The 112609-nt window shown below is 71.4% G+C and carries 111 protein-coding genes, 4 tRNA genes and 1 riboswitch (2 of these 116 only partly in view); of the genes, 70 read left to right on the top strand and 45 right to left on the bottom strand.

Annotation, left to right across the window (positions count from 1 at the left end; translation table 11 throughout):
- Both trxB and trxA read left to right on the top strand, forming a co-directional pair.
- Positions 1–304, top strand: the 3' portion of a protein-coding gene (gene trxB, locus ACH4E7_RS03615; RefSeq protein WP_355668913.1) for a thioredoxin-disulfide reductase. Its footprint begins 662 nt before the window's first position; only the last 304 of its 966 coding nucleotides appear in the window; its start codon lies off the left edge, out of view; it ends in the stop codon at positions 302–304.
- 134 nt (positions 305–438) lie between these two features.
- Entirely contained in the window at positions 439–765 is a 327-nt protein-coding gene (trxA, locus tag ACH4E7_RS03610) for a thioredoxin (protein ID WP_396247340.1), read from the top strand.
- 89 nt (positions 766–854) lie between these two features.
- Here the strand turns inward: trxA and ACH4E7_RS03605 are convergent, their stop codons facing one another.
- The 9 genes from ACH4E7_RS03605 to rpmH all read right to left on the bottom strand — a co-directional run bounded on the left by ACH4E7_RS03605 (position 855) and on the right by rpmH (position 7583).
- Positions 855–1472 (bottom strand): GNAT family N-acetyltransferase, encoded by a 618-nt coding sequence (locus tag ACH4E7_RS03605; protein WP_396247339.1) that lies wholly within the window; start codon positions 1470–1472, stop codon positions 855–857.
- A gap of 121 nt (positions 1473–1593) precedes the next feature.
- Complete coding sequence (locus tag ACH4E7_RS03600; RefSeq protein WP_396247338.1) at positions 1594–2691, bottom strand: ParB/RepB/Spo0J family partition protein; 1098 nt, start codon at positions 2689–2691, stop codon at positions 1594–1596.
- On the bottom strand, positions 2688–3632 hold the full coding sequence (locus tag ACH4E7_RS03595) for a ParA family protein (protein ID WP_396247571.1): 945 nt from the start codon (positions 3630–3632) through the stop codon (positions 2688–2690). The genes ACH4E7_RS03600 and ACH4E7_RS03595 overlap by 4 nt, the downstream gene beginning before the upstream one ends.
- A gap of 274 nt (positions 3633–3906) precedes the next feature.
- Positions 3907–4758, bottom strand: a complete 852-nt coding sequence (gene rsmG / locus ACH4E7_RS03590) for a 16S rRNA (guanine(527)-N(7))-methyltransferase RsmG (protein ID WP_396247337.1) — start codon at positions 4756–4758, stop codon at positions 3907–3909.
- A 158-nt stretch (positions 4759–4916) separates the two neighbouring features.
- Entirely contained in the window at positions 4917–5447 is a 531-nt protein-coding gene (locus tag ACH4E7_RS03585; RefSeq protein ID WP_396247336.1) for a protein jag, read from the bottom strand.
- Between the two features lie 82 nt (positions 5448–5529).
- Positions 5530–6684: a membrane protein insertase YidC gene (gene yidC / locus ACH4E7_RS03580; protein ID WP_396247335.1), complete on the bottom strand. Its 1155-nt coding sequence runs from the start codon at positions 6682–6684 to the stop codon at positions 5530–5532.
- A gap of 3 nt (positions 6685–6687) precedes the next feature.
- Positions 6688–7002, bottom strand: a complete 315-nt coding sequence (gene yidD / locus ACH4E7_RS03575; RefSeq protein WP_396247334.1) for a membrane protein insertion efficiency factor YidD — start codon at positions 7000–7002, stop codon at positions 6688–6690.
- Positions 6999–7427: a ribonuclease P protein component gene (gene rnpA / locus ACH4E7_RS03570; RefSeq protein WP_396247333.1), complete on the bottom strand. Its 429-nt coding sequence runs from the start codon at positions 7425–7427 to the stop codon at positions 6999–7001. Before rnpA ends, yidD begins: the two co-directional genes overlap by 4 nt.
- Positions 7428–7445: 18 nt before the next feature.
- Positions 7446–7583 (bottom strand): 50S ribosomal protein L34, encoded by a 138-nt coding sequence (rpmH, locus tag ACH4E7_RS03565; protein WP_030059672.1) that lies wholly within the window; start codon positions 7581–7583, stop codon positions 7446–7448.
- Between the two features lie 352 nt (positions 7584–7935).
- On the opposite strand from rpmH, the gene dnaA reads away from it, so the two are divergent.
- The 13 genes from dnaA (at position 7936) to ACH4E7_RS03500 (ending at position 23329) form a co-directional block, all read left to right on the top strand.
- A complete protein-coding gene (dnaA, locus tag ACH4E7_RS03560) occupies positions 7936–9750 on the top strand; it encodes a chromosomal replication initiator protein DnaA (protein ID WP_396247332.1) in 1815 nt (604 codons plus the stop codon).
- 945 nt (positions 9751–10695) lie between these two features.
- The gene (gene dnaN / locus ACH4E7_RS03555; protein WP_396247331.1) at positions 10696–11826 is read left to right on the top strand and encodes a DNA polymerase III subunit beta; all 1131 of its coding nucleotides are present in this window, start codon (positions 10696–10698) and stop codon (positions 11824–11826) included.
- Between the two features lie 250 nt (positions 11827–12076).
- The gene (gnd, locus tag ACH4E7_RS03550) at positions 12077–12952 is read left to right on the top strand and encodes a phosphogluconate dehydrogenase (NAD(+)-dependent, decarboxylating) (RefSeq protein WP_396247330.1); all 876 of its coding nucleotides are present in this window, start codon (positions 12077–12079) and stop codon (positions 12950–12952) included.
- A 79-nt stretch (positions 12953–13031) separates the two neighbouring features.
- Positions 13032–14165 carry a DNA replication/repair protein RecF gene (recF, locus tag ACH4E7_RS03545; RefSeq protein ID WP_396247329.1) on the top strand — a complete coding sequence of 378 codons (1134 nt, stop codon included), beginning with the start codon at positions 13032–13034 and terminating at the stop codon, positions 14163–14165.
- A 124-nt stretch (positions 14166–14289) separates the two neighbouring features.
- Positions 14290–14829 carry a DciA family protein gene (locus ACH4E7_RS03540; protein ID WP_355668926.1) on the top strand — a complete coding sequence of 180 codons (540 nt, stop codon included), beginning with the start codon at positions 14290–14292 and terminating at the stop codon, positions 14827–14829.
- 279 nt (positions 14830–15108) lie between these two features.
- The gene (gene gyrB, locus ACH4E7_RS03535) at positions 15109–17124 is read left to right on the top strand and encodes a DNA topoisomerase (ATP-hydrolyzing) subunit B (protein WP_396247328.1); all 2016 of its coding nucleotides are present in this window, start codon (positions 15109–15111) and stop codon (positions 17122–17124) included.
- A gap of 151 nt (positions 17125–17275) precedes the next feature.
- Positions 17276–19813, top strand: coding sequence for a DNA gyrase subunit A (gene gyrA, locus ACH4E7_RS03530; protein WP_396247570.1), 2538 nt, complete (start codon positions 17276–17278; stop codon positions 19811–19813).
- A gap of 147 nt (positions 19814–19960) precedes the next feature.
- Positions 19961–20704 carry a DUF3566 domain-containing protein gene (locus ACH4E7_RS03525; protein ID WP_396247327.1) on the top strand — a complete coding sequence of 248 codons (744 nt, stop codon included), beginning with the start codon at positions 19961–19963 and terminating at the stop codon, positions 20702–20704.
- 258 nt (positions 20705–20962) lie between these two features.
- Positions 20963–22336, top strand: coding sequence for a class I SAM-dependent methyltransferase (locus ACH4E7_RS03520; protein ID WP_396247326.1), 1374 nt, complete (start codon positions 20963–20965; stop codon positions 22334–22336).
- A gap of 16 nt (positions 22337–22352) precedes the next feature.
- Positions 22353–22429, top strand: a tRNA-Ile gene (locus ACH4E7_RS03515).
- A 102-nt stretch (positions 22430–22531) separates the two neighbouring features.
- A tRNA-Ile gene (locus tag ACH4E7_RS03510) sits at positions 22532–22605 on the top strand.
- A 354-nt stretch (positions 22606–22959) separates the two neighbouring features.
- Positions 22960–23088 (top strand): DLW-39 family protein, encoded by a 129-nt coding sequence (locus tag ACH4E7_RS03505; RefSeq protein ID WP_014137031.1) that lies wholly within the window; start codon positions 22960–22962, stop codon positions 23086–23088.
- Positions 23089–23256: 168 nt separating this feature from the next.
- Positions 23257–23329: transfer RNA gene (locus tag ACH4E7_RS03500), tRNA-Ala, on the top strand.
- A gap of 66 nt (positions 23330–23395) precedes the next feature.
- Here ACH4E7_RS03500 and ACH4E7_RS03495 read toward each other — a convergent pair.
- Positions 23396–24115: a DUF5324 family protein gene (locus ACH4E7_RS03495; RefSeq protein WP_396247325.1), complete on the bottom strand. Its 720-nt coding sequence runs from the start codon at positions 24113–24115 to the stop codon at positions 23396–23398.
- Positions 24116–24317: 202 nt separating this feature from the next.
- Between ACH4E7_RS03495 and ACH4E7_RS03490 the strand changes: the two genes are divergently transcribed.
- Positions 24318–25211, top strand: a complete 894-nt coding sequence (locus tag ACH4E7_RS03490; RefSeq protein ID WP_396247324.1) for a rhomboid family intramembrane serine protease — start codon at positions 24318–24320, stop codon at positions 25209–25211.
- Positions 25212–25564: 353 nt separating this feature from the next.
- Here the strand turns inward: ACH4E7_RS03490 and crgA are convergent, their stop codons facing one another.
- Positions 25565–25813, bottom strand: a complete 249-nt coding sequence (crgA, locus tag ACH4E7_RS03485) for a cell division protein CrgA (RefSeq protein ID WP_270145659.1) — start codon at positions 25811–25813, stop codon at positions 25565–25567.
- Positions 25814–25981: 168 nt separating this feature from the next.
- On the opposite strand from crgA, the gene ACH4E7_RS03480 reads away from it, so the two are divergent.
- The 5 genes from ACH4E7_RS03480 to ACH4E7_RS03460 all read left to right on the top strand — a co-directional run bounded on the left by ACH4E7_RS03480 (position 25982) and on the right by ACH4E7_RS03460 (position 29754).
- Positions 25982–26740 (top strand): DUF881 domain-containing protein, encoded by a 759-nt coding sequence (locus tag ACH4E7_RS03480; protein ID WP_396247323.1) that lies wholly within the window; start codon positions 25982–25984, stop codon positions 26738–26740.
- An 83-nt stretch (positions 26741–26823) separates the two neighbouring features.
- On the top strand, positions 26824–27003 hold the full coding sequence (locus ACH4E7_RS03475; RefSeq protein ID WP_396247322.1) for a hypothetical protein: 180 nt from the start codon (positions 26824–26826) through the stop codon (positions 27001–27003).
- Between the two features lie 55 nt (positions 27004–27058).
- Positions 27059–27721 carry an aminodeoxychorismate/anthranilate synthase component II gene (locus ACH4E7_RS03470; protein ID WP_396247321.1) on the top strand — a complete coding sequence of 221 codons (663 nt, stop codon included), beginning with the start codon at positions 27059–27061 and terminating at the stop codon, positions 27719–27721.
- A gap of 5 nt (positions 27722–27726) precedes the next feature.
- A complete protein-coding gene (locus ACH4E7_RS03465) occupies positions 27727–28812 on the top strand; it encodes a class E sortase (protein WP_396247320.1) in 1086 nt (361 codons plus the stop codon).
- Between the two features lie 36 nt (positions 28813–28848).
- Complete coding sequence (locus ACH4E7_RS03460; protein ID WP_396247319.1) at positions 28849–29754, top strand: class E sortase; 906 nt, start codon at positions 28849–28851, stop codon at positions 29752–29754.
- Positions 29755–29890: 136 nt separating this feature from the next.
- Here the strand turns inward: ACH4E7_RS03460 and pknB are convergent, their stop codons facing one another.
- From pknB to ACH4E7_RS03430, 6 genes are all read right to left on the bottom strand, one after another.
- Positions 29891–32020, bottom strand: a complete 2130-nt coding sequence (gene pknB, locus ACH4E7_RS03455) for a Stk1 family PASTA domain-containing Ser/Thr kinase (protein ID WP_396247318.1) — start codon at positions 32018–32020, stop codon at positions 29891–29893.
- A 261-nt stretch (positions 32021–32281) separates the two neighbouring features.
- Positions 32282–33739, bottom strand: a complete 1458-nt coding sequence (locus ACH4E7_RS03450) for a peptidoglycan D,D-transpeptidase FtsI family protein (protein WP_396247317.1) — start codon at positions 33737–33739, stop codon at positions 32282–32284.
- Entirely contained in the window at positions 33736–35154 is a 1419-nt protein-coding gene (locus ACH4E7_RS03445) for an FtsW/RodA/SpoVE family cell cycle protein (protein ID WP_396247569.1), read from the bottom strand. Before ACH4E7_RS03445 ends, ACH4E7_RS03450 begins: the two co-directional genes overlap by 4 nt.
- 121 nt (positions 35155–35275) lie before the next feature.
- Positions 35276–36934, bottom strand: a complete 1659-nt coding sequence (locus ACH4E7_RS03440) for a PP2C family protein-serine/threonine phosphatase (RefSeq protein ID WP_396247316.1) — start codon at positions 36932–36934, stop codon at positions 35276–35278.
- Positions 36935–36987: 53 nt separating this feature from the next.
- Positions 36988–37527 carry an FHA domain-containing protein gene (locus tag ACH4E7_RS03435; RefSeq protein WP_396247315.1) on the bottom strand — a complete coding sequence of 180 codons (540 nt, stop codon included), beginning with the start codon at positions 37525–37527 and terminating at the stop codon, positions 36988–36990.
- A 46-nt stretch (positions 37528–37573) separates the two neighbouring features.
- On the bottom strand, positions 37574–38425 hold the full coding sequence (locus tag ACH4E7_RS03430) for an FhaA domain-containing protein (RefSeq protein ID WP_396247314.1): 852 nt from the start codon (positions 38423–38425) through the stop codon (positions 37574–37576).
- A gap of 434 nt (positions 38426–38859) precedes the next feature.
- Between ACH4E7_RS03430 and ACH4E7_RS03425 the strand changes: the two genes are divergently transcribed.
- Positions 38860–38943: transfer RNA gene (locus ACH4E7_RS03425), tRNA-Leu, on the top strand.
- 91 nt (positions 38944–39034) lie between these two features.
- Here ACH4E7_RS03425 and ACH4E7_RS03420 read toward each other — a convergent pair.
- Complete coding sequence (locus ACH4E7_RS03420; RefSeq protein WP_396247313.1) at positions 39035–40183, bottom strand: sensor histidine kinase; 1149 nt, start codon at positions 40181–40183, stop codon at positions 39035–39037.
- Positions 40180–40830 (bottom strand): response regulator, encoded by a 651-nt coding sequence (locus ACH4E7_RS03415; protein ID WP_396247568.1) that lies wholly within the window; start codon positions 40828–40830, stop codon positions 40180–40182. The genes ACH4E7_RS03420 and ACH4E7_RS03415 overlap by 4 nt, the downstream gene beginning before the upstream one ends.
- A gap of 340 nt (positions 40831–41170) precedes the next feature.
- Between ACH4E7_RS03415 and ACH4E7_RS03410 the strand changes: the two genes are divergently transcribed.
- Both ACH4E7_RS03410 and ACH4E7_RS03405 read left to right on the top strand, forming a co-directional pair.
- Positions 41171–42997 (top strand): phosphatidylglycerol lysyltransferase domain-containing protein, encoded by a 1827-nt coding sequence (locus ACH4E7_RS03410; protein WP_396247312.1) that lies wholly within the window; start codon positions 41171–41173, stop codon positions 42995–42997.
- A gap of 259 nt (positions 42998–43256) precedes the next feature.
- Positions 43257–43970: a hypothetical protein gene (locus ACH4E7_RS03405; protein WP_396247311.1), complete on the top strand. Its 714-nt coding sequence runs from the start codon at positions 43257–43259 to the stop codon at positions 43968–43970.
- A 70-nt stretch (positions 43971–44040) separates the two neighbouring features.
- Here ACH4E7_RS03405 and ACH4E7_RS03400 read toward each other — a convergent pair whose 3' ends face one another.
- Positions 44041–46827, bottom strand: a complete 2787-nt coding sequence (locus ACH4E7_RS03400; protein ID WP_396247310.1) for a SpoIIE family protein phosphatase — start codon at positions 46825–46827, stop codon at positions 44041–44043.
- Between the two features lie 249 nt (positions 46828–47076).
- Between ACH4E7_RS03400 and ACH4E7_RS03395 the strand changes: the two genes are divergently transcribed.
- From ACH4E7_RS03395 to ACH4E7_RS03375, 5 genes are all read left to right on the top strand, one after another.
- Positions 47077–48291 (top strand): rhodanese-like domain-containing protein, encoded by a 1215-nt coding sequence (locus ACH4E7_RS03395; RefSeq protein WP_396247309.1) that lies wholly within the window; start codon positions 47077–47079, stop codon positions 48289–48291.
- Positions 48292–48372: 81 nt separating this feature from the next.
- Positions 48373–49029 carry a DUF5819 family protein gene (locus ACH4E7_RS03390; RefSeq protein ID WP_396247308.1) on the top strand — a complete coding sequence of 219 codons (657 nt, stop codon included), beginning with the start codon at positions 48373–48375 and terminating at the stop codon, positions 49027–49029.
- Positions 49026–50294, top strand: coding sequence for an HTTM domain-containing protein (locus tag ACH4E7_RS03385; protein WP_396247307.1), 1269 nt, complete (start codon positions 49026–49028; stop codon positions 50292–50294). Before ACH4E7_RS03390 ends, ACH4E7_RS03385 begins: the two co-directional genes overlap by 4 nt.
- Before the next feature lie 9 nt (positions 50295–50303).
- On the top strand, positions 50304–52415 hold the full coding sequence (locus tag ACH4E7_RS03380) for an FUSC family protein (RefSeq protein ID WP_396247306.1): 2112 nt from the start codon (positions 50304–50306) through the stop codon (positions 52413–52415).
- Positions 52416–52599: 184 nt separating this feature from the next.
- A complete protein-coding gene (locus tag ACH4E7_RS03375) occupies positions 52600–53355 on the top strand; it encodes a TrmH family RNA methyltransferase (RefSeq protein WP_396247567.1) in 756 nt (251 codons plus the stop codon).
- A gap of 112 nt (positions 53356–53467) precedes the next feature.
- Here the strand turns inward: ACH4E7_RS03375 and ACH4E7_RS03370 are convergent, their stop codons facing one another.
- The 4 genes from ACH4E7_RS03370 to ACH4E7_RS03355 form a co-directional block, all read right to left on the bottom strand.
- On the bottom strand, positions 53468–54379 hold the full coding sequence (locus tag ACH4E7_RS03370) for a pyridoxamine 5'-phosphate oxidase family protein (RefSeq protein WP_396247305.1): 912 nt from the start codon (positions 54377–54379) through the stop codon (positions 53468–53470).
- Positions 54380–54459: 80 nt separating this feature from the next.
- Entirely contained in the window at positions 54460–54930 is a 471-nt protein-coding gene (locus ACH4E7_RS03365; RefSeq protein WP_396247304.1) for a VOC family protein, read from the bottom strand.
- 188 nt (positions 54931–55118) lie between these two features.
- Positions 55119–56123, bottom strand: a complete 1005-nt coding sequence (locus tag ACH4E7_RS03360) for an XRE family transcriptional regulator (RefSeq protein WP_396247303.1) — start codon at positions 56121–56123, stop codon at positions 55119–55121.
- 313 nt (positions 56124–56436) lie between these two features.
- Complete coding sequence (locus ACH4E7_RS03355) at positions 56437–58602, bottom strand: protease pro-enzyme activation domain-containing protein (protein ID WP_396247302.1); 2166 nt, start codon at positions 58600–58602, stop codon at positions 56437–56439.
- Between the two features lie 264 nt (positions 58603–58866).
- Between ACH4E7_RS03355 and ACH4E7_RS03350 the strand changes: the two genes are divergently transcribed.
- Complete coding sequence (locus ACH4E7_RS03350) at positions 58867–59424, top strand: CGNR zinc finger domain-containing protein (RefSeq protein WP_396247301.1); 558 nt, start codon at positions 58867–58869, stop codon at positions 59422–59424.
- 59 nt (positions 59425–59483) lie between these two features.
- Here ACH4E7_RS03350 and ACH4E7_RS03345 read toward each other — a convergent pair whose 3' ends face one another.
- The 3 genes from ACH4E7_RS03345 to ACH4E7_RS03335 form a co-directional block, all read right to left on the bottom strand.
- Positions 59484–60971 carry an FAD-dependent monooxygenase gene (locus tag ACH4E7_RS03345; RefSeq protein WP_396247300.1) on the bottom strand — a complete coding sequence of 496 codons (1488 nt, stop codon included), beginning with the start codon at positions 60969–60971 and terminating at the stop codon, positions 59484–59486.
- 147 nt (positions 60972–61118) lie between these two features.
- Entirely contained in the window at positions 61119–62819 is a 1701-nt protein-coding gene (gene paaN, locus ACH4E7_RS03340) for a phenylacetic acid degradation protein PaaN (RefSeq protein WP_396247299.1), read from the bottom strand.
- Positions 62820–62971: 152 nt separating this feature from the next.
- On the bottom strand, positions 62972–64237 hold the full coding sequence (locus ACH4E7_RS03335; RefSeq protein ID WP_396247298.1) for a hypothetical protein: 1266 nt from the start codon (positions 64235–64237) through the stop codon (positions 62972–62974).
- Between the two features lie 169 nt (positions 64238–64406).
- On the opposite strand from ACH4E7_RS03335, the gene ACH4E7_RS03330 reads away from it, so the two are divergent.
- Positions 64407–64991 (top strand): TetR/AcrR family transcriptional regulator, encoded by a 585-nt coding sequence (locus ACH4E7_RS03330; RefSeq protein ID WP_396247297.1) that lies wholly within the window; start codon positions 64407–64409, stop codon positions 64989–64991.
- Positions 64992–65049: 58 nt separating this feature from the next.
- On the opposite strand, the gene ACH4E7_RS03325 is transcribed toward ACH4E7_RS03330, so the two are convergent.
- The gene (locus tag ACH4E7_RS03325) at positions 65050–65496 is read right to left on the bottom strand and encodes an Lrp/AsnC family transcriptional regulator (RefSeq protein WP_355668958.1); all 447 of its coding nucleotides are present in this window, start codon (positions 65494–65496) and stop codon (positions 65050–65052) included.
- 164 nt (positions 65497–65660) lie between these two features.
- Here ACH4E7_RS03325 and pdhA point away from each other — a divergent pair, with 164 nt between their 5' ends.
- The 4 genes from pdhA to ACH4E7_RS03305 all read left to right on the top strand — a co-directional run bounded on the left by pdhA (position 65661) and on the right by ACH4E7_RS03305 (position 71113).
- Positions 65661–66800, top strand: a complete 1140-nt coding sequence (pdhA, locus tag ACH4E7_RS03320; protein WP_396247296.1) for a pyruvate dehydrogenase (acetyl-transferring) E1 component subunit alpha — start codon at positions 65661–65663, stop codon at positions 66798–66800.
- An 80-nt stretch (positions 66801–66880) separates the two neighbouring features.
- Positions 66881–67843 carry an alpha-ketoacid dehydrogenase subunit beta gene (locus tag ACH4E7_RS03315; protein ID WP_396247566.1) on the top strand — a complete coding sequence of 321 codons (963 nt, stop codon included), beginning with the start codon at positions 66881–66883 and terminating at the stop codon, positions 67841–67843.
- Between the two features lie 5 nt (positions 67844–67848).
- Entirely contained in the window at positions 67849–69156 is a 1308-nt protein-coding gene (locus ACH4E7_RS03310) for a dihydrolipoamide acetyltransferase family protein (RefSeq protein WP_396247565.1), read from the top strand.
- 247 nt (positions 69157–69403) lie between these two features.
- Complete coding sequence (locus ACH4E7_RS03305; protein WP_396247295.1) at positions 69404–71113, top strand: globin domain-containing protein; 1710 nt, start codon at positions 69404–69406, stop codon at positions 71111–71113.
- A gap of 3 nt (positions 71114–71116) precedes the next feature.
- Here the strand turns inward: ACH4E7_RS03305 and ACH4E7_RS03300 are convergent, their stop codons facing one another.
- The gene (locus ACH4E7_RS03300) at positions 71117–71659 is read right to left on the bottom strand and encodes an NUDIX domain-containing protein (protein ID WP_355668961.1); all 543 of its coding nucleotides are present in this window, start codon (positions 71657–71659) and stop codon (positions 71117–71119) included.
- A gap of 265 nt (positions 71660–71924) precedes the next feature.
- Between ACH4E7_RS03300 and ACH4E7_RS03295 the strand changes: the two genes are divergently transcribed.
- Positions 71925–72350 carry an SsgA family sporulation/cell division regulator gene (locus ACH4E7_RS03295; protein WP_396247294.1) on the top strand — a complete coding sequence of 142 codons (426 nt, stop codon included), beginning with the start codon at positions 71925–71927 and terminating at the stop codon, positions 72348–72350.
- Between the two features lie 117 nt (positions 72351–72467).
- Here the strand turns inward: ACH4E7_RS03295 and ACH4E7_RS03290 are convergent, their stop codons facing one another.
- Positions 72468–72848 carry a phage holin family protein gene (locus ACH4E7_RS03290; RefSeq protein ID WP_396247293.1) on the bottom strand — a complete coding sequence of 127 codons (381 nt, stop codon included), beginning with the start codon at positions 72846–72848 and terminating at the stop codon, positions 72468–72470.
- A gap of 108 nt (positions 72849–72956) precedes the next feature.
- Here ACH4E7_RS03290 and ACH4E7_RS03285 point away from each other — a divergent pair, with 108 nt between their 5' ends.
- From ACH4E7_RS03285 to thiC, 4 genes are all read left to right on the top strand, one after another.
- Positions 72957–73274, top strand: a complete 318-nt coding sequence (locus ACH4E7_RS03285) for a cupin domain-containing protein (RefSeq protein ID WP_355669046.1) — start codon at positions 72957–72959, stop codon at positions 73272–73274.
- Positions 73275–73298: 24 nt separating this feature from the next.
- Positions 73299–73967: a thiaminase II gene (gene tenA, locus ACH4E7_RS03280; RefSeq protein WP_396247292.1), complete on the top strand. Its 669-nt coding sequence runs from the start codon at positions 73299–73301 to the stop codon at positions 73965–73967.
- Between the two features lie 192 nt (positions 73968–74159).
- Positions 74160–74360 (top strand): DUF5326 family protein, encoded by a 201-nt coding sequence (locus ACH4E7_RS03275; protein ID WP_355668965.1) that lies wholly within the window; start codon positions 74160–74162, stop codon positions 74358–74360.
- A gap of 197 nt (positions 74361–74557) precedes the next feature.
- A riboswitch (TPP riboswitch) is annotated at positions 74558–74693 on the top strand.
- Positions 74688–76496, top strand: a complete 1809-nt coding sequence (gene thiC / locus ACH4E7_RS03270; RefSeq protein WP_396247291.1) for a phosphomethylpyrimidine synthase ThiC — start codon at positions 74688–74690, stop codon at positions 76494–76496. (Overlaps the previous riboswitch by 6 nt.)
- Before the next feature lie 176 nt (positions 76497–76672).
- On the opposite strand, the gene ACH4E7_RS03265 is transcribed toward thiC, so the two are convergent.
- Positions 76673–77779, bottom strand: coding sequence for a serine hydrolase domain-containing protein (locus tag ACH4E7_RS03265; protein ID WP_396247290.1), 1107 nt, complete (start codon positions 77777–77779; stop codon positions 76673–76675).
- A gap of 233 nt (positions 77780–78012) precedes the next feature.
- On the opposite strand from ACH4E7_RS03265, the gene ACH4E7_RS03260 reads away from it, so the two are divergent.
- From ACH4E7_RS03260 to ACH4E7_RS03210, 11 genes are all read left to right on the top strand, one after another.
- Positions 78013–79167: a histidine kinase gene (locus ACH4E7_RS03260; protein WP_396247289.1), complete on the top strand. Its 1155-nt coding sequence runs from the start codon at positions 78013–78015 to the stop codon at positions 79165–79167.
- Positions 79155–79799, top strand: a complete 645-nt coding sequence (locus ACH4E7_RS03255) for a LuxR C-terminal-related transcriptional regulator (RefSeq protein ID WP_396247288.1) — start codon at positions 79155–79157, stop codon at positions 79797–79799. Before ACH4E7_RS03260 ends, ACH4E7_RS03255 begins: the two co-directional genes overlap by 13 nt.
- A 47-nt stretch (positions 79800–79846) precedes the next feature.
- Positions 79847–79996 carry a hypothetical protein gene (locus ACH4E7_RS03250; RefSeq protein ID WP_396247287.1) on the top strand — a complete coding sequence of 50 codons (150 nt, stop codon included), beginning with the start codon at positions 79847–79849 and terminating at the stop codon, positions 79994–79996.
- A gap of 156 nt (positions 79997–80152) precedes the next feature.
- On the top strand, positions 80153–80974 hold the full coding sequence (locus ACH4E7_RS03245; protein ID WP_396247286.1) for a hypothetical protein: 822 nt from the start codon (positions 80153–80155) through the stop codon (positions 80972–80974).
- Positions 80975–81035: 61 nt separating this feature from the next.
- Positions 81036–81188, top strand: coding sequence for a thiamine biosynthesis protein ThiC (locus tag ACH4E7_RS03240; RefSeq protein ID WP_396247285.1), 153 nt, complete (start codon positions 81036–81038; stop codon positions 81186–81188).
- Positions 81189–81312: 124 nt separating this feature from the next.
- Positions 81313–81543, top strand: coding sequence for a FitA-like ribbon-helix-helix domain-containing protein (locus ACH4E7_RS03235; protein WP_392881443.1), 231 nt, complete (start codon positions 81313–81315; stop codon positions 81541–81543).
- Positions 81540–81947 (top strand): type II toxin-antitoxin system VapC family toxin, encoded by a 408-nt coding sequence (locus tag ACH4E7_RS03230; protein WP_360242984.1) that lies wholly within the window; start codon positions 81540–81542, stop codon positions 81945–81947. Before ACH4E7_RS03235 ends, ACH4E7_RS03230 begins: the two co-directional genes overlap by 4 nt.
- Positions 81948–81992: 45 nt before the next feature.
- Complete coding sequence (locus ACH4E7_RS03225; protein ID WP_396247284.1) at positions 81993–82145, top strand: thiamine biosynthesis protein ThiC; 153 nt, start codon at positions 81993–81995, stop codon at positions 82143–82145.
- Positions 82146–82262: 117 nt separating this feature from the next.
- Complete coding sequence (locus tag ACH4E7_RS03220; RefSeq protein ID WP_396247283.1) at positions 82263–82490, top strand: AbrB/MazE/SpoVT family DNA-binding domain-containing protein; 228 nt, start codon at positions 82263–82265, stop codon at positions 82488–82490.
- The gene (locus ACH4E7_RS03215; RefSeq protein ID WP_396247282.1) at positions 82480–82926 is read left to right on the top strand and encodes a type II toxin-antitoxin system VapC family toxin; all 447 of its coding nucleotides are present in this window, start codon (positions 82480–82482) and stop codon (positions 82924–82926) included. The genes ACH4E7_RS03220 and ACH4E7_RS03215 overlap by 11 nt, the downstream gene beginning before the upstream one ends.
- Positions 82927–82967: 41 nt before the next feature.
- Positions 82968–83120, top strand: a complete 153-nt coding sequence (locus tag ACH4E7_RS03210; protein ID WP_396247281.1) for a thiamine biosynthesis protein ThiC — start codon at positions 82968–82970, stop codon at positions 83118–83120.
- Between the two features lie 66 nt (positions 83121–83186).
- Here the strand turns inward: ACH4E7_RS03210 and ACH4E7_RS03205 are convergent, their stop codons facing one another.
- The gene (locus ACH4E7_RS03205; RefSeq protein ID WP_396247280.1) at positions 83187–84578 is read right to left on the bottom strand and encodes an FAD-binding oxidoreductase; all 1392 of its coding nucleotides are present in this window, start codon (positions 84576–84578) and stop codon (positions 83187–83189) included.
- 275 nt (positions 84579–84853) lie between these two features.
- Here ACH4E7_RS03205 and ACH4E7_RS03200 point away from each other — a divergent pair, with 275 nt between their 5' ends.
- A complete protein-coding gene (locus tag ACH4E7_RS03200; RefSeq protein WP_396247279.1) occupies positions 84854–85291 on the top strand; it encodes an SRPBCC domain-containing protein in 438 nt (145 codons plus the stop codon).
- 150 nt (positions 85292–85441) lie between these two features.
- On the opposite strand, the gene ACH4E7_RS03195 is transcribed toward ACH4E7_RS03200, so the two are convergent.
- On the bottom strand, positions 85442–85828 hold the full coding sequence (locus tag ACH4E7_RS03195) for a VOC family protein (protein WP_396247564.1): 387 nt from the start codon (positions 85826–85828) through the stop codon (positions 85442–85444).
- 141 nt (positions 85829–85969) lie between these two features.
- On the opposite strand from ACH4E7_RS03195, the gene ACH4E7_RS03190 reads away from it, so the two are divergent.
- Positions 85970–86857, top strand: a complete 888-nt coding sequence (locus ACH4E7_RS03190) for a LysR family transcriptional regulator (RefSeq protein WP_396247278.1) — start codon at positions 85970–85972, stop codon at positions 86855–86857.
- 59 nt (positions 86858–86916) lie between these two features.
- On the opposite strand, the gene ACH4E7_RS03185 is transcribed toward ACH4E7_RS03190, so the two are convergent.
- On the bottom strand, positions 86917–87753 hold the full coding sequence (locus tag ACH4E7_RS03185; RefSeq protein WP_396247277.1) for a helix-turn-helix domain-containing protein: 837 nt from the start codon (positions 87751–87753) through the stop codon (positions 86917–86919).
- Positions 87754–87854: 101 nt separating this feature from the next.
- Between ACH4E7_RS03185 and ACH4E7_RS03180 the strand changes: the two genes are divergently transcribed.
- The gene (locus tag ACH4E7_RS03180; protein ID WP_396247276.1) at positions 87855–88451 is read left to right on the top strand and encodes an NADPH-dependent FMN reductase; all 597 of its coding nucleotides are present in this window, start codon (positions 87855–87857) and stop codon (positions 88449–88451) included.
- A 13-nt stretch (positions 88452–88464) separates the two neighbouring features.
- Positions 88465–89433, top strand: a complete 969-nt coding sequence (locus ACH4E7_RS03175) for an aldo/keto reductase (RefSeq protein WP_396247275.1) — start codon at positions 88465–88467, stop codon at positions 89431–89433.
- A gap of 159 nt (positions 89434–89592) precedes the next feature.
- Here ACH4E7_RS03175 and ACH4E7_RS03170 read toward each other — a convergent pair whose 3' ends face one another.
- From ACH4E7_RS03170 to ACH4E7_RS03160, 3 genes are all read right to left on the bottom strand, one after another.
- Positions 89593–90435: a hypothetical protein gene (locus ACH4E7_RS03170; protein ID WP_396247274.1), complete on the bottom strand. Its 843-nt coding sequence runs from the start codon at positions 90433–90435 to the stop codon at positions 89593–89595.
- 263 nt (positions 90436–90698) lie between these two features.
- Positions 90699–91817: a metallophosphoesterase gene (locus ACH4E7_RS03165; RefSeq protein WP_396247563.1), complete on the bottom strand. Its 1119-nt coding sequence runs from the start codon at positions 91815–91817 to the stop codon at positions 90699–90701.
- Between the two features lie 398 nt (positions 91818–92215).
- Entirely contained in the window at positions 92216–93373 is a 1158-nt protein-coding gene (locus ACH4E7_RS03160) for a LacI family DNA-binding transcriptional regulator (RefSeq protein ID WP_355668971.1), read from the bottom strand.
- A 336-nt stretch (positions 93374–93709) separates the two neighbouring features.
- Between ACH4E7_RS03160 and hisC the strand changes: the two genes are divergently transcribed.
- The 7 genes from hisC (at position 93710) to ACH4E7_RS03125 (ending at position 100537) form a co-directional block, all read left to right on the top strand.
- A complete protein-coding gene (gene hisC / locus ACH4E7_RS03155) occupies positions 93710–94795 on the top strand; it encodes a histidinol-phosphate transaminase (RefSeq protein ID WP_396247273.1) in 1086 nt (361 codons plus the stop codon).
- Between the two features lie 191 nt (positions 94796–94986).
- A complete protein-coding gene (locus ACH4E7_RS03150) occupies positions 94987–95592 on the top strand; it encodes a hypothetical protein (RefSeq protein WP_396247272.1) in 606 nt (201 codons plus the stop codon).
- Between the two features lie 59 nt (positions 95593–95651).
- Positions 95652–96245 carry a hypothetical protein gene (locus ACH4E7_RS03145; RefSeq protein ID WP_396247271.1) on the top strand — a complete coding sequence of 198 codons (594 nt, stop codon included), beginning with the start codon at positions 95652–95654 and terminating at the stop codon, positions 96243–96245.
- A gap of 270 nt (positions 96246–96515) precedes the next feature.
- Complete coding sequence (locus ACH4E7_RS03140; protein WP_396247270.1) at positions 96516–97907, top strand: efflux RND transporter periplasmic adaptor subunit; 1392 nt, start codon at positions 96516–96518, stop codon at positions 97905–97907.
- 2 nt (positions 97908–97909) lie between these two features.
- Complete coding sequence (locus ACH4E7_RS03135; RefSeq protein ID WP_396247269.1) at positions 97910–98713, top strand: ABC transporter ATP-binding protein; 804 nt, start codon at positions 97910–97912, stop codon at positions 98711–98713.
- Positions 98710–99921 (top strand): ABC transporter permease, encoded by a 1212-nt coding sequence (locus tag ACH4E7_RS03130; protein WP_396247268.1) that lies wholly within the window; start codon positions 98710–98712, stop codon positions 99919–99921. The genes ACH4E7_RS03135 and ACH4E7_RS03130 overlap by 4 nt, the downstream gene beginning before the upstream one ends.
- Before the next feature lie 13 nt (positions 99922–99934).
- Positions 99935–100537, top strand: a complete 603-nt coding sequence (locus tag ACH4E7_RS03125; RefSeq protein ID WP_396247267.1) for a hypothetical protein — start codon at positions 99935–99937, stop codon at positions 100535–100537.
- Between the two features lie 60 nt (positions 100538–100597).
- Here the strand turns inward: ACH4E7_RS03125 and ACH4E7_RS03120 are convergent, their stop codons facing one another.
- The 3 genes from ACH4E7_RS03120 to ACH4E7_RS03110 are packed head-to-tail and all read right to left on the bottom strand — an operon-like array spanning position 100598 to position 101327.
- Entirely contained in the window at positions 100598–100720 is a 123-nt protein-coding gene (locus tag ACH4E7_RS03120; RefSeq protein WP_396247266.1) for a hypothetical protein, read from the bottom strand.
- Positions 100717–100968 (bottom strand): hypothetical protein, encoded by a 252-nt coding sequence (locus tag ACH4E7_RS03115; RefSeq protein WP_396247265.1) that lies wholly within the window; start codon positions 100966–100968, stop codon positions 100717–100719. The genes ACH4E7_RS03120 and ACH4E7_RS03115 overlap by 4 nt, the downstream gene beginning before the upstream one ends.
- Positions 100965–101327 carry an ATP-binding protein gene (locus ACH4E7_RS03110; protein ID WP_396247264.1) on the bottom strand — a complete coding sequence of 121 codons (363 nt, stop codon included), beginning with the start codon at positions 101325–101327 and terminating at the stop codon, positions 100965–100967. The genes ACH4E7_RS03115 and ACH4E7_RS03110 overlap by 4 nt, the downstream gene beginning before the upstream one ends.
- A 262-nt stretch (positions 101328–101589) precedes the next feature.
- Here ACH4E7_RS03110 and ACH4E7_RS03105 point away from each other — a divergent pair, with 262 nt between their 5' ends.
- Positions 101590–102456, top strand: coding sequence for a helix-turn-helix domain-containing protein (locus tag ACH4E7_RS03105; RefSeq protein WP_396247263.1), 867 nt, complete (start codon positions 101590–101592; stop codon positions 102454–102456).
- Positions 102449–102649 (top strand): DUF397 domain-containing protein, encoded by a 201-nt coding sequence (locus ACH4E7_RS03100; RefSeq protein WP_396247262.1) that lies wholly within the window; start codon positions 102449–102451, stop codon positions 102647–102649. Before ACH4E7_RS03105 ends, ACH4E7_RS03100 begins: the two co-directional genes overlap by 8 nt.
- A gap of 137 nt (positions 102650–102786) precedes the next feature.
- Here the strand turns inward: ACH4E7_RS03100 and ACH4E7_RS03095 are convergent, their stop codons facing one another.
- The gene (locus ACH4E7_RS03095) at positions 102787–103299 is read right to left on the bottom strand and encodes a hypothetical protein (protein WP_396247261.1); all 513 of its coding nucleotides are present in this window, start codon (positions 103297–103299) and stop codon (positions 102787–102789) included.
- A 599-nt stretch (positions 103300–103898) separates the two neighbouring features.
- Here ACH4E7_RS03095 and ACH4E7_RS03090 point away from each other — a divergent pair.
- A complete protein-coding gene (locus ACH4E7_RS03090) occupies positions 103899–104306 on the top strand; it encodes a hypothetical protein (protein WP_396247260.1) in 408 nt (135 codons plus the stop codon).
- A gap of 205 nt (positions 104307–104511) precedes the next feature.
- On the opposite strand, the gene ACH4E7_RS03085 is transcribed toward ACH4E7_RS03090, so the two are convergent.
- Both ACH4E7_RS03085 and ACH4E7_RS03080 read right to left on the bottom strand, forming a co-directional pair.
- Positions 104512–105042 carry a YrhB domain-containing protein gene (locus ACH4E7_RS03085; RefSeq protein ID WP_396247259.1) on the bottom strand — a complete coding sequence of 177 codons (531 nt, stop codon included), beginning with the start codon at positions 105040–105042 and terminating at the stop codon, positions 104512–104514.
- 79 nt (positions 105043–105121) lie between these two features.
- Complete coding sequence (locus tag ACH4E7_RS03080) at positions 105122–105484, bottom strand: carboxymuconolactone decarboxylase family protein (protein ID WP_396247258.1); 363 nt, start codon at positions 105482–105484, stop codon at positions 105122–105124.
- Here ACH4E7_RS03080 and ACH4E7_RS03075 point away from each other — a divergent pair.
- The 4 genes from ACH4E7_RS03075 to ACH4E7_RS03060 all read left to right on the top strand — a co-directional run bounded on the left by ACH4E7_RS03075 (position 105467) and on the right by ACH4E7_RS03060 (position 110841).
- Positions 105467–106522: a LysR family transcriptional regulator gene (locus ACH4E7_RS03075; RefSeq protein ID WP_396247257.1), complete on the top strand. Its 1056-nt coding sequence runs from the start codon at positions 105467–105469 to the stop codon at positions 106520–106522. The two genes, ACH4E7_RS03080 and ACH4E7_RS03075, sit on opposite strands and share 18 nt — an antisense overlap.
- 642 nt (positions 106523–107164) lie before the next feature.
- Positions 107165–109252, top strand: coding sequence for a transglycosylase domain-containing protein (locus ACH4E7_RS03070; protein ID WP_396247256.1), 2088 nt, complete (start codon positions 107165–107167; stop codon positions 109250–109252).
- A 147-nt stretch (positions 109253–109399) separates the two neighbouring features.
- Positions 109400–110299 carry a DUF1963 domain-containing protein gene (locus ACH4E7_RS03065; protein ID WP_396247255.1) on the top strand — a complete coding sequence of 300 codons (900 nt, stop codon included), beginning with the start codon at positions 109400–109402 and terminating at the stop codon, positions 110297–110299.
- Between the two features lie 32 nt (positions 110300–110331).
- On the top strand, positions 110332–110841 hold the full coding sequence (locus tag ACH4E7_RS03060) for a GNAT family N-acetyltransferase (protein ID WP_396247562.1): 510 nt from the start codon (positions 110332–110334) through the stop codon (positions 110839–110841).
- 43 nt (positions 110842–110884) lie between these two features.
- On the opposite strand, the gene ACH4E7_RS03055 is transcribed toward ACH4E7_RS03060, so the two are convergent.
- Together ACH4E7_RS03055 and ACH4E7_RS03050 are read right to left on the bottom strand one after the other, a co-directional pair.
- Complete coding sequence (locus tag ACH4E7_RS03055) at positions 110885–111082, bottom strand: ferredoxin (RefSeq protein WP_396247254.1); 198 nt, start codon at positions 111080–111082, stop codon at positions 110885–110887.
- An 8-nt stretch (positions 111083–111090) separates the two neighbouring features.
- Positions 111091–112317: a cytochrome P450 gene (locus tag ACH4E7_RS03050; protein ID WP_396247253.1), complete on the bottom strand. Its 1227-nt coding sequence runs from the start codon at positions 112315–112317 to the stop codon at positions 111091–111093.
- Positions 112318–112538: 221 nt separating this feature from the next.
- Here ACH4E7_RS03050 and ACH4E7_RS03045 point away from each other — a divergent pair, with 221 nt between their 5' ends.
- A protein-coding gene (locus ACH4E7_RS03045; protein ID WP_396247252.1) for a DUF3995 domain-containing protein crosses the window boundary here: on the top strand, positions 112539–112609 show its 5' portion. 403 nt of this gene lie beyond the right edge of the window; the window shows 71 of its 474 coding nt (coding positions 1–71); it begins with the start codon at positions 112539–112541; the stop codon falls past the right edge of the window.

Raw genomic sequence — 112609 nt, 5'->3', positions numbered from 1 at the left:
CACCACCACCGGCGAGACCCGCGAGCTGGACGTCACCGGCCTGTTCATCGCGATCGGCCACGACCCGCGCACCGACCTCTTCAAGGGCCAGCTGGACCTCGACGCCGAGGGCTACCTCAAGGTCGAGTCCCCCTCGACCCGGACCAACATCGAGGGCGTGTTCGGCGCCGGCGACGTCGTGGACCACACCTACCGCCAGGCCATCACCGCCGCCGGCACCGGCTGCTCCGCCGCGCTGGACGCCGAGCGCTACCTGGCCGCGCTGGACGACCTGGAGTCCAAGGCCGCCGCCGTGGCGGTCTGACCCCCTCGCCACCGACCGAACCCCCGCGGGGGGTGTTCCACGTGAAACACCCCCCGCCCCGGCCAGGCAGAAACAGAACGGGCCCGTCCGTTGTTTTCCTGGCAGCCCCCTCCGTCCGAACCCGAGGAGTTCCCGTGGCCGGCGCCACCACTACCGTCACCGACGCGACGTTCAAGTCCGACGTCCTGGAGAGCGACAAGCCCGTTCTGGTCGACTTCTGGGCCACCTGGTGCGGCCCGTGCCGCCAGGTCGCCCCGATCCTGGAGGAGATCGCGGCGGAGCACGGCGAGAAGCTGACCGTGGCCAAGCTCGACGTGGACGCCAACCAGGTGACCGCCGCCGAGTACAACGTCATCTCGATCCCGACCCTGATCCTCTACAAGGACGGCCAGCCGGTGAAGCAGATCACCGGTGCGCGGCCGAAGGCCGCGCTGCTGCGCGAGCTGGACGGCCTGTTCTAGATCCACCGGTCACCGACCGAACGGCGGCGGGGCTCCCCACTCGGGGAGCCCCGCCGCCGTCGTTCTGCCACGGCCCCCGGATCAGCCGCTCAGAACGGCCGCAGTGCCGGCTCCTTGCGCCCGCCGCCGAGCAGCCGCTCCAGCGCAACCTCCACATCGCCCCGCCAGGACAACGTGGTCCGCGCCTCCAGCCGCAACCGCGGGTAGCGGTGGTGCGGCCGTACGGTCTTGAAGCCGACCGCGAGCAGGTGGTCGGCCGGCAGCACGCAGCTGGTCGGCACCCGACCCGCCGAGCCGAAGGCCTCGATCGCCCGCACCCCGCGCCCGAGCAGGTCCTTGGCCACCGTCTGCACCAGCACCCGGCCGAGCCCCTGTCGCTGGTAGCCCGGTAGCACTCGGCTGACCATCAGCTGAACGGCGTCCGGCGAGACCGGGCTGGTCGGGAAGGACTGCGAGCGGGGAACGTAGGCGGGCGGTGCGTAGAGCACGAAACCGGCGGGCTGGTCGTCCACGTAGACGATCCGGCCGCAGGAGCCCCATTCCAGCAGCACCGCGGAGATCCACCCCTCCTTCTCCAGCTCCGGCTTCCCGGACTCCACCGCCTCCTTCGCGCTGACCGGGTCCAGCTCCCAGAACACGCAGGAGCGGCAGTCGGTCGGCAGATCCACGAGGTTGTCCAGCGTCAGCGGAGCTATCCGGCGTCCCATGGCCCGTACCTCCTCCCTTTCACGGTCGAGCATTCCCCCGCGAACGCCGATGGGTGCATGTTTCACGTGAAACAGCGCTCACGTGGAACATGCACCCATCGGGTCGTTGCCCTCGGCCGGCTCAGCCCTGCGACAGCCGCAGACCGTCCTCACCCGGAGCCATGCTGTCCAGGATCCGGTTGAGGTCCTCCACCGAGCCGAACTCCAGCACCACCTTGCCCTTGCCCAGCTTGCCGCCGCGCTGCGACACCTCGACCTTGACCCGGGTGTCGAAGCGGTCCGAGAGCCGGGTCGCCAGGTCGTTGAAGGCCGGGGACATCAGTTTGCCCGCCTTGGGTGCCTGGCGCTTGGGCTTCTGCTCGGCGCTCATCAGCTTGGCGATCTCCTCGGTGGTCCGCACCGAGAGGCCCTCAGCGATGATCCGCTTGGCCAGCTCCTCCTGCTGGTCCGCGTCCGGGATGCCCACCAGCGCCTTGGCGTGGCCGGCGGTCAGCACCCCGGCGGCGACCCGCCGCTGGACGGACGGCGGGAGCTTCAGCAGCCGCAGGGTGTTGGAGACGTGCGGGCGCGAGCGACCGATCCGGTCCGCCAGCTCGTCATGGGTGCAGGAGAAGTCCCGCAGCAGCTGGTCGTAGGCGGCCGCCTCCTCCAGCGGGTTCAGCTCGGCCCGGTGCAGGTTCTCCAGGAGGGCGTCCAGCAGCAGCTTGTCATCCTCGGTGGCCCGGACGATCGCGGGGATCCGCTCCAGCCCGGCTTCCCGGGAGGCGCGCCAGCGGCGCTCGCCCATGATCAGCTCGTAGCGCTCGGCCTCGACCTGACGCACCACGATCGGCTGGAGCAGCCCGACCTCCTTGATGGAGGCGACCAGCTCGGCCAGCTTGTCCGCGTCGAAGACCTCACGCGGCTGACGCGGGTTGGGGGTGATCGCGTCCAGCGGCAGCTCGGCGAACCGGGCCCCGGCGACCTCGGCCAGCTCGGCCGCGCGGTCGGCCTTCTCCCGCAGGCTCTCGGCGCCGGCCCGGGCCGCCACCGTTCCCCGGCCGGACGGCAGCACCGGCACCGCGGTCGGCGAGACCGTCCCGGCCCCGGAGGGCTCCAGCACCACCGAGGCCGATGCGGGCGTGGCCGCCGCGGGCTGTCCCGTCGCTCCGCCGACCGCCGGCGGAGCCGACGGGAGCAGTGCCCCGAGACCCTTCCCCAGACCCCTGCGACCACTCACCGATTACCCTCCGTCGTACCGTACTGTGCCACCGGGGCGCCGTGCCCCTGCTGGCCGTCCCGCTGCTGGCCCACCCGCGAACCGCCCTGGACCACCGCACGCAGCGCGAGCTCGCGAGCGGCCTCCAGGTACGAGAGCGCCCCGGTCGAACCCGGGTCGTAGGTGAGCACCGTCTGCCCGTAGCTGGGCGCCTCCGAGATGCGCACCGAGCGCGGGATCGCCGTGCTCAGGACCTCGTTCTGGAAGTGGGTCCGGACCTCCTCGGCGACCTGCGCGGCCAGCCGGGTCCGGGCGTCGTACATGGTGAGCAGGATGGTCGAGACGTGCAGCGCGGGGTTGAGGTGCGCGCGCACCAGCTCGACGTTGCGCAGCAGCTGGCCGAGGCCCTCCAGCGCGTAGTACTCGCACTGGATCGGGATCAGCACCTCCTGGCCGGCCACCAGGGCGTTGACCGTCAGCAGGCCCAGCGAGGGCGGACAGTCGATCAGGATGTAGTCCAGCGGCTGCTCGTAGGCGGCGATCGCGCGCTGCAGTCGGCTCTCCCGGGCCACCAGCGAGACCAGCTCGATCTCGGCGCCGGCCAGGTCGATCGTCGCGGGGACGCAGAACAGCCCCTCGACGTCCACGACCGGCTGGACCACGTCGGCCAGGGGCTTGCCCTCGACCAGAACGTCGTAGATGGAGGGCACCTCGGCGTGGTGGTCGATACCGAGCGCGGTGGAGGCGTTCCCCTGCGGGTCGAGGTCGACCACCAGGACGCGCAGCCCGTGCATCGCGAGCGAGGCGGCCATGTTCACGGTGGTGGTGGTCTTGCCCACCCCACCCTTCTGGTTGGCGACCACGATCACCCGGGTATTGGCGGGCCGGGGTAGCCCTTCCCCCGCTCGACCGATCGCCTGAACCGCAGCCTGAGCGGCCCGTGCGATGGGCGTGTCATCGATCTGGTCGATGGTCTCCGAGTCCTGCATGGGGGTCAGTGTTTCACGTGAAACCGCAGCGGCAACAGTCGCCGCCCGGTCACGGCCGAGGATTCCCGAGAGCAAGGAGCGACGTTTCACGTGAAACACCATGCCCGCTATGCCGGAAATCTGACGTTGCGACACTCCGGTTTTCCGGCGTCGGCCCGGCCGTCACCTGAACGACGACGGGCGGACGGTTCCCCCGTTCAGGAGGACCGTCCGCCCGTTCTGCCGCGTGTCCGACGCCCACTGGGCCTCAACGGCCGCGGCGCCGCCCGCCCCGGCCGCGCTCGCCGCCCTTGGCGCTGGCGCTGGCGCTGGCGCTGGCGTTGGCGTTGCGGCCGGCCCGGGCCACCTTGGCCCGCCGCGTCGCGGCCTTCACACCGCCGGGGCTCTCCCCCGCCTTGACCTGGACTACCCGGGTCGAGGTCTCCAGGGTGCCCTCGCCGACCGAGATGACGCTCCACTCGACCGCGCCCAGCTTGGCCAGCCCGGCGCGCGAGTCGGCCAGCTCCTGCTCGGCGCTGTCGCCCTTGAGGGCCAGCATCTGTCCGTGCGGACGCAGCAGCGGCATCCCCCAGCCGGCCAGCCGGTCCAGCGGCGCCACCGCGCGGGCGGTCACCACGTCCACCGCGAGCTTGCCGACCATCTCCTCGGCGCGACCGCGCAGCACCGTGACGTTCTCCAGCCCCAGCTCCCGGACGACCTCCTCCAGGAAGGTGGTCCGACGCAGCAGCGGCTCCAGCAGGGTCACCGAGACGTCCGGACGGGCCAGCGCCACCGGGATGCCGGGCAGGCCGGCACCGGAGCCGACGTCACACAGGGTGGAGCCGGTCGGCAGCAGCTCGGCCAGCACCGCGCAGTTGAGCACATGGCGGTCCCACAGCCGGGGCACCTCGCGCGGCCCGATCAGCCCGCGCTTGACCCCTGCGGTGGCCAGCAGCTCGGTGTAGCGGACGGCGGCGTCGAAGCGGCCGCCGAAGACCTCCCGGGCGGCGGCCGGCGCCTCGGCCAGCACGTCCAGCTCGGGTGCCTCGGCCGCCCGCCCCTCAACGTCCGGATCCACGTCCGCCCCCGGACGGCCGGCGGCCGTGTTCTCCGTGTCCATCTCGACCTCTCCGATCCCCGGATCCACCGACCCGCTCAACGCACTGTTTCACGTGAAACATCCCGGAAGGGACGACGACCCCGCCCGCACGAGGCGGACGGGGTCGCGTCCGGTGAAGCTCACCGGCCGCCGGAGCGGCCGGTCGTCGACCGTCGGCCTCAGGCCGGCAGCACGACCACACACCGCTGGGGCTCTTCGCCCTCGGACTCGCTCCGCAGACCGGCGGCCGCGACCGCGTCGTGGACGACCTTGCGCTCGAAGGGCGTCATCGGCTGCAGCTTGACCTGCTCGCCGGTGCTCTTGGCCTGCTCCGCGGCCTTGGCACCGAGGACGGCCAGTTCCTCACGCTTGCGGGCCCGGAAGCCGGCAATGTCCAGCATGAGGCGGCTGCGCTCGCCGGTCTCTCGGTGGACAGCCAACCGGGTCAGCTCCTGCAGGGCCTCCAGCACCTCGCCGTCCTGGCCGACCAGGCGCTGCAGCGCGCGGTCGTTGCCGTCGCTGACGATGGAGACCAGGGCGCGGTCGCCCTCGACGTCCATGTCGATGTCACCGTCGAGGTCCGCGATGTCGAGCAGACCCTCCAGGTAGTCCGCCGCGATGTCGCCCTCCTGCTCCAGGCGGGAGATGAGGTTCTCGTCGGCGCTGGCGGCGGCCTCGGCCTCGACGGCGGAGGTGGTGCCTTCCGTCACTGATGGACTCCTTCGGAGTTGGGCCCGTCTGGCGGGCCGGGAACGAAGCTCTACGGGGCTGCCGCAACAGGCCAGGGGCCGGTCAGGACTTCTTCTTCGGTCGCTGACCGCCACGCTTGGGCTGCTGCCGGGTCCCCTGCCTGGTGCCGGCGGGCTTGGCCGCGGTCTGCTTGGCGGCCGTCGGCTCGGGGCCGGACTCGGCCGGAACGGCGTCGCTCGACTGCTCAGAGTGGGCGTCCTGGGCGTCCTCGGCCGCCGGCGAGCCGGCACCGCCGTGCTGGCGCTGGGCCTTGGTCTGCCGACGGGGCTGCTGGCGGCTCGCCCGAACCGACTCCTCGACCACGGCCGCCGCGGAGGCCGCCTCGCTGATGGCCGCCTTGGACGGGGGCAGCAGGCCCCAGAGCGCACCCTTGATCTCCGTACCGTCCGCACGCAGCCGGCCGGCCTTCTTCAACCGCACCTGGCGCTCCTCGAAGGCCTTGCTGCCCGGGGTCGGGTTGTTGCGGATGACGATCAGCTGCTGGCCCATCGACCAGACGTTGGTGGTCAGCCAGTAGACCAGGACACCGACCGGGAAGTTGATGCCCATCACGGCGAACATGACCGGGAAGACGTACATCAGCATCTTCTGCTGCTGCATGAACGGCGTCTTCACCGTGAGGTCGACGTTCTTGGTCATCAGCTGGCGCTGGGTGATGAACTGCGACAGCGACATCAGGATGATCATCACCGCAGTGACGATCTTGACGCTGGTCTCACCGCTGCTGACGAAGGTCGCGGACAGCGGGGCGCCGAGAATGTGCGCCTTGCCGGCGCTCACCAGCAGGTCGCCGTGGATCACACCGATCGGCTTGCCCTTGGCGACCGAGGCCAGCACGCCGTAGAGGGCGGTGAAGAACGGGGCCTGCACGATGATGGGAAGGCAGCTGGAGAACGGGTTGGTACCCGCCTCCTTGTACAGCTTCATCATCTCTTCGGACTGGCGCTGCCGGTCGTTCTTGTAGCGCTCCTGGATGGCCTTCATCTTCGGCTGGATCGCCTGCATGGCCCGGGTCGCCTTGATCTGCTTCACGAAGAGCGGGATCAGGCAGATCCGGATGACGACGACCATCGAGGCGATGGACAGGCCCCAGGCCCAGCCACCGTCGGGATTGAAGACGTGGCTGTACAGCGAGTGGAACTGGACGATGATCCAGGACACCGCCGTGTAGAGGGGACTCAGAAAACCGAAGGTCACCGGTCAGACTCCTTGGGCATCGGGCTTCGCCACCGGCTCCGGCTCGGCGGTCCCGCTCTTGGGGCTCAGCAGATCGCGCAGCCGGCGGTGCCACACCGGGTGCTTGCGCGGCGGTACATGGTCCACCCCGCCAGGCGACCAGGGGTTACAGCGCAGGATGCGCCACATGGTCAGTCCGCCGCCCTTGACCGCTCCGTGCACCTTCACGGCCTCGTAGCCGTAGTGCGAGCAGGAGGGGTAATAGCGGCAGACCGGACCGAGCAGTGGGCTGATCGTCCACTGGTAGACCCTGATCAGGCCCATCAGCAGGTACTTCATCGCCCTGCTCCCGTCGGCGCCGTGGCGGCGGGCTCGGCCCTCAGCAACCGCTTCAGCGCCGCATCAAGATCACGTTCAAGATCCTGGTACGAGGCGGTCGCGGCCTGGGGTAGCGCACGCACCACTATCAGGCTACCGGCGGGCAGCCTGAACAGACGATCACGAACGAGATGGCGCAACCGGCGCTTGACCAGGTTGCGAACGACCGCCGGGCCAACGGCCTTGCTCACGACGAAACCCGCACGCGCCGAAGGAGTCCCCTCGGCGACGTGCGGGCGGGAGTCGCTGGTCCGGTCGGTCTGCCCCTGGGGGTCGGCCTCTCTGCTGAGATGGACGACCAGAAGGGGCCGGCCGGCCCGGCGACCGCGTTTCACCGCGGTCGCGAAGTCCTGGCGCCGCCGCAGCCGATTCTCGGAGGGCAGCACAACAGACTCTGTCGTGGATCAGGCGGACAGGCTGGCGCGGCCCTTGCCACGGCGGGCAGCCAGGATGGCGCGGCCGGCGCGGGTACGCATACGCAGCCGGAAGCCGTGGGTCTTCGCGCGACGACGGTTGTTCGGCTGGAAGGTGCGCTTGCTCACTCGGGGGCTCCTGAGGTGAATCGTAGGATGACGGGGAGTCGCTTGGCCGTCACCGTGCGTCCGCGTGATCTCCCCTGATTCGGAAATCCGGCCCATCGCCCCAGTTCGGCTGGGGTCTGAGGCAATCCACGGCGCCCGTGCTGCGCGCCTTATGGAGCGGGTGGACCCGCGGACATGCGGCAGCGGCCATCGACAACTCGACCTGGTTACGGTACGCGGGACGGGGTGTGAGGGTCAAACCAGCCGCCCGGGGCGTGTTTACCCACAGCCTGTGGACAACGACTTGATCCGTCTCTGTTCGCTGACTACCGTTGCAGGACTTGTCTGGTTTGTTCTTGGAAAGCGTGCACCAGTGGCTGATGTCAACAGCGACCTCGTCCCGGTCTGGGCGAGGGTCGTCGAGCGGCTGGTCAACGACCCCGATATCGGCGAGATGGACAAGCAGTGGGTGCAGCGCACCCAGCCCATGTGGATGATGCACGACACCGCCCTGCTGGCGACCCCGAACGAGCGGGCCAAGCAGGTGCTGGAGGGCCGACTGCTTCCGCAGCTGACCGACGCCCTCAGCCGCGAACTCAACCGACCGGTCCGGATCGCCGTGATGGTCGACGCCAACGCCGTGCCCACCACCCCCGCGCCCGCCGCCCAGGCCCCCTCCGAGCCGTACCCCGGCCCGGCCGAGGAGGACTCCGGCGGCTACGGCGGCCCGGGATACCAGCAGCCCTACGAGCAGGACTACGAGCGTCCCCGCTACGACACCGGCGGCTACGAGCAGCGCCCGGCGCCGTACGGCGGCCAGCCGGCCCAGCCCTGGCCCGGCTACCAGGAATCCGGCTACCAGGAACCGCAGCAGCCCTATCGCGAGCCGGATGAGCCCGCGCCCCGCCAGGCGCCGCGGCCCCTGCCCAGCTCGCCCTCGACCACCCAGGGCGACCTGTTCGGCGGCGCCTACGGCCCCGGCCCGGGCGAGCAGCCCCGCACCGGTGCCGGGCGCCGGGCGCACGGTACCCGGCCCACCGGCGGCCGGCCGGCCGAGAAGGCCGGCCCGGAGCGCGCCACCGACCGCCCCGCCGTCCCTGGGGTGCCCGCCCCGCCCGGCGCTCCTCCGGCCGGCGGCTCCCGCAAGGACGAGCCGGCCGCCCGGCTGAACCCCAAGTACCTCTTCGACACCTTCGTCATCGGCGCCAGCAACCGCTTCGCGCACGCGGCGGCGGTGGCGGTCGCCGAGGCCCCGGCCAAGGCGTACAACCCGCTCTTCATCTACGGCGAGTCCGGGCTGGGCAAGACCCACCTGCTGCACGCCATCGGGCACTACTCGCGCAGCCTCTTCCCGGGCACCCGGGTGCGCTACGTGTCCTCGGAGGAGTTCACCAACGAGTTCATCAACTCGATCCGGGACGGCAAGGCGGACACCTTCCGCCGCCGCTACCGGGACATGGACATCCTGCTCGTGGACGACGTCCAGTTCCTCGCGAGCAAGGAGTCCACGCAGGAGGAGTTCTTCCACACCTTCAACACCCTGCACAACGCGAACAAGCAGATCGTCCTCTCCTCGGACCGGCCGCCCAAGCTGCTGACCACGCTGGAGGACCGGCTGCGCAACCGCTTCGAGTGGGGTCTGATCACCGACGTCACCCCGCCGGAGCTGGAGACCCGGATCGCGATCCTGCGCAAGAAGGCGATCCAGGAGCAACTCAACGCCCCCGCCGACGTGTTGGAGTTCATCGCGTCCAGGATCACCCGCAACATCCGGGAGTTGGAGGGCGCGCTGATCCGGGTCACCGCCTTCGCCAACCTCAACCGGGCACCGGTGGACCTGGAGTTGGCCGGGATCGTCCTCAAGGACCTGATCCCGGGCGGGGACGAGGACGCCGGCCCGGAGATCACCGCGCAGGTCATCATGCAGCAGACCGCCGCGTACTTCGGCCTGGGTGTGGACGACCTCTGCGGGTCCTCGCGCAGCCGGGTGCTGGTGACGGCCCGGCAGATCGCCATGTACCTGTGCCGGGAGCTCACCGACCTGTCGCTGCCGAAGATCGGCGCGCAGTTCGGCGGCCGCGACCACACCACGGTGATGCATGCGGACCGCAAGATCCGCTCGCTGATGGCCGAGCGGCGCTCGATCTACAACCAGGTCACCGAACTCACCAACCGCATCAAGAGCTAGCGCCCGTCCACAGGCGGGCCGGGCAGACCCACAGAGGGCGTCAGGAGCGATCCTGACGCCCTCTTCGCCTATCCACAGGTGTTGACCGGGCCGCGGCTGGGCAGGGATCCCGTCGACGGACGTTCCGCCAGTCCACAGCCGGCGCCGAACAACTGACCGGTGATTCGAAACCCGGGAGCGCGCAAGGCCGTTGTCCACAGGACCGGCCCCTTCCGCACAGTCCACAGGCTGAGGAGTCCGAAGTTATCCAGAATTCGTCCACAGGGCCGTCGCCGCTACGCTCTTCGGCGCAGGTCAGATGCCTGGGGACTTGTGCACAACTGTTATCCACAGGCTGTGGACAATTGACAGGCCGCCAGTGGGCCATCCGGGTTATCCACCGGTTGTCCCCAGGACCAGGGCGGTTATCCCCAGGTTGTCCACAGCTGGGTCCACAGTTCGACAACCGTGAACCACCGTTCACGCCCTGGTGTGAAAGGCGTCACGAAAAGTTGACCGGTGCCCGTGGATAACCGGGCCCGGATCTGGGGACAGTCCTGGGGATAACCTGTGGATACCCTGCGTGCCCTGTGGGTAACGCTCGGCTGTCCACAGCGCGGCCTGCCCGTCCACAGCCGCCGTCCACACCCACTGTGGACAAAAATCGGGCGTTGACCTGCGGAAACGGGGTTATCCACGGTTTCCACAGGCCCTACTACTACCGCTACACAGATAGACCGTGAACCTGCTTTCAAAGTGGGTGGGCCCGAAATCTGTGGACAACCCCTCCCCGACATCTGTTCGGGTTCGCTTCCGCCCGTCTGCCCCGTCTGTCGGCGGAGTACGTCAGACTGTCCTTTGCAGCTGGAAGCGGAGTGGCAGAGCTCGGCGGACAGCGGAACCGACGATCAAGATCAGACGAACCAGAGTGCGAGCGGGAGCGCTCGATCCAGGAGGCGGTTACCGGTGAAGTTCCGGGTGGAGCGTGACGTCCTCGCGGAGGCGGTGGCCTGGGCTGCCCGCAGCCTCCCGGCACGGCCGCCGGTGCCGGTGCTGGCCGGCCTGCTGCTGACCGCGCAGGAGGGCAGCCTGGCGCTGTCCGGCTTCGACTACGAGGTCTCGGCCCGGGTCGAGCTGGAGGCGGACGTCGAGGAGGCCGGCACCGTCCTGGTCTCCGGTCGACTGCTCAACGACATCTCGCGCAACCTTCCCAACAGGCCTGTGGAGATCTCCACCGACGGCCAGCGGGTCAGCGTGGTCTGCGGCAGCTCCCGCTTCACCCTCCCCACCCTGCCCGTGGACGAGTACCCGGCCCTGCCGCAGATGCCGACCGCCACCGGCACCGTCTCCGGTGACGTCTTCGCCTCCGCCGTCAGCCAGGCCGCGGTCGCCGCCGGCCGGGACGACACCCTGCCGGTGCTCACCGGTGTCCGGGTCGAGATCGAGGGCGACCGGATCACCCTGGCCGCCACCGACCGCTACCGCTTCGCCGTCCGCGAGCTGCTGTGGAAGCCCGAGCAGTCGGACATCTCCGCGGTCGCCCTGGTGCCCGCCAAGACCCTGCAGGACATCGCCAAGTCCCTGGGCAGCGGTGACAACGTCTCCATCGCGCTCTCCTCGGGCGGCGCGGGCGAGGGCCTGATCGGCTTCGAGGGCGCCGGCCGCCGCACCACCACCCGGCTGCTGGAGGGCGAGTTCCCCAAGTTCCGCAGCCTCTTCCCCACCGAGTTCAGCGCGGTCGCCGCGATTCAGACCCAGCCCTTCCTGGAGGCGCTCAAGCGCGTCTCGCTGGTCGCCGAGCGCAACACCCCGGTCCGGCTCAACTTCGAGCAGGGCGTGCTGACCCTGGAGGCCGGTTCGGGCGACGACGCCCAGGCCACCGAGCGGATCGAGGCCGACCTGGAGGGCGACGACATCTCGATCGCCTTCAACCCGGGCTACCTGGAGGAGGGCCTCAAGGCCATCGACTCCCCCTACGCCCAGCTGAGCTTCACCACCCCGACCAAGCCGGCCCTGCTCAGCGGCAAGGTCTCGGTGGACGCCGAGGAGGACAAGGCGTACCAGTACCTGATCATGCCGGTCCGCCTCTCCGGCTGAAGCCCGGGAGCGGCGTGATCCCGGGGGTGCGGGGGTCGTCCCCCGCAGGACGCGGCATGCCGGTCCGCCCCTCCGGCTGACCCCGGCCCCGCCCGTTACCCACAGGCTGTGCACACCCGCTGTGCACAGCCTGTGGACGTCTCCCCCGGTCGGCCCGACTGCGCAGAGCCGGTCCCGGTCGGAAGCGTAGGCTCGGGGAGTGCGGCAACGGCGCCGCCGGCAGGCACGTCCCCACAGTAAGGATTTGGTCATGGAGCTCGGCCTCATCGGTCTCGGCAAGATGGGCGGCAACATGCGCGAGCGGATCCGCCGCGCCGGCCACACCGTCGTCGGCTACGACCGCAACCCGGAGATCTCCGACGTCGAGAGCCTGCAGGAGCTCGTCAAGAAGCTCCAGGGCCCGCGCGTGGTCTGGGTGATGGTCCCGGCCGGTGCCGCGACCCAGGCGACCGTCGACGAGCTCGCCGAGCTGCTGTCCCCCGGCGACGTGGTCGTCGACGGCGGCAACTCCCGCTGGACCGACGACATCAAGCACGCCGAGGCGCTGGCCGCCAAGGGCATCGGCTTCGTGGACTGCGGCGTCTCCGGCGGCGTCTGGGGCCTGGAGAACGGCTACGCGCTGATGTACGGCGGCGACGCCGAGCACGTTGCGCGTGTTCAGCCGGTCTTCGACGCGCTCAAGCCGGAGGGCGACTTCGGCTCGGTGCACGCGGGTGCGGTGGGCGCCGGCCACTTCGCCAAGATGGTCCACAACGGCATCGAGTACGCGATGATGCAGGCCTTCGCCGAGGGCTGGGAGCTGCTGGAGGCCGCCCCCGAGGTCACCGACGTGCGCGAGGTCTTCCGCAGCTGGCAGGAGGGCACCGTCATCCGCTCCTGGCTGCTGGACCTGGCCGTCCGCGCCCTGGACGAGGACGAGCACCTGGACAAGCTGCGTGGTTGGGCCGCCGACTCCGGTGAGGGCCGCTGGACCGTCGAGGCCGCGATCGACCACGCCGTGCCGCTGCCGGCGATCACCGCCTCGCTGTTCGCCCGATTCGCCTCCCGCCAGGACGACTCGCCGCAGATGAAGATGATCGCCGCGCTGCGCAACCAGTTCGGCGGCCACGCGGTCGAGTCGAAGTAGTCCCCTCCGGGGCGGAATCCCCCAGGGATTCCCGGTAACCCACAGGTCTGTCCACAGAAGGCGAGCGCAGTCCACAGCCATGCACGTCGCGCATCTGTCGCTCGCCGACTTCCGGTCGTACGCCCGGGCCGAGGTTCCCCTCGACCCGGGCGTGACGGCCTTCGTCGGGCCCAACGGCCAGGGCAAGACCAACCTGGTCGAGGCGATCGGCTACGTCGCCACCCTGGGCAGCCACCGGGTCGCCACCGACGCCCCGTTGATCCGGCTCGGCGCGGAGCGGGCGGTGATCCGCACCTCGGTGGTGGACCGCGGCCGTTCCACCCTGGTCGAGCTGGAGCTCACCCCGGGCAAGGCCAACCGGGCCCGGATCAACCGTTCCGACAACGTCCGCCCGCGCGACGTGCTGGGCCTGCTGCGCACCGTGCTGTTCGCCCCCGAGGACCTCAGCCTGGTCAAGGGCGACCCGGGCGAGCGCCGGCGTTTCCTGGACGAGCTGCTGACCGCCCGCGCGCCCCGGCTGGCCGGGGTCCGGCAGGACTACGAGCGGGTGCTGAAGCAGCGCAACGCCCTGCTGAAGACCGCCGCGATGGCCCGCCGGGCCGGCGGCGGCAAGGGCGCGGACCTGTCCACCCTGGAGGTCTGGGACGGCCATCTGGCCCGGGCCGGCGCCGAGCTGACGGCTTTCCGGATCCAGCTGGTGGCCGCTCTGCAGCCACTGGTGACGGCGGCTTACGGGCAGTTGGCCCCGGGCGGCGGCGAGACCTCGCTGGAGTACCGCAGTTCCTTCGAGGGCGAGCTGCCGACCAGTCGCGAGCAGGCCGAGGAGCAGCTGCTGCGGGCGCTGCAGGCGGTCCGCAAGCAGGAGGTCGAGCGCGGGCTCACCCTGGTCGGCCCGCACCGCGACGAGCTGGTTCTCAAGCTCGGCCCGCTGCCCGCCAAGGGCTACGCCAGCCACGGCGAGTCCTGGTCGTTCGCACTGGCGCTTCGGCTGGCCTCGTACGAGCTGCTGCGCGCCGACGGCGGCGAACCGGTGCTGATCCTGGACGACGTGTTCGCCGAGCTGGACGCCGCCCGCCGGGAGCGGCTGGCCGAGCTGGTGGCCGACGGCGAGCAGGTGCTGGTCACCGCGGCGGTGGCCGAGGACGTGCCGAAGGCCCTGGCCGGCGCCCGGTTCGCGGTCTCCGACGGCGCCGTCCGCCGGATCGACGCCTGATCCGTCGCCTGATCCGCTCGTCACACTCACCGCGGTGCGGGCACGCCCCGCCGTTCCACGTCCGACCGCTCCCGTAGGCTGGACGGCTCATCGGTTGTCCACAGGCTGGGGAAAGGAGATCGCCGTGAGCGAGCCGGCGGAGCACTCCCCCACCCCCGGTGCCCCCGAGCCCACCGGCGCCGACCTCGCCCGTTCCGCGCTGCGGGCGGCCCGCGCCCAGGCCCGTCAGCGCGGCGAGCAGGTCCAGCAGAAGCGCGAGGCGAAGCGGCACGGTCTGCGCAGCGGCGCCCGCTCGGACGGCCGCGACCCGGTCCCGCTGGGCGCCGCGTTGAACCGGCTGCTGACCGAGCGTGGCTGGGAGTCCTCCGCCGCGGTCGGCGGGGTGATGGGCCGCTGGCCGCAGATCGTCGGGCCGGACATCTCGGCGCACTGCCACCCCTCCTCCTACGACGAGGCCGCCGCGGTGCTCACCGTGCAGTGCGACTCCACCGCCTGGGCGACCCAACTGCGCTGGCTGGCGCGGCAGTTGGTGGCCCGCCTGAACCACGAGCTGGGCCACGGCACGGTGAAGACCATCAAGGTGCTCGGCCCGGCCGCGCCCGCCCGCGGCTACGGCCGGCTGCGCGCGCCCGGGAGCAAGGGCCCGGGCGACACCTGGGGCTAGGGCCCGTCTTCAAGCCCCCTGGGGACCGCCGGCCCCGCCGGGATCGGACCACGATCTTCCGGAACCGCTGACGGCCCTTCCAGGCGCCCCAGGCCCCCCGGGCGAGTATCGGGACTCGTGTGGAGGGGATTCAGGGCGGCATATCTGCCTTCAAGGGCTGCCAAACGCCCATCTCTGTCAGTCGTACCGGTAGACTGAGAGCCAAACACTGTTGCTAGTGGCAACCGAGTCGAAACGCTGTGGTCGCACGCCTGCCCGTTCGGGGAGGGCATGCGGCCCGTGCTGTGCCAGAGAGGGCGCTTCGTGGCCGATTCCGGCAACCCCAGCCAGACCCCAGACCAGACCGACCAGGCTTCCTACACCGGTAGCAACATCCAGGTGCTGGAAGGCCTCGACGCCGTCCGCAAGCGCCCCGGCATGTACATCGGCTCCACCGGTGAGCGCGGCCTGCACCACCTGGTGCAGGAGGTCGTGGACAACTCCGTCGACGAGGCGATGGCCGGGTACGCCGACACCATCGACGTCACGATCATGGCCGACGGCGCGATCCGCGTCGTCGACAACGGCCGCGGCATCCCGGTGGACATCGTCCCCGGCCAGGACAAGCCCGCCGTCGAGGTCGTGCTCACCGTCCTGCACGCGGGCGGCAAGTTCGGCGGCGGTGGCTACGCCGTCTCCGGCGGTCTGCACGGCGTGGGTGTCTCCGTGGTGAACGCGCTGTCCACCCGGCTCTCGGTGGAGATCCACAAGGACGGCCACATCTGGACCCAGGACTACAAGATGGGCGCGCCGACCGCCGCCCTGGTCAAGGGCGCGGAGACCGGCCGCACCGGCACCACGGTGACCTTCTGGGCCGACGGCGACATCTTCGAGACCACCGTCTACTCCTTCGAGACGCTCTCCCGGCGCTTCCAGGAGATGGCCTTCCTCAACAAGGGCCTGTCGATCTCGCTGACCGACGAGCGCCCCGAGCACGTGGACGAGGAGGGCAAGCCGCTCACCGTCACGTACAAGTACGACGGCGGCATCGCCGACTTCGTCGCCCACCTCAACTCCCGCAAGGGCGAGCCCGTCCACCCCTCGGTGATCGACTTCGAGGCCGAGGACAAGGACAAGGCGATCTCGGTGGAGATCGCGATGCAGTGGAACTCCTCCTACACCGAGGGGGTCTACAGCTTCGCCAACACCATCCACACCCACGGCGGCGGTACCCACGAGGAGGGTTTCCGCGCCGCGCTGACCGGCCTGGTCAACCGCTACGCGCGGGACAAGAAGCTGCTCCGCGAGAAGGACGACAACCTCTCCGGCGAGGACATCCGCGAGGGTCTGACCGCGATCATCTCGGTCAAGCTCGGCGAGCCGCAGTTCGAGGGCCAGACCAAGGACAAGCTCGGCAACACCGAGGCGAAGACCTTCGTCCAGAAGGTCGTCCACGAGCACCTCAACGACTGGCTGGACCGCAACCCCAACGAGGCCTCGGACATCATCCGCAAGTCCATCCAGGCCGCCACCGCGCGCGTCGCCGCCCGCAAGGCCCGCGACCTCACCCGCCGCAAGGGCCTGCTGGAGTCCGCCTCGCTGCCGGGCAAGCTCTCCGACTGCCAGTCCAAGGACCCGTCCGAGTGCGAGATCTTCATCGTCGAGGGTGACTCCGCCGGCGGTTCGGCCAAGCAGGGCCGCGACCCGCGCACCCAGGCCATCCTGCCGATCCGCGGCAAGATCCTGAACGTCGAGAAGGCCCGGATCGACAAGGTGCTGCAGAACACCGAGGTCCAGGCGCTGATCTCGGCCTTCGGTTGCGGCATCCAGGAGGACTACGACGAGTCCAAGCTGCGCTACCACAAGATCGTCCTGATGGCGGACGCCGACGTCGACGGACAGCACATCCGCACCCTGCTGCTGACCCTGCTGTTCCGCTTCATGCGGCCGCTGGTCGAGTCCGGGTACGTCTACCTCGCCATGCCCCCGCTGTACAAGATCAAGTGGGGCCGGGACGACTTCGAGTACGCGTACTCCGACCGCGAGCGCGACGCGCTGATCGCCGCCGGGGTGGAGGCCGGGCGCCGGCTGCCCAAGGACGACGCGATCCAGCGCTTCAAGGGTCTCGGCGAGATGAACGCCGAGGAACTCCGGGTCACCACCATGGATGCCGAGCACCGGCTGCTGCTCCAGGTCACCCTGGAGGACGCCGCCCGCGCCGACGAGCTGTTCTCCGTGCTGATGGGCGAGGACGTCGAGGCCCGCCGCTCCTTCATCCAGCGCAACGCCAAGGACGTCCGCTTCCTGGACGTGTGACGCGCCTGCACCCCAGGCCCCGCACGTACCAGTCCGCGTGAAAGGAAACTGACCACCAGTGGTCGACGACAACCGTCCCGACGGCGAACAGCCCGAGACCCCCGAGACCCCCGAGACGCCCGAGGCCGCCGAGGCCACCGCCCAGGTGACCATGCGGATCGAGCCGGTCGAGCTCGAGACCGAGATGCAGCGCTCGTACCTCGACTACGCGATGAGCGTGATCGTCAGCCGTGCGCTCCCCGAGGTCCGCGACGGCCTCAAGCCGGTGCACCGCCGCGTGCTCTACGCGATGTACGACGGCGGGTACCGCCCCGAGAAGGGCTACTACAAGTGCGCCCGCGTCGTCGGCGACGTGATGGGCAACTACCACCCGCACGGCGACACCTCGATCTACGACACCGTGGTCCGCCTGGCCCAGCCGTGGTCGCTGCGGATGCCGCTGGTGGACGGCAACGGCAACTTCGGCTCCCCGGGCAACGACCCGGCCGCGGCCATGCGCTACACCGAGTGCAAGATGATGCCGCTGGCCATGGAGATGATGCGCGACATCGACGAGGAGACCGTCGACTTCGCGCCCAACTACGACGGCCGCTCGCAGGAGCCCACCGTCCTGCCCGCGCGCATCCCCAACCTGCTGGTCAACGGTGCCACCGGCATCGCGGTCGGCATGGCCACCAACATCCCGCCGCACAACCTCCGCGAGGTCGCCTCCGGCGCGCTCTGGTACCTCGAGAACCCCGAGGCCACCGCCGAGGAGCTGCTGGAGGCCCTGATCGAGCGGATCAAGGGCCCCGACTTCCCCACCGGCGCGCTGATCGTCGGCCGCCGCGGCATCGACGACTACTACCGCACCGGCCGCGGCTCGGTCACCATGCGCGCCGTGGTCGAGGTCGAGGAGATCCAGGGCCGCCAGTGCCTGGTGATCACCGAGCTGCCGTTCCAGGTCAACCCGGACAACCTCGCGCTGAAGATCGCCGACCTGGTCAAGGACGGCAAGATCGCCGGTATCGCCGACGTCCGCGACGAGTCCTCGTCCCGCACCGGCACCCGCCTGGTGGTCGTGCTCAAGCGCGACGCGGTGGCCAAGGTCGTGCTCAACAACCTGTACAAGCACACCGAGCTGCAGACCAACTTCGGTGCCAACATGCTGGCCCTGGTCGACGGCGTGCCGCGCACCCTGTCGCTGGACGCCTTCATCCGGCACTGGGTCAACCACCAGGTCGAGGTCATCGTCCGGCGCACCACCTTCCGGCTGCGCAAGGCCGAGGAGCGCGCCCACATCCTGCGCGCGCTGCTCAAGGCCCTGGACCTGATCGACGAGGTCATCGCGCTGATCCGGGCCTCGGCCAGCGCGGACGCCGCCCGCACCGGCCTGATGGGCCTGCTCGACATCGACGAGCTCCAGGCCAACGCCATCCTCGAGATGCAGCTGCGCCGCCTGGCCGCCCTGGAGCGCCAGCGGATCACCGACGAGCACGACGAGCTGCAGCGCAAGATCGACGAGTACAACGCGATCCTGGCCTCGCCGATCCGCCAGCGGGAGATCATCTCCGAGGAACTCACCGCGATCGTCGAGAAGTACGGCGACGACCGGCGCTCCACCCTCATCCCGTCCGACGGCGACCTCTCCATCGAGGACCTCATCGCCGAGGAGGACATCGTCGTCACGATCACCCGTGGCGGCTACGTCAAGCGGACCCGCTCCGACCTCTACCGCTCGCAGAAGCGCGGCGGCAAGGGCGTGCGCGGTGCCCAGCTGAAGCAGGACGACATCGTCGACCACTTCTTCGTGACGACGACCCACAACTGGATCCTGTTCTTCACCAACAAGGGCCGGGTCTACCGCGCCAAGGGCTACGAGCTGCCGGACGCCGGGCGCGACGCCCGCGGCCAGCACGTCGCCAACCTGCTGGCCTTCCAGCCGGATGAGCACATCGCCCAGGTGATGGCCGTCCGGACCTACGAGGACAAGCCGTACCTGGTCCTCGCCACCCGGGCCGGCCTGGTGAAGAAGTCCCCGCTCAAGGACTACGACTCCCCGCGCTCCGGCGGCCTGATCGCGATCAACCTGCGCCAGGACGAGGAGGGCCGGGACGACGAGCTGATCGGCGCCGAGCTGGTCTCCGCCGAGGACGACCTGCTGCTGGTCTCCAAGAAGGCCCAGTCGATCCGCTTCACCGCGACCGACGACGCGCTGCGGCCCACCGGCCGCGCCACCTCCGGCGTCAAGGGCATGGCCTTCCGCGAGGACGACGAACTGCTCTCGATGAACGTCGTCCGTCCGGGCACGTACGTCTTCACCGCCACGGACGGCGGCTACGCCAAGCGCACCGGTGTGGACGAGTACCGTGTCCAGGGACGCGGCGGCTACGGCACCAAGGCGGCGAAGATCGTCGAGGGCCGGGGCTCGCTGGTCGGCGCGCTGGTGGTCGACGACACCGACGAGATCATGGCGATCACCCTGTCGGGTGGAGTGATCCGAACGAGGGTTTCCGAAGTTCGTGAAACCGGACGTGACACCATGGGCGTCCAACTGATCAACCTCGGTAAGCGCGACGCGGTCGTGGGCATGGCCCGCAACGCGGAGGCCGAGGACGACGAGACGGCGGAGGACGAGGTCGCGGACACCGAGTCCACCGAGACGGCCGAGGGTGCGGGGACGGCGGTCGGCGGCGACGCCGAGGCCTGAACCGAACCGCAGACCGGTGCCGCCGCGTCCACAGAGTGGGCGGGGCGGCACCGGACGCCGACCAGTACCGGGCAAACCCGCCGGGCGCTGGATGACGAGTGACGGATCAGGGCGGCGCCGCCCTGGTGGGAAGTGCGGGAGGACCAGGTGAGTGGAGCCACGGGTGCTGCGGGAGGACCCTCCGGCGGCCGTCCGGGCGCGCAGGGCGGGGGTTCGTACGGTGTACCGCAGCCGCAGACCGAGCACTCGGCCGCGTCCACCTCGCTGATGCCGCCGGTCGGCGGGGCGGGCCAGAGCGGTGCGACCTACGGGGGACAGACGCCGGCCTCGTCGGGCAGCCCGGCCCCCGGCTCGGGCGGCTTCTCGCAGCCGACCACCTACGCCAAGGGCCAGCCGACCCCGGCCCGGGGCACCCGGACCGGCGGCAACACCCCGGCCGGCGGCACCCCCGTCCCCGGGGCGGCGCGCCGCCCGGCGGGTGCGCCCTCGACCGGCGGCGGCACCCTCGGCCGGACCCGCAAGGCCCGGCTGCGGGTGACCAAGGTCGACCCGTGGTCGGTGATGAAGGTCAGCTTCCTGCTCTCGCTGGCCGTCGGCATCATCATCATCGTGGCCTCGGCGGTGCTGTGGATGACGCTGGACTCGCTCGGCGTCTTCGACTCGCTGACCAAGACCCTCAAGGACGTCACCGGCGGCGGCGCCGAGAACGCCAGCAGCCAGCTGAACCTGATGGACTACATCGGCTTCGGCAAGGTGATGATGTTCACCACGCTGATCGCCGTGGTCGACGTCGTGCTGCTGACCGCGCTGTCCACGCTCTCGGCCTTCATCTACAACGCGGCGGCCGGCTTCACCGGCGGCGTCGAGCTGACCCTGGCCGAAGAGGACTGATCCCTGGCCGAATACTGACCGTCGGTCAGTTCTCCGTCCGCAGACGGAATGCACGGGCCCCGCAGGCTGTTCCAGCCTGCGGGGCCCGTCGGCATTCGGGTGACAGCCTGCCCCTGCGGCGCGCCGCCCGGAAACGGGTCGGCTGCGGTGGGATTAGCTGGACGCCGCCCGTTCCCGCGCCTGGGAGTGCCACAGGCCGCCCCGGTCGGTCGACCGGGTCTGGTGAGGTTCCGCAGGACGACTGGACGGAGGCGCGCGGTGGCGAAGCTCGCAGGTCAACTCGTGGAGGCCCTGGACGGGCTGTTGGGGATCCCGGCACCGCTGCGGGTCCAGGCCTGGGACGGCAGCGTCGCCGGGCCGCCGGGAGCACCCACCGTGGTGCTCCGCAACCGCCGGGCGCTGCGCCGGCTGGTCTGGCAGCCGAACGAGCTGGGCCTGGCCCGGGCCTACGTCTCGGGGGACCTGGAACTCGCCCCCGGCACCGACCTGTACGAGACGCTCTCCGCGGTCGCCCGCTTCGCCGAGCGGCCGGAGATCCGCACCATGCACCTCGGGCCCCGCGAGGTGCTCGGCGCCAAGGGCCGCAAGGTCCTCGCCGCCGTCCTGCGGGCCGGGGCGATCGGCCCGGAGCCCACCCCGCCCCCGGAGGAGGTCCGCAGGGCCCCGGGGCGGCTGCACAGCCGCAGCCGGGACCGCGCGGCCATCAGCCACCACTACGACGTCGGGAACGACTTCTACGGCCTCGTGCTGGGCTCCTCCATGGTGTACTCCTGCGCCTACTGGACGCCCGAGGCGAAGAGCCTGGAAGCCGCCCAGGAGGCCAAGCTCGACCTGATCTGCCGCAAGCTCGGCCTGCGGCCCGGGATGCGGCTGCTGGACGTGGGCTGCGGCTGGGGCTCGCTGCTGCTGCACGCGGCCAAGCACTACGGCGTCACCGCGGTCGGAGTCTCCATCTCCAGGGAGCAGGTCGCGCTGGCCCGCGCCCGGGTCGAGGAGGCCGGTCTCGCGGACCGGGTCGAGGTCCGGCTCCAGGACTACCGGGAGATCCCCGACGGCCCGTTCGACGCGATCTCCAGCGTCGGCATGGCCGAGCACGTCGGCTCGGAGCAGTACCGGGCCTACGCCGAGGGCCTGCACCGGCTGCTGGCGCCCGGCGGTCGGCTGCTCAACCACCAGATCGCCCGCCGCCCCGACTACCCCGGTGAGCCGCACCGCACCAGCCCCTTCATCGACCGCTACGTCTTCCCGGACGGCGAGCTCTCCCCGGTCGGTTCCACCGTGGCCCGGCTGGAGGAGGCCGGCTTCGAGGTCCGGGACGTCGAGGCGCTGCGCGAGCACTACGCGCTGACCTTGCGCGAGTGGGTGGCCAACCTGGAGGCGCACTGGATGGACGCGGTCCGGCTGGTCGGTCGCGGTCGCGCCCGGGTCTGGCGGCTGTACATGGCCGCCTCCGCGCTCGCCTTCGAGCAGAACCGGATCGGCGTGAACCAGATCCTCGCCGTCCGCAGCACCGAGGAGGGCGCGGCGGGCCTGCCGCCGACCCGTGAGGAGTGGCTGGTGCGCCCGGCCGCCGAGGTCCCTGCTGCGACCCCGGCCGATACGGATTTGGGGGATCGGCGGTCGGTCCGCTAATCTTTCAGTGCGGCAAGGGCCTATAGCTCAGACGGTTAGAGCGCTTCCCTGATAAGGAAGAGGCCACAGGTTCAAGTCCTGTTAGGCCCACCACCGCGAAGGGCCCGGAGTGATCACTCCGGGCCCTTCGACACTTCTTGAGATCGGGCGGGACCGCAGATCAGGACGGTTTCCGGTACGCTCTCTGAACAGCGCGGGCCTATAGCTCAGACGGTTAGAGCGCTTCCCTGATAAGGAAGAGGCCACAGGTTCAAGTCCTGTTAGGCCCACCGCCACGAGGGGCCCGGAGTGATCACTCCGGGCCCCTCGTCGTTTTCCCGTGAATCCTGGGGCTGCGGCAGGGATGCCGGTCGGACCGGTTCTGGCGGGGGCTTCCCGGACCGGCCGGGTGCGGACGAACCGCACGGCAGGAGGTTCGGCGTCAATCCGCCGAGCGGGCCTTCGGGTTGAAGCACCGGCGGCTGGTCACGATTGGGACACCGGTGTGTATCATCGGCCGCAAGGGCAGTCTGGTACCCGGCCGCCCGTTCGCGCTCGAAACACATCTGGACTCGTCGGCCCGGCCAGCCCGGTCGGAGCACCGGCTCTTGAGTCCACCAACGCAAGAAGGACGAGGTCCCGCGGTGAAGAAGCTCCTCCTGGTCGCCCTGGTCGCCCTCGGCGGCTTCTTTGTCTACCGTCAGGTCCAGGCGGACCGCGCCGAGCAGGACCTGTGGACCGAGGCCACCGACCCGGTTCCGGCCGGCCGCTGAACCCGGACGATCTGACGATCGACGATCTTCGGAGGCGCTGATCGGCGTCTCCCGAACCGGCCGGCCCGGTCGCACGACCGGACCGGCCGGCTCCTTCAAGGGGACGGCGCTCGGAATCGCGTCGGAACCCGGTACGCTAGTGCCCGTTGGCACGCGCCGTGCCGTCGAGGGGCATTAGCTCAGTTGGTAGAGCGCTGCCTTTGCAAGGCAGATGTCAGGAGTTCGAGTCTCCTATGCTCCACACCGCCTGAACGGCGGCCGACCTGTTCTCCGGGTCGGCCGCCGTTCTGCTTTTCCGGGCCGTTCGCTACGGCTGCGGGCGGTCGTCCTCGGTCGGCTCGGTGGGCTCCGCCGACTCGCCCGTGTCCTCCGGGCCGGCGCCGTTCACCGGGGAGGTGGCGGCGTGCACGTCGGTCGGCCGGGGGGCGTCCGGGGTCGGGGGCTCGACCAGCCACTCCGGGTTGCTGTGCCGGCGCCACCACTGCCAGGCGACGATGCCGCCGCCGATCGCCAGCACGCCCGCCACCGCGAGGCCCGCGGACCGGCCGCTGCGGCACCGGTCCCGCTTCGCGTTCCGGGTGGCGAGTCGGCTGATCTCCGCCGAGCTGACGTGGCCGTGGAGGGCGGTCAACGCGGCGGCGCCGCGGGTCTGGGCCTCCTTGGCGACCGGGGAGACCGCAGCGCGGGCGTCCTCGACGGCCTGGACGACCCTGGGACCGACCGTGGTGCGGGCCTGATCGGCGGCGTGGACGGCGGAGAGGCGGGCCGCCAGAGCGGCCTCCTGGGCCCGGTGGAGGGCTTTCAGGGCGTTCTCCTGGGCCTCGGGCGGCAGGCTGGCGAAGGCCTGGCCCAACGGTGGGGCGAGATGCTTGTCGTACTGGACGCGGAGATTGTGGGCGGCCTGGGCGGCCTTCGGCCCGAGGGCGTCCAAGGCGGGCCCCAGGCGCTGCTTGGCGTCGTCCGCGAGCTGCGCCGCGGTGTCCCGGGTCCTGGTGGCCGTCTCACGGGCCGAGTCCGAAAAGCTCACGAGTCTCTCCTCCTGGGTGGCGTCCTGTATGCGCATATCCACCTGAATGCTGATCATGCATCCGGATTTGTTCACCGGCACTCCGGGGTGGGCCGGGCGAGGGCCTCGGCGGCGGGGCCGTGCGCGGGAAGGCGCCGGGGGCGAGGGGCGCCGCAGTAGGCTGGCGGTTCCGGTGGTCGGGTACGGGAAGGGGAGAGCGCTGATGCTCCCGGATGAACCGCGGCAGTCGACGGAGCCGTCCCCGCAAGGCGGGCCGCCCGGCTGCTACCGGCATCCGCAGACGGCCACCGGGATCTCCTGCACCCGTTGCGAGCGCCCGATCTGCCCGCAGTGCATGGTGGCCGCCGCGGTGGGCTTCCAGTGCCCGGAGTGCGTCGGCACCGGGCACGCCGGGGCGCGGCGGGCGACCACCCGGTTCGGCGGGGCGCTGACCGTCGACGGCGGGCTGGTCACCCGGGTGCTGATCGGGATCAACCTGGTGGTCTGGCTGCTGGCCGCCTACGTGCTCAGACCGCGGCTGGGCGAGGTCTGGTCGCTGGCCAGCGCCGGGCGGGACGAGCCCGGCGGTCCGTTCGGCATCGCCGACGGCCCGGACCAGTGGTACCGGCTGCTGACCGCCACCTTCCTGCACCTGGAGTGGTGGCACGTCGGGATGAACATGCTGGTGCTGTTCTGGCTCGGCCCGCCGCTGGAGGAGGCGCTGGGCCGACTGCGCTTCCTGGGCCTCTACCTGCTCGCCGGGCTGGGCGGCAGCACCTTCGCCTTCCTGGTGGCCGGCGACTGGATGAACTCGCTGGGGGCCTCCGGGGCGGTCTTCGGCCTGATCGGCGCCACCGTCGTGATGCAGCTGCGGAACAAGGGCCCGCTCGCCCCGGCGATCGCCTTCCTGGTCTTCAACCTGGTGGTCACCTTCTCCCGCCCGGGCATCGACTGGCGCGCGCACCTCGGCGGTCTGGCCTTGGGCGCACTGACGGCTTTCGGCCTGATGTACGCCCCGCGCGAGCGCCGCGCCCTGGTCCAGGGGCTGACGGTGGCCGGGGCGGTGGTCGTGGAGGCGGCGATGCTGTGGATCGGGACGGCCCTCTACGGCGCGTGACGCCCAGGGCGTTTGTCCACAGCGGGTACGGGGTTGTGCACAGGCTGTGCGCCGGTCCGCCTGTGGACTGCTGTTCTACGCGTGTCCCCCTGTGCGGTTTCCCGGCCTCCCGGGAGTTGTGCACAGCTGTGGAAGGTCGCGACCGGAAAAGTTATCCACAGGCTGTGGGGACTTTTCCCCAGTGTGGATAACCATGTGGATAAGCGCGACTGTGTGATGGTGGGACTTGTGTGATGGTGGGGCGGGCCGACCGGGTTCCGGCCCGCGTCCGAGCATGCCGAACCGCCGCCCCGGGACCCGCGATCCGAAGCGGCGGAAACGGCTCGAATTCGAGCCTCAGGACGAGCGGAGCGTCACTTCCACTGAGTGGAGACGCCGAACCCGGCCGCGATGAAGCCGAAGCCGACCAGGATGTTCCAGTTCCGCCAGCTCTCGACCGGGTAGCTGCCGCTGGTCACGTAGTACGTGACGATCCACACCAGGCCGATCAGGAACAGTGCCAGCATCAGCGGCGCGACCCAACCGCGACCCGAGCTGATCTTCACCGCGGCCGTGGTGGGCGGGGTGTAGTCGGACTTCTTGCGGAGTCGAGACTTCGGCACGAGGAGCTCTCCTGTCGATGCGCTGTGAGACCGCGCAGGGGGTGCAGCGGGTGAGACGCCGACGTCGTGTCGTGGAGAGCGCTCTGGGACCGCTCCCCGACCTGCCACCGGCGTCCGTTAGCGTAGTGGCTCGGCGGGTCTCAAGGAGATAAGGGTACGGTGACTAATTTGTCGATTCCCCCCGGGAAGGCCGGTACCCGCCGCTCCGGCATCCGAATTGTCGGCCGTGCCCTGACCTGCGCGGTGTTCGCGCTCGCCGGTCTGCTCTTCTACATCAGCGCGCAGACCGCCCGCGGCACCGACCTGCGGACCGACAACTCGCTGCTGAGCCTCGGCGACGTGATCCGCCAGCGCAGCTCGCAGAACCAGCAGGCGCAAGCCCAGCTGGCCGACCTCCAGGCCCGGGCGCAGCAGCTCACCGAGCAGCAGGGCCACGACCCCGCCGACGCGGTGCAGCTGGACGGCCTGCGGCGCGGTGCGGCCCTGGAGCCGCTGCAGGGCGGCGGCCTGACCGTCACCCTCAACGACGCCCCGCCGAACGCCACCGCGCGCATCCCCGGCGTTCCCGAGCCCGGCGTCAACGACCTGGTCATCCACCAGCAGGACATCCAGGCCGTGGTCAACGCGCTGTGGCGGGGCGGCGCCGAGGGCGTGCAGGTGATGGACCAGCGGCTGATCTCCACGAGCGCGGTGCGCTGCGTGGGCAACACCCTGCTGCTCCAGGGCCGGGTCTACTCCCCGCCGTACGTCGTCAAGGCGGTGGGCAGGACCGACGCCCTGCGGGCGGCCGTCGACGCGGACCCGACGATCCGTAACTACCTGCAGTACGTCCAGGCGTACGGCCTGGGCTGGAAGGTCCAGGAGAGCGGCGACCTGTCCCTGCCCGGCTACGCCGGCACCACCGAACTCCGGTCGGCGGGCGGGTAGTAGCGGCTGAGTCGTGGACCGGCCTCACGGCTGTGGATCCCGGGTCTACTCTTGACCCCAGTCTGCTACCTCGAGGGAGCACCATGTACGGCTTCATCTGGCGTCACCTCCCGGGGAACACCCTGGTCAAGGCCGTCATTTCGCTGCTCCTGATCCTGGGGACCGTCTACCTCCTCTTCACCTACGTCTTCCCGTGGGCGGAACCGCTGCTCCCCTTCGGTGACGTCACAGTGGACGGCGGCGACGGAGCCGCGGCCGGCTGACCCAGCGGGCCCGGCAGTTCCCCAAAGCACCGCATCCCACGGAGACCACGCGCGAATGACCACCCAGCCGCCCCCGCCCCGCATCCTGGTCGTGGACAACTACGACAGCTTCGTCTTCAACCTGGTCCAGTACCTGTACCAGCTCGGCGCCACCTGCGAGGTGGTGCGCAACGACGAGGTGACCGTCGAGCACGCCGTCCGCCGGGCGGGGGAGGAGGGCTTCGACGGGGTCCTGCTCTCCCCCGGGCCCGGGGCGCCCGAGGAGGCCGGGGTCTGCATCGAGATGGTGCACCACTGCGCCGGGATCGGGCTGCCGGTGTTCGGCGTCTGCCTGGGCCTGCAGTCGATCGCGGTCGCGTACGGCGCGGTGGTCGACCGGGCGCCGGAGCTGCTGCACGGCAAGACCTCGCTGGTCGAGCACGAGGACGGCGGCGTGTTCGAGGGCCTGCCCTCGCCGCTGACCGCGACCCGCTACCACTCGCTGGCCGTCGAGCCGGCCACCGTGCCGGACGAGTTGGTGGTCACCGCGCGCACCGAGAGCGGTGTGATCATGGGCCTGCGGCACCGTGAACTGCCGGTCGAGGGCGTGCAGTTCCACCCCGAGTCGGTGCTGACCGAGGGCGGGCACCGGATGCTCGCCAACTGGCTGGCGGAGTGCGGCGACCCGCACGCCGTGAACCGGTCGGCCGGGCTCGCCCCGGTGATCGGCCGGGGCTGAGCGGCGTGACCGCGGTGCGCCCGGAGGGGCGTTACCAGCCCGAGGCCGGCCCCTACGGCGGCGCGCAGCAGTACGGCGGCGTGCCCCATGACGTGGGCCAGGCAGGCGTGCCGTACCCGCGGCAGCACCAGGCCCAGGGCACGCCCGAGGACGTCTGGGGCGTGTACGAGCAGGCCGTGGAGCCCGCCGAGGGTGGGCCCGAGTATCCGTGGCTGCCGGACCAGACCCTCCAGCTGCGGCTGCCCGCCGACGCCGTCGAGCCGGCCGCCGAGCCCGCCCCGCCCACCGGCGGCCGGGCCGAGCGCCGTCGGGCCGCCCAGGGCCGGACCTCGGTCCGCTCGGGCAACGGGCGGCGCCGGGCGAAGGGCCGGGCGGCCGGACAGGCGCGCCCCAGGGAGTCCGCGGTCGTGGTGGGCGCCCGGTTCGTCGGCGAGCTGTGCATCACCCTCGGTGTGGTGATGCTGCTGTTCGTGGCGTACCAGCTCTGGTGGACCAACGTGCAGGCCGACGCGGCCGCCAGCAGCGCCCGTGACCAGCTGGAGCAGCAGTTCGACGCCCAGCCGCCCGCCCAGCCGGGCCAGCCGGCGCCGGACCCGAACAAGCCCGAGGCGTTCGCGCCCGGCAAGGGCTTCGCCATCATCTACCTGCCCAAGCTGGGCCTGAAGTTCCCGATCGCCGAGGGCACCGACAAGTCGGCGGTGCTCGACAAGGGCCTGGTCGGCCACTACACCAACACCGGGATGCCCGGCGACAAGGCGAGCAACTTCGCGCTGGCCGCGCACCGCAACACCCACGGCGAGCCGTTTCGGTACATCAACGAGCTGGGCAAAGGTGACAAGATCGTGGTGGAGACCGCCACCGCGTACTACACGTACGAGATCACCGGCGGCATCCCACAGACCTCCCCGAGCAACGTGAGCGTGATCAAACCGGTGCCGAACGGCTCCGGCTACGCCGGCCCCGGCCGCTACATCACGCTGACCACCTGTACGCCGGAGTTCACTTCGAAGTTCCGTCTCATCGTCTTTGGCAAGATGATCGAGGAACGGCCGCGCAGCCAAGGCAAGCCGGCCGCGATCACGGGCGGATAGCCGCCCGTAGGCCCGTTCGGAGGGGGAGCACCGCAGATGCAGGACGACGGGACCGCGCAGTCGGCAGAGCCGGCCCAGGAGGCCTTCCCCCCGCCCGGGGAGGGCGCCGCGCCGGGCGCCGGATCCTCGCCCGGGGGCAGGGCGCGGCGGGGGCGGAGCCGGGCGCTGGCCGCGCTCGGCGTCTTCGGTGAGCTGCTGATCACCCTGGGCCTGGTGCTCGGCCTGTTCGTGACCTACTCGCTATGGTGGACCAACGTGCAGGCGGACCGCTCCGCGGCGGCCGCCTCCGACAAGTTGCGCAGTTCCTGGGCCGCCGGCCCGACCGCAGGACCCTCGGCCGCGCCCGGTGCCACCCCCGGCGCGACCCCCGGTGCCACCCCCGGCGCGACCCCCGGTGCCACCCCCGGCGCCGCCTCCGCGCCCGGCGGGGCCTCCGCGGCGCCGCCCGCGATCGGGGACGACATCGGCTTCCTGCACGTCCCGGCGATGGGCCGGGACTTCCAGGTGCTGATCCGGATGGGCACCTCCACCGAGGTCCTGGACGAGGGCGTGGCGGGCGTCTACGAGCAGCCCTACCAGGCCGCGATGCCCTGGGACCAGGCGGGCAACTTCGCGCTGGCCGCCCACCGGGACGGCCACGGCGCCAAGTTCCACGACCTGGACGCCGTCCACAAGGGCGACGCGATCGTGGTCGAGACCAAGGACAAGTGGTACGTCTACAAGGTCGACAGCACCCTGCCGGAGACCTCCAAGTACGACACCGGCATCGTCGCGCCCGTCCCGGTCGGCTCCGGCTACACCGCACCCGGCCGCTACATCACCCTGACCACCTGCACGCCGGTGTACACCTCGCGGTACCGGATGGCCGTCTGGGGGAGTCTGGCGCGGGTGGACGACATGGACGCCATGCGCACCCCGCCGCCCGAGCTGCGGCGCTCCTGAGGGCCCTTCAGGGCCTCCTGAGGCCTCCTCAGGCTTCGTTCCCGGTAACGCCCGAGGGCCCGTCGCGATCACCGCGACGGGCCCTCGGGCGTTACCGTTCCGGACGGTCGAGCCTCAGAACCAGGGGAACCAGGGCTTAGTTGGTGCCCCCTTTGGGGTTGGGGGGTGTGGGGAAGGGGTCGCCCCCTTTCGGCGGGTCGGCCGCCTTGGTGAACAGCTGGACCTGGGTGTTCGGGTCCAGCTGGGTGCCGGCCCCCGGGTTGCTCATCTGGACGATCGCGTTCGCGTCCTGCGGGCCGCTGACCACGGTGTAGCCCAGGCCGGCCTTCGAGAGCGCGGCGATGGCGTCCGACAGCTTGGCGTTCTGCAGCGGCGGGACGGTGGCCTTGTCCGGCGCCTTGTAGACCGTCAGTGAGATCTTCGTACCGGTCGGGGCCTTGGTGTTGGGCGGCACCGACTGCGAGGCGACCGTGTTGACCTTGGTCGGGTCGTTGGTCGGCGTGGTCTTCGAGGCGTCGACCTGGAAGCCGAGGCTCTGCAGCTGGTTCTGCGCGTCCTCCTTCTGCGCGCCGACCACGTTCGGGACGTTCTGCTTGGCCTTGCCCTGCGAGACCGTCAGCTTGATCGGGGCGCTCGGGTCGGCGTTGCCGGCCGCCGCCGGGTCCTGGGCGGTGACCGTCTCCTGCGGAGCGGTGTCGTCGTCCTTGTACTCGGTGGTGACGTTGGTGAAGCCGGCGTCGGCGAGCGCCTTGGTGGCCTGGTCCTTGGTCTTGCCGACCACGTTCGGCACCTGCGCCTTGGCCGGGCCGGAGGAGATCTGCACCGTGATGGCGGTGTTCTCGGCGACCTGGCCGCCGGCCGTCGGGTTCTGGGTGCAGACCTGGTCCTTCTTGACGTTGGTGTCCGGGCAGGCGATCTTGTCGCCCTCGGTCACCTGGAGCTTGGTCCCGGCCGTGGTCTTGGCGTCGGCCAGGCTCTTGCCGACCAGGTTCGGGACGGCCACCTTCGGGGCGTCTTTGGTGCCCTTGTCGCTGAACATCGCCTGGGCCACGAAGAAGGTGCCGACCAGGACCAGCACGGCGGCCACCGCCAGCACGATCCAGGAGGTGTTGCCCTTCTTCGGCCGGTCCTCGCCGCGCCGGCCGCGGCCGCCCTCGCCGTAGCCGTCGTCCCCGCCGCCCTGGCCGCCGGCGTAGGTCTGGCCGTAGCCGTCGTCCTGGTAGCCGCCCTGGCCGTAGCCGCCCTGGCCGTAGCCGGCCTGTGCGGAGGCCTGCGGCAGGAGGGTGGTCGGGCCGCCGCCGGGCTGCTGGGGCAGCACGTTGGTCTGGCCGTACGGGTCGTGCTGCTGCGGGTAGCCGTTCTGGTCGTAGCCGTACCCGGCGGCGCCCATGCCGTAGGCGGCGGCCTGCTGGGCGGCGGCGACCGGGAGGCCGTCGAGGAAGCGCTCGATGTCGTCGCGCATCTCGTCGGCGCTCTGGTAGCGGTAGTCGCGCTCCTTGGCGAGCGCCTTCAGCACGATCGCGTCGATCTCGGGGCGCACCTCGGGATCGAAGACCGACGGCGGCTGCGGCTCCTCCCGGACGTGCTGGTAGGCCACCGCGACCGGGGAGTCGCCGACGAACGGCGGGCGCACGGTCAGCAGCTCGTAGAGCAGGCAGCCGGTGGAGTACAGGTCGGACCGGGCGTCGACCTGCTCGCCCTTGGCCTGCTCCGGGGAGAGGTACTGGGCGGTGCCGATGACGGCCGAGGTCTGGGTCATGGTCATCCCGGTGTCACCCATCGCGCGGGCGATACCGAAGTCCATCACCTTGACGTTGCCCTGCCGGGTCAGCATCACGTTGGCCGGCTTGATGTCGCGGTGCACGATGCCGGCCCGGTGCGAGTACTCCAGGGCCTGGAGGATGCCGATGGTCATCTCCAGCGCCCGCTCGGGCAGCAGTCGGCGGCCGGAGTGCAGCAGCTCGCGCAGCGTCGACCCCTCGACGTACTCCATCACGATGTACGGGATGGAGATGCCGTCGATGTAGTCCTCGCCGGTGTCGTACACGGCGACGATCGCGGGGTGGTTCAGGGACGCCGCCGACTGCGCCTCGCGGCGGAACCGGGCCTGGAACGACGGATCCCGGGCCATGTCGGCGCGGAGCGTCTTCACTGCGACGGAACGGCCGAGCCGGGTGTCATGGCCGAGGTACACCTCGGCCATGCCGCCGCGTCCGAGGACGCCGCCGAGCTCGTACCTGCCGCCGAGGCGACGAGGCTCTTCCATAGTTCCGACCCTCTCCCTCACCCGCCGGTGAGGTTGTGACGTAGGTGTCCCCGCACGCTCTGGGTGACGCCGCGCGCGCCGCGGCCGGTTCTCCGGCCGGGCCGTGCGCCGCCTCGCGGGCGGCAACGGGCACACCCGCTGCTGGCGGATACGCTACCGGTCGCACCCCACCGGACCGGAGTCAGCCGTCGGCCGATATCAGACCGGTATCCGGAAGGGGGTGCCGATCGTGACATTCGCCTCACCCTCGACCGCGCTCCCCTACTTGCCGAGTGCGGCCTGCATCACCGCCTTGCCGATCGGGGCCGCGAGGCGGCCGCCGCTGATGCCGTCGCGGTTGTTGGAGCCGTCCTCGACCACGACCGCGACCGCGACCGACTGGCCGTCCGAGGTCTTGGCCCAGCAGGTGAACCAGGCGAACGGCAGGCCGGCGTTGTCCTCGCCGTGCTGCGCGGTGCCGGTCTTGCCGCCGACCTGCAGGCCGGGGATCTTGGCGTTGGTGCCGGTGCCGTTCTCGACCACCGAGACCATCAGGTCCTGCATCTTCTGCGCGGTGGCCGGGCTCATCGCCTGGGAGAACTGCTTCTCGGTGTGCTTGGAGATGGTGGTCAGCGAGGCCGAGCGCTCCTGATCGACCAGGTAGGGCTGCATCAGGCTGCCGTTGTTGGCGATCGCCGCGGAGACCATGGCCATCTGCAGCGGGGTGGCGCGGGTGTCGTGCTGTCCTATCGAGTCCTGGGCGGTGCCGTCCAGGCTGGGGCTGTCCGGGAAGATGCTCTTCTCGGAGCGGATCGGGGTGTCCACCGTGCTGTTGAAGCCGAACTTCTCGGCCTGCGCCCGCATCTTGTCCTTGCCGAGGTCCGCGCCCATCTTGGCGTAGACCGTGTTGCAGGACTGGTCCATCCCGGACTTGAGCGTGGCGTTCTCGCAGCGCTCGTTGGGGCTCTCGTTCTTCAGCACGGTCTGGGTGCCGGGCAGCGTGTACGGGTCCGGGGTCGACGTCGTGTCGTTGATGTTCTGGTACAGGCCGTTCTCGAACGCGGCGGTCGCGGTGACCAGCTTGAAGGTCGAGCCGGGCGGATAGGTCTCGCGCAGCGCCCGGTTGAGCATCGGCTTGTTCGGGTCCGCGTTGAGGTCCTGCCAGGACTTGGTGTCGCCGCTTTCACCGCCGGCGAAGGTGCTCGGGTCGTAGGACGGCGTGGAGACCAGCGCCAGGATCGCACCGGTCTTCGGGTCGAGCGCGACCACCGCGCCCTTCTTGTCGCCGAGGCCGTCGAAGGCGGCCTTCTGGACCTTGGCGTTGATGGTCGTGACGACGTCGCCGCCGCGCTTCTGCTCGCCGGTCAGCATGTCCAGGGTGTTGCGGAAGAACAGCCGGTCGTCGGTGCCGGCGAGGATGCCGTCCTCCAGGTTCTCCAGCTGGGTGGAGCCGTAGGCCTGCGAGGAGTAGCCGGTCACCGGCGCGTACATCGGGCCGTCGACCCAGGAGCGCTTGTACTTGTAGCGCAGGCCGTTCACGAAGTCGGACTTCGTCACCGGCTGGCCGCTGACGATGATGTTGCCGCGCGGGTGGGCGTAGCGGTCGTACAGCTGGCGCTTGTTGTTCTTGTTGGACGCAAGGGAATCGGCCTGGACGCCCTGCACCCAGTTGGTCCGCGCCATCAGGGCCAGGATCAGCACGAGGCAGAAGATCGAGACCCGTCGGATCGGCTTGTTCATCGGGCGGGTCCTCCCTGGCCCTCGGTGGCCGGGGCCGGTTCGACCCCGGGTCGGCGGGCGCTGTCGCTGATCTTCAGCAGGATCGCGACCAGCGCCCAGTTGGCGACCACGGACGAACCGCCCTGAGCGAGGAACGGCATGGTCATACCGGTCAGCGGGATCAGCCCGGTGACCCCGCCGGCGACGACGAAGACCTGCAGCGCCATCGCCGAGGCGAGACCGACGGCGAACAGCTTGCCGAAGGGGTCGCGGGCGGCGAGGGCGGTGCGCAGGCCGCGCTGTACCAGCAGGGCGTACAACAGGAAGATCGCCATCAGGCCGGTGAGTCCGAGCTCCTCGCCGAAGGAGCCCAGGATGAAGTCGCTCTTCGCGGCGAAGTTGATCAGCCAGGAGCGGCCCTGGCCCAGGCCCGAGCCGGTCACCCCGCCGGAGCCGAGCGCCATCAGCGACTGGCCGATCTGCTCGGTCGAGCCCTTGGGCGGGTTCGGCGAGAAGGCGGCCATCGGGTCGAGCCAGGCATCGATGCGGACCTTGACGTGGCTGGTGGTCAGGGCGACCGCGACCGCGCCGCCGACCGACATCAGCAGGCCGAACAGGATCCAGCTGGTCCGCTCGGTGGCGACGTAGAGCATCACCACGAACAGGCCGAAGAACAGGAAGGACGTACCGAGGTCGTTCTCGAAGACCAGGATCAGCAGGCTGAGCAGCCAGATCACGACGATCGGGCCGAGGTCGCGGCCACGCGGCAGGTACAGGCCCATGAAGCGGCGGCTGGCCAGGGCCAGGGCGTCCCGCTTGACCATCAGGTAGCCGGCGAAGAACACGGTCAGGATGATCTTGGCGAACTCGCCGGGCTGGATGGAGAAGCTGCCCATCCGGATCCAGATCTTGGCGCCGAAGTCCTCCGCCCGGGCCGGGAAGAAGGCCGGCGCGGCGAGCAGGACCAGTGCCACCACCATCGAGATGTAGGTGTAGCGCTGGAGCACCCGGTGGTCCTTCAGCAGGACCATCACCCCGATGAACAGCGCGACCCCGAGGGCGGACCAGATCAGCTGGTTCCTCGCCGCCGGGAAGTTGCCGCTGAGCAGCTTGCCCGCCTTGTCCAGGCGCCAGATCATCACCACGCCCAGCCCGTTCAGCAGGGTGGCGATCGGCAGCATCAGCGGGTCCGCGTACGGCGCGAAGCAGCGCACCAGCAGGTGCGCGACCAGCGCCAGCGAGCCCATGCCGAGGCCGTAGCCGAGCATGCCGGCCGGCAGCTCGGAGTCCATCGCCAGCCCCACGTTGGCGTACGCCAGGATCGGCAGCAGGACCGCGAAGACCAGCAGCGCCAGCTCGGTGTTGCGCCGGTTCGGCGCACCCTGGAGCGAGATGGTGGTGTTGCCCCGGCGCCGGGGCGCGGCACGCTCGGCCACCGCCCGACGCCGACCGCCGGCGCGGCCGGTGTCACCGCTCAGGTTGTAGCTGCTCACGTGGTGACCGCTCCCTGACGGCCGGCAAGCCCGCTCCGGGCGGACCTATGTCGGATCACGGACGTCACGGCTTCGGGCAGGATTCGGCCCGACTGCGATCGTCGTCGGTCAGCTGGGGCTGCTGGGGCTGCTCGCTCGGGGCAGCGGCCGTCGGCGGGGTGGCGTTCTGCGCCGGGGCGGAGGCGCTCGGGGCCGTCGGGGTCGGCGTGGCCGTCGGAGAGCCCGCGGCCGGGCTGCGGGGCTTGGTCTCCTTCTCGCCCGGGGTGGGTTGGGTGGCGGCCACGAACGAGGCCTTGCTGGCCTGGGTCGGCTGGGCGCCCTGCTGGGCCCCTCCGGCCGGGGCGCCGGTGGAGGCACCGGCGACCTTCTGACACAGCTGGGCCCACTCCTTGAGCCCCTGCACCGTCGTCTCGGCCTCCTTGCGGCTGCCGACGGAGATGGTCTTGTTCACGTGGGTGCGCTGGTCCTGCGGCAGCCACTTCAGCGGGATGTCGTTGTACGAGGTGTCCACCGAGGACAGGCTCAGACCGGCCAGGTTCTGGTTGATGCCCTGGTAGACCGCGACGTGGTCGCCGTCCTCGCCGACGTAGTACTGGTCCTGGGTCCACTGGTAGCCGAAGTACCCGGCGCCGCCGAGCAGGCCGAGCGTGACCAGGACGGCCAGCGAGACGGTCAGGCCCCGGCGCTTGCGCTTGGGGGGCTGCTCCTCGTCGAAGTCCTCGGTGCCGTACACCGAGGGCTCGGCGGAGGGGTAGCCGTAGCCGGCCTCGCCCTCGTAGCCCTCGGCGGGGCCGAAGCCGCCCTGGGCGGCGCCGTAGCCGCCCTCGTAGCCCTCGGCCGGGCCGAAGGCGCCCTGCGGGCCGCGGCCCAGGCCGGCGGCGCGGCCGGCCGGGGTGTCCGCGATCGAGCGGTCGGCGGCGGCCGAGGACGGCGGGGTGTCGGCGACCGCGCCGACCACCACCGGGACGTCGTTGAACTGGCCGCTCATGGTGTCCGTGGCGCCGACGTCGATGACGTCCGCCACGATGCAGGTGATGTTGTCCGGACCGCCGCCGCGCAGCGCGAGCTGGATCAGCTCCTGCACGGTCTGCTCGGGCGAGTAGAAGCTGCCGAGGGTGTCCTGGAGGGTCTGGTGGCTGACCGGGCCGGAGAGGCCGTCGGAGCAGATCAGGTAGCGGTCGCCGGCCCGGACCTCGCGGATCGACAGGTCGGGCTCGACCTGGCCGCGGCCGTCCAGTGCCCGCATCAGCAGCGAGCGCTGCGGGTGGGTCTCGGCCTCCTCGGGCGTGATCCGGCCCTCGTCGACCAGGCGCTGCACCCAGGTGTGGTCCTGGGTGATCTGCACGAGTGCGCCGTCACGCAGCAGGTAGGCACGGGAGTCGCCGACGTGCACCAGGCCCATCCGCTGGCCGGTCCAGAGCATGGCGGTCAGGGTGCAGCCCATGCCCTCCAGCTGCGGGTCCTCCTCGACCATCTGCCGGAGCCGGTCGTTGGCGCCCTGGACGGCGTCGCCCAGCAGGGTCAGCAGGTCGGCGCCCGGCACGTCCTCGTCCAGGCGGACGATCGAGCCGAGCACCTCGGAGGACGCGACCTCGCCGGCCGCGGCGCCGCCCATGCCGTCGGCCACGGCCAGCAGCCGCGGCCCGGCGTAGCCGGAGTCCTCGTTCCCCTCCCGGATCAGTCCCTTGTGGGAGCCGGCGGCGAAGCGCAGCACCAGGGTCATGCGACCTGTGCCCCCCTCTGGGTCTTGGACGGGATGCTTGCCCTCATGCGCTACTACTTCCGCAGTTCGATGACGGTCCTGCCGATACGGATCGGCATGCCCGGCTGGAGCGGGGTGGGCGCGGTCAGGCGCTGCCGGTCCAGATAGGTGCCGTTGGTGGAGCCTAGATCCTCGACCGTCCACTGCCCAGTCTGATCCGGGTAGATCCTGGCATGCCGGGAGGACGCGTAGTCGTCGTCCAGCACGATGGTGGAGTCGTGCGCGCGGCCCAGCGTGATGGTCTGGCCCTGCAGCGCGACGGTGGTTCCGGCCAGCGAGCCCTGCACCACGACGAGCTGGGTGGGGCCGCCGCGACGGCGGCCGCCGCCCTGGGTCTGGCCCGCGGCGGACCCGCCGGCGGCGGGCGCCGGACGTGCGGTGGCCGCGGCGGCCGGGGCACCGCCCGACGTGGCGTTGGCGCCGCGGCGGGAGGTGCGGGGGTTCACCTTGGTACCGAACAGGTCGCTGCGGATCACCTGGACCGCGACGATGACGAACAGCCACAGCACGGCGAGGAAACCCAGCCGCATGACCGTCAGGGTCAGTTCTGACATGGCCGTCCCGCCAGTCGGTGAGCGAGGCGCGCGAACAACTCGGACACTACCCTTCGACCTGCCGGTAGACGATGGTGGTGGAGCCCACGACGATTCGGGAGCCGTCGCGGAGCGTAGCGCGCTGGGTGTGCTGCCCGTCCACCACGATGCCGTTGGTGGACCCCAGGTCGAGCACCATCGAAGGGGTACCGGGGCGGATCTCGGCGTGCTTGCGGGAGACCCCCGGGTCGTCGATCCGCACGTCCGCCTCGGTCGAGCGGCCGAGCACACAGGCCGAGCCGGTGATCTGGTGGCGGGCGCCGTTCACCTCGACCCAGCGGCGGACCGAGGCGCCGTGACCGGCGCCCGGGAAGGCGCGGACGTTGCCGCCGGCGGGCGGGGCGGCGGGCATCGCGGGGGGCGCGGCCGGCGGCGGGGGCGCGGTGTACTGTCCGGCGCCGCCCTGCTGCCACGGCGCGCCGGGGGCCGGGGCAGCCGGCTGGCGGTCGTAGCCGGGCTGCGGCGGGGCGTACTGCTGGGGTTCCTCGGCGGCCAGGGTGCGGCTGCGCACCCGGTACAGGCCGGTGTCCAGGTCGTCGGCCTTCTCCAGGTTCACCTGGAGCGGGCCCATGAAGGTGTACCGCTGGGCCTCGGCGTACTCGCGGACCATGCCGGCCAGTTCGGTGCCGAGCTGGCCGGAGTAGGGGCTGAGCCGCTCGAAGTCGTGGGGGCTGAGCTCGACGATGAAGTCGTTCGGCACGACGGTGCGGTCGCGGTTCCAGATGCTCGCGTTGTTGTCGCACTCGCGCTGCAGAGCGCCGGCGATCTCCACGGGTTGGACCTCGGACTTGAACACCTTGGCGAAGGTGCCGTTGACGAGACCCTCCAGCCGCTGCTCGAACTTCTTCAGCATTCCCATGGGGCACCCCCTTCCAGGGTTCGTTCGCCTGCCTGCCGACCGGGTCTCTCCGGGGAGTGGTCCTCCGGGGAGTCGGTCGTGCCTACTTGCGGTACTTCCGTACTGATCGTATCCACGCCGGGCCCTTCCGTACGGTTCCCGGACCGCGTGGTGCCCCGGGGTGGGCTCGGACACACAGGGTGACGCATTTCGGGTACGGCACGCCAGGTGTGCCGGTCGGAGCGGTCTCCCACTCCTCGGTCACCCGTTCGTCGCGCACCCGTTCGGATGCGGTCGGTCTCCCCCGGATACGGATTCGGAGCTGCCCTCCAGGTCGTGCTACTGTTTTCCACGTCGGAAGGGCCGCCCGGAAGGGAAGCCGGACCGAGGAAGCGCGAAGACCACATGGTACCGAGCGGTTCTGAGGGAAGGTCGGCAAAGAAGACAACACCCATGCGCGGGTGGCGGAATAGGCAGACGCGCTGGATTCAGGTTCCAGTGCCCGAAAGGGCGTGGGGGTTCAACTCCCCCCTCGCGCACAGCGAAGCCCCGCAGATCTTCGGATCTGCGGGGCTTTTTTGTCGTCCCGGAGCCCGCTCGGGCCCGTCGCGCCGACTCGGGCGGCCGGGGTCAGGAGCGGGTGGCGGGCAGCTCGGCGCGGACCTCGAAGCCGCCGTCCTGGGTGGGGCCGGCGGTGAGGGTGCCGCCCAGCAGCTGGGCGCGCTCGCGCAGTCCGACCAGCCCGTGGCCGCCGCCCGGCAGGGTCTCGGCCGGGTGGACCGGCGGCGCCTCGTTGCGGACCTCGACCCGCAGTCGGCGGCCCTTCGCCCGGACCCTCACGTGCACCACCGCGTCCGGGGCGTACTTGGTGATGTTGGTGAGCGCCTCCTGGACGGTGCGGTAGGCGGCCCGCTCGACCGCCTCCGGCCATGGGCGGTCGCCGGGGTTGAGCTCGGTGTCGGCGGTCAGACCGCTCTCCTCGATCAGCCGGGGAAGGTCGGCCAGCCGGGGCTGTGGGGCGAGCGGGGCGGCCGGGAGCGGGCCGCTGCTGCCGCGCAGCACCCCGACCATCTGGCGCAGCTCGTCCAGGGTCCGTACGGACAGTTCGCGGATGGTGCGGGCGACGGTCGCGGCGGCCGGGTCGCCGGTGCTCACCTGGAGCGCGCCGGCCTGGATGCTGATCAGGCTGACCTGGTGCGAGACCACGTCGTGCATCTCCCGGGCCAGTCGGCCGCGCTCGCTCATCAGCACCCGCTCGGCGAGCAGCCGGCTCTCCCGCTCCTGGCCGCGGGTCAGCTCGTCCAGCCGGGCGGCCAGCTCCCGCCGGGTGCGGGAGAGCAGGCCGGTGGCGGCCGGCCCGCCCGCCAGCATCACGGCCTGGATGGCGTCCAGGGCGGTGGCCCGGCTCAGGTCGAAGACGTTGTCGGGCAGCGGCCAGTGGAAGAAGGAGACCAGGACGAACAGGGTCCCGCAGGGGATCAGGACCCTGCGGCTGGGGCGTTCGGCGGCCACCGTGTAGACGGCGGTGATCGGGGCCAGCCAGATCTCCTCGACCCAGCTGCCGGGCATGGTGAGCAGGAACACCGTCACCGGGAAGCGGCGGCGCCAGAACAGCGCGACGGCGGCCAGCGTGGAGAGCGACAACTGCCACCAGGTGGCGTCCCGGGCCACCAGCGCGGCGTCCATCAGGGAGTACAGGACGGGCAGCAGCAGCATCAGCCAGGGCGCGGTGCACCAGGCCGGCAGCCGGCGGGACGGCAGCGGGTCGGCGGCCGTCATGCCCCGTCGCCGGGCTTGGGCCGCACCAGGCCGGCCCGGTGGGCGAGCACGGCGGCCTGCACCCGGTTGGCGGCGCCGAGCTTGCCGAGGATGGCGCTGATGTGGTCCTTGACCGTCCCAGTGCCCAGGAACAGCCGGTCGGCGATCTCGGCGTTGGACAGGCCCTCACCGAGCAGGGCGAGCACGTCGAGCTCCCGGCCGGTGAGGGTGCGGGCCAGCGCGGTGGCCTCGGCGTCCGGGCCGCCGCCGTCCACGTAGCCGCCGATCACGGTGCGGGTGACGGTCGGGGAGAGGATGTTGCCGCCGGCCGCGAGCACCCGGACGGCGTGCACCAGCTGCTCGGGGGCGGTGTCCTTGAGCAGGAAGCCGACCGCGCCGGCCCGCAGCGCGGTGCCGATGTACTCGTCGGTGTCGAAGGTGGTGAGCATCGCCACGGCGGGCGGGTCGGGCAGGGCCCGCAGGCGACGCAGCACGGAGATGCCGTCGAGGTCCGGCATCCGGATGTCGAGCAGCACCACGTGCGGGCGCAGGCGCTGGACGTGGTCCTCGGCCTGCCCGCCGGAGCAGTCGCCGACCACCTCCAGGTCTGGGGCGGAGCCGACGATCAGGCCCAGGCCGGAGCGGACCAGGATCTCGTCGTCGACGATCAGCACGCGGGTGGTGGTGATGGTGCCTCCTCGGTTCGGGCGGCCGGGTTCGGGCGGTCCGCGGGGATCGCTCTTGAGAGTAGGGGTAGTGACGGCAGGACGCCGAACGCATGGGGGGTGCCGACCCCCGCCGTTCGGCGGGGGTGGGAATCGGCTACCCGGTTCACGTAATTCTCAGGAACGGTGGGCAACCATGGAGTTGGCTGCCCTTTCCGGCCAGCCGCTCCCTGCGGGCGGCCGGTGGGCGGGGGTGGCCGGTCAGTCCGTCGGGCCCGTGCGGGCGCCCGGCGCCGGGCCGTGTGCGGATGCGCCCCACTATCTGATCGTTTGGAATTGAGCTGTGTCGTCCACTGTGAAGCCGGAGCCGTCCGCCACGTCAACCGGGCCCCAGCCCGCCGGGCTGCTCGACCGCTGGCGGCCGAGGGCCGCCGTGGCCTCCGTCTGGTACCTCCGGCTGCTGGCCCTGCTGAACGTGGCCACCGTGCTGCTGGTGCCTTGGGGCAACCAGGTCTCCGAGCACAACGAGGGTGAATACTTCACCCCGTACCTGATGACCTCGGGCCTGGCAACCGCGGTGCTGTCGGTCTTCCTCGCGATCGCGATGCGGCGCCGCAAGCGGGCCGCGTGGATCTTCAACGCGGCGCTCGGCAGTGTGTTCGCGCTGCTGTACCTGGCGGTCATGGTGCTGCCCGGCGAGCGGTTCAGCAAGCACCCGCTCAACTACATCTCCACCATCCTGACCTGCCTGTTCGTGCTGGCGCTGCTGATCGGGCGCAAGGAGTTCACGTCCAAGGGCGACCGCTCCAACCCGAAGACCGCGGCGGCCACCTTCGTCGGCGGTCTGGTGTTCGGCGGCCTGGTCGGCGGGCTGCTGGTCTGGGCGACCAACGAGCTCAACGGCGCCGGCTTCTGGGACCTCTTCCGCTACTCGGTCGGTCGGATGATCACCATCACCCCGTCCGAGCACCTGCGCTCGGTGATCGCCGCGCCGACCTGGGTGAACGCCGCGATCAACGCGATGGGCGCGGTGCTGTTCCTGCTGGTGCTGTACGTGGCCTTCCGCAGCCCGCGCGGCACGGAGCTGCTCAACCCCGAGGACGAGGCGAAGCTGCGCGGCCTGCTGGACAAGCAGGGCGAGCGGGACTCGCTGGGCTACTTCGCGCTGCGCCGGGACAAGGCGGTGATCTTCTCCCCCAGCGGCAAGGCGGCGGTGACCTACCGGGTGGTCGGCGGGGTCTCGCTCGCCTCGGGCGACCCGATCGGCGATCCGGAGGCCTGGCCGGGCGCGATTGAAGCCTGGCTGTCCGAGGCCCGTGAGCACGCCTGGGCGCCGGCCGTGATGGGAGCCTCCGAGGAGGCCGGTGTGATCTACGCCCGGCACGGGCTGGACGCCCTGGAGCTGGGCGACGAGGCGATCGTCGAGCTGGACGAGTTCTCGCTGGACGGCCGCGCGATGCGGGTGGTCCGGCAGGCGTACAACCGGGTCAAGCGGGCCGGGTACACGGTGCGGATCCGCCGCCACGAGGACATCTCCGAGGCGGAGATGGCGCGGCTGGTGGCCAAGGCCGACGAGTGGCGCGACGGCGCGACCGAGCGCGGCTTCTCGATGGCGCTCGGCCGGCTCGGCGACCCGGCCGACGGCCGCTGCGTGATGCTGGAGTGCCACGACGGGGACGGCGAGCTCGCGGCGCTGCTGAGCTTCGTCCCGTGGGGCCCGGACGGGCTCTCGCTGGACCTGATGCGCCGGGCCCGGGACACCGAGAACGGCCTGATGGAGTTCATGGTGATCGAGCTGCTGCAGCGCGCCGACGAGGTGGGGCTGAAGCGGGTCTCGCTGAACTTCGCGATGTTCCGCTCGGTCTTCGAGCGCGGTTCGCGGCTCGGCGCCGGACCGGTGCTGCGGCTGTGGCGCGCCGTCCTCGGGTTCTTCTCGCGCTGGTGGCAGATCGAGTCGCTGTACCGTGCGAACGCCAAGTACCGGCCGATCTGGGAGCCGCGCTACCTGCTGTTCGAGAAGAGCAGCGAGATCCCGCGGATCGGCATCGCGAGCGCGCGGGCCGAAGGGTTCATCGTCGCGCCGAGCCTGCCCGCCCTGTTCCGGCGCCGGCACACCGGGACGGCCGTGGCGGCCCCCCGGGTTCCGGTGGCGGCACGGGACGGGAAGTAGCCCTCCGCCGGGGGGCGCAGGGGGGCCTTCGGTCGAATGGGGGATCCGGTGGGGGGATTCTTCTCCCCCCTGAGGATGACCTCAATCCCCATCCATGCCGATGTGGATTTGTTAACTGGCTTCTAATGTTGGGGTAGCTGAGTAGTTCGGGGATTCGGGAGAAACGGTTGTGATTCACAGGACCCACGCGGGGGGCGTGCGAAAGGGGCCGCTGGCGCTAGCCAGAGCGGCCGCTGTCGCCGAGTGGGGAACGTTGTACGTGACGGTCCGGGACGCGATGGCGCGGAAGAAGTTCGCCACGTTCCCGCTGGCCACGGTGGCGACGTCTCTGATCCTGCTGTTCAGTATCGTCCAGCACCTGCCGGGCGGCGAGCGTTTCGTCAACCACATCGGAGTGGTGCGGGCCTCGCTCCCGATGGAGGTCTCGCTGCTGCGGACCCCGCTGTCGTTGTACGTGCCGGCCCTGGACCTGCCGGTCTGGGGGGCGCTGGCCCAGGTGTTCGTGGTCTTCGCGATCGCCGAGGTCGTGCTCGGCCGGCGGATGACCCTGGTGGTCGCCTACGCCTGCACCCTGACGGGCACGCTGTTCGCCCGGATCGGGGTGGCGATCGGGCCGGGCCACTTGTTCGGCTTCCCGAAGTGGGTCGCCTACGTGCGGGACACCGGGCCGTCGGCCGCGGTGGTGGCGCTGGCGATCTGCATCGCGTTCCGCTGCCGGGCCTGGTTCACCGCCGCCCTGGTGGTGGCCCTGATGGTCGGCGAGGCGGTCGTGCTGCCGAACCTGGCCGGTCTGGAGCACGTGGTCGCGGTGCTCACCGCGCTGCTGATCGCCGTCTCGGTCGAGGTCTTCGGGGACCTCTGGCCGCGGGTGCTGGCCGGGGTCGGCGCCGCCACCTCGGTGGCCGCGGTCGCCTCTCGGGAGGTCGCGGTGGAGGCCGGGCGGCGCCGTTCGGCGGGGGCCGTCATCCCCTGAGAGACGCTTCATCCGCGGTGTCGGCCGCGTACGCCGGCCCACTGGTTCACAGTGTGCCCGTACGCGGCCGTCACGCGTGGGGGAGGGGGAGCTCGAACCAGACGACCTTCCCCACGGCCTTGCGGGCGGTGCCCCAGCGTTCGGCGAGTTTGGTGACCAGGGTGAGGCCGCGGCCGGTCTCGCCGAGCTGCTCGGCCGGCTCCAGCGAGGGCAGGTTGTGGTTGTCGTCGCTGACCTCGACCAGCAGTTTGTCCACCCGGATCAGCTGGAGCTGGACGGTGTCCCGGGCGACCCGGACGGCGTTCGTGACCAGCTCGCTGACCAACAGCTCGGTGGTGTCGCTGAGCGCCTCCAGGTGCCAGGCGGCCAGCTGCTCGCGGACCAGCGAGCGGGCCCGGCGGACCTCGCGGTGCTCCACGGTGAGGTCCCAGGTGGCCACCTCGGACGGGGCGACCCCGTCGAAACGGGCCACCAGCAGGGCGACGTCGTCCTTGCGGTCGTCCGAGTGCAGTCGCCGCAGCACCTCGTCACAGGCCTGCTCGGGGCTCTGCTGCGGGTCGATCAGGTTGCCGCACAGCGCCGCCAGACCGGCTCCTATGTCCCCGCCCCGTACCTCGACCAGGCCGTCGGTGCACAGCACCAGCATCGAGCCGTCCGAGACGTCGATGGTCTTGGCGACGAACGGCACCCCGCCGACGCCGATCGGCGCGCCGGCCGGGATCTCCAGCAGCTCGCCGGTGCCGTCCGGGTGCACCAGGACGGGCGGGACGTGCCCGGCGCTGGCCAGCTCGCAGGTCCGGTTGATCGGGTCGTAGACCGCGTACAGGCAGGTCGCCAGGTGGTCGTCGCCGAGCTTGTGGGCCAGGTTGTCCAGGTGGCGCAGCAGCTGGCCGGGCGGCAGGTCCAGTGCGGCGAGGGTCTGCATCGCGGTGCGGAAGCGGCCCATCGCGGCGGCGGAGTGGATGCCGTGGCCCATCACGTCGCCGACCACCAGGGCGACCCGGCTGCCGGGCAGCTGGATCGCGTCGAACCAGTCGCCGCCGACCTCGGCCTTGGGGTCGCCGGGCAGGTAGCGGTGGGCGATCTGCACGCCGGGGATCTGCGGCGGGCGGGTCGGGATCATCGAGCGCTGCAGGGTGGTGGCGACCCTGGCCTCGGCGCGGTGCAGCCGGGCGTTGTCCAGCGACAGCGCGGCCCGTACCGCCAGCTCCTTGAGGGTGGCGGCGTCGCTCTCGTCGAAGGGGGCGCGGTCGGGCAGCCGGAGCAGCTTGAGGATGCCCAGCACGGTGCCCCGGGCGGACAGCGGCACCACCAGCATCGAGCGGCCGGAGACCACCGGGACCAGCCGGGCGCCGCCGAGGGCGATCGCGTAGTCGACCGCGACGTCCGCGCTGACCACCGGGACCAGCACCGGCTGGTTCAGCTGCAGGGCCATCCCGGGTGGGGTGCGGCGGGGCATGCTGACCAGCGAGCCCTCGGAGAGCACGTGGTCCCAGGCGCCGCCGGTCTCGTTGAACACCAGGGCGACCCGGCGCAGCATGGTGTCGTCGTCCGGACGGGCGACCGGCAACTCGGAGTCCGAGATCAGCCCGTCCACCAGGTCCACGCAGGCGAAGTCGGCGACCCGGGGGACCAGCACCTGGCACAGCTCGCGGGCCGTGAAGCCGAGGTCCAGGGTGGTGCCGACCTTGCCGCCGACCTCGTTCAGCAGCGCCAGCTGCTCGCCGGCCTGCCCGTTGGTGAGGAACGGGCCGAGCCGTCCGCTGGGGGTGCCCTCGCCGCAGGCGGGGGCCGGGACGGCGCCGGACGGGGCCTGGTCGGCGCGGCGGGACGGGAGGCCGTCGGCGGACGACGCGACGGCGGTGGCCTGCTGCTCGATGGTGGCTCCTCCTCCGGTGGGTGGGGGGACCTCCCGGCCGGAGGCCGGGGGAGGGACGGACGGGCTGCCCGCCGCGCCCAGCCCGCCGCCGACCGCGGCGGGCTGGGCGGCGGGTCGGTCGGCCGCCTCGCACTGGGCGGGCAGCGGGCCGGTCGAACGGCGGCCGGACAAGGACTGCTCGGGCTGCGGCGGCGGGCCGACCCGGGCGGCGCGCTGCTGCGGTGTCGGGTAGCGGCGGCCGAGGCCGACGGCCGCGTGCGCGGCGCCGCTCTGCGGGTCGGAGGGCAGCACCGGCAGCACGGTGGCCGCGTCCAGCCGCAGGGCGGGCAGCCCGCCGCGTGCCACCGCCTCCAGCGCGGGGGCCCGGTGGGCGGCGGGCAGCAGTCGGGCCAGCGGCTCGGGCAGCGCGGCGGCGGCCGGGGTGAGCGTGGCGGTCAGCCCGTGGAAGCCGCCCCGGGCGGCGGGGGCGGCGGCGAACGGCAGCAGCCGCTCGCCCAGCGCGAGCCGGGGCCCGGTGGTGCGCAGCGGGCGGGCGTCGGCGGCCAGGGCGAGCAGTCCGCCGGACGGGCCGGGCAGCGGATAGGCCCACCAGAGCACGTCGCGCTGGTGCTCCTCGCGGTCGGTCACGGTCAGCCGGCCGGCCCAGGGGCGGCCGTCGGCGGTCAGCTCGGCCAGGGTGTCGAGGGCGTCGCAGCGTCGGCGTACGGCGCAGCGGCCGAGCACCCGGGACTCCAGGGCGGGCAGCAGGCCGGAGGCGGGGCGGTCGGTGGCGGCCTCGGCGCGGTGCCCGAACAGTTCCTCGGCGGCCCGGCTCCACTGGGTGATCCGTCCGGTCCGGTCGACCTGGACGAGGGCGAGCCGGAGCAGGGCGGCCACCCCGCTCGGATGGTCGCCCGGCGTGGTCTCGGCGCCCGCCGGGCGCGGTGTGGAGTTGGACTCGGCCACCATGGATTGGGTCTGCTCCCGCCTGGTCGCCACGCCTGGAGGCGGCCGTCTCTCCGGAGGAAGGCACGCTGTGCGGATACCAGCGAAGCACGGACCGGGCCGGGCACGACACCGAAACGGGGAGATTCACCAGGATCGGTTGCGTGTCACGTGCCGCGCGCCGGTTCGTACCCCCGCTTCACCCGGACGGGGCTTGCCCGCGCGACGGTAGGGTGGCAGGCCGGGGCCGCCCCCGCGGCGGTTCCGCAGGACCCTGCCGGCCGGACGAGACAGAGGCGAGAAGTGAGCGCGGAGAGCCCCGTTCGGTGGACGGACCCGGAGCAGCAGGAGCTGGAGGAGCGGGTCGCCGCGGCCGAACTCGCCTGGCTCAGCATGGACGTGGACGTGCAGACGCTGCGGGTCGAGATCGACAACTTCGCGCTGATCCACCATCAGCTGCTCGGCCCGCTCTACGCCAGGCTGGACGAGCTGGACGCGCTGGTCGCCGAGGCCGTCGCGGCCCGCACCGGACGGCCCGAGGACGTGCGCCGGGCCGCCGAGGCGCGGCAGCAGGTCGAGGAGCTGCCGGACCTGGACGCCCTGTTCGACTCGGTGCGGGAGAAGGCCGGGGAGGAGCACTCCGAGGCCGCCCCGCCGCCCGCCGCGCCGGCCCGGGTGAAGCCCGGCAAGGAGGCCCAGCGGATCTACCGCGAGCTGGTCCGCCGCGCCCACCCCGACCTGAGCACCGACCCGGCCGAGCAGCAGCGCCGGGCGGCCTTCCTGGTGAGGGTCAACGAGGCCTACGCGTACGGGGACGCCGCCGCGCTGGAGGGCCTGGCCGCCGAGTGGTCCACCGCGCCGGAGGCCGCGCCCGCCCTCGACTCCCCCGACCGGCTGGGCTGGCTGCGCCGCCGCCTGGACTGGCTGACCGCCAAGATCGCCGAGACCGCCACCGAGCAGGTCCGGCTGGAGCAGACCCCGATGGGACAGCTGCTCGCCCTCGCCCCGCAGGACCCGGACGGGCTGCTGGAGCAGCTCGCCGAGGAACTGCTCGCCAAGGCCGCCGTGCAGCAGGCCGAACTGGAGCGGTTGCTCGGTGCCCCCGGAACGGTGCCGGTGGGCGAGAATGAGACGGACCCGACCTTCCCCCGGGCTTCGGCCGGGCGGTACCCCCACCAGGAGAGCCACACGATGTTCGCGCAGATCCCCACCACCGACGCCGCCTCCGTCCCGGCCGACGCCGCCCTGCTGGACGTGCGCGAGCAGGACGAGTGGGACGCCGGCCACGTGGAGGGCGCGCTGCACATCCCGATCGGCGAGGTGATCGCCCGGATCGGCGAGCTGCCCGACGCGAAGCTGTACGTGCTCTGCCGGGTCGGCGGCCGATCCGCGCAGGTCGTCCAGTACCTGGTCCAGCAGGGCCTGGACGCGGTGAACGTGGACGGCGGGATGTACGCCTGGGACGGTGCGGGCCGTCCGATGGTCAGCAGCGGCGGCCAGGCGGCCTTCGTCCTGTAGGCCCCGTCCGTCGGCGGGGGAGGATGGGCGCGCGCCGCGCCGGCACGGGCCGGCGGCGCGCCGTTTCGGGCGGGGGAGGCCATGACGGAGACCACGGACCGGCCTGCCTCGGGGCGGGTCTGGTCGAAGCCCGCGCAGCTCGTCCTCGGCCTGGCCGGTGCGCTGCTGGCGGGTGGCACCGGGCTGTTCCTGGCCGCGGTGTTCCTGCACGTCGCGCCCGCCAACTCGCTGTCCCGGCAGTACCGGGACCAGATCGACGGCGTGATCTACCCGGAGTTCGAGCAGAACTGGAAGCTGTTCGCGCCCAACCCGCTGCAGCAGAACGTCAGCGTGGACGCCCGGGTGCGCACCGTCGCCGACGGCGGCGCCACCCACACCCGTGACTGGATCGGGCTGACCGCGCAGGACCTCGCCGCGATCCGGGGCAACCCGGCGCCCAGCCACGTCGACCAGAACCTGCTGCGCCGCGCCTGGGACTTCTACGACGGCTCGCACGACCAGGACGAGAAGCAGACCAGTCCGCGCGGCCGACTCGCCGAGCAGTACCTCAAGCGGATCGCTCTGCAGCGGATCGGCCGGGAGGTGGACGGCGAGCGGGTGCTGGAGATCGAGTTCCGGGTGACCTCGGCGACCGTCCCGCCGCCCTCCTGGAGCGGTGAGGCCGCGCCGCCCGCGCCCAAGGTGCGGGAGCTGCCGTGGTGGGCGGTCGGGGACGAGGACTACCGGGGGATCGGGTGAACGAGGTACGGGCTTCGCAGCCGGTGGAGCCCGCACGGCCGAAGCTGCTGGACGGCGTCCCGCGGCAGGGCGGGCCGCCGCTCGTCCCCGTGGCGCCGCCCGACGGGCCGGGGGCGGTGCTCGGGCGGGCGGCGGAGGCGTTCACCGGGCGGGTGCTCGGACGGCACCAGGCCGCGGTGGTGCGGATCGGCTTCGGGCTGGTCTGGCTCGCCTACCTGCTGCGCGAGTGGCCCAACCGGCGGGTGCTGTACGGCGACCGCTCGCCCTGGTCGATGGAGCTCGCCCAGCGGATGCTGGCCGACAACGGGGCGTTCACCGTGCTGCCCTGGTTCGGCGGGCGGCTCTGGTTCGAGCTGGTCTACCACCTGGCCGTGCTGGCCGCCCTGGCGGTACTGCTGGGCTGGCGGACCAGGGCGAGCACGGTGCTGTTCCTGGTCACCGTGCTGTCGCTGCAGAACCGCAGCGTCCTCCTCGGTGACGGTGGGGACAACGTCGTCCACCTGATGGCGGTCTACCTGGTCTTCACCCGCTGCGCCGAGGTCTGGTCGCTGGACGCCCGGCGCACCCGGGCAGGGTGGTCCGGGGTGGTGCTCTGGGCGCTGCTCGGCGCGGTGCTGGCGGTCTGTCAGTTCGGCGACTTCTCCGGCGACACCCTGACCTGGAGCGGCCCGACCTTCCCGTACCTCGGCTGGTCGCCGCTGTTCTGGGGGCTCTGGGCGGTGGCCGGGCTCTGGTGGGTGCTCGGGCGGCTGCGGCCCGGGGGCGAGCCGCGGGCCGTGCTCGACGCGCTGGCGAACATGGTGCACAACTGCGCGATGCTGGTGATCGCCGCCGAGGTGGTGCTGATCTACTCCACGGCCGGCTGGTACAAGGTGCAGGGCTCGCGCTGGCAGGACGGCACCGCGCTGTACTACCCGCTGCACCTGGACTACTTCACCCCCTGGCCGGGGCTGTCCGCGCTGGTCGGCTCGGCGCTGCTGCCGGTGTTCCTGATCTCGTACGGCACGGTGATCCTGCAGGTCGCCTTCCCGTTCACGCTGTTCAACCGGCGGGTCAAGAACGTGCTGCTGGTGGTGATGATGGCCGAGCACCTGGGGATAGCGGTGGTGCTCGGGCTGCCGGTGTTCTCGCTCGCGATGATCGCGGCGGACGCGGTGTTCCTGCCGACCGGCGCCCTGCTCCGGGTGGCGGCGCGGCTGGGGCGGATCGGATCCAACGGGCCTCTCGGGCTCACCGGGCGGAGGGACCGGAGCCCCGCCGCCTAGGATGTCGTTATGTCCTGGTTCGCCGCTCTTCGTGACACCGCGCGGACCGGACTCACCCTGGACCGGGCGCTCACCGACCCCAAGCGGGCCGCGCGCGGCGCGGTAGCCGTGGCGCTGGTGCTGTTCCCGACCCTGGCGCTCGGCGGGGTCCCGCTCGCCACCTCCGCCGCGATGGGCGCGTTCATCGCCGGCTCCGCCACCTTCCAGCGCAGCTTCCGCCCCCGGGCCAGCCTGGCCGTCGCGGCCGGGTTCGGACTCGGCGTCAGCACCTTCCTCGGCTACCTGGCCGTCGGGGTCGCCGGGCTGTTCCCGGTGCTGCTCGCGGTGTGGGCGTTCGGCGCCGGGCTCGCCTGGGCGATCGGGCCGACCGCCGGGGTGGTCGCGGCCAACACGCTGTCGGTGATGCTGATCGTCGTCCAGCTGCCGGTCAGCGCGCTGGCCGCGCTCGGCCACGGACTGGTCGCCGCGCTCGGCGGGGTGGTCCAGGCGGTCGTCATCATCCTCTGGCCGATCGGGAGTTGGACCGCCCAGCGGGGAGCTCTCGCCGACACCTACGCCGAACTCGCCGACTACGCACGCCGGTTGCGGCAGGACCCGACCGCGCATGTGGACCCTGCGCCGTTCATGACCGCCCGGAGTGCCGCCGCCCTGACCCCCTGGCAGGACCGTCACCGGCCGCCCGAACTCCGCGGCCTGCGCGGCCTCGCCGAGCGCATCCGGCCCACCCTCGCCGCGCTCGCCGACCCCAAGGTGGGCGCCCCGGAGGAAGGGCCGGAGCGCGACCGCGCCCGCGAGGTGCTGGCGGCCGCCGCCGAGGTGATGGACGCCCTCGCCCGGGCGATCCGCACCGGCGACCCGGTCCGCCTCCCCCGCTCGGCGCCCACCCTCACCCTGGTCCGGCCGGAGGAGGGGGCGCGGCTGCAGGGGGCGGCCCGGCGCTCCGCCCGCCGGCTCGGCGGACTGCTGCGCAAGGCCGCGGACGCGCTGGACCGCAACGACGAGGACACCATCACCACGCCGGTGATCGGGGCCGGCGGGGCGCTGCACAGACCGTCCATCGTCCGGATGCTGCCGGTCGCGCTGCGGGCCGTACGACGGCAGGCGCGGCCGCGCTCGGCGATCTTCCAGCACGCCGTACGGCTGGCCGGGGTGGTCACCGTCGCCTACCTGCTGGCCCGGCTGGCCGGGTTCCACCACGGGTACTGGGCGCCGATGACCGCCGCGATGGTGATGCGGCCGGACTTCGCCCAGACGTACAGCCGGGGCGTCGCGCGGTTGGCCGGGACGGTCGTCGGGGTCGCCGTCTCGACGCTGGTGGTGCAGCTCACCCACCCCGGGGAGTGGGTGCTGGCCGCGCTGGCGGTGCTGTGCATCGGCGGGGCGTACCTCGCCTTCCGGACCGGGTACGCGCTGACCACGGTCGGGATCTCCTCGTACGTGGTGTTCCTGCTCGGGCTGCAGGCCGGGGACCCGCTGGTGACGGCCTTCGAGCGGGTGGGGCTGACGCTGCTCGGCGGTTCGGTGGCGCTGCTGACGTACGCGCTGTTCCCGACCTGGCAGACCGCGCGGCTCGGGGAGCGGCTCGCCGAATGGCTGGCGGCGGCCGGGCGGTACGCGGCGGCGGTCGTCGCCTGCTACGAACAGCCGGCGGCGGCGCGGGGGCGGGCCGTGCGGTCGGCGCTGCTGGACTCGCGGGAGGCGCGGTCCGAGCTGATCCAGGCCATGCAGCGGGCCGACGCGGAACCGGGGCGGCACGAGTCCGGACTGGCCGGGGTGAGCCGGCGCCAGATCGACCGGGCCCGCGCGGCGGTCGGGCACCTCGGGCGGGGGGCCGTACTGCTGGAGGCGCACCTGCCGGCCGCTGACGCGGAGCCCGTGCCGGGGGCGGCGGAGTACGCGGAGGAACTGCGGTTGGCGACGGCGCTGGCGGCGGGGGCGCTGCTGACGGGGCGGCAGGTGGAGTTCGGGGCGGTGCGGGCGGCGCAGGCGCGGCTGGAGGAACGGCTGGCGGAGGTGCCGTCGGGGGTGCAGCGGGACGTGGTGCGGGCGGGGACCCAGCTGCTGGGGGTCGCTCTGCGGGATCTGGAGCGGGCTCTGCGGGGGAGTTCGGAGGGGCGGTAGACGGGGCCGGTAGGTGGGAGCATGAGCGAGCGGAGCGAGTGAATGATCGAGGGGTGCGCGTTTCGCGAAGCGACTGCCGTGCGAAGCGAGGTGGGAGCATGAGCGAGCGGTGCGAGTGAATGATCGAGGGGTGCGCGTTTCGCGAAGCGACTGCCGAGCGAAGCGAGGTGGGAGCATGAGCGGCATGGGAGACGACGAGCTGGTGCGGGCGTGGCGGGCGGCCGAGCAGGAGCCGGGGGCCGTGCTGCTGGACGGGTTCCACGCGCTGAAGCACGCGCTGCGCTTCGGCGGGGACGTCCGTCGGGTGCTGACGGTCGATCGGGCGGCGCTGCTGGCGTTGGCCGCCGAGTTGGCCGAGGACGTCGTCCCGGCGGTGGACGCGCTCGCGGTGGAGCTGCCCGAGGCCCGGCTGCGGACGCTGGCGCCCCGGCTGCACCCGACCGGGGTGATCGCGCTGGCCGTCCGCCCGTCCGTCGAGGCCAACCGGGCGGTGCTGGCGCAGCGTCCGCGCAAGGCGCCGGTGGTGCTGCTGGAGAACCCGCGCAACCTGGGCAACGTCGGGGCGGTGATCCGGTTGGCGGCCGGGTTCGGCGCCACCGGGGTGGTGACCACCGGGGACCTGGACCCCTGGCACCCGACCGTGCTGCGCGGCAGCGCGGGACTGCACTTCGCCACCGCCGTCGAGCGGCTGAGCCTGCCGGAGCTGCCCGCCGGGCCGCTGTACGTGCTGGACCCGGAGGGTGTGGACATCCGCGACCTGCCGTTCCCGGACGACGCGCTGCTGGCCTTCGGCACCGAGCGGCACGGCGTCTCGGCGGAGCTCAAGGCCCGCGCCGACCACCTGGTCGCGGTGCCGATGCAGGCCGGGGTGTCCAGCTTCAACCTGGCGACCAGCGTCGCGATGGGCCTGTTCCACTGGATGTCCTCCGGCAAGCGCTGAGGCGCGGCGGATCGGACTGAGCGGGGTGCGGACCGATCGAGCACCCGCTCTGGCGCGGGCCGGGCGGAGCCGGTGGTGCCGGTACGGACCCGGTGCTGTTCCCGGAGGCGGATCAGCGCGGGTTGGCGGGCGAGTACTCGGGATCGGTCCAGGTCAGCGGGGTGGCGTCGGCGAGTTCCAGTACGCCGGTGACGGTCAGTTCGACCATCCGCTCGGCGCCCGGGGCGGCCTCCCGGGCCTCCTCGGACCAGTCGGCGCGGGCCTCGCCGGTGACCAGCAGCGCCCCGCCGGTCTCCCAGTCGGGCAGCAGCAGGCCGGCCCGCGGGTCCAACTCCAGGTTTCCGAGCGTCATGAACATGCTGTTGCCCCGGTATTCGGGCCAGCGCACCCGGTCCGGCCCGACCGCCTCCAGGAAGCCCGGGAAGCCGCCGCGGTGCGAGGCGTCCACACTGCCGTCCGGGCCGGCGGTGGCGATGAAGAAGGTGTCGGCGGTGGCCAGGGCCAGCTGCTGCGCCGTCGACAGCACCGGGCCGGACGCGACCGTACGGGGCGCACCGGCGCCCGGGCGGTCCAGCGGGGTGCGGCGCTGGATGTATTTCGGGCAGTTGGAGACCACCTCCTCGGCGTGGACCGTCAGCCCGCCCCGGCCGTCCGGCGCCGAGCGGCCGTTGAGCCGCATCCGGCGGCGTCCGGCCGGGTCCAGGGCGATGGTGCCGACCCGGGCCGGGCGCTCCAGCGACTCGGCCAGCGGGTCGGCCCCGGCCAGGCGGGCGGCGACCGTCATCGTCCGCTCGTCCGCGGCCTGCAGGAAGCCGGCCGGGCCGGCCAGCTGGGTGGCCCAGATCCGGCCGTCGAGGTCGGCGGCGCCGACCACCAGCATCCGCCGCTCGGTGAGGAAGCGGGCGGCCACCGCCGGAACGGTGCTGCGGATCGACCGGCCGGCGTGGTCGGCCCGTTCGGTCAGGCCGGCCCGGGCCTGGGCGGCCCGCTCTCCGGCGTGGTACGGCGTGCTGATGGTCGTCATGGTGCCCTCCTCGGCGCGGTCGGTGTGCTCCCCCGTGGCCCACCGGTCGTGCCGGCCCTGAACCGGTCGGATCCTTCGGCTTAGAAGAAGCCGCAGGTCGGGGCGCCGGTGGTGGGCGCCTCGGCGTCGGTCTGGTCCACTCCGGTGCGGGTGTAGATCTCCAGCCGGATGCCGTCCGGGTCGGAGAAGAAGATGCCGCCGGAGACCGAGCCCTCGCCGTGCGGGACGACGCCGTCGTAGGCGAACTCGGCGCCCAGCTCGCGCAGCAGCTGCTCGGTGGCGCGGACCTCGTCCAGGCTCTCGACCTCGAAGGAGAGGTGGTGCAGGCCGGGGGTCGCGGTGGAGAAGGCGCCGGCGCTCTGCTGCCAGAGGGTGACCACCAGGCGGCCGTCGCGGCCGAGCAGCGCGTAGCGGCGCTCGGGGTCAGTGCTCTCGTGGGCGATCTGGAGGCCGAGGACGGCGCGGTAGAAGTCGATCGAGCGGGCCAGGTCGGTGACGTTCAGGCCCACGTGGCCGGTCTGCAGGGTGCGGAGCAGGGTGGTGCTGGACATGCCTGGTCACTCCCGGAGGCTGGGGCGGTCCGGCGAGGCTCCTGCCTAACCGGTGTTCATAAGATTAGAGGTTAGGTGATGGGGCGTCAACCGGTACTCGAGCTCATAGGGGTTAGGTTTTCCGGGGTGGGAACGCGAAAGCCCCGTCGGACCGATGACGGTCCGACGGGGCTTCTGGGCGGGAGGGGCTAGGCCCACTCCCAGCGGATGCCGATGTGGCCCGGCTGCTGGTCCGGGGCCAGGACGTGGGCGCTCGCCGAGGCGCCGATCCACAGCTGCTCGCGGCGGTGGTCGACGTCGGCGCCCGGCTCGCGGTCGTAGCGCTCGCAGTGCACCGGGACGGCGGCCGGGTCGAAGTGCACCTGGAGCACGTACTCGCGCACCTGGGTGGCGAAGCGGCGGCTGTACTCCATGGTCGGGCCGCCGGGCGGGATCTCCACCTCGTACTCGAAGACCGTGCTGTCGCCGAGCCCGAGCGGGCGGTCCAGCATCAGCTCGGCGACGGTCAGCCCGACCTCCGGGCGGCGGCGGACCCGGCCGAGCCGGCCGTGCCGCACCGAGGTGATCTCCGGGCAGCCGGTGGCCTCCTCGTCGGCCTTGTGCACCACCAGGCAGCGGCCGACGCCGCCGACCGTGGCGCGCACCACCTGGCGCATCCGGAGCAGGTTGGCGCGCCGCTCGGCGTCCACGTAGTACGAGTCGTGGATGCTGAGCCGCTCCAGCTCGCCGGCGGGCGGGGCGTCCAGCTCCTCGAAGATCGAGGCGATCTCCTGCTCGCCCGGCCAGACGTCCTCCAGTCCCAGGTGGCTGGTGTTGGCGGCGGCGGCCCAGCGGCCGCGCGGGCGCGGCGGGCCGAGCAGCGAGGAGAGCGAGCTGTGCGGCAGGCCGAGCAGCTCCTCCAGCAGGTGGACGGCGCGCAGCGAGCTGGCCCGCTCGGGCTGGCTGCGGCCGCGGCGCCAGTAACTGAGGGTCGTCACGCTGACCCTGACGCCACGTTGGGCGAGCGCCGCGCGGATCCTGTCCAGGCTGAGGCCGCTGGCCTCGATGGCCAGGTGCAGGGCGTCCGCGAAGCCGCCGGCCGGGGCGGGGCGTGCGGCGGACGGCGCGGGCGCGGGTACGGGCGGGTCGGTACGCTCCGTACGCGATCCGACCAGCCGCAGCCGCGCGGCGTCCTGAGGTTGCTGTGCGGCCATGCGGTGACCCTCCCCACCAGGTGAGTTCAGTGGCACCTGGCCGGCGCCGGGGCGCGCCGCCGGCGGCTTCACCGAGCTTTGGGGAACCCTATGCACGGTCGAGAGGCTACGTCATCAGTCGCGCGTATGACAGTGGTCACGACAGGTGAACCGGATGGTTAGCGATCTTGAAACAGTCCGGAAACACAGCCGGAACCCTGGACGGGGGAAGGCGCCGACCGTGACGGATACGGACACCGCCGGGGCGGGCCCTGTCGGCGCCGCCCCGGCGGGGGTCTCGGTGGTGCTGTTCGGTGGAGCTACCGGCCGGTGATCACTTGACGTTCAGCGCGACGTCGTCGATCACGAAGCTGGTCTGGTTGGAGCCGTCCTCGGTGCCGGTGAACTTGAGGGTCACGGTCTGGCCGGCGAAGGAGGTCAGGTCCACCGTCTGCTGGACGTAGCCGGAGGCCGCGTTCACGTTGGACCAGGTCTTCAGCGTGGTGCTGTTGCCCTGCAGGGTCAGCGTGTCGTACGCGGTGCTGCCGGTCTCCGCGGTGTCGATGTGCAGCCAGAAGGTGAGGGTCGCGGAGGCGCAGCCGGTCGGGACCGAGACGGTCTGCGACACGGTGTCGGTGTGGGTGGTGCCGTAGCCGTTCAGCCAGGCCTTCCAGCTGCCCGAGTGGGCCGGCTGCGAGCTGCTGTTGTCGACGACGCCCGAGGAGGTGGTCCACGGGGCGGCGGTGCCGGTCTCGAAGCCGCCGTTGCCGATCAGCTGGGCGGCGGTGCAGCCGCCGGTGGGCGGCGGGGTGGTGCTGCCGCCGCCGAGCAGGGCGGTGGTCAGGGCGTCGGCGACCGGGGAGCCCCAGCCGGTGACCTGGTCGTAGCCGGTCTTGGCGGAGAAGTCCTGGTTGGCGCCGGTGGTCACGTCGTGGAAGGTGCTGCCGTAGTTGCCGCTGTTCGCGACGGAGTACAGCCGCGGGCTCGCCTCGCCGAGGACCGGCTGTCCGGCGGCCTTGGCCTTCTGGTTGAACTGGGCGGCGTAGCCGGACCACAGCGGCGCGGCCGCGCTGGTGCCGCCGTAGACCTGCCAGGCACCGCCGGTGTAGATCGCGAAGCCGCTCTGCGGGTCGGCGTTGGAGGCGACGTCCGGGACGGTGCGCATGGTGCCGTTGACGCCGGTGCCGGTCTGCCAGCTCGGCTTGCTGAACACGGTGGAGACGCCGCCGCCGGCGGTGCTCCAGGCGCTCTCCGAGGAGTAGGCGTTGCCGCTGGTGACCTTGAGGTTGGTGCCGCCGACACCGGTCTGGTGCGGGCTGGACGCCGGGAAGTCGACGGCCTTGACGGTCGAGCCGCTGGTGGAGCGGGTGCAGTCGCGCGAGCCGTCGTCGCCGGAGGCGGAGAAGATCGAGATGCCCTGGGCGGCGGCCTGCTTGAAGGCGTTGTCGACCGCGGTCATCGAGGCGGCGGTGGTGTCCGGCTCGCAGGAGCCCCAGGAGATCGAGATGACCGAGGCCTTGTTGTCGGCCACGATCTTGTTGGCCATGTCGATCTCGCCCTGGTCGCTGTTGGGCGCCTCGTAGATCAGCTGGGTGGCCTTGGGGGCCGCGCCGCGGACGATCTCGCTGTCCAGCTCGACCTCGCCCATGCCCTGGCCGGGCGCGGAGTCGTAGTTGGCGCCGTCCACCGAGACCGTGGAGACGGCCGGGCCGGTCAGGCCGTACTGCGAGTCGTAGGTGGTCAGGTCCGAGGACTTGTAGCCGTCGAACTCCCAGAGGGCGACCGTCGTGCCGGTGCCGTCGGCGCCGGTCTTGGTCAGGTTGTAGGCGCCGTCGTACTGGGCCGGGCTCAGGCCGCTCGGGGTGGAGGTGGCGGCGTTCGGGGTGACCGAGTTCGGCTTGGCGATGCGGTTCTTGCGCACCGCGTGGTTGTCCAGGCCGCTCACGCCCTGGACCACGGAGGCCAGGTCGGCGGGGATCGAGGCGGCGGCGTCGTTGGCGAAGAACGCGCGCTGCAGCTGCGGGTCCACGTAGGAGCTCTCGTGGGTGCCGAAGGCCTGCGAGATCTGCGCGGTGGTGCCGTGCGCGGTGACCACCTGGCGGTTGGCGCTCACGTCTGCGACGGTCAAGCCCTGTGCGGCCAGGTACGCCTTGACCTGGTCGACGTCCTGCTGGGTCGGGCCGAACTGCGCGGTGAACTGCTCCGGCGTCAGGTACTTGCCGAACTGCGGCGAGCCGGGCGTGGTGACCGCGGTGAGGAAGCGGTCCAGGGCGTCGGCGTTGCGCAGCTTGAGGCTGACGGCCACCGAGATCTGCTGCTCGGCCGGGACGTCACCCTTCTTCTCCGAGTGGGCCACCGCCGGGTTCACGGTGTTCGGCAGGGCGACGCGCGGGGTGGCGTGCGGGGTGGGGGCGGCCTGCGCGGTGGAGACGCCGAGCGAGACGGCGGTCAGGGGCAGGACGGCTATCGCCGCAGCGAGTGCGAGAGTGCGGGGGCGCAACGGATCCTCCTCGGGCCGGCTGTGGGGGCCGGCAAGGGGCCAGGCGTTCCGGGGTGAGAACGCTGGCTAGAACATGACAGAACAGATGCGCGAGATGTCCCATGACCAAGCAATTCGTTGCTAAAAAACAGTCAAGTGTGGAGCCCTGGAACGCCGGTGATTCCATACAGTGAATGGCCGGAATTCCGGCACTGGTCCATACCAATTCACGGCGCGGGGCGCGGACGTAGAATCGGGCGGAGCCGAGGGAGAGGGGCGACTGACGTGACGGCAGACCCGAGGGACCCGCGACCGCTGACCGGCGAGCCGCTCGCGCTCGACCTGCTCAACACGCGCTGGGCCGGCACGCCCGTCAACGATCTGCTCACCGGCGTCGAGGAGTACGGGATCTGGCTCTCATCCAACGGGCTGAGCGGGCGCTGCACGGCCGACGAGGCCGGGCTGGCGGCGATCCGGGAGGCGCGTGAGGCGATCGGGCTGGCCGCCCAGGAGGCCCGTGAGCTGGGCGAGTTGAGCGTACGGGCGCGCGACGGGCTGGACGCGGTGCTGGCGCACGGGCGGATCCGGCGGACGCCCGGAGCGGACGGGGCCGTGGACCTGGTGGAGGCCGACCGGCCGGAGTGGCTGGCGCCCTGGCTGGCGGCGGACGACTTCCTCACCCTGCTCGGGCAGGGGGCGCACCGGGTGAAGCAGTGCGCACACGAGGCGTGCATTCTGCATTTCTTCGACGCCTCGCAGAACGGCCGCCGACGCTGGTGCCGGATGGCCGTCTGCGGGAACCGGGCGAAGGCGGCGCGGCACTACGTGAAGGCGCGGGGTTAACGGACGACCGAACAAACGGTCGGCGGGTGCGGCGGGATGCCGCACCCGCCGACTGCTGGTCAGACGGCGCCCAGCCAGCTGGTCAGGGCCTCGGTGAGCTCGCCCTGGCCGGGGTCGACGGCGGCCCAGGCGACGTAGCCGTCCGGGCGGATCAGCAGGACGGTGTCGGCCAGCTTGCCGTGCGGGTCGGCCGGGGCGGCGGAGACCATCCGGTCCGCCCAGGGCTCGGCGGCGGTCAGCTCGTCATTGCTGACCAGCACGAACCGCCCTGCACGCAGCGCCTCGTAGAGCCGCTCGGGGCCGGCCGGAGCGCCCTCCTCGGGCTTGCTCAGCGCGGTCAGCCGCAGGTCCGGGACGCGCTTGCCGACCTGCGGGTGGGCTCCCTTGGGGGCCGGGTACGAGATCTCGATGCCGGCGACCATCCGGGCGCCGCGCTCGCTGAGCAGGTCGAGATGGCTGCCGAGCGCCGTGAGCGCGCCGCGCAGGGCGCGGGTGGGGCCGGACTCGGCGAGCGCGATCCGGATCAGCGCGCCGGAGGTGCGCAGCACCATCCTGCCGACCGGGTGCCGCTCGGTCTGGTACGTGTCCAGCAGCGCGTCGGTGGCCCGGCCCCGGAGGGTGGCGGCGAGCTTCCAGGAGAGGTTGGCGGCGTCCTGGAGGCCGGTGTTCATGCCCTGGCCGCCGGCCGGGGAGTGGCAGTGGGCGGCGTCGCCGGCCAGGAAGACGCGGCCGGAGCGGTAGTTGGGGGCCTGGCGCTCGTCGCTGTGGAAGGTGGAGCTCCACCGCACGTCGTGCAGGCCGTAGTCCTCGCCCTGGGTGGCCAGCACGATCGCGGTGAGCTGCTCGGGTGTGGGGGTGGCTCCGTCGCTCTGGCGCTCGTTGCGGTCCCAGGCGATGACCCGGTACCAGCCGTCGCCGAACGGGACGATGAAGGAGAAGCCGCTCTTGTTGGCGCCGACGGCGATCGCGTCGGCGGGCTCGCGCTCCAGCCGGACGTCGGCGAGCAGCACGGAGTCGACCACCGCCTCGCCCGGGAAGGGGATGCCGAGCAGGTCGCGGACGGCGGAGCGGACGCCGTCGGTGCCGACCGCGTACCGGGCGCGGTGGGTCTGCCCGTCGCGGGTCTCCAGGGTGACGCCCTCGGCGTCCTGGCGCAGGCCGGTGACCTCGGCGCCGCGCACGATCACGGCGCCGGCCTTCTCGGCGCGCTCCTGGAGCACCCGTTCGACGTTGTACTGCGGGGTGATCAGGACGAACGGGAACCGGGTGGGCATCGCGCCGAGGTCGATCACGGCGCGGTTGAACATCCTCAACGAGCTGAGCGGGCGGCCGGTGGCGATGAGTTCGTCGGCCAGGCCCCGGGCGTCCAGCAGCTCCAGGCTGCGGGCGTGCACGGCGAAGGCCCGGGTGAGGTTGGACTCGGCGGTGCGCTTCTCCAGGACGGTGACGCCGACTCCGGCGGCGGCGAGGTCGCCGGCCAGCAGCAGTCCGGTCGGTCCGGCGCCGACGATGATGACGTCGGTTTCGGTCGTCGGCTTCACGGCCATGTATCAGCTCCCGTTGTTCGGAGGGCGGTTGGACGCCGTTCCAGGCGTTCTCCCAGCCTCCATCATCGCTGGCCGCACGGGAGCTGTGAACCGCCGGTCCCCCGGTGGCCGATGACCACCGGGGGACCGGGACGCGCGGTGGGTGCCTCAGCTGTGCCGGCGGATCTCCACCGTGCGGAACCGGTTGGCGACGAAGGCGCCGTCGCAGTAGGCCGAGTTGGCGGCCGGGTTGGCGCCGGTGCCGTGCAGGTCGGAGAAGGCGGCGGTCTGGTTGGGGTAGACGCCGCCGGTGAGGTTGAGCGAGAGCGAGACGCCGGAGTCCAGCGCCGCCTCGACCAGCAGGGCCTCCACCTCGGGCGAGGTGGTGTAGCCGGAGGCCGTCATCGCGCCCTTCTCCCGGACGGTGGTGCGCAGCAGCTCCACGGCGGCGGGGGTGGACTCGACGGCGACGGCGAAGGAGACCGGGCCGAAGCACTCGCTGCGGAACACCGAGCGGTCGTCCGGCTTGTCGGCGTTGAGCTTGACCAGCGCCGGGGTGCGCACGGTCGCGCCGGGGAAGTCGGGCGAGGTCACCGCGCGCGGGGCGAGGGCGAGTTCGCCGTACTCGCCGCCGGCCGCGGCGGCCGAGCGCTGCAGCACACCCGGGTTGACCACGGCGCCGAGGATGGCGGCGGCGCGGGCGTCGTCGGAGAGCAGGCCCTCGATGGCGGCGGCGAGGTCGGCGACCACCTGGTCGAAGGACTTGTCGCCCTGGTCGGTGCCGATGCCGCCGCGCGGGATCAGCAGGTTCTGCGGGGTGGTGCACATCTGGCCGCTGTAGAGCGAGAGCGCGAAGGCCAGGTTGCCGAGCATGCCCTTGTAGTCGTCGGTGGAGTCGATCACCACCGCGTTGACACCGGCCTTCTCGGTGTAGACCTGCGCCTGCTTGGCGTGCTCCTCCAGCCAGTCGCCGAAGGTGGTCGAGCCGGTGTAGTCGATCATCTTGATCTCGGGCCGCACGGCGAGGCTCTGGGCGACGGTGCCGCCCTCGTGCTCGGCGGCCAGGCAGACCAGGTTGGGGTCGAAGCCGGCCTCGGCGAGCACCTCGCGGGCGATCGCGACGGTCAGCGCCAGCGGCAGCACGGCCTGCGGGTGCGGCTTGACCAGCACCGGGTTGCCGGTGGCCAGCGAGGCGAACAGGCCCGGGTAGCCGTTCCAGGTGGGGAAGGTGTTGCAGCCGATCAGCAGCGCGAGGCCGCGCGGGACGACGGTGAACTCCTTGGTCATCACCAGCGGCTCGCGCTTGCCCTGCGGCTTGGTCCAGCCGGCCTGCCGGGGCAGCCGGGTCTGCTCGGCGTACGCGTAGGCGACGGCCTCCAGGCCGCGGTCCTGGGCGTGCGGGCCGCCGGCCTGGAAGGCCATGCCGTAGGCCTGGCCGGTGGTGTGCATGACGGCCTGGGCGAACTCGTGGGAGCGGGCGTTGATCCGGTGCAGGATCTCCAGGCAGACGGCGGCGCGCTCCATCGGGGAGGCGGCGGCCCAGGCGGGCCGGGCGGTGCTCATCGCGGCGATCAGCGCGTCCGGGGCGGCGTGCGGGTAGGTGATGCCCAGCTCGATGCCGTACGGGGAGGCCTCGCCGCCGACCTGGTCGCCGTCGGTGGGGTGGCCGTCGAGGGTGAACGGCTTGCCGAGCAGGTCGTCGAAGGCGGCCTTGCCGTCGGCCGGGCCGCTCTCGCCGTAGGCCTTCGGGAACTCGGGGTACGCGGACCAGTAGTCGCGCTTCGCGGCGGCGGCGAGCGCGGCGTCCAGGGTGGCCTGGTGGCGCTCGACCAGTTCGCTGACGAGGGGGTGGGTGACCGCTGCGGACATCTGTGCGCTCCTCAGAGGGGAGGACGGGACACGTCACAGAGTAACCGAACGATCGGTCGGCTCAAGAGGGTGCAGGGATCGGATTGCGGCAAAAAACACGGGGGCGCGTCCTCGCCGGACGCGCCCCCGTGGGGTTTCGGAGCAAGCGGGGGTTACGGCACGCCCAGCTCGAAGATCACGTACCCGGCGTACCAGCCCGAGGCGACCGCACCGGTGCCCAGCACCGCGGCCAGCACCGGCCAGCTGAGCTTGCGCATCCCCACCGCGAGCGCGATGAACAGCGGGAACGCCGGCAGCAGGTAGCGCGAGACGTTGCCGAAGATGCCCAGGCTCCCGAGCACCGACACGATCGTGGCCAGCGTGTAGGCGGTCAGCACCAGCGGCGGGCGCAGCCGGACCAGCAGCACGATCAGCACCGGCAGGCTGAACACGATCAGGGTGGCCAGCAGGTCCGGCACCGGGAAGGCGAAGGGGTAGTCGTTGCGGCCCAGCAGCACCCCGCGGATCGAGTGCCAGGTGCCCTGGCCCCAGTCGAAGTAGTGCAGCCAGGCGTCGTGCTGCAGCCGGAAGTAGCCGCCCCACTCGCCGGTCCGCCAGCCCACCCAGGCCACGTATCCGAGCAGGCCGACCGGGGCCAGCACCATCGCCGCCAGCGGGCGCAGCACGCCGCTCTCCCGCCGGTACAGCTCCACCAGCGCGGCCAGGCCGACCGCGCCGATCAGCGCCGCCGAGGTCGGCCGGTTGAGCCCGGCGATCAGGGTGATCGCCCCGGCCGTGACCCACTGCTTGGTCATCGTGAAGTAGCAGGCCCAGGCGGCCAGCGCGACGAACAGGGAGTCCGAGTAGAGCGCCCACTCGGCGCCCGAGCCCGGGGCGATCGCCCAGATCCCGGCCGCGATCACGCCCGCCCGGGGGCCGGACATCCGCTCCACCACCGCGTAGATCCCGGCGGCGGCGAACAGCGAGGCCACCACCGAGACCAGCATCCCGGCGCCGTACAGGCCGAGCCCGGTGACGTCCGAGGTCAACCGCATCAGGCCCGGGTAGAGCGGGAAGAAGGCGGCCGAGTTCTGCTCGATGGTGAAGCCGGGCTGGCCGCCCGGGACCGGGATCAGCGCCGGGTGGTAGCCGAACTGCGCGACCTGCTGGTACCACCAGCCGTCCCAGCTGGCCAGCACGTCCCAGGTGTTGGCGCCGCCGCCGAACCGGGCCGGCTTCTTGGCGTAGTCGCCGGCGAAGGAGAGCAGCTTCATGAACACGGTGAAGCCGATCAGCTTCAGCACCGCGTAACACCACACGGCCGGGCCGAACCGGACCACCAGCGCGCGGGCGCGGTCCTGCCAGGTGCCCGGGACGCTCTCCGGTTCCCCGCTGCGCTGTTCGGGCACGTCGGAGGAGACTGCCGGTATTGCGTTCATCAGCGGTGGACCCCAGCCTGCTGGACGTGGACGATCGTCCGCCGAATTCTAGGCGGTTCGCGAACTCCCGCCCGCGTGGCGACGCCGGGCCCGGCACGGACCGAGCGGCCCGGCACGGACCGGCCGACCCGACCGCGTGCGGCCCGGGGCGGTTGGGGATACTCGGAGGATGGCCGATCACACCACGCGCACCGCCTACACCGTCGAGTCACTGCTCGCGGTGACCGTCGACGTGTTCAACGAGCGCGGCTACGACGGCACCTCGATGGAGGACCTGTCCCGGGCGGCCGGGATCTCCAAGTCCTCCATCTACCATCACGTCCGCGGCAAGGAGGAACTGCTGCGGCTGGCCGTCGGGCGGGCGCTGGACGGGCTGTTCGCGATCCTGGCCGAGCCGGCCGCGGTCGAGGGCCCGGCGGTGGAGCGGCTGGAGCACGTGGTGCGGCGCACCGCCGAGGTGCTGCTGGAGGAGCTGCCGTACGTGACGCTGCTGCTGCGGGTGCGCGGCAACACGGCCACCGAGCAGTGGGCGCTGGAGCGCCGGCGGGACTTCGACCACCAGGTCGCCGAGCTGCTGCGGGCGGCCGTCGCGGACGGCTCGCTGCGCGCGGACGTGGAGCCCCGGCTGGCCACCCGGCTGCTCTTCGGGATGATCAACTCGATCGTGGAGTGGTACCGGCCCGGGCTGAAGGCCGCCGACGGGGTCGCGGACGCGGTGGTGCACCTGGCCTTCGACGGGCTGCGGGCGCGGTAGGCGTCCAGGGCCCGTCCGGCGGATCTTGCCGGGCCCGCCGACATCCGCCGGACAAGCCCTAATCCGGGGGGACCTGGTCGGTCTCCTCGAACACCAGCATGGTTCGTGTGCCAAGCACCTGCGGGATGGACTGGATCCGGTTGAGCACCAGCTCCCGCAGGGCGTGGTTGTCCGCGGTGTGCACCAGCAGCAGGACGTCGAAGTCGCCGCCGACCAGCGCGATGTGGGCGACCCCGGGCAGCGCCAGCAGCTGCTCGCGCACGGTGCGCCAGGAATTCTGGACGATCTTCAGGGTGATGTACGCGGACGCACCCTGACCGGCCCGTTCGTGGTCGACCCTGGCGGTGAAGCCGCGAATGATGCCGTCCTCGACCATCCTGGAGATCCGGGCGTAGGCATTGGCCCGGGACACGTGGACCCGCTCGGCCACCGAGCGGATCGAGGCGCGACCGTCCTGCTGCAGCAGCCGCAGGATCGACCGGTCGACCCGGTCGAGTCTGGACATCTGTTCAGCCGACATGACCCCCCACCCTCACCGATTGGACGCACTGCCACCAGTCGACCGCCGTACAGGCCGAATGTCCACCACCTTGTCACGCTTCTGGTCAAGATGAACAGACGACCGAACAATCGGTAGGGAGCCCCCGCCACCCATGGAGGTGCCCCGAGATGACCGTTCTCGACCACAGACACCACACGGCGGTGCCCGGCTGGCTGCCCGGGGCCACCGCCCCCCGCACCGATCCGGCCCCCCTTCTCCCGGACGTCTCCCCCGTCCGGGTGCTCGGCACCCCCGCGCTGGAGAAGTACGACCCGGCGCTGCTGCGCGAGCTCTACCGCCGCCTGGTGGTCGGCCGCCGCTACAACCAGCAGGCCACCACCCTCACCAAACAGGGCCGACTCGCCGTCTACCCCGCCTCCACCGGCCAGGAGGCCTGCCAGGTCGCCGCCGCGCTGGTGCTCGGCGAACACGACTGGCTCTTCCCCAGCTACCGCGACACCCTCGCGGTGGTCTCCCGGGGCGTCGACCCGCTGGAGGCGCTGACCCTGCTGCGCGGCAACGCCCACACCGGCTACGACCCGCGCGCCAGCCGCACCGCCCCGCTCTGCACCCCGCTCGGCACCCAGGCCCCGCACGCGGTCGGACTGGCGCACGCCGCCCGGCTGCGCGGCGAGCCGGTGGTCGCGATGGCGATGCTCGGCGACGGCGGCACCAGCGAGGGAGACTTCCACGAGGCGCTGAACTTCGCGGCCGTGCTCCGGGCCCCGGTGGTCTTCCTGGTGCAGAACAACGGCTACGCCATCTCCGTCCCGCTCAGCGCGCAGTCCGCCGCGCCCAGCCTGGCCCACAAGGCCGTCGGCTACGGGATGCCGGGCCGGCTGGTGGACGGCAACGACGCGCCCGCGCTGCACTCCGTGCTCACCGAGGCGGTCGATCGGGCCCGCAGCGGCGAGGGCCCGACCCTGATCGAGGCGCTGACCTACCGGATCGAGGCCCACACCAACGCCGACGACGCCACCCGCTATCGCACCGAGCCCGAGGTGGACGCCTGGCGGGAGCACGACCCGATCCTGCTGATGGAGCGCGCTTTGCGCGAACTCGACGTGCTGGACGACCGGTTGGTGCAGGAGGCGGCGGAGGAGGCGGAGGCGCTGGCGGCCCGGATGCGGGCCGAGTTCCACGCCGACCCGGAGCTCGACCCGATGGCGCTGTTCGCCCACGTCTACGCCGAGCCGACCCCGCAACTGCGGGAGCAGGCCGCCCAGTTGTCCGCCGAGCTGGCCGCCGAGGCCGAGGTGCAGCAGTAATGTCCCACCCGTCCCCCACCCCCACCCTTGGCGGAGCCGCTCCGCGGCACACCTCCAGTGGTTCCGCGCGCACGGCCAGCATGGCCCAGGCGCTCAACTCCGCGCTGCGCGACGCCATGCGCGAGGACCCGACGGTGCACGTGCTCGGCGAGGACGTCGGCCAGCTCGGCGGCGTCTTCCGGATCACCGACGGGCTGACCGCCGAGTTCGGCCCCGAGCGCTGCCTGGACACCCCGCTGGCCGAGGCCGGCATCCTCGGCACCGCGATCGGCATGGCGATGTACGGGCTGCGCCCGGTGGTCGAGATGCAGTTCGACGCCTTCGCCTACCCGGCGCTGGAACAGCTGTTCTCGCACGTCGCCAAGATGCGCAACCGCACGGCGGGCAAGCTGCCGCTGCCGATCACCGTGCGCATCCCGTACGGCGGCGGCATCGGCGGCGTCGAGCACCACAGCGACGCCTCCGAGGCGTACTACACCAGCACCCCGGGCCTGCACGTGGTCACCCCGGGGACGGTGGCGGACGCCTACGGGCTGCTGCGCGCCTCGATCGCCTCCGACGACCCAGTGGTCTTCCTGGAGCCCAAGCGGCTCTACTGGGGCAAGGCCGAGTTCGACCCGACCGCGCCGGTCGAGCCGATCGGCCGGGCCGTGCTGCGGCGCACCGGCACCTCCGCCGTACTGATCACCTACGGCCCCTCGCTGCCGGTCTGCCTGGAGGCGGCGGAGGCGGCGAAGGCCGAGGGCTGGGACCTCGCGGTGCTGGACCTTCGCACCCTGGTGCCCTTCGACGACGAGACGGTCACCCGGGTGGTGCGCTCGATCGGCCGGGCCGTGGTGGTGCACGAGGCGAGCGGCTTCGGCGGCACCGGCGCGGAGATCGCCGCACGGGTCACCGAGCGCTGCTTCCACCACCTGGCCGCGCCCGTGCTGCGGGTCACGGGCTTCGACATCCCGTACCCGCCGCCGATGCTGGAGCACCACCACCTCCCCGGGGTGGACCGGATCCTGGACGCGGTCGCCCGGCTGCAGTGGGAGGACTGAGGATGATGCCCGTCGTACGGGAGTTCCGGCTGCCCGACCTCGGTGAGGGACTCACCGGGGCCGAGGTGGTGCGCTGGATGGTCGAGGTCGGCGAGGTGATCGCCGTCGACCAGCCGGTGGTGGAGGTGGAGACGGCCAAGGCCGTGGTGGAGGTGCCCTGCCCGTACGGCGGGGTGGTCACCGCGCGGTACGGCGAGGTCGGCGAGGAGATCGCCGTGGGCGCTCCGCTGGTGACGGTCGCGGGGGCGACGGCGGAGGGGGCTGTTCCCGAGGCTCCGGCCGCTGCTCCCGCCGCTGAGGTCGAGCGGCCGTTGGTGGGGTACGGGGTCGTCGAGAGCAAGGGTGGGCGGCGGCGTCGGGTGGGGGTGGCTTCGGCTGTGGCCGCTCCGATCGCTCCTGCCGCCCCGGCTGCTCCGGCCGCTCCCGTTGTTCCGATCGCTCCGGTCGTGGTGTCGGTGATCTCGCCGCTGGTGCGGCGGCTGGCCCGGGAGCAGGGGGTCGATCTGGCCGCGCTCACCGGGAGCGGCCCGGACGGGCTGATCATGCGCGCGGACGTCGAACGGGCGGTTGCGGCCAAGGTGGCCACTCCGGCGCTTGCCGTGCCCGCTGCCGCGGCTGCGGTTCAGGAGGGCGTCGTCCCGCTGCGCGGGCTGCGCAAGGCGGTGGCCGAGAAGCTCAGCCGCAGCCACCGGGAGATCCCCGCCGCCACCTGCTGGGTGGACGTCGATGCCACCGAACTGATGGCGCTGAGGCGTCAGTTGAACGCCACGCCGGGGCCGAAGGTGAGCGTGCTGGCGCTGCTGGCCCGGATCTGCACGGTCGCGCTGGCGCGCTTCCCCGAGCTCAATTCCAGTGTGACGGAGGATGGTTCGGGCATCATCCGGCACTCGGCGGTGCACCTGGGCTTCGCCGCGCAGGGCGAACGCGGCCTGGTGGTGCCGGTGGTGCGCGACGCGCACATCCGCAGCACCGAGCAACTCGGCGAGGAGTTGGCCCGGTTGACCGATTCGGCGCGCAAGGGCTCGCTGACCCCGGCCGAACTGACCGGCGGTACCTTCACGTTGAACAACTACGGGGTGTTCGGCGTGGACGGCTCCACCCCGATCCTCAACCACCCCGAGGCGGCGATGCTCGGCGTCGGCCGGATCGTGGCCAAACCCTGGGTGGTCGGGGGCGAGTTGGCGGTCCGCGAGGTGACGCAGCTGTCGTTCACCTTCGACCATCGGGTCTGCGACGGCGGGACGGCGGGCGGCTTCCTGCGTTTCGTCGCGGACTGCGTCGAGCAGCCGGGGATGCTGCTGCGGCAGCTGTGAGCGGGCAGCTGTGAGCGGGCCGGTCTGAGCAGGGCGCGGTCGCCCTGGGTGTGCTGCTCGGCACTCAGGGCGACCGCCGATCGAGCGAGAGTAGCGCGTTCCGGGGTCGGGTGTCCGGGCTTCACGCGATTTGTCGGATGAGCAGTTCGGGCGTGCCACGCTGCCTAGGCGTCAGCAGAGACAAGCCAGGTGGTGGCGCAGGCCGGCCGGAGGCGAAACGATTCTCTTGGGTACTCGAAACGTAGCGGTGAAGTCCCGCAGAACACTCCTGATCCGCACCGGGCACGGCTCGGCGGGGGCCGCCTCCGTCCCGGGCCTGCCCGAGCTGTCGCTCGAACCGGTGGTGGCGGAGGCCCCGGTCGAGGCGCAGTCCGTCCTGCCGCCGATGCCGCTGGACCCGCCGGACCTCCCGCCGCTGGTGGCGGCGGACGCACCGACGGCCGTCCTGCCGCGGGTGCCGGACGACGCCTCCCGGCCGAGCCCCGCGCCCGTCGTCGGCCCCGCGCCCGTCCCCCTGGTGATCCCTGACCCGCCGGCCCAGCCTCCGGCCGTCCCCGCACCGAGCTACCCCGAGCCGCCCTCGACCACCGGCACCGCCCCCGCCTTCCAGCCCCTGTTCGCCGACGCTCCCAGCCTCAACTGGGCAGGGATCGGCGACAGTTGGAGTGACGCCTGGGCCACCCAGTCGCCCGCCCGACACCTCCCGGCCGAGCTGCCCGCCGCCATGCGGCGCAGCGCAGCGCAGATCGGTGCCGCGCAGATCGCCGTCGTGCAGGGCAGTGCCGTGCAGGGCGACACCGTGCAGGCCGCCGCCGAACTCCCGCTGACCGCACGGGACATCGAGCTGATCCGGGCCAGCCTCGCCCTGGTCGAGCCGGTCGCCGACCGGGCCACCGCACACTTCTACGCGCTGATCTTCCTGCACCACCCCGAGGTCCGCTCGCTCTTCCCGGCCGCCATGGACGTCCAGCGCGACCGGCTGTTCCGCGCCCTGCTGTCCGCCGCCCGCGGCGCCGACGACCCGGTGGCGCTGCGGGCCCGGCTGAGCGCGCTCGGCCGCGGCCACCGCCGCTACGGCACCCTGACCGGCCACTACGCCCCGGTGGGGGAGTGCCTGGTGCAGGCACTGGCCAAGTACGCGGGCAACCGCTGGGACGCCGACACCGAGCTGGCCTGGCGCCGGGCCTACCGGCTGATCTCCACCATCATGATCGAGGCCGCCGAGGAGGCCGCCCGCACCTCGCCGCCCTGGTGGCAGGGCGAGGTGGTCCGGCACGAGCGCCGCACCCGGGACGTCGCGGTGATCACCGTCCGCCCCGACCAGGCCTACCCGTTCCGGGCCGGCCAGTACTGCAGCCTGGAGACGCCCTGGTGGCCGCGGGTCTGGCGGCACTACTCCTTCGCCGCCGCGCCCCGCCCGGACGGGCTGCTGACCTTCCACGTCAAGGCCGTTCAGGCGGGCTGGGTGAGCAACGCGCTGGTGCACCGGGCCGCCCCCGGGGACGTGCTGCGGTTGGGCCCGGCGTCCGGTGCGATGACCGTCGACCACGCCGCCGGCACCGACCTGCTCTGCCTCGGCGGCGGCACCGGCATCGCGCCGATCCGCGCCCTGGTCGAGGAGGCGGCCGAGTACGGCCTGCCCGGTCGCAGCGTCGAGGTGTTCTACGGCGCCCGCGGCGCCGGCGAGTTGTACGAGCTGGACGGGCTGCGCGAGCTGGCCGCGCGCCACCCCTGGCTGACCGTACGGCCGGTGCTGTCCGGCACCGGCCCGGCCGAGGGCACACTGACCGGCGAACTGCCGGAGGTGGTGGGCCGGTTCGGCTCCTGGGCCGGCCGGGACGCGGTGCTCAGCGGCCCGCCGGCGATGGTCCGCCGCGGCGTCGAGGCGCTGCTGCGCGCGGGCGTGCCGGCCGACCGGATCCGGCATGACCTGGTGGGCGACCTGGCGGCGGGCTGAAGGTCAGCCGAGGTCGGGAGCGAGGAGCGCGCGGATGCCCTCGATGTTGGCCGCCAGGTACGCCCGCAGCTTGGGCGGGACGACGTTCACCGAGGTCACGCCCTCGCGGGTGAACGGCAGTCGGACCACCTCGTACTCGCCGTTCGGGTCCGACACCTCGGGCCCGTGCCGCCGGCTGAGGTCCATCGAGGCCAGTCGGCAGGCGAAGAAGTGCTGCACCTTGACCCCGTGCGGGTGCAACAGGGTGCCGTCGTCGTGGTGTGTGTGGCTGATGGTGTCGACGAAGGCGGGCACCACGTCCACGATCTTGCCGCCGAGTTCCTCGTCCACCTCGCGGTGCAGCGCCTCGACCACCGTGCGGTCCTCGCGCTCGACCCCGCCGCCGGGGGTGATCCAGTACGGATGCGGCGCCCCGGGCCGGACCCGCCGGATCAGCACGATCGAGGCCGGGCCGTACGGATCGTCCGGGTCCAGCTCCAGCAGGATCGCCCGGGCCGTGCGCTTGACGACCGGGCGCGGTGGCGGGGTTCGGTTGTCGGGGCCCATGGCGACCTCCGGGGCTGGAGCGTTGTGCGGGAGTCTCCCGCACCGGGAGGGGGTCGAAACGCCGACCCGGTCGGGTGCATCCGTTCGGGGTTCCGCTGTGCTCCAATGGTCAGCCATCGGGCGAACCGGAGCTTTCCCTCGCACATGTCCATTCCCGGTATGAACCGGACACGGACCTGTGCGAGGGACTCGGGCTCGGGGGCCGGGTGCGCCGTGGATCACGTGGATTGCTTGCATAAGACCGTCGAAAGCAGGTACTGGCGCCATGCAGCACAGCACAGTCCAGGGTCACCTGGTGATGAACCTCGTGGTCTCGCACGAGCTGTCCTTCAGCATCGTGGCGGACCTGGCGTACGAGCCCGGCGACCCGTACGCGGTCCGGTTCACCTTCCATCCGCCCGGCGACGCACCGGTCACCTGGGTCTTCGCACGCGAGCTGCTGCTCGACGGCCTCGGTGAACCGTCCGGCGAGGGCGACGTGCACATCCACCCGGTCGGCGGGGAACCCGCCGAGGTCCGCATCGTGCTGCACTCCCCCGGCGGGGACGCCGTGCTGCACGCCTCGGCGGCGCCGCTGATCGCTTTCCTGGCGCGCACCGACCGGCTGGTGCCGATGGGGCAGGAGCACATCGGGCGGGAGCTGGACGCCCGGCTCGCGGACATCCTCAGAGGGTGCGAGAACGCGGGGTGAGCGGCCCACGGGCTGCCGCCCGAGGACCGGAGGACCCGGAAGAAGGAGCGACGAAGGGGCCCGCACCGGGTGCAGCACCCGGGCACGGGCCCCTTTCGCGTCCGCGCACGGCGCCGGTCAGTCGTCGTCCAGGGCCAGGTGCAGGCCCCACGAGACCAGGCTGATGATCAGCGAACCGATCAGCGCGGAGCCGAAGTTGACCACATGGAAGTCCAACGACAGCTTGGTGGACGCCCAGGAGGTCAGCATCAGCATCAGGGCGTTGATCACGAAGGTGATCAGGCCGAGCGTGAGGATGAACAGCGGGAGCGAGAACAGCTTCACCACCGGCTTGATCAGCCAGTTGATGACACCGAAGACCACGGCGACGGCGAGCACCGTCAGGGCCTTGTGCTGCCAGTCGGCCTTGCCCTCGCCGAGCTGGATGCCGCTGACGATCCAGGCGGCGACCCAGATGGCCGCCGCGTTGATCAGTGTTTTGATGACGAAACCCTTCATGCCGCCCAAGACTGGCAGGCGCCCAGCCCGGGGGGAAGGTCTCCCCCGAGGAGTTGGTGTTGAATGCAGCTGGTCCACGCGGTGGACGGACGAGGGAGGACGTCAGCGGTGAAGCTGTTCCGGCTGGACGAACTGGACGCCGAGCGGGCGGCCAACGACGGTGCGTACCTGCGGTTCCTGCGCGAACCGCGGATGTCCGCCGGGCTGTACGCGCTCTCCCCCGGCGACACCGACCCGCAGACCGCGCACGACCAGGACGAGATCTACCAGGTGATCAGCGGCCGCGCCGAGTTGACCGTCGGCGCCGAGACCGCGACCGTCGCGCGCGGCACCGTGGTGTACGTCCCGGCCGGCACCCCGCACGCGTTCCACCACATCACCGAGGAGCTGCGGGTACTGGTGGTGTTCTCCCCGCCGGAGGACTGACGCCGGGCGGCTAGGGTCGTTCGTATGACCCGTAGTCTCACCGACGAGCTCTGGGCGTCGATCGAGCCGATCTACGCCGAGATCCTCGCCCACCCCTTCATCGGCGGGCTGACCGACGGCACCCTGCCGCGCGAGGCCTTCCGCCACTTCGTCGTCCAGGACTCGCACTACCTGCGCGACTACGCCCGGGCTCTCGCCGTCTGCGCGGCCAAGGCACCCGGCGAAGAGGACGTCCGGGCCTTCGCCGACGACGCGGTCGGCGCGCTGGCCGCCGAGCAGGGCATGCACGCCGAGTTCCTCACCACCTTCGGCGGCACCGCCGAGGAGGCCGCCGCCGAACCGGTGCTGCCCACCACCCGGGCCTACACCAGCTACCTGCTGGCCACCGTCTACGGCGGGTCCTTCGCCGAGGCGCTCGGCGCGGTGCTGCCCTGCTACTGGATCTACGCCCGGGTCGGCGAGGCGCTGCTCGCCCAGGGCTCCCCCGACCCGCTGTACGCCAAGTGGATCGCCACCTACGGCGACGAGGCCTTCCAGTCCGTGGTGCGCCGGGTGCTGACGCTCACCGACCGGCTCGGCGAGGAGCTCTCCGCGGCCGAACGCCGCAAGGTGGTCGAGCACTTCAGGACCACCTCGCGCTACGAGTGGATGTTCTGGGACGCCGCCTGGCGCGGGGAGCGCTGGCCGGTCTGACCCCCGCCGGGGGGTGTCCGACCCTGACCTCTCGGGGGTCGTCCCGGGGGTCGGGATCGGGGTGATCTAGGGGTTCTCTCCGGGCCGTTGGGCCTCGTTCCGGCGCTGCGGCCACCGTACGATCGAAGCATCGAAAGCAAGCGGGATGCGGCACCGGACGGCAGCCGGCCCGAGGGGAGAAGAGGAACCGACATGGCTGAGCTCTGGAAGTCGCTGCCCTCCTGGGTGCGCAACATCGTCATCCCGGTGCTGGTCCTGGTGCTGGCCTGGAACATCATCGCCTTCGTCTTCGGCGTGGTCGGCGCCCTGCTGAGCATCCTGATCAAGCTGCTGGTCGTGGTGGGCATCGCGGCCGCCGTGGTGATCCTGGTGAAGAAGGCCGCGAAGCACTGAACCCGCTCCGCCGCCCCGTCCGGGGAGCACGGCGGAGCACCTCCGGAGGCCCGGCACCCCGTCCACGGGGGCCGGGCCTCGGCCTTTCGGCCGCCGGCCGGGCCGCGCCGGCCGCGGGGCCGGATTTCCCTTCGGGTGCCGTCTGGACCTGCGGCAATCGGCTCGCTACCGTGTTGGGCGTCATGTGCAGGCAACACCGCCTGCGACGCGGGAGCTCGGAGCACCGGGCTGAGAGGGCGCTGACCGGGACGTCGACGGACGGACCGACGGCTGCGTCGACCGCAGGAACCTGGACCGGGTAATGCCGGCGTAGGGAGTAGAGGTCAGATGACCACGTTCGAAGCACAGCCGCAGTCTGCCCAGGGCGCCCCCAGCAGCGAGCGCACCGGCTACCCCACCCCGGCCTGGCGCAAGGCCTACCGGGACGGATCCCGCCCGGACCTGCGGGTGCCGTACCGCGAGGTGCAGCTCACCAACGGCAGGACCGTGCCGCTGTACGACACCTCCGGCCCGTACACCGACCCGTCGTACGAGCCCGACGTGCGGCGCGGTCTGCCCGCCCTGCGCGACTCCTGGATCCGCCAGCGCGGCGACGTCGAGGAGTACGACGGCCGCGAGGCGCGCCCCGAGGACGACGGGATCAAGCACACCTCGCCGCGCGGCGGCAACCTGCGCAACCTGGACGCGGTCTTCCCCGGCCGCCCGCGCCGCCCGCTGCGCGGTCGCGGTGGCGTCGCCGTCACCCAACTCGCCTACGCCAAGCGGGGCGTGGTGACGCCGGAGATGGAGTTCGTGGCGCTGCGCGAGGGCCTGGAGCCCGAGTTCGTGCGCGACGAGGTGGCCCGCGGCCGTGCCGTCATCCCGGTCAACGTGAACCACCCCGAGGTGGAGCCGGCCATCATCGGCACCAACTTCCTGGTGAAGATCAACGCCAACATCGGCAACTCCGCCGTCACCTCCTCGATCGAGGAGGAGGTGGAGAAGATGACCTGGGCCACCCGCTGGGGCGCCGACACCGTCATGGACCTCTCCACCGGCCGCAACATCCACACCACCCGCGAGTGGATCCTGCGCAACTCCCCCGTGCCGATCGGCACCGTGCCGCTCTACCAGGCCCTGGAGAAGGTCGACGGCAGGGCCGAGGACCTGAGCTGGGAGGTCTACCGGGACACCATCATCGAGCAGTGCGAGCAGGGCGTCGACTACATGACCGTCCACGCCGGCGTGCTGCTGCGGTACGTCCCGCTCACCGCGCGCCGCAAGACCGGCATCGTCTCGCGCGGCGGCTCGATCATGGCCGCGTGGTGCCTGGCGCACCACAAGGAGAACTTCCTCTACACCAACTTCGAGGAACTCTGCGACATCCTGGCCTCCTACGACGTCACCTTCTCGCTCGGTGACGGCTTGCGCCCCGGCTCGATCGCGGACGCCAACGACGAGGCGCAGTTCGCCGAGCTGCAGACCCTCGGCGAGCTGGGCCGGATCGCCCGCGAGCGCGACGTCCAGGTGATGATCGAGGGCCCGGGCCACGTCCCGATGAACAAGATCAAGGAGAACATGGATCTCCAGAAGGAGATCTGTGACGAGGCGCCGTTCTACACCCTCGGCCCCCTCACCACCGACGTCGCCCCCGGCTACGACCACATCACCTCGGGCATCGGCGCCGCGATGATCGCCTGGTGGGGCACCGCGATGCTGTGCTACGTCACGCCCAAGGAGCACCTGGGCCTGCCCAACCGGGACGACGTCAAGACCGGCGTGATCACCTACAAGATCGCCGCCCACGCCGCCGACCTCGCCAAGGGCCACCCCGGCGCCCAGGTCTGGGACGACGCCCTCTCCGACGCCCGCTTCGAGTTCCGCTGGGAGGACCAGTTCAACCTGGCCCTCGACCCGGAGACCGCTCGCGACTTCCACGACGAGACCCTCCCCGCCGAACCCGCCAAGACGGCCCACTTCTGCTCGATGTGCGGCCCGAAGTTCTGCTCGATGAAGATCAGCAAATCCATCAATGAGAAGTTCGGCGGCGGCGAGGCCTCGCCGGAGTACGACGAGGCCGCTGTCGAGGGCATGAAGGCCATGTCCGAGGAGTTCAAGGCTCAGGGGAACAAGGTCTACCTGCCGATGGCGGACTGACACACCACGCCCGAGTGCCGCCCTGAGAGCTTTACGCTTCTCGGGGCGGCGCTCTGCTGTCGCTGGGCCGCACGGCGTTGATGTTGTTCAGATTTCGGCGGAGACGGTCATCAAGGGTGATGTGGGTGGCCCCGGAAGTTGCCCCCTCCCCCCGCACCCGCGCCGTGCGGAGGACCTCATCGTCGCTGATGGTCGGCGTTCGGAGTCGTGCACAGAGCGTCGTCGACCAGCCTGCTCTCGGCCTGTTCCACGCGTAGGACGTCGTCCGCGGAATCGGCTTGGACGCCCGACAATGAGACGGTGACGCTGCGCTGGCCGTCGGCGGTGACGCCGTCGGCGGTGATCCAGCCGGAATCGCCGCCCTCGTGGCCCCAGTACACCCCGCCGCAGGACAGCGGGCGTGAGAAGAGTCCCAACCCGTCACGGGCGCCCGGCATGAGCTGCTCGAATTCCTTACTGACCGGGATGGTCTGTTCCATTAGCGTCAGCTGCGCCGGCGGCAGGAGCCGGCCGCCGAGCAGGGCGCGGAGGAATCGGTCGAGATCGGCGGTGGTGGAGACGAGCCCGGCCTCCCCGTTGGTGCCCTGGCCGACCTGCTCGGTGACGTCCACGAGCGGCTCGCCGGCCTTGAACCTCTGATAGGTCTCGGCATGTGGCTGGGGCAGTGTGGGTGAGGTACCCGGCCAGAAGGTGTGATCGAGGCCGAGCGGCCGGACGATCCGGTCCATTACCTCCTCATGCCAGGGGTGCCCGGTGACCCGCTCGATGATCACGCCGAGCAGGACGTAGCCGGTGTTGCTGTAACTCCAGCCCGCGCCGGGCTGGAAGTCCGGGCGGTGGAACATCGCCCGGGCGACGGTCTGCTCGGGTGTGTAGGTGTCGTACCGGTGCTGGTGGAAGTCTTCCGCCGAGGTGTAGTCCGGGTAGTCGTCGTGGATACCGCTGGTGTGCTGGAGCAGTTGGCGAATGGTGATCGCGCGACCGTCGTTACCGTTTCCGGACACCACGCCGGGCAACCAGCGCTCGACCGGGTCATCCAGGGAGAGTCTGCGGTCGCCGGCGAGTTGCAGGGTCACTGTGGCCACGAACGTCTTGGTGACGCTGGCTATCCGGAAGTAACCATCCCGGGGGACCGGCTGGCCGGCTGTCAGGTCGGCGACGCCGCTGGTGACGGTCAGGTACCGGTTGCCCGAGGTGACCAGGCGGGACTGCACTCCCGTCACGCCGACCGCGGTGATCGCGTCCGCGTCGCGCTGGAGCTGGGTTTGGTCGTCATGTGGCACGGCGGCCCGCTCGCTGGGTGCACAGGCGGAAAAGGTTCCAGCCACGACAGCGGCCAGCGCCAGGCTCCGTCCGATGGATCGGCCGCGCCGCCGTGGTGAACGAGTCGGTGAACTTGTCATGGGCGTTGACCCTAGGTCTGGCTGAGGTGCGCAGGCGCTACCGCTCACCAGTGTGAAAAAGGGGTAGTGGGCTGTAGTGTCGGGATAGGTGACGATGACTCAGACTTGCGTGAGTGAATCACCAAGAAACCAGAGGGTTTTCGGCGATGTGGCGCGGTCTGGGTTATCTCCTGGGAAGCCTGTCAACCGCTGTGGTCGCCCTGTTCGCGCTGCCCGTGCTCATCGTCCCGACGGCGACTCGCGCCTGGGCGTCCTGGCATCGTCGCCGCGCTGACCGGCTGCTGCTCTGCCCGCGTTCCGATCCCGTCCGTTGCGGTACCTGGCGCGTTCTCGCGTGGTTGTGCACACACATCATGACCAGTCTGGCGTTCGGGGTCGTCGTGGCGCTGTGCGCGGGCAACGCGGTAGCCACAGCCGTCACGGTGCCCTTGTGGTGGGCCTTGCCCGCCGGCACCCGCGCGGGCGGCTTCGCCGCCGGTGTTCCACTGTCCGGGTGGGGCACGGCATTGACCCTGGGGACCGCACAAGCCGTCGTCTTCGCGGCCCTGACCTACTGGTTGGTTCCACCGCTGGCGCGCCTACACGCCCGGATCTGTGGTGTGTTGCTGTCCCCCTCGGCCACCGAGAGTTTGGCGCGGCGCGTGGAGACGCTGGCCGAGACGCGGGCCGACGCCATGAAGGCGCACGGCGCGGAACTCCGCCGGATCGAACGTGACCTGCACGACGGCGCCCAGGCCCGGCTGGTGGCCATCGCGATGCGGCTGGGCGTGGCCCGTGAGGTGCTGAGCGAGGACCCCCAGACGGTGGCCAGACTCTTGGAGGAAGCGCATGAGAGTACCGAGGAGGCCATGGCGGAGCTTCGTGCGGTGATCCGGACGATCTACCCGCCGATCCTCGCCGATCGCGGCCTCGCCGGGGCGCTGGCCGCACTGGGGGCCCGATCGGCGATCGACACCACCCTCGACATCGGCAATCTCGGCACGATACCCGCCGCGGTCGAGGCCGTGGCGTACTTCACGATCGCCGAGGCGCTCACCAACGCTGCCAAGCACAGCCGGGCCACCCAGATCAACGTCCGTGTCGCACGCGACGATGACCGGCTGTCGATCGAGGTCACCGACGACGGAGTCGGCGGCGCCGACGAGACGCTGGGTACCGGCATCGCCGGAATCCGCCGGCGCGTCCTGGCGCTCGATGGCACCACCCGTATCCACAGCCCCGGCGGCGGCCCCACTGCGATCACCGTGAGCCTGGCGTGCGGGTCGTGATCGCCGAGGACAACATTCTGTTGTCCAATGGGCTGGAACTCTTGTTGACCGCCAAGGGTTTTCACGTTGCCGCGATCACCCAGGACGTCCCCGGCTTCGTCGCCGCCGTCACCGAACACCGACCGGACGTCACCATCGTCGACGTACGGCTACCGCCAACCTTTCGCGACGAGGGTATCCACGCCGCCATCCACGCCCGCCGCCGGCACCCCGGCCTGCCTGTGCTCGTTCTCTCCCAATACGTCGAGCAGCAGTACGCCGGCGAGCTGATCTCCGATGGACGCGGCGGCGTCGGCTACCTTCTCAAGGACCGGGTGAGCAGGGTCAGCGAGTTCATCGACGCGCTGCGACGGGTCGCCGCCGGCGGTACCGTCATGGACCCCGAGGTGATCGGGCAGCTCCTCACCCGTCCCGCCCACGACCCGATTGCCGCCCTCACGCCACGCGAACGCGAAGTTCTCGCCCTGATGGCCGAAGGAAAGGGCAACGCCACGATCGCGGCCCGGCTCGTCATCACCGACAACGCCGTCCACAAACACATCGGCAACATCTTCGCCAAGCTCGGACTCTCGCCGACCGACAGCGGCCACCGCCGCGTCTTGGCAGTCCTCACCTATCTCAGCCGCCATTGACCGCTTCTGGCGTCCAACGTGCCCTCTTCGGACTGAAGTTGTCGTCGATGAAGATCAGCAAAAGCATCACAGAGCTGTACGGCGACAAGGCCGTCGTGACCAGCGAGGTTGACGCCGAAGCGCTCGAAGGCATGAAGGTCAAGTCCGAGGAGTTCAAGGCCCAGGGCAACCGGGTGTACCTGCCACTCGCCGACTGACATCGCACCAACGCGGGCGCTGCTCCAGGGACAGTTCCTGGAGCAGTGCTTCGGCGTGGCGGGTTCCGGCCGGTCTGGTGCCGGTCCGGCACAGTGGCCATTGCTGCGCGGAAATGCGCTCGGTGACGCAGGGCCGTGCCTGGGATGATCCGTGCCGTGAAGCCTTGGAACGCCTTGAGCCTGGCCGAGCAGACGCTGATGCGCTGTGGTCTGTGGCAGTCCTGCCTGACCGGGACGATCCAGCAGTACGGAATTGATCTCCGTTGGGCCGGGGCGAAGGGCGCTCCGCCGCTGCGGAGCTACACCCGGGAAGAACAGTGCGCTCTGGTACCGCAGTTGGCTGCGGTTGCTCTGGACCTTGTCGAGCGCGGCCTGCTCACTGTCCGGACACGGCAGGGTCTCGGTGCTGCCCCGACCGATCCCGTCGTGACCGGCCCGTCGCTACGGGAGGTCCTTGCCGAGCCGGCCAACTGGCTCTGGAGCCCGAAGGCGGCAACGATGTTCGACCTGCACGCCACCGAGTCCGCGCGCGAGTCGTGGCACGCGAGCGCGCTTCCGGTTGTGGTCGGTAGCGGCCTGCCCGGCTGGGACGAGCTCACCCGGGAGCAACAGAGGGTTCTGGTCTGCGCCGCCGAGGCCAGCGGCATGCTCACCGGGCCGTTCGGCATCTGGGAGGATCTGCCGATCGACCTTACCGGCGTGGAGCTCTCCGAGTGGGTCGATCGCCAGCTCGCTCCCCTGCTCCCGTACGTGCGCGAGGGCTGGATCGAGGTTCGCCACTTCCCCGTGGAGGTGGGCGAGGCCTTCACGGTGATACCGCTCGAAGACCTCCGAACCGCCTTCGCGGACCGCTCCCTCCGCTACGACGACGGCGACGACTGGGGGGTAGGGCTCAGCTGTGTCTTCACGTACGCAGGACTGGCTGTCTGGCGCAGTGGCGGCAGCGCGGCCTGGGGCAGCCGACTGACCTTCGACTGACGTGAAGCGTCCGAGGTTCTTCGGGACTGAATGTGGTGGTTTCAGGCTGAAGTCCTCCTCGATGAAGATCAGTCAAAAGATTCGGGACGAGCACGGCGACGGTTCGACGGCGGTCTCCAGCGAGTTCGACGCCGAGGCGCTGGCCGGTATGCAGGCCAAGTCCGAGGAGTTCGCGGCCCAGGGCAACCGGGTCTACCTCCCGCTCGCCGACTGACGCAGGAGCCTGGCACCTGAGCGCCGCCCCGAGAGCTTCGCTTCTCGGGGCGGCGCTTCGTCGTTCCCGCTCCGGACGCACTCCACTATCTGCATTTTGCAGATAGTGGAGCTAGAATGCAGGCATGACTGCCCTCACGATCCGGGACGTCCCGGACGACCAGATCCAGACCCTGAAGGTCCGCGCAGCTCAGGCCGGAAAGTCGCTGCAGGCGTTCATGCAGGACCTGATCGCCAGGGAGGCCTCCAAGCCCACAATGGCGGAGATGATGGAAAGGCTGAACCGGGAAACCACTGCCAACGTCAGCGCCGCCGACGTTCTCGCTGCCATCGATGAAGGGCGAGCCGGGCGTTGATCGTCATTGACTGCTCTGCCCTCGTCCTGGTTCTCACGGCCCACGGTTCCGACGGGGAGCTCATCCGCAACCGCCTAGCCGAGGCTGGTGACGTCTACGCTCCTACCCTCCTCGACTACGAGATCCAGTCAGCCCTCCTCGGCATGCAGCGTGGCGGCAAGCTGACCGAGAAGGAAGTGGAGAGGGCGGTCGCCGCATACCGGCTGCTTCCCATTGCCAAACGGGAGACGCTGCCCTTCTGGGACCGGGTGAGGAAGTTGCACGCCAACCTCAGCGCTTACGACTCCCAGTACGTCGCCCTGGCGGAAGCCCTGGGCGTACCACTGATCACCAGCGATGCGAGGATCAAGCGCAGCGGTGCCGCGAAGTGTGAGATCGAGGTCTTCGCCTCGATCCACCCCTGACTGACACAGCCCTGTGCGGTGGCGCCTTTGTTGACCTTCTGCTCGATGAAGATCTCCCAGAAGATCCGCGACGAGCACGGCGACGGTTCGACGGCGGTCTCCAGCGAGTTCGACGCCGACGCCGAGGCCGGCATGCAGGCCATGTCCGAGGAGTTCAAGGCCCAGGGCAACCGGGTCTACCTCCCGCTCGCCGACTGACGCAGGACACCTGACACCTGAGCGCCGCCCCGAGAGCTTCCGCTTCTCGGGGCGGCGCTTCGTTGTCGCGGTAGTATTACGTAGTAGGGGTAATACGGGATACCAAGGAGCCCTGAGATGCGACTCAACAGCAAAGGTCAGGTCACGATCCCTGCAGAACTTCGGCAGAAGTGCGGTCTCCACCCCGGGGACGAGGTGGACGTGATCGAGGAGGACGGCATTCTGCGGATAGTGCGCCGGATCGGGACGGGTACTCGGGGCCAGCGACTGGCGCGGCGGATGAGAGGAACCGCCGCGGGCGGCATGTCGACCGACGAGATCATGGAGCTGTTGCGTGGCGAGTAGCCGGTTGAGGCTTGTGGAACAGGAGCGGACTCAGCCGGGGACCCTGGTCGACTCGTGCGTGCTGCTGGACCTCATGACGAACGACCCCACCTGGGCCGACTGGTCCGAAGTCGAGCTCGCCAAGGCCCAAGACGAGGGACAGGTGGTGATCAACCCGATCGTCTACGCCGAGGTCTCAGTGGCCTATGCGGCGATCGAGGAACTCGACGCGGTCCTCCCCGCTGAGGCCTTCGCCCGAGAGCCGCTTCCGTACGAGGCCGGGTTCCTGGCCGGCAAGGCCTTCCTGCAGTACCGCAAGCGTGGAGGTCAGAAAACCGCTCCGCTTCCGGACTTCTACATAGGCGCGCATGCGGCTGTCCGGAACTACCGCCTGCTCACTCGGGATGCCACGCGCTACCGCAGCTACTTCCCGACCGTTCAGTTGATCTGCCCTTGACAGCTGTTCGGCTCATGGCGGTTTTGCTCAGGTTCTGCTCGATGAAGATCTCCCAGAAGCTCCGCGACGAGCACGGCGACGGTTCGACGCCGGTCTCCAGCGAGTTCGACGTCGACGCCGAGGCCGGCATGCAGGCCATGTCCGAGGAGTTCAAGGCCCAGGGCAGCCGGGTCCACCTCCCGCTGGCGGACTGACCGCCGAAAACGCCGACCCCGTGCTCCACGCTCCGGGTCGGCGCTTCGCCGTCTCGGCAGCCGTCGTCATCCGGCCGCGCTCGTGATCTGAGGCCGGATGTTGTGGTTGACGTGGAAGAGGTTGCCGGGGTCGTAGGTCTGCTTGACGGCGACCAGGCGGGCGTAGTTGTCGCGGTAGTCGGCGGTCACCCGGTGCTGGTCGTCGGCACTCACGAAGTTGACGTAGCCACCGGCAGCGGAGTGCGGTTCGAGGGCCGCGTAGTAGTCGCGCACCCATGCGATGTTGGCCTCGGAGTCGGCCGGGTCGGGCCAGGCCCCGACGATCACGGTGGCGAAGTTGGCGTCGCGGTAGGAGAAGGCCGTGCCATCACGGGCAACCCGGTGGACGGCGCCGTTGAGCGGATAGACGTGGCAGGCCGAATTGACCGTCGGCACCCGCGGACCGTGCTCGACGTGTGCGGCGATCGCCCCGTCGGTGAGCTCGGTGGAGAACGCGCCCTTCCAGTACTGGTGCAGGCCGGGCGGCAGCAGCGCGTCGAACATGCCCACAAGTGCCGGGTACGGCATCGGGCCGACCATCTCGGCGACCACAGGCGCCACCTCGCGGTACGGCCGCACAGCCCGCTCGGCCTCCTCCATCGCGCCGCTCCAGCAGACGACCATGATCGCGAAGGTGTCGCCGTGCCGGTCCGCCGGGATGAACGGCAGCGGGGGTGCGATCTGGAAGCCGGGGAAGACGCTCAGCTCCTCGGGGGCGTCCATGATGGCATCGCGGTAGAACCGCATGATCCCGGCCGTGTGCTCCAGCTCGTAGAGGATCAGCCCGGCATGGACGTCCTTGACCGGGGAGAGTCGGTACTCGAAGGAGGTCACCACGCCGAAGTTGCCGCCCCCGCCGCGCAGCGCCCAGAACAGGTCGGGGTGGCTCTGCTCGTCGACGACCAGGAACCGGCCGTCGGCCGTCACCAGGTCGGCGGAGAGCAGGTTGTCGCAGGTCAGGCCCAGGCTGCGGGCCAGGTACCCGAAGCCGCCGCCGAGGGTGAGCCCGCCGACCCCGGTGGTGGAGATGACCCCGCCGGTGACGGCCAGGCCGAAGGGGTAGGTCGCCGCATTGAGGTCCGCCAGGGTGGCCCCGCCCTCGACCCGGGCCGTCCGCCGTTCCGGGTCCACCCGGACACCGCGCATCCCGCCGAGATCGGCCACGATGCCGTCGTCGCAGGTCCCGTACCCCGGGGCGCTGTGCGACCCGCCGCGGACCGCCAGGTCGAGCAGGTTCTCCCGGGCGAAGTCCACCACGGCCATGACATCGCCCGCGTTGGCGCACCGCACGACCACGGCCGGTTTGCGGTCGATCATGGCGTTGTAGACCCTGCGGGCCTCGTCGTATTCCTCGTCGCCGGCGGTGACCACCGCACCGTGCACCCGGCCCGTCAACTCTTCAACCGTCTGTTTGCTCATTGCGCCGCTCCTGCCGTGGGTCCCCTCCGGGCCTGCGGAACGACCGGCGCGCTCGGCCGACGGGCCCTGGTCGGCCACGTCTCACGCTACGCCGCGCCGGGGGACGGCCCCACCGGACGTGATGTGCGACCGACGACCGTCGGAGGAATGCGGTGCCCACTCGGCAGGCCCTGGGAAACTCGTCGAAGAAACCCCGGCGAACGGCGATGAGTTCTTCACGCGGTCCCGGTCTACCTCTGTGAAAGCGACGACGCGACCACGGAGGAGACCCCGAGATGACCGAGAACCTGGGCGAGCTGACCATCACCCGCGAGCTGCCGGGCACCCCGGCCGCGGCGTTCCAGGCGTACATCGACCCCGAGCAGTTCGTCCGCTTCTGGGGCCCGGTCGGCACCCATGTTCCGCTGGAGACCGTGACCATCGAGCCGAAGGTCGGCGGGCGCTACGACAGCACCATGGTCATCGATGCCACCGGTGACCGGTACCCGCTGAAGGCCGAGATCACCGACATCCGGCCCGGCGAGTTCTTCGCGATGGCGGTGGAGGGCACGGGCATGCGCTCCACCCTCACCTTCACCGACCTCGGCGACAGCCGCACGAGGGTGGTGCTGCACCAGACCGACGTGCCGGCGATGCTCCGCGGCCCGGAGGCCGAAGCGGGCCTCAACTCCAGCTTCGACCTCCTGGTCGAGCACCTCGCCGCCCAGCACTGACCCCCGGCGCCGTACCGGAGACCCCGGCCGTGTCCGAGGCCCGGGGCGGCCGGGTCCACCTGCCGCCGGCGGACCGGCCCCACCGACAGGGGTGCTGTCCCGGTCCTCCCCCGTGAGTCCGGGACAGCACCCCTGTCGGTGGGCGGCTTTTCAGTCGGTGGCTTCCTGGGGGTACCAGCGGAGTTCGACGGTGTTGCCGTCCGGGTCCTGGACGTAGAGGGAGGTGGCGGTGCCGCGGGCGCCGTAGCGGGGGCCGGGGCCGTCGAGGACGGTGAAGACGCCCGAGTCGACGACCTCCTGCCAGTCGAGGGGCTCCACGGTGAGGCAGATGTGGTCGACGTTGGACTCGTGCCGGGGGCGCTGGAACAGGTCGATGATCGTCTCGGGGCTGACCCGGACGGACGGGAACGAGACCTTGCCCGCCCGCCACTCGTCGACCCGCACCGGCTCCAGGCCGAGGAGGCCGGAGTAGAAGGCGAGGGACCGCTCGATGTCGGCGACGTTGAGGACCAGGTGGTCGAGGGCGACGACGCGCATGGTGATCGGCTCCGGTGTGCTGGGTTCGCTGCGGACGGGTTCAACGATCCTCCGGGCGGGCGTGATCATCAATGCCGGATCCCCGTACGATCGTTGAGTCGGATTAAACGATTTCGGTTCAACGATGGGGCGGGTGGCGGCATGCTGGAGCGGCTGGAGATCGAGGTCTTCCTCGCGCTGACCGAGGAACTGCACTTCGGACGGACCGCCGAGCGGCTGCGCCTCACCACCGGGCGGGTCAGCCAGGTGGTCAAGACGCTGGAGCGCCGGATCGGCGGGCAGCTGTTCGAGCGCACCAGCCGGTCCGTCCGAGTCACCGCGGTCGGGCGGCAGTTGGCCGAGGATCTCGCCCCGGTGGTGGCCGCGTTGGAGGAGGCGCTGCGCCGGGCCGTGGACGCCAGCCGGGGGGTGACCGGCGAGCTGCGGGTCGCGTTCCTCGGGGAGTGGACGGCGCCGGTGCTGCTGAAGGCGGTCGCGCTGTTCGGCGAGCGGCACCCCGAGTGCCGGGTGGACGTACGGGAGGTCCAGCTCTCCAACTCCCGCTCCAGCCTGGAGGACGGTTCGATCGACGTCCTGGTCGCCTCCTACCCCTTCGACGGCATGGCCCTCGGCCCGATCCTGCTCACCGAGCGGCGCGCCCTGGCGGTCCCGGTCGGGCACCCGCTGGCCGCCGAGGCCTCGGTGTCGCTCGAAGTGCTCGCGGACCACCCGGTGGTGCAGTACCCGGCCGTGACCTCGATCGGGTTCAAGCGCGACCGCACCCCTGACCGCACCCCGTCCGGCCGTCCCGTCCCCGAGGGCCCGTCCGGCGGGACCTTCTCCGAGATGCTCAGCCTGGTCGCCATGGGCCGGGGCGTCCTCCCGGTCGGCGAGCACTGCCGCCAGTACTACCCGCGCCCCGACCTCGCCTACGTCCCGATCCACGACGCCCCGCCGATCGAACGCGGCCTGGTCTGGCGGCCGGGCAACACCACCGGGCGCGTCCGCGAGTTCGTCCGGGCCGCGGCCGAGGTGGCGGCCGCCGGGTAGCGGGGCGTCCGCAGCCGGGGTGAACCGGCTTCCCCTGGTGGGGGATCCCGGTTCGGGCGTCAGGAGATCGCGCGCAGGCGGATCGGGGCCGGCCGGGTCAACCGGTCGAGGTGGGCGGCGGTTTCGGGGTCGGCGGGGAGGAGGACCAGGAGCTGTTGGGCGTCGGCGGGGAACTCCAGGATCTCGCGCTGGAGCCGGAGCTCGGGGCCGGTCGGGTGCTGGAGGCGCAACGGGCCGCGGCGGGGGACGAGCTGGTTGCCCAGGCGGCGGGTGAACTCGGGGCCGGCGACGGGGGCGAGTTCGGTGCTGAGCCACTCGGAGCTCTCGGCGGAGGGGCCGAGCCAGAGGTCGAAGGCCTGTTCGTCGGCGATGTCGCCCCAGTCGGTGAAGAGGGCGCGGGCGCGGGGGTCGGTGAAGACGTAGCGGGTGAGGTTGGGGGAGGGGTGGTCGAGGAGGCCGGCGGCGCCGAGGACGGTGGCGTAGCCGGGCGTGTGGGCGAGGATGTCGCCGAGGCGGTTGGTGACGGCGGCGATGCCCGGTTCGAGCAGCCGGAGGGTGTCGCGGACGGTGGGGCGGACCTCGCGGGAGGGCGGGGCCGGGCGGACGTGGTTGGGGCACGCGCCGCCGGTGATCTTCGCGAAGTAGCGCAGGTGGGTGCGCTCGGCGGGGTCGAGGCTGAGGGCGTCGGCGAGGGCGTTGACCACGGCGGTGGAGGGGTTGCGGTCGCGGCCCTGTTCCATCCGGGTGAGGTACTCGACGCTGATGCCCGCACGGATCGCGAGGTCGGCGCGGCGCAGTCCGGGTGAGCGGCGGCGGCCGTGGTCGGCCAGGCCGAGCGTCTCGGGCTGGATGCTGTCGCGCTTGGCGCGGATGAAGTCCCCCAGTGGTGTGCCCATGTGACGATCGTACGGGCGGGTGCGGTGCGGAGGGTGGCCCTGCGGGGGCCAGCCTGGGCACGGTCTGGCTGCGCCTGCCGGGTTGGCCGAGAGTGGTGGCCATGGAGAAGAACACGCACAAGTTGGTCGTCCTGGTCGGCAGTGTCAGGGAGGGCCGGTTCGGCCCGGTGGTGTCCGCGTGGGTGGCCGAACAGGCCGCCGCGCACGGCGAGTTCGAGGTCGAGGTGGTCGATCTGGCAGAGGTGGACGTACCGCTGGCCCTGCCCGCGGCCTCACCGAAGTTCGCGGGCGCCGACTACCCCCGCCCGGCCGGGATGGCGAAGCTGACCGGAGCCCTGGAGAGCGCGGACGCCGTCCTGATCGTCACCCCCGAGTACAACCACAGCTACCCCGCCTCGCTGAAGGCCGCCATCGACTGGCACTTCACCCAGTGGACGGCCAAGCCGGTCGCCTTCGTGAGCTACGGCGGAGCGGCCGGTGGCCGGCACGCGGTGCTGCACCTGGAGAACGTGCTGACCGAGCTGCACGCGGTGACCATTCGGGACGGCCTGGCCTTCCCGAACTACTTCACCGCCTGGTCGGACGGCCGCCCGGACGACCCGCAGGCGGCCGGCTACGCCAAGGCCATGCTCGATCAACTGTCCTGGTGGGCGGGCGCGTTGAAGGACGCCCGGGCCGCCGCCCCGTACCCGGCCTGAGACGGGGGCGACGATGGAGTACGTGAAGCTCGGCGGTACCGAGCTGGAAGTCAGTCGGATCGCGCTCGGCTGCATGGGCTTCGGCGGCAGCGGCCGCGGGCACAACCCCTGGGCGCTGGACGAGGAGGCGGCCGCGCCGGTCTTCCGGCGGGCGGTGGAGCTCGGCATCACCTTCTGGGACACCGCCAATGTGTACGGCGGCGGCGCCTCCGAGAAACTGGTGGGCCGCGCGGTGCGGCGGTACACCCGGCGCGAGGACGTCGTCCTGGCGACCAAGGCGGGCCTGCCGATGCACGACGGACCGGGCGGCTCGGGGCTGTCCCGGCGGGCGGTCCTGGAGCAGGTCGACGGTTCGCTGACCCGGCTCGGCACCGACCACCTGGACCTCTTCCAGCTGCACCGCTTCGACCCGGCGACCCCGGTCGAGGAGACCGTGGCGGCGCTGCGCGAGGTGGTGGCGGCCGGGAAGGTCCGGTACGTCGGGGCGTCCTCGATGTGGGCGTGGCGGTTCGCGGAGCTGCGGCACGCCGCGGCCCGGGACGGCGGCCCGGCCTTCGTGTCGATGCAGCACCAGTACAGCCTGGTGCAGCGCGAGGAGGAGCGGGAGATGTTCCCGCTGCTCGCCGACCAGGGGGTGGGCAGCCTGGTGTGGTGCCCGCTGGCCTCGGGCCGGCTGGCCCGCCCGTACGGGCAGTCGACGGCCCGCTCGGCCGGGGACCAGGTGGCCGGGCGGTTCTTCGCGGACGTCGACCGGCCGATCGTGGACGCCGTGCAGTCCGTCGCCGAGGCCCGCGGGGTGCCGATGGCGCGGGTCGCGCTGGCCTGGGTGCTGGGCAATCCGGTGGTCACCGCCCCGATCGTCGGCGCCACCCGCCCGGGCCACCTCGACGACGCGGTGGCCGCGTTGGACGTCCGGTTGACCGGGGCGGAGGTGACGGCGCTGGAGACGCCGTACACGCCCCGGCTGCCGACCGGCTTCTGAGCCCGACCCGTCGAGCGGTCTCGGGGTGCGCCCGGTTTCCCGGGCGGGGAGGATGCCGGTGACGGGGAAGGCGGTGGCGTCGGCGGTGGTTGACTCCGCCAGAGCTGTCACGGTTGTGGGGCACACGGATGCGGGGAGCGGGGGCCCGTCCGGGCGGGCTCAGCCCACGTCGTCCGGTCCGGTGAAGGACGGCGGGCTGTAGCCGGGCCCGGTGAAGTCGGGCGGGGTGAAGGCGGCGGGCCGGGGGGTGTGTCCCTCGGGGCCGGTGGGGCCGTCCGGGCCGGGGCTGGTGAAGGCGGGCGGGGTGTAGCCGGGGCTGGTGAAGTCGGGGCTGCTGAAGCCGGGGGCGGGGCGGCCGGGGACGGCGGGCAGGTGGGTGTGCAGGTAGGGCAGCAGCCCGTGCTCGCGCAGGGCGGTGCGCCATTCGCCGCGGGCGGCGGCGAGTTCGGCGGCCAGCTCCCGGTCGGTGCCGGGCGGGACGGCGGCGGCGCCGTCGCGTATGGCGGTGAGGAGCAGCCCGATGATGCCGACGGCCATCGCGGCGACCCCGGCGGCGAGCGCCACCCAGCCGGCGGTGACCAGGGAGCGGGCGAGGGTGAGCCCGGAGTCGGCGGCGCGCAGCAGGTAGCCGATCAGCAGCAGGATCAGCGCGGCGGTCCAGGCGAGGATCGGGGTGAGCACGGTGAGGACGGGGAACAGCCCGGCGCCGCCGTTGGCGGAGCGCAGCTGGCTGAGCAGGCCGGGGGCGTAGGGCTCGGTGCCGGGCGGCGGCGGGGGCGTGCTGCGCAGGCTCTCGCGCAGTGCGGTGTAGTGGGCGTACTCGGTGGCGGCCGCGGCGTTGATGCCGTCGGCGTCGCGCAGCGCGCGGATGCGCAGCTGGTCGGCGGTGAGCGCGCCGGGGGCGCGCAGGGCGGTGAGAACGGTGCGGTCGCGCAGGGCTTCGTCGAGGAGGCGCTCGTATTCCGGGCGGTCATCGGCGAGCAGCGGCGGGGGGTTGGACATGGGGACCCCGTTCATGCGGACCCCGATCGGCATCGAGGAAGGACGCGCATCGAGGACGCGGGGATCCTCAGGACGCCGAAACGGGCGCGGAGGCTGGCCGCCGGACGGGCGGCCGGGTGTGGTGTGCCTCATGGTAGGGGCGGGTGCGGCTGTGCTGACAGTCGGTTTCCGGAATTTCGCGCCCCGGGCCGCGCGCGTTCGGCGGCCCGGGCGCCGGGAACAACTGTTCGGCGTTAAAGGTTGGTTGACGGATGGTCGGACGGTCAGATCGGCAGCCGGGCGACCAGCAGCCGCCCTTCCATGGTGACCCCGCCGTCCATCGCCACCGCCAGGTCGTCCGCGTACACGTACGGCCCGGGGATGTGCGGCGGCTGCCCGTCGTCGGCGTGCACCGCGCCGGTGAGGTACGGGATCGGGCTGTGCCCGTGCACGATCCGGGTGCCGCCGTAGGTGTCGAGCAGCTCGTGGACGGCCATCGGTCCGGCGTCGCCGCGGAAGGCGAAGCGCTTGGTGAAGCGGCGGAAGCAGTCCCACCACTCGTCCACGCTGCCGTCGGAGAGCAGGCTGTGCACCGCGTCGTTGACGTCGGGGATGGACTCGCCGTACTCCAGGTAGGCGGTGGTGTCGGAGTGCAGCAGCAGGTGCCCGTCCTCCAGCGCGACGGCGGGCAGTCGGGAGAGCCAGCTGATGTGGTGCGCCTCCAGCCGGTCCAGGTCGGTCTGCTGGCCGCCGTTGAGCCGCCAGGCGGCGAGGAAGGAGGCGGTGCCCGCGGTGGACTGGACGGGCTCGTCGCCGTACTTGGCGGCGCCGAGGAAGAGCAGTTCGTGATTGCCCATCAGGGCGCGGCAGTAGCCGCCGGCCGCGGCGGCCTCGGCGGCGAGTTGCATGACCAGGTCGATGACGCCGATGCCGTCCGGGCCGCGGTCGGTGAAGTCGCCCAGGAACCAGATCCGGGCCCGGCCGGCCGACCAGTGGCCGTCGGCGTCGATCAGACCCTGGTGGCGCAGCTCGGCGCGCAGTTCCTCCAGGTAGCCGTGCACGTCGCCGACGACGTAGACCGGGCCCGGCGGCTCGTCGGGGCCGGGGGCCGGGTACGGGTAGGTCGGCGCGGAGGGGTCGGGCAGCGGCGGGCCGAGTTCGATGGTCGGCGGGTCGTCGCGGCCGGGGAGCTGGAGGGCGGGGGAGGGCTGGTCGGGGAGGGTGGGCTCGTAGCCGGCGCGGTCGTCGTAGCCGCTCTGGTCCTCGTAACCGCTCTGGTCCTCGTAGCCGCCCTGCGCCTCGTAGCCGCTCTGGTCCTCGTAGGCGTCGACGCCGTCGTACTCGCTCTGTCCCTGGTGCGGGAAGACCGGGGCTTGGTCGGTGCTGAGCCCCTGGGCGTGCACGGTGTGGCCGTGTCCCTGGCCGTCCGCCCAGTGCTGCTCCAGGTACCGCGCGCCGCCGTAGCCGCTGTAGGTCTCCGCGTCGTACGGCGCGCCCTGGTAGCCCGCCGAGGGCTCCGGTTCGTAGTAGGTGCCGTACGGCAGCACATCGAGGTCCGGCTGGTGGCGGGGGCCTGAGTGGGGGTGCTCAGGTCCGGGGAAGCGGTCCTCGGGTGTCATTCGCCCATCATAGGAAGACCACTCTCCCGCCGTCGTCACCTGGTGGGTATCCAATCCTCCGGAGCGTCAGCCGGGCGGTCCCGCAGGGTCCGTTTTGTCCCGGCTCGGTATGGTCTCGTCAGCGCCTCGACAGGGTATCGGCCCGGTTCGAGCAAGGTCTGGACCTTTACTCGGGGCAGGGGCTAGACCTCGCCCGGGGGCCGGGGCGGGCTGACGGTGGTGCGCGGACTCCGCCGCTGGGAGGAGGCGCGGACGATCAGCTCGGTGGGCATCAGGGTGCCCGGTGGCGGGCCGGTCCCGGCGGTGCGGAAGCGCGGTGGGAAGAGCCGGGCGATGTCCACGCCCGTCCCGGAGTCGACGCCTTCGATGGCGTCGATGAGCAGGTTGACCACGGTGGTGCCGATCTTGCGGGGCTTGAGCGAGAGTGTCGTGATCGGCGGCTCGGTGGCCGCGTAGACGTCGCTCTCGCTGCAGCAGACCAGCAGCAGGTCGTCCGGCACCCGCAGGCCGTAACGGCGGGCGGCGGCGAGCAGGTCGGTGCCGTTGGGGTCGAACAGTCCGTAGACGGCGTCCGGCCGGTCCGGGCGGGCGAGCAGCCGGTCGGCGGCGACCGCGCCGGCCGCCGGGTCGTGCGCCGGGTAGGCCTCGTACACCGGCTCCTGGCCGACCTTGGCGCACCAGCCGAGGTAGGCCTCGGTGGAGAGCCGGGTGTAGGTGTCGGTGCTGGTGCCGGTGAGCAGGCCGATCCGGCGGGCGCCGGCCTCGGAGAGGTGGTCCAGGATGCCCAGCACGGCGGCCTCGTGGTCGTTGTCGACCCAGGCGGTGACCGGGCAGTTGCCGGGCTTGCCGTCACTGACCACCGGGACGCCGGACCGGTACAGCTCGCTGACCAGCGGGTCCTGGTCGGGCGGATCGATCACCACGGTGCCGTCCAGGGCGATGTTGCCCCAGACGTCGTGCCGGGAGGAAGCGGGCAGCACCACCAGCGCGTAGCCGCGGCCCAGGGCGGCGCTGGTGGCGGCCCGGGCCATCTCGGCGAAGTAGGCGAACTCGGTGAAGGTGAAGGGCTCTTCGCCGTAGGTCGTGACGGTCAGCCCGATCAGGCCGGACCGTCCGGTGCGCAGGGTGCGGGCGGCCGCCGAGGGGCGGTAGCCGAGGCGCTCGGCGACCTCGCGCACCCGGCTGCGGGTCTCGTCGGGCAGGCGGCCCTTTCCGTTCAGCGCGTCGGAGACGGTGGTGATCGACACTCCGGCGGCTGCTGCCACATCCCGGATGCCGGCCCGCTCCAGACGCCGTGAGGTGGTGGGACGCCGACCGCTCTGGTTGGCTGCTGCTGTCATGGCGGACCGATCGTATGGCTCCTGACAAGGGTCTGTGACCGGCGCATCGGGAGCCTTTGGAGATACGTTTCTCCGCGAGTGAGCCGGGGTGCGCCCCTTCGATACCCGCCCGAAATCAGCCGTCTTACCTCTGACATGTGCCGTAGGAACCGGGCAGAATGGCTGATCTGCGCCTGTAACCCGTCCGGGCATCTCACTCCTACGGGTGAGGGCCGGTCGGTATCGTGCAAGGCACCCGACCGGGGTGGTCCGGGCGCGTTCCGAGAACCCGGGGCCCGGCGGTGATCCCGACCGTGGCACGGCGGGCGGACCGGAGAGACACGAAGGAGTACGACCGTGAGCAGTGGTACGTCAGCGCAGGGCCCGCGCCTGCGGCCGACCCTGGACGGCATCCCGACCTACAAGCCCGGCAAGCCGGCCGGCGCCGACGCCTACAAGCTGTCCTCGAACGAGAACCCCAGCAGCCCGCTTCCGGGTGTGCTGGAGGCGGCCGTCGCGGCGGCCGGCTCGTTCAACCGCTACCCCGACATGGGCGTCAGTGAGCTCACCGCGGAGCTGGCCGCGCGCTTCGGCGTCCCGGCCGAGCACATCGCCACCGGCACCGGCTCGGTCGGCGTCGCCCAGTCGCTGATCCTGGCCACGGCCGGCCCGGGCGACGAGGTGATGTTCGCCTGGCGCTCCTTCGAGGCCTACCCGATCATCACCCAGGTCGCCGGTGCCACGCCCGTCCCGGTGCCGCTCACCGCGGGCGGCGACCACGACCTGGACGCGATGCTGGCCGCGATCACGCCGAACACCCGGCTGATCTTCGTCTGCAACCCCAACAACCCCACCGGCAACGTGATCCACCGCGCCGAGCTGGAGCGCTTCATCGACGCCGTGCCGAGCGACGTCCTGGTGGTCGTCGACGAGGCGTACATCGAGTTCATCCGCGACCCCGAGGTGCCCAACGGCATCGACCTCTACCGCGACCGCCCGAACGTCTGCGTGCTGCGCACCTTCTCCAAGGCGTACGGCCTGGCGGGCCTGCGGGTCGGCTTCGCGATCGCGCACGAGCCGGTGGCGAACGCGCTGCGCAAGACCGCTGTCCCGTTCGGCGTCAGCCAGCTCGCCCAGGACGCCGCCGTCGCCTCGCTGCGCTCGGAGCAGGCGCTGCTGGAGCGGGTGGAGGCGCTGGTCGAGGAGCGCAACCGGGTGGTGGCCGGGCTGCGCGCCCAGGGCTGGGAGATCCCGGACTCGCAGGCCAACTTCGTCTGGCTCTGGCTCGGCGAGCGCTCGGCGGACTTCGCCGCGGCCTGCGCCGAGGCCGGCGTGATCGTCCGGCCGTTCCCGGAGGGCGTGCGGGTGTCGATCGGGGAGGCCGAGGGCAACTCGATCTTCCTGTCGGTGGCGGAGGCCTTCCGCAAGGAGATCAACGGCTGAGTCCTCCGGGTTCCGGTTCTCCGGTTCGCAGGGGCGCACTCCACGGGGTGCGCCCCTGCGGCGTTCTGTCCCGACTCCGTGCGGGTCCGGCATCAGAAGATCATCAAAGTGTTTCCAGCCGTGCGCCGGTCGCTAGTCTGTCCGACCGTCAGCAGGCAGTCGCCCGACTGCCCTTACACGGGGGAACCATCTTGACCTCTCGCACCACCCTTCTGGCCGTCGCGGCCGCCGCCGTCGCGCTCACCCTGTCCGCCTGCGGGCCGGAGAACGACCCGTCGCCCGCGCCGACCGCGACCGCTCCCGCGCCTACCGCGACCACGACCGCGGTGGTGCCCACCGGCAAGCCGACCGGCGGCACGGCCACCGGCGGCACGGCCACCGGTACCGCGAAGCCGAGCGGGGCCGCCGCCGGACCGAACCAGGCCGGGCCGGACTGCAAGCCTGGCGAGATGAAGCCGATCCCGGCCGGACACAAGGTCATCGTCGTGTCCAAGCCCACCACGGAGACCACGGTCGTGGCCAAGGACGGCGAGTACGCCTGCACCATGCCCGACCAGGGCTGGTGGCCGAAGGGCGAGGACAGGACCTACAGCTTCGCCGCCGGGGCCAAGGCGACTCTGGTCACGGTCATGAACGGGCCGAAGGCGATCTCGCTGGCGCAGCTGGCCGACCACACCAACCACTGCGTGAACAAGACCAATGACCCGACGTCGCCCTGCGACACGGGGACCACGTACGACATCACGGTGGACGCCGCGGGCAAGATCGCCACGATCACCGAGATCACCGGCCGGTGACAGTGCGGCCCCCGGCCGTCCTCCCCGCCCCGTTCCGCCGAGTCCTCCAAGTATCGACCGTGTCCTCTCGTCGCACCCTCCTGGCCGTCGTCGTTGCCGCGGCGAGCCTGCCCCTGGCCGCCTGCGGCCCGGACAACGACCCGACGCCGACGCCGAGCGCGACCAGCGCCCGGCCGGCCGTTCCCACCGGCGCGACCACCGCGACCGCGGCGCCCACCGGCGGCGCGACTGGCGCTGCGAAACCGACCGGTGGTGCGACGGGTACGCCGGCCAACGACCCGAACTGCACGCCCCCGGTGGTCCCGGGCACGCACAAGATGCTGAACCTTTCCAAGGCGGCCACCGCGACCACGGTCTACGCCAAGGAGACCAAGTACCTCTGCGGCAAGCCCGAGGGCGGCTGGATCGACGCGGGCGAGGAGAAGTCCTACAGCTTCGCGCCCGGAGCGACCGCCAAGCTGGCCGACCTCAACTACGGCACCCATCGGGTCACGCTCGCGCAGTTCGCGGCGCACACCGACTTCTGCCTCAACCACACCTCGGCCGCCGACACCGGCCCCTGCTTCGACCGCAACACGTACGACGTGGTGCTGGACGGTTTCGGGGAGATCACCGACATCACCCAGGTGGGCCTCACCAAGCCGGCCAAGTAGCCGCCGGACGGGCGGCGTGCGCGGAGTGGGAAGTCGGGCCGGTCGACTTTCCACTCCGTCGGCGTTTCCGGGGTGCGATCCGGGGGCGTTCTCCCGGATGGCTGGGGATCGCTGGGAGGGCGCTGGGAGTTCGGCCAACGGATGGCCACGCGCGGGGCAAGGTGTCCGTGCGGGGCGGGTGATCTGTCCGCAATGCCCGGATCCGGCCGGTCAGTCTTCTCCCAGCCCGTGCCCAGGGCTCCGCAAGAGCGTCCGGCGAAGCTGTCCGCCATGAAGGTGCTCCCACGGCGGCGAGGTGCCGTCCTCGTCAACTCCGCGCTCGGCGTGGCCCTGCTGGGCGGTGCCGCCCTGGTGTACGCCACGGTCAACGGCAGCGGCGGTACGGCTGCGGCCAAGCCCGTCACCCGTACCGCGACCGTCGGCAAGGGGACGGTCCTGGCCACTGTGTCCGGAACCGGCACCCTGGTCTCGCCGACCGACGCGGCCCAGGACTTCACCACCGGCGGGCGGCTCACGGCCGTCAAGGTCGCGGTGGGGGACACCGTGAAGAAGGGGCAGGTGCTGGCGACCGTCGACACCACGGCGGCCCAGCAGCAGGTGGACGCCGCCCAGGCGGCCCTCACCACGGCCAACGCCAACCTCACCAAGGCGCAGGCCGGGGTCACCACGACGACCACCGAGCCGCTGCCCCCGTCCTCGGTTCCGTCGCCGGCTCCCTCGGCTGCGGCTCCGGGCGGTGGCAGTGGCGGCGGTCGCGGGGCGGGCGGGAGCAGTTTGCCCGCCCCGCAGACCACCACCATCACCACCACCAAGGTCGACGACGCGGCCGTCGCCCAGGCCCAGCAGCAGGTCGCCACCGCGCAGACCAACCTCACCAACGCCCAGGCGGCGCTGGCCGGCACCACCCTGACCGCGACGATGAACGGGACGGTCGCCTCGATCTCGGCGAAGGTCGGCGACACCGTCGGGGCCGCCGGCTCCGGGTCCTCGTCCTCCTCCGGCGCCAAGTCGACCGGCACGAGCGCGAGTTCCGCATCCCCCAGCGGTTTCATCGTGCTGACCAACCCGACCGGGATGCAGGTCACCGCCAACTTCTCCGAGCTGGACTCGCTCAAGCTGAAGAAGGGCGAGGCGGCCTCCGTCACCCTGAACGCCCAGTCCGACACCAAGCTCAACGCAACCGTCCTGTCGGTCAGTTCACTGCCGAGCAGTGGTTCATCCGGCGGCGCGGCGGGCTCGTCCGCCGTCCAGTACGCGGCCACGCTGCAGCTCAGCGGCGACACCAGCACCCTGCGCACCGGCCTCAGCGCGACCGTCCAGGTGATCACCGGCGAGGCGGACAACGCGCTGTCGCTGCCCACCTCCGCCCTGTCGGGCACCGGATCCTCGCGGACCGCAACCGTGGTGCACGAGGACGGCAGCACCGAGCGGGTCACCGTCGGCGTCGGCGTCGAGGGCGACAGCACCGTGCAGGTCGTCTCCGGTCTGAAGGAGGGCGACAAGGTCGAACTCCCGACCACCAGCGGCAGCAACGGCTTCCCGAACGCGTCCTTCCCGGGCCTCGGCGGCGGGGCCGGCGGCCGGGGTGGCTCCGGTGGCGCCGTCGGCATCCCGGGTGGTGGCGGCGCCGGTGGTGGCGGCGGCCGGGGCGGCAAGGGCTGAGCATGCGTCACGTCATCGACAAGCGCGTCCCCGCGCATCCCGTACCGGTGATCCGGATCAGCCGGCTCACCAAGTCGTACGGGCACGGCGACGCCACCGTGCACGCCCTGCGCGGCCCGGACGACCCGGCGACCGGCGGCCCGATGGGCGTCAGCCTGGACATCGAGCAGGGTGACTACGTCGCGGTGATGGGCAGTTCGGGCTCCGGCAAGTCCACCCTGATGAACATCCTCGGCTGCCTGGACGTCCCGACCGCCGGCCGCTACCTGCTGGACGGCATCGACGTGGGACACCTGGACGAGCAGCAGCTCTCGCTGGTCCGCAACCGCAAGATCGGCTTCGTCTTCCAGTCCTTCAACCTGGTGCCCCGCACCACCGCCCTCGCCCAGGTCGAGCTGCCGCTCGCCTACGCGGGCGTGCGCGCCACCGAGCGGCGCCGCCGGGCGATGGCCGCGCTGTCCCTGGTCGGGCTGGGCGAGCGCGCCGGGCACAAGCCCAACCAGCTCTCCGGCGGCCAACAGCAGCGCGTCGCGGTGGCGCGCGCCCTGGTCACGGCCCCGGCGCTGCTGCTCGCCGACGAGCCCACCGGCAACCTGGACAGCCGCTCGACGGAGGAGGTGCTGGCCCTGATCGACGGGCTCAACGCCACCGGCCGTACGGTCGTGCTGATCACCCACGAGGACGAGGTCGCCCAGCACGCCAAGCGGGTGCTGCGGCTGGTCGACGGGCAGATCGTGAGCGACGTCCGGCAGGCACCCGTCGACGGGCCGCCGCCCGCCCTGTCCTCGGCGGAGGTGATGGCGTGATCCTCTGGCAGACGCTCCGCTTCGCGGTCGGCGGCCTGGCCGCCAACAAGGTGCGCTCGGCGCTCACCATGCTGGGGGTGCTGATCGGTGTCGCCTCGGTCATCCTGCTGCTGGCGGTCGGCAACGGCTCGTCCCAGGCGGTGAAGGACTCGATCACCTCGCTCGGGACCAACTCGCTGACGGTCAGCGCGGGTTCGGCGTTCGGCGGCTCGCGGGCCACGTCGTCGGTGAAGAAGCTGACGGTCGCCGACGCCAAGGCGCTGGCGAGTGACGGCGACTCCTCGGCGATCAAGTCCGTCGCACCGGTGGTCACGACGAGCGGGACGGCGCTGTACGGGAACATCTCGTACAGCCCCGGGTCGATCGTCGGCACGTACCCCGCGTACTTCGAGACCTCCAACCAGAAGGTCGCACAGGGTGAGTACTTCACCGATGACGACGTTCTGGGGTCGCGCAAGGTCGCGGTGCTCGGGGCCACGACGGCCAAGCAGCTGTTCGACACCGAGGACCCGGTCGGGAAGAAGATCGTCCTGGGTGGCACGCCGTTCACCGTGGTGGGCGTGCTCCAGGCCAAGGGCGGCAGCGGCTTCACCGACCCCGATGACGTGGTGATCGCGCCGCTGCCGACCGTGCAGAACGCGTTCACCGGGTTCGGGCCGGTCAACCAGATCCTGGTGCAGGCCTCCTCCGCCGATACGACGTCCGAGGCGCAGGCCGAGATCACCCGGGTGCTGCTCGGGACCCACGCGATCACCGATCCGACCAAGGCCGACTTCCGGATCACCAACCAGGCGTCGTTGCTCACCGCGCGGGAGAGCACGACGAAGACCTTCACCGTGCTGCTGGGTGCGGTGGCGGCGATCTCGCTGCTGGTCGGCGGGATCGGGATCACCAACATCATGCTGGTGACGGTGACGGAAAGGACCCGGGAGATCGGCATCCGGAAGGCCCTCGGGGCGCCGCGCGCGGTCATCCTGGGGCAGTTCCTGACCGAGTCGACGCTGCTGTCGGTGATCGGCGCGGGGCTGGGCGTGGCGGCGGGGATCGCCGGCTCGCACTTCAGCATCGTCGGCATCAAGCCGGTGGTGATCCCCGAGTCGGTGCTCGGCGCGTTCGGCATCGCCGTCGCCATCGGGCTGTTCTTCGGCAGCTACCCCGCCAACCGGGCCGCCTCGCTGCGGCCGATCGACGCCCTTCGGCACGAGTAGGAGCAGTTTTTCGATGAATCAGGCCGATCAGGTTGCGCTCCTCGCCACGCCGCCGGACGCGCGGGACGTCAGCGGTGAGCTGGCCGCTCCGCCGCGTCGGAAGCTGCCTTGGCTGAGCCTTGTGCTGGCGGGTGGCGTGATCGCCACGGGCGCGTTCGCGGGTGGGGTCTGGTACCAGCAGGGGCAGGCGCCGAGCGGGAAGTCCTCCTCCCCTCGGGCTGCGGCTGCGGGTGCCCCTGCGGCGGGCGGCTACGGCGGGCAGGGCGGTGGGCGCCGTAGCGGCCAGGGTGGCCAGGGCCAGGGTGGCCAGGGCCAGGGCGGGCAGGGGCAGGGCCAGGGCGGGCAGCCGGGCTTTGCGCGGGGCACCGTCAAGGCCGTGGACGGCAGCACCGTGTACCTGACGGACGCCAACGGCAACACCATCAAGGTGACGACGGCAGACTCGACCAAGGTCCAGCTCAACAAGGAGGGCAAGGTCGCCGACCTCCAGCCCGGCCAGAGCGTGACTGTCGTGGGGACGCCGGACGCCAACGGCGGCTACAACGCGAGCCAGCTCGTCGAGGGGGCCGCTGCCGGCGGCTTCGGCGGCGGAAACCGGAACTCGTCCAGCGGCTAACCCGGAGCCGTCGGACGCCCGCGAGGCCCTCGCCCTTCTTGGGCGAGGGCCTCCGCGTGTTCAGCTGCGCTCGTCGCTGTCGTTCGGGCGCGGCACCTTCAGGGTCGCGATCACCCCGAGGGCGACGGTGGCGAGCGCGAGGGCCAGGAGGGCGACGAGGGCGGCGCCGACAAAGAACCTCACGGGGTCCACGCCTCGTTCCGCTCCAGGTCGCGGAGCAGGTGGAGGAGGTTGAGCAGAGTGCTCACGGGGGCGTTGCCGAAGTCGACCAGGATGCGGCCGTCGAGGGTGGTTTCGGGGGCGGCGGCGGAGCCCCAGAGGAGTCCGTGCGGGATGCCCCGGCGGTGCAACTCGCCCAGAAGGGCGGTGATCTGGGGTCTGGTGTAGTCGCGCATCCGGGGGTCGTCGGGGGCGATGGGGTCGCGGCTCACGAGGCGAGGTCCAGCTCGTACCAGACGCTCTTGCCCCGCTTCTGGGGGTCGACGCCCCAGCGGTGGGTGAGGCCCTCGACGAGCTGGAGGCCCCGGCCGGTCTCGGCGAGGCCGGCGGGCGTGCGCTGGTGGGGGATCGCGTCGGACTCGTCGGAGACGGAGACGTGGAGCGTGTGGCCGAGGATGGAGAAGAAGACGACGGGGGCGGTGGTGTCGCCGTGTCGCCAGGCGTTGACGATCAGCTCCGCGAGGGCGAGTTCGGCGTTGAAGATGGTCTCGGGGTCGCAGTTGCTGCGGGTCATGGCGGCGCGCAGGGCCTGCTTGGAGAGGGTGAGCGAGGGGGTGTTACGGGTGCACACGGGAACCTCCGTGAGGCGGTGGTGTGAGGAGGGAGGACGACGGATGCGTCGCCGTGAGCCAGGCCACGCATGGCTGCTCTTCGGTGCCGGGGCAGCAGGCGCCTACTGCCATGGATACAGGCATTACTGACGATCAGTCGGATCGAGCTGTGAACGACGATAGCGCGGTCCGCCACAGATTTGTGGCGGACCGTGAGAAGTTCCCTCTAACGTGGCGTCGGCTGTGAGGCAGACTGGTCCAACGACCTGCAGAGAGGACGCCATGGCGCTTCGATCGAACCCAACTCTCCGCCAACGGCGGCTGGGTGCCGAGCTGCGCAGGATGCGGGAGCAAGCCGGCCTCGGCGGCAGCCAGCTCGCCCGCGCGCTGGGCATCAACCCCGCCCACGTGACGCAGATGGAGAGCGGGAAGACCGGCATCAGCGTCGAGCGCCTGCGCGCGATTGCTGCGCTGTGCATGTGCGTCAACGAACCCCTGATCGACGCCCTGGCGGACATCATCACGGATCGTGACAAGGGCGGTTGGTGGGAGGAGTATCGAGGCCGGCTCTCGCAACACTTCCTGGAGATGGCCGAGATGGAAGGTCGTGCCCATGGACTCTCGACCTACACCATGGCCTTCATTCCCGGATTGCTCCAGACCACTGCTTACGCTTCTGCGGTCTTCGCCCGAGGATTCCCACGTCTCCCTCAGCACGAGGTAGACCTGAGAGCCGCCTTTCGTATGAAGCGGCAGAACGTGGTCCGATCGGGCGAAATTCCGTACTCTGCGTACATCCATGAGGCGGCACTGCGCATGCAGTTCAGTGGGCCCAAAGTTCAAGCCGAGCAGCTCGGCAGCCTCATCGAAGACTCCGGGCGGCCGACCATCTCGATCCGGGTCGTGCTGTTCGATGTGGATACGCTTCCGGTCAACCACGAGAACTTCACGTACGTTGAAGGACCGATCTCTGAGCTCGACACAGCGCAGATGGATTCAGGCCTCGACAGCGTGCTCTACGACGCACCGGCACATACCGCCCAGTTTCGTTCCCTGCTCGCCCGGATCGACTCGGCGGCCCTCTCGGAGGAGGAGTCCCGGGAGTTTATTCAATCCCTCAAGAAGGATATGGAAAGCAAACATGCCTAACTCTACCTGGCAGAAGTCCAGTTACTCGGCTGCGAACTCCGAATGCGTTGAGGTCCGTGGGATCGATGAGGTGATCGAACTCCGCGAGTCCGACGAGGGTGACGTCATCGTTCGTACGACCTCCCTCAAATTCGCCTCCTTCCTCCGGGGCGCCAAGGCCGGCGAGTTCGACCACCTGATCACCAACGCCTAGCGGCTCGTATCGGCGGCCCCTTGCTCCTGGCAAGGGGCCGCCGATAGCGCCCTTGGGCGCGGCTGCTTCCGGCGGACGCGATCAGAACACGACCGGCCGGCGACTCGCTCTCCAGCGAGCCGACGCCTGGCCATGGGTCAGATGATGCTGAAGTCGCCGGTGAAGCTGGCGTCCTTCAAGCCGCCGCCGATGGTGCACTTTCCGGCACCGCCGAGCAGGCTGGTCTCGACCGTGGCGCTGAAGCTGTGGCCCACGAAGTAGCCGTCGCGCACGTAGCCCGACAGATGTCCGACGTTGAGGGAGGAGCCGTCGATTTGCAGGCTGAGGGTGCTGCGCCCCGTGTTGCCGGACCTGTCCGTCCAGTCGATCGAGCCGGTGCCGCTGCTGAAGCCTGAGCTGCCGCTCTCCAGGCATCCGAGGCTGACGCCGTTGAAGTTTGCGGTGAACGTCGCACTGCGAATGTTGTACATGCTGTAGTCGTTGCACGGGCCGTCCTGGCCCTGGTAGGTGACGTCCTGGTCGCTCGGGAACACCGTCACACCGGGATTGAAGTGCACCTGGCCGTTGGCCTGACACGCGACAGTGATGTTCGCCGGCGTGGCGCTGGCCGTCGCCGGTGCGGCGAGGGCCGCGCCGGCGGACAGCGCCACGCAGGCAGTGGCGAGAGCGACACAGCGCGTACGGGAACGGAGAGTGCGGAGCATGGTTGTTCCTTTCCGGAACAGGGAGAGAGGGGGTGGTCGTGCAGCCGACCGAGATCCATGATGTGCACACGAAGGAGCTTCGAGTCGGGTGGTGCTGGGCCACCCGACGTACTAGGGCCCTCGTGAGCTCGCGCAGGGCCGCACCGAGGCGGTCGGCGCTACGGTTGGTCAATCCGAGCGATCAACTTGCCCACGATGCGAGGTCGTGCGCCGGCAATCGGTGGACAGGTGCCAGGCGACAGGCGCACCCGCGCTCACGCGCCTAACATCCGTGCCAGCTGACCGAAGTGGCGCCTTTTCAGGCGCGCAACTCAACGATTTTCCGGAGCGCAGGAAGTCGGCCCGACCGATTTCCTGTGTTGAGTCACCCGACCTCTGCGGCCCCTCGCGCTCCTCCGTGCGAGGGGCCGCCGGTGCGCAAGCTCGGGGTTGTCTTGCAGGAGTGGGTCTGGGCCCACCCCAGGTGTGGGGCCAGACCGGTGTTGGCCCGATCGCCTGCTCCGTAGCGTCGTTACCACCACGACACGGAGGACAGAATCATGGCGATGACCGCGACGGCGACCCTCGGCAACTCCCGTACCCAGGACGCCTTCACGACCGCGAAGAAGTGCATCACGCTCTTCGGTGCCATCGGCGTCATCACCCTCGCGACCGTCGCCGTCATGGCCTCGCTCGGCCACGAGACGACGCCGTTCATGTGGATCCGCGGCGTGATCTTCCCCGCCCTGGCCCCGGTGCTCCTGCGCGTGACCGCCCGCGCCGAGGGCGGCTCCGCCAAGGCCTTCGACCGCATCCGGACCATCTCCACCGTGATGCCCCTCGCCGTCATCGGCGTCGACCTGATCCCGGGCATCTGCCCGGCCTGGTACGCCGTCCTCCAGGGCCTCTCCGCCCTCGCCCTGATCCCCGTCGCGATCCTCACCCGCACCTCCGCCTTCCCGAAGGCGAAGTGAGCACAGGAAGTCGGCCCACCCGACTTCCCACGCGGTCCCCGCTACGGCCCCTCGCGCTCACCCTTGGGTTCCAGGAGTCGTTGCAACACCCCAGCGCAAGGGGTGCGATGGACTTCGAGAGCCGAGGCCGGCGAGTTCGACCACCTGGTCACCAGCCGCTGATCCATTCCGGCGGGCCCTGCTTCCTTCAGGGCCCGCCGGACCGCTACTGGACCGGGCCGGTCAGGGTCTCGATCGGACCCAGGTCCGGGTTGGGCTCGCGGGTGAGACTCGCCAGATCCTCGGGCGGTTCGGTCCCGTCCCTGACGATCGTCACGTAGGCCTTGGCCTCCTGCAGGCTCATCCGTGGGGCCTGCTTGCGCAGGTGCCGCATGGCAGCGGCGGTGCCGACGGAGTCCGCGAGGTGGCGGACGCTCGCCGCGAGGGGGTCGGGCACCCTGATGCCTTTGACCTGCCAGAGGTAGTCCTCCTCCCAGTCATCGGTCCAGCGGGTGCCGGGAACGAAGTGGATGCTCCCGTCCTCCCGGTCGACCAGGTAGGGGCCGCCGAGGAGGTTCCCGCGCAGAGCAGGGTTGCGGGCGCCCTCCGCCGAGGTCCAGTGGACGAGCCACCCGACCGGCCGCTCCTCGACGGCGTAGACGGCCAGCTTCGGGATCAGCCTCGCCCACGCCCAGTTCGGCCGCTCCCGTTCCAGCAAGGACTCGACCAGCTCGACCGCTCGTTCCCGGGAAATCACGCTTCCCATCCTTCACCCCGGGGCAACCGGAATTCGGCGCATCCGCCCGTCGATATCGGTCCCGGCCACGATCTGCGCCCTACGAGGGTGACGACGCGGCCGCGTGTGCGTCGTAGAGTTTCATCGCCTGCAGGCCGTGGGCCAGCGATCCGCCGGCGCGCACCGCTCCGGCGACGAAGATGACCTCCGCGAGTTCCTCGGCGGTGACGCCGTGCCGGTGGGCGTGGGCGGTGTGCACGTCGAGGCAGTACGAGCACTGGGTGGTCAGTGCCACGGCGATCGCCACGAGTTCACGGTACTTGCGCGGCACGGAGCCGTTTCCGCGGTCGACGACCTCCTGGAAGGACTGCCAGGCGGCGAACTCGTCGGGAGCGAGTCGGCCGACCTGCCGGGCGCGTTGCAGGTCGGCCGGCTCGGCGTAGCCGTGGCTGTGCTGGTGCATGCGAGTGCCTCCGTCGGTGAGCAGGAATTCGGCGGAACCCGTTCGATTCGCGCCGGGACCAGCTCACCAGCGCACTCGCAAGGCCGTCCAAGACTGTTTCGGTACCCCTCGGAGCGTCTCGATATGGTGCACGGCATGGATCTTCGCCGCCTGCGGTATTTCGTCGCCGTGGCCGAGGAGTTGCACTTCGGCCGCGCGGCTGCGCGGTTGCACATGTCGCAGCCGCCACTCAGTCAGCGCATTCGTGAGCTGGAGGACGAGCTCGGCTGTCGGTTGTTCCAACGGTCCGCGCACGGCGTACGGCTCACCGATGCCGGTTCGGTTCTGCTGGGCGAGGCACGGGAGTTGCTCGACGCGGCGGAGCGGGCGCGGGAACGGGTGCGGGAGACGGGCCGGCGGCGCACCATCGTGGTGGGCACCGTTGCCGGAGCCGGCCTCGAATTCGGCCCCCGCGCCGCCGCGGCCTTTCGCCGTACTCATCCCGACGCGGAAGTACGGCTGTGCGAGGCCGACATCACCGACCCGACGGCGGGGCTGCGGTCCGGTCGGGTCGACGTCGCTCTGACCCGGCTCCCGTTCGACACCGCGGGCCTCGCGGTGCGGCTGCTGGAGACCGAGCCGCTGGTCGCAGTGGTTCCGGCGGACGACCCCGTGGCGCGGCGGCCCCACCTGCGGGTCGGCGACCTGGCGGGCCGACCGTGGATCCGCCTGCCCGAGGATGCCGATGCCGCCTGGCGGCGGTACTGGCTCGGCGAGGCCGGCAGCGGCGAGGCGGTGGAGCGGTCTGCGGGCACCGGTTCGGGGCCGGTGGTCCGCACGGTGTCGGAGTGCCTGCATGCCATCGTGTGGCAGGGCGCCGTCGGTATCCTCCCCGCCGGTGCAGCCCGGCGTCACCGCATCGAGGGCATCGCCTTCGTGCCGCTGGCCGACTACCCGCCGAGCCAGGTCGTGCTCGCCCGGCCGTCAGGGGCGGCCGACCCTGCGGTCCTCGCGTTCGCCGAGGCGGTCGGTGCGAGGACCGTTCCGGACAGCTGCTGAACATCCCCTGACCAGCCCATTCGCAGGATTGCGGGGGTTTTGGAACGCCCCTTGGGTTTTCGGCGAGGTGGGCGCCGAAAATGGGGCGGAAAATCCGTAGAACGGATATAGGGCCCCATAACGCCCTCGTGGACGAGGCCCAGGTGGGCTCGGCGCGGGAAGTCAAACCGGCCGACTTCCTGCGCCACCGGGGTCTCGGTCGGCGCGGCACCCGACCGGCCGGGCGGGGCGAGCGGGAGCGCCCCGGTGGAGTGGGCCCGGGCGGCGGGCCGCACGAGCCCGGGGGACGGACTGCCGGGGCGCATGCAACGTATCGCCCCGCTCACGGCATCAAAGAGATGACAGGGACGCAGGAGGGGACTGGCGCGAACGTAGGGAGAGTTGATCCGGTTCAGTCTGCCGAATTCTTTCACATTCATTCAGTACGTATACGACTCTTATTGGCGGAGCCGATTCCGATGGCTGTTGCACAGCCGTGACAACTGTGCGCGAAAAGCCGTTCGACCGAGGAGGTTCAAGGGTTAGCATTCCGGAATGGAATCGAATCTCCCTCCGATACGGAATTCGTCCGATGATGCGGATCTCCGCCCGTCCCGCAACGGGCCGCTTCGGCTGGCCCGCCTCGGTGCGACCTTCCTGGGTGTGAGTGTCGTGTCCGGTGTGCTGCTGGCGGGCCTCGCCCTGCCCGTCGCCGGCGGCATCGGGCTGACCGCCAAGGACACGGCGGAGAGCTTCGACAACATCCCCGACGACTTCAAGACCCCGCCGCTCACCCAGGCGACCCAGATCTTCGACGCCAAGGGTGGTCTGATCGCCAAGGTCTACGAGCGCGACCGCACCGTCCTGACCGCCGATCAGATGTCGCCCCTCATGCGGCACGCCCAGGTCGACATCGAGGACGCCCGCTTCTACGAGCACGGCGCCGTCGACCTCAAGGGTGTCCTACGCGCGCTCAGCAAGAACGCGGAGAGCGGCACCACCTCCCAGGGCGCCTCCACGCTGACCCAGCAGTACGTGAAGAACGTCAACGTGGAGAAGGCCGGCGACGACAAGGGCGCCGTGCAGGAGGCCCAGCGCAAGACCCTGGGTCGCAAGATCCAGGAGCTCAAGGTCGCGATCAAGCTGGACGAGGAGCTGTCGAAGGATCAGATCCTCACCAACTACCTCAACATCACCTTCTACGGGAACGGCGCCTACGGGGTCGAGGCCGCGTCCCAGCGCTACTTCAGCAAGAGCAACAAGGACCTGACCGTCGCCGAGGCCGCCACCCTCGCCGGGTTGGTGCAGAACCCGTCGTCCTACGACCCGAAGCTGCACCCGCAGGCCGCGCAGAAGCGCCGGGACACCGTCATCGACAAGATGCTGGAGAACAAGCACATCACCGCCGACCAGGCCAAGGAGGCGAAGGCCGCCCCGCTGGGCCTGAAGTACAAGGACCCGCAGAACGGCTGCATCACCGCCAAGGCCGGCATGGGCTTCTTCTGCGACTACGTCCGCCACGTGGTCAAGCAGGACCCGGCCTTCGGCAAGTCCGCCGAGGAGCGCAAGAAGCTCTGGGACACCGGCGGTCTGAACATCTACACCACGCTGGACCCGGACAAGCAGGCCGCGGCCCAGAGCGCGGTGAGCGACAACGTGAGGGTCACCGACAGTGTCTCCGCCGCCGCCACCATGGTGGAGCCCGGCACCGGCAAGATCCTCGCCATGGCCCAGACCCGCCCCTACGGTCTGGTGACGGAGAAGAACCAGACCGTCGTCAACCTGAACGTCGACGCCTCGATGGGCGGCGGCAACGGCTTCCAGCCCGGCTCCACCTTCAAGCCGATCGTCGCGGCCGCGGCACTGGAGGCGGGCCTGCCGGCGACCCAGGAGTACAAGGCCCCGCACGAGATCGAATACCCGACGATGAAGACCTGCGAGGGGACCTGGAAGAACGAGGCCCGGCCCAAGACGGTGGTGCCCAACGAATCCGCCGGCGAGAAGGGCCCCTACCAGCTGAAGATGGCGATGGCCCTCTCGGTCAACACCTACTTCGTGCAGATGGAGCAGGAGATCGGCCTCTGCGCGGTCAAGCAGATGGCCAACAAGCTCGGCATCACCACCAAGGCCAGCGGCAAGCCCCTGGAGGAGGTCCCCGCGATGGCCCTGGGCGTCGAGGAGATGAGCCCGCTGACCATGGCCAACGTCTACGCGACCTTCGCCGCCGAAGGCACGCACTGCAACACGATCGCTATCAACAAGATCACCACCGTGGAGGGCAAGGACGTCCCCGTCCCGGCCGGCCACTGTGAGAAGGCGTTCTCCGAGACGACGGCACAAGCGCTGAACACCGTCCTGAACGGCGTGACCGAGAACAAGGGCACCGGCGCGGCGCTGCACCTGGAGGACGACCGGCAGATCGCCGGCAAGACCGGTACCTCGGACCACAAGAAGGCCGCCTGGTTCAGCGGTTACACCCCGCAGCTCGCCACCTCCGTCTGGCTCGGCGGCCCCGCCGGCGGCGTCGAGATGCGCGACATCACCATCAACGGGGATTACTACCCCGAGGTGTTCGGCGCGACCGGTCCCGGACCGATCTGGAAGGACGCCATGAACAAGGCCCTGCGCGGCACGCCCGAGCAGTCCCTGCCGATGGCCGACATCCCCGACCCGGTGGTCAAGCCCGACCCGAGCAGCACCGGGACCGGCACGGACTCGCCGACCACCACCCCGTCCGGCCCGCAGCACTGACCGCCACCTTCCCCGAGCAGTGACCCCAGCGCAGGAAGTCGGAGCAACCGACTTCCTGCGCACCTCCCGCTGAGGCCCCTTGCTCCTCGCGAGGGGCCGCCGGTAGATACAGGTGGGTCGCCGACTCCTCTGCAGATAGGCCGTTCGATGGCTCGCACGACCCCGCCGCGTCCGCTCGACGTCGAGGCGTACTTTCCCGAGGTGACGCCCTTCCGTAGAGCGGCGGTCCGCCTGCACCCCCGGGTCGGTGCCCCGGGCGCCCGGGACAGCTCCGTCGGCGGGCCGGTGCTCTGGCCGGCCTCGCAGCCGTGGCCGCACTGCGAGGACGCCCACCCGCGCACGGCGTACTCGCCGCCGAAGGGGGACACGGGACCGTTCCCGCTCGTTCCGGTCCTGCAGCTCTTCGCCTCCGATGTGCCCGAGCTCGAATTTCCGACGGGCACGGATCTGCTTCAGGTGCTCTGGTGCCCGTTCGACCACGAGGCCGGCTATGTGCCCCGTCCCGAGGTCCACCGCTGGGACAGCTCCCGCGCGGACCTCGAACCGGCCTCGCCACCCCGGCCGACCGCCGCCGATGACGACTACCTGCCCAACCCGTGCGTCCTGCACCCGGAGCGCGTCACCGACTACCCGAACTGGGACCTCCCGGAGGACCTCTCCGACGCGCTCGAAGACAGGTTCGACGAGGTGGAGGAGGAGACCGGCTGGTCGTACTGGTCCCACCTCTCGGTCGCCCCCGGCCTCAAGGTCGGCGGCTACCCGACCTGGACCCAGGACCCGGACTGGCCCACCTGCCCGGCCTGCCGCCGCACCATGGAGCACCTCCTGACCGTCAACAGCGTCGAGTTCGACGGCGCGAGCTGGCGCACCTGGCTGGCTGCCGAGGACACCCCGACAGCGGGCGAGATCTGGGACCTCGGCTACGAGGAGCGGACCCGGATCCAGCGCCCGCCCGGCCTGATGCTCGGCGACATGGGCGGCATCTACCTCTTCGAATGCCCGAGCTGCCCGGACCGCCCCTTCGCCTACCGCTCCGACTGCAGCTGATCGGGCCTCCTAGACTCCCCGCCATGACCGCCATGACCGCCGTTGACGCAGTGATCCGCCCGGCCGTCCCCGCCGACCTGGGTGCCGTGGCCGAGATCTACGGACACTACGTCCGTGACACCGTGGCCACCTTCGACGAGACGCCTCCCCCGCCCGCCGTCTGGCAGCAGCGGTTCGAGGACCTCGCCGCCCAGGGTTTGCCCTTCCTGGTCGCCGAGGTGTCCGGCGAGGTCGTGGGCTACGCGTATGCCGCCCCCTGGCGGCCCAAGCCCGCCTACCGGCACTCCGCCGAGAACTCGATCTACCTGGCCCCCGGCCACACCGGCCGAGGCCTCGGCGGCGCCCTGCTGGAAGCCCTGCTGGCCGCCTGCGCCAAGACCCACCTGCGGCAGGTGATCGCCGTCATCGCCGACTCCGGTACGGACGCCTCGGTCGCGCTCCACCGCCGGTACGGCTTCACCGACGCGGGCCGGCTGACCGCCGTCGGCTTCAAGCACGGCCGCTGGATCGACACCGTCCTGATGCAGCGGGCCCTCGGGTGACCTCAGGCGGCCCCTCGCCGCCTCGCGGTTTCTAGGGGCCGCCTCAGGCCCGGCCGCCCAGGGTGATGGCCTGCACCGGGCAGGCCAGCGCGGCTTCCCGGACCAGCGGGTCGTCCACCTGGGCCGAACCGCCCGGTAGCAGTTCCACGACGCCCTCGTCGTCCTGGGTGAACACCTCGGGTGCATGGCGGGTGCACAGGGCCGCGCCGATGCACCTGCCGGTGTCGATCCCGATATCCACGATGCCTCCTACCAGGCGACCGGCAGCGTGGACATGCTGCCCTGCAGCACGTACGGGAGGTTGGCCCGCACCTGGTCGGCGGGGACGGCGAGCCGCAGGGTCGGGACACGGCGGAGCAGGACGGTCAGCGCCGTCTCGATGACGGCCCGGGCGAGGTTCTGGCCGACGCACTGGTGGATGCCGTACCCGAAGGCGACGTGCCGGCCGGCCTTGCGGTCGATGTCCAGGGCGTCGGGCTGCTGCCAGGTGTCGAGGTCCCGGTTCATCAGCATCAGCGAGACGAGGATCCCGTCGCCGTCCCGGATGGTGTGCCCGGCGATCTCGATGTCCGCGGTGGCGACGCGGGGCAGTACGTCCGCGACGGTGGTGAGCCGGGTGAGTTCGTCGACCGCGCCGGCCATCAACTCCGGCTCACGACGCAGTCGTTGGAGCTGTTCCGGGTGTTCGAGCAGCGCGAGGGTGGAGGCGGCGATGGTGCTGGAGGTGGTGTCGTCGCCGCCGGTCAGGAGGATCGCGCAGAGTGCCACCAGCTGGTCGCGGTCCATCCCGCCCTCGTCCGGCCGTGTCGCCAGGAGGTCGTCGATCAGCCCGGCACCGGGCTCCTGCTCCTTGCGTGCGATGAGCCGGCGCAGGCGGTCGAGGATCTCGCCGAAGGTCCGCTCGGCCTCCCCGGGAGCCTCCCCACCGGTGGGGGCGAGGACCCGCCGGGTGCGCTCCGTGATGTAGCGGCCGTCGTCCTCGGGGACGCCCAGCAGGGCGAAGTTCGCCGCGCAGGCCAGCGGCAGCGAGTACGCGGAGACCAGGTCGGCCCGGTCGCCCCCGGCGAGCATCGCGTCGATCAGCCGCTCGGCGATCTCCTCGATGCGCGGGCGCAGCGCGGCGATCCGCCGGATGCCGAACGCGGGGATCACCATCCGCCGCTGGTGGGCGTGTTCGGGGTCGTCGACGCCGCTGAGCGGGGGCGAGAACCCGGCGTCCGCCTGCTCGGCGAGCTGCGGGGCCAGGGCGGGGAAGGACGGGTGCCGGACGCTGACGGAGATCCGGGGATCGAGCAGCAGGGCACGGCCCTCCTCGCTTCCCGAGACCAGCCAGACCTGCCGGCCGTCGTACAGCGTCACCCGCGACAACGGGCCGTCCGCGCGCAGCTGTTCGTAGCCGTCGGGCATCCGGAAGGGGCAGGTGCGCGCCATCGGATAGGCGGGGGCCTCGGTCGAGCGGCTGCCGGTAGCTGTCACGATCATCAATCATGCCAGATGCTCCGTCCGCGAATGGCGGCGTCCGCATGTCTCAAGTGACATGTGAATCAATATGTTTGATGTTTCATCAGTCAATTTCACTCCCCCGCTCGGGTGCTCCGAGCGGTCGACCTCCGCCCACCCGTTCTCCCCCTGGCAGGGGAGCGGAACAAACCGACCGGACGATCCGCGCGGTACGGCCGAACGGCCACGGTGGACACATGGACATCCACGCCCGCGCTCGCGCCGGCCTTCCCCGTATCGCCGCCTATGCCGCCGCCACCTGGTCCGC

The sequence above is a fragment of the Kitasatospora sp. NPDC018058 genome, from assembly GCF_044327205.1.
Classification (GTDB): Bacteria; Actinomycetota; Actinomycetes; order Streptomycetales; family Streptomycetaceae; genus Kitasatospora.
The sequence above is the reverse complement of the archived record's forward strand: the minus strand, read 5'-3'. Positions and strand labels throughout refer to the sequence as shown.

Bases quoted from the DNA above. Each gene is read 5' to 3' on its own strand.
- ACH4E7_RS03175 (WP_396247275.1), top strand. From the start codon at position 88,465: ATGGAGTACGTGAAGCTCGGCGGTACCGAGCTGGAAGTCAGTCGGATC.
- ACH4E7_RS03180 (WP_396247276.1), top strand. From the start codon at position 87,855: ATGGAGAAGAACACGCACAAGTTGGTCGTCCTGGTCGGCAGTGTCAGG.
- ACH4E7_RS03185 (WP_396247277.1), bottom strand. From the start codon at position 87,753: ATGGGCACACCACTGGGGGACTTCATCCGCGCCAAGCGCGACAGCATC.
- ACH4E7_RS03170 (WP_396247274.1), bottom strand. From the start codon at position 90,435: ATGTCCAACCCCCCGCCGCTGCTCGCCGATGACCGCCCGGAATACGAG.
- pdhA (WP_396247296.1), top strand. From the start codon at position 65,661: ATGACCGTTCTCGACCACAGACACCACACGGCGGTGCCCGGCTGGCTG.
- ACH4E7_RS03190 (WP_396247278.1), top strand. From the start codon at position 85,970: ATGCTGGAGCGGCTGGAGATCGAGGTCTTCCTCGCGCTGACCGAGGAA.
- ACH4E7_RS03330 (WP_396247297.1), top strand. From the start codon at position 64,407: ATGGCCGATCACACCACGCGCACCGCCTACACCGTCGAGTCACTGCTC.
- ACH4E7_RS03315 (WP_396247566.1), top strand. From the start codon at position 66,881: ATGGCCCAGGCGCTCAACTCCGCGCTGCGCGACGCCATGCGCGAGGAC.
- ACH4E7_RS03475 (WP_396247322.1), top strand. From the start codon at position 26,824: ATGTACGGCTTCATCTGGCGTCACCTCCCGGGGAACACCCTGGTCAAG.
- ACH4E7_RS03060 (WP_396247562.1), top strand. From the start codon at position 110,332: ATGACCGCCGTTGACGCAGTGATCCGCCCGGCCGTCCCCGCCGACCTG.
- ACH4E7_RS03335 (WP_396247298.1), bottom strand. From the start codon at position 64,237: ATGAACGCAATACCGGCAGTCTCCTCCGACGTGCCCGAACAGCGCAGC.
- ACH4E7_RS03300 (WP_355668961.1), bottom strand. From the start codon at position 71,659: ATGGGCCCCGACAACCGAACCCCGCCACCGCGCCCGGTCGTCAAGCGC.
- ACH4E7_RS03430 (WP_396247314.1), bottom strand. From the start codon at position 38,425: ATGGGAATGCTGAAGAAGTTCGAGCAGCGGCTGGAGGGTCTCGTCAAC.
- ACH4E7_RS03135 (WP_396247269.1), top strand. From the start codon at position 97,910: ATGCGTCACGTCATCGACAAGCGCGTCCCCGCGCATCCCGTACCGGTG.
- ACH4E7_RS03100 (WP_396247262.1), top strand. From the start codon at position 102,449: ATGCCTAACTCTACCTGGCAGAAGTCCAGTTACTCGGCTGCGAACTCC.
- ACH4E7_RS03200 (WP_396247279.1), top strand. From the start codon at position 84,854: ATGACCGAGAACCTGGGCGAGCTGACCATCACCCGCGAGCTGCCGGGC.
- ACH4E7_RS03275 (WP_355668965.1), top strand. From the start codon at position 74,160: ATGGCTGAGCTCTGGAAGTCGCTGCCCTCCTGGGTGCGCAACATCGTC.
- rsmG (WP_396247337.1), bottom strand. From the start codon at position 4,758: ATGGACACGGAGAACACGGCCGCCGGCCGTCCGGGGGCGGACGTGGAT.
- ACH4E7_RS03490 (WP_396247324.1), top strand. From the start codon at position 24,318: ATGCTCCCGGATGAACCGCGGCAGTCGACGGAGCCGTCCCCGCAAGGC.
- gnd (WP_396247330.1), top strand. From the start codon at position 12,077: ATGGAGCTCGGCCTCATCGGTCTCGGCAAGATGGGCGGCAACATGCGC.
- recF (WP_396247329.1), top strand. From the start codon at position 13,032: ATGCACGTCGCGCATCTGTCGCTCGCCGACTTCCGGTCGTACGCCCGG.
- ACH4E7_RS03325 (WP_355668958.1), bottom strand. From the start codon at position 65,496: ATGTCCAGACTCGACCGGGTCGACCGGTCGATCCTGCGGCTGCTGCAG.
- ACH4E7_RS03105 (WP_396247263.1), top strand. From the start codon at position 101,590: ATGGCGCTTCGATCGAACCCAACTCTCCGCCAACGGCGGCTGGGTGCC.
- ACH4E7_RS03295 (WP_396247294.1), top strand. From the start codon at position 71,925: ATGCAGCACAGCACAGTCCAGGGTCACCTGGTGATGAACCTCGTGGTC.
- thiC (WP_396247291.1), top strand. From the start codon at position 74,688: ATGACCACGTTCGAAGCACAGCCGCAGTCTGCCCAGGGCGCCCCCAGC.
- ACH4E7_RS03220 (WP_396247283.1), top strand. From the start codon at position 82,263: ATGCGACTCAACAGCAAAGGTCAGGTCACGATCCCTGCAGAACTTCGG.
- ACH4E7_RS03380 (WP_396247306.1), top strand. From the start codon at position 50,304: ATGTCCTGGTTCGCCGCTCTTCGTGACACCGCGCGGACCGGACTCACC.
- ACH4E7_RS03160 (WP_355668971.1), bottom strand. From the start codon at position 93,373: ATGACAGCAGCAGCCAACCAGAGCGGTCGGCGTCCCACCACCTCACGG.
- ACH4E7_RS03460 (WP_396247319.1), top strand. From the start codon at position 28,849: ATGCAGGACGACGGGACCGCGCAGTCGGCAGAGCCGGCCCAGGAGGCC.
- pknB (WP_396247318.1), bottom strand. From the start codon at position 32,020: ATGGAAGAGCCTCGTCGCCTCGGCGGCAGGTACGAGCTCGGCGGCGTC.
- gyrA (WP_396247570.1), top strand. From the start codon at position 17,276: ATGCGGATCGAGCCGGTCGAGCTCGAGACCGAGATGCAGCGCTCGTAC.
- ACH4E7_RS03090 (WP_396247260.1), top strand. From the start codon at position 103,899: ATGACCGCGACGGCGACCCTCGGCAACTCCCGTACCCAGGACGCCTTC.
- ACH4E7_RS03250 (WP_396247287.1), top strand. From the start codon at position 79,847: ATGAAGATCAGCAAAAGCATCACAGAGCTGTACGGCGACAAGGCCGTC.
- yidD (WP_396247334.1), bottom strand. From the start codon at position 7,002: ATGAAGTACCTGCTGATGGGCCTGATCAGGGTCTACCAGTGGACGATC.
- ACH4E7_RS03205 (WP_396247280.1), bottom strand. From the start codon at position 84,578: ATGAGCAAACAGACGGTTGAAGAGTTGACGGGCCGGGTGCACGGTGCG.
- ACH4E7_RS03290 (WP_396247293.1), bottom strand. From the start codon at position 72,848: ATGAAGGGTTTCGTCATCAAAACACTGATCAACGCGGCGGCCATCTGG.
- ACH4E7_RS03450 (WP_396247317.1), bottom strand. From the start codon at position 33,739: ATGAACAAGCCGATCCGACGGGTCTCGATCTTCTGCCTCGTGCTGATC.
- ACH4E7_RS03065 (WP_396247255.1), top strand. From the start codon at position 109,400: ATGGCTCGCACGACCCCGCCGCGTCCGCTCGACGTCGAGGCGTACTTT.
- ACH4E7_RS03470 (WP_396247321.1), top strand. From the start codon at position 27,059: ATGACCACCCAGCCGCCCCCGCCCCGCATCCTGGTCGTGGACAACTAC.
- ACH4E7_RS03225 (WP_396247284.1), top strand. From the start codon at position 81,993: ATGAAGATCTCCCAGAAGATCCGCGACGAGCACGGCGACGGTTCGACG.
- ACH4E7_RS03370 (WP_396247305.1), bottom strand. From the start codon at position 54,379: ATGACGACCATCAGCACGCCGTACCACGCCGGAGAGCGGGCCGCCCAG.
- ACH4E7_RS03440 (WP_396247316.1), bottom strand. From the start codon at position 36,934: ATGACCCTGGTGCTGCGCTTCGCCGCCGGCTCCCACAAGGGACTGATC.
- ACH4E7_RS03345 (WP_396247300.1), bottom strand. From the start codon at position 60,971: ATGGCCGTGAAGCCGACGACCGAAACCGACGTCATCATCGTCGGCGCC.
- ACH4E7_RS03605 (WP_396247339.1), bottom strand. From the start codon at position 1,472: ATGGGACGCCGGATAGCTCCGCTGACGCTGGACAACCTCGTGGATCTG.
- ACH4E7_RS03140 (WP_396247270.1), top strand. From the start codon at position 96,516: ATGAAGGTGCTCCCACGGCGGCGAGGTGCCGTCCTCGTCAACTCCGCG.
- ACH4E7_RS03420 (WP_396247313.1), bottom strand. From the start codon at position 40,183: ATGACGGCCGCCGACCCGCTGCCGTCCCGCCGGCTGCCGGCCTGGTGC.
- ACH4E7_RS03360 (WP_396247303.1), bottom strand. From the start codon at position 56,123: ATGGCCGCACAGCAACCTCAGGACGCCGCGCGGCTGCGGCTGGTCGGA.
- tenA (WP_396247292.1), top strand. From the start codon at position 73,299: ATGACCCGTAGTCTCACCGACGAGCTCTGGGCGTCGATCGAGCCGATC.
- ACH4E7_RS03435 (WP_396247315.1), bottom strand. From the start codon at position 37,527: ATGTCAGAACTGACCCTGACGGTCATGCGGCTGGGTTTCCTCGCCGTG.
- ACH4E7_RS03195 (WP_396247564.1), bottom strand. From the start codon at position 85,828: ATGCGCGTCGTCGCCCTCGACCACCTGGTCCTCAACGTCGCCGACATC.
- ACH4E7_RS03125 (WP_396247267.1), top strand. From the start codon at position 99,935: ATGAATCAGGCCGATCAGGTTGCGCTCCTCGCCACGCCGCCGGACGCG.
- ACH4E7_RS03235 (WP_392881443.1), top strand. From the start codon at position 81,313: ATGACTGCCCTCACGATCCGGGACGTCCCGGACGACCAGATCCAGACC.
- ACH4E7_RS03390 (WP_396247308.1), top strand. From the start codon at position 48,373: ATGACGGAGACCACGGACCGGCCTGCCTCGGGGCGGGTCTGGTCGAAG.
- ACH4E7_RS03365 (WP_396247304.1), bottom strand. From the start codon at position 54,930: ATGTCCAGCACCACCCTGCTCCGCACCCTGCAGACCGGCCACGTGGGC.
- ACH4E7_RS03310 (WP_396247565.1), top strand. From the start codon at position 67,849: ATGCCCGTCGTACGGGAGTTCCGGCTGCCCGACCTCGGTGAGGGACTC.
- paaN (WP_396247299.1), bottom strand. From the start codon at position 62,819: ATGTCCGCAGCGGTCACCCACCCCCTCGTCAGCGAACTGGTCGAGCGC.
- ACH4E7_RS03210 (WP_396247281.1), top strand. From the start codon at position 82,968: ATGAAGATCTCCCAGAAGCTCCGCGACGAGCACGGCGACGGTTCGACG.
- ACH4E7_RS03240 (WP_396247285.1), top strand. From the start codon at position 81,036: ATGAAGATCAGTCAAAAGATTCGGGACGAGCACGGCGACGGTTCGACG.
- ACH4E7_RS03080 (WP_396247258.1), bottom strand. From the start codon at position 105,484: ATGCACCAGCACAGCCACGGCTACGCCGAGCCGGCCGACCTGCAACGC.
- ACH4E7_RS03375 (WP_396247567.1), top strand. From the start codon at position 52,600: ATGGGAGACGACGAGCTGGTGCGGGCGTGGCGGGCGGCCGAGCAGGAG.